The 115,343-nt window shown below is 72.5% G+C and carries 86 protein-coding genes and 1 riboswitch (1 of these 87 running past the window's edge); of the genes, 50 read left to right on the forward strand and 36 right to left on the reverse strand.

The window, feature by feature from the left end; genetic code table 11:
* The first annotated feature begins 20 nt into the window (after positions 1–20).
* From BMY61_RS02260 to def, 7 genes are all read left to right on the forward strand, one after another.
* Positions 21–785, forward strand: coding sequence for an SOS response-associated peptidase (locus BMY61_RS02260; protein WP_042442397.1), 765 nt, complete (start codon positions 21–23; stop codon positions 783–785).
* 99 nt (positions 786–884) lie between these two features.
* Complete coding sequence (locus BMY61_RS02265) at positions 885–1,667, forward strand: sigma-70 family RNA polymerase sigma factor (RefSeq protein WP_236655838.1); 783 nt, start codon at positions 885–887, stop codon at positions 1,665–1,667.
* A complete protein-coding gene (rsrA, locus tag BMY61_RS02270; protein ID WP_042442401.1) occupies positions 1,664–1,966 on the forward strand; it encodes a mycothiol system anti-sigma-R factor in 303 nt (100 codons plus the stop codon). Before BMY61_RS02265 ends, rsrA begins: the two co-directional genes overlap by 4 nt.
* Positions 1,967–2,206: 240 nt before the next feature.
* Positions 2,207–3,586 (forward strand): HD-GYP domain-containing protein, encoded by a 1,380-nt coding sequence (locus BMY61_RS02275; protein ID WP_425314659.1) that lies wholly within the window; start codon positions 2,207–2,209, stop codon positions 3,584–3,586.
* Positions 3,587–4,194: 608 nt separating this feature from the next.
* Positions 4,195–5,388 (forward strand): HD-GYP domain-containing protein, encoded by a 1,194-nt coding sequence (locus tag BMY61_RS02280; protein WP_236656579.1) that lies wholly within the window; start codon positions 4,195–4,197, stop codon positions 5,386–5,388.
* 166 nt (positions 5,389–5,554) lie between these two features.
* Positions 5,555–6,517 carry a tetratricopeptide repeat protein gene (locus BMY61_RS02285; protein ID WP_042456148.1) on the forward strand — a complete coding sequence of 321 codons (963 nt, stop codon included), beginning with the start codon at positions 5,555–5,557 and terminating at the stop codon, positions 6,515–6,517.
* 51 nt (positions 6,518–6,568) lie between these two features.
* On the forward strand, positions 6,569–7,168 hold the full coding sequence (def, locus tag BMY61_RS02290) for a peptide deformylase (protein WP_042456145.1): 600 nt from the start codon (positions 6,569–6,571) through the stop codon (positions 7,166–7,168).
* 82 nt (positions 7,169–7,250) lie between these two features.
* On the opposite strand, the gene BMY61_RS02295 is transcribed toward def, so the two are convergent.
* From BMY61_RS02295 to BMY61_RS02305, 3 genes are all read right to left on the reverse strand, one after another.
* Positions 7,251–8,279 (reverse strand): ribonucleotide-diphosphate reductase subunit beta, encoded by a 1,029-nt coding sequence (locus tag BMY61_RS02295; protein WP_042456143.1) that lies wholly within the window; start codon positions 8,277–8,279, stop codon positions 7,251–7,253.
* Positions 8,279–10,657, reverse strand: a complete 2,379-nt coding sequence (locus BMY61_RS02300) for a ribonucleoside-diphosphate reductase subunit alpha (RefSeq protein ID WP_042456142.1) — start codon at positions 10,655–10,657, stop codon at positions 8,279–8,281. Before BMY61_RS02300 ends, BMY61_RS02295 begins: the two co-directional genes overlap by 1 nt.
* A 154-nt stretch (positions 10,658–10,811) precedes the next feature.
* A riboswitch (cobalamin riboswitch) is annotated at positions 10,812–10,945 on the reverse strand.
* A 96-nt stretch (positions 10,946–11,041) separates the two neighbouring features.
* A complete protein-coding gene (locus BMY61_RS02305) occupies positions 11,042–11,557 on the reverse strand; it encodes a GNAT family N-acetyltransferase (RefSeq protein WP_042456141.1) in 516 nt (171 codons plus the stop codon).
* Positions 11,558–11,693: 136 nt separating this feature from the next.
* On the opposite strand from BMY61_RS02305, the gene BMY61_RS02310 reads away from it, so the two are divergent.
* Both BMY61_RS02310 and BMY61_RS02315 read left to right on the forward strand, forming a co-directional pair.
* Positions 11,694–12,230 carry a hypothetical protein gene (locus BMY61_RS02310; RefSeq protein ID WP_143094125.1) on the forward strand — a complete coding sequence of 179 codons (537 nt, stop codon included), beginning with the start codon at positions 11,694–11,696 and terminating at the stop codon, positions 12,228–12,230.
* 62 nt (positions 12,231–12,292) lie between these two features.
* Positions 12,293–13,708, forward strand: coding sequence for an alkaline phosphatase family protein (locus BMY61_RS02315; RefSeq protein WP_052439263.1), 1,416 nt, complete (start codon positions 12,293–12,295; stop codon positions 13,706–13,708).
* A gap of 18 nt (positions 13,709–13,726) precedes the next feature.
* On the opposite strand, the gene BMY61_RS02320 is transcribed toward BMY61_RS02315, so the two are convergent.
* The 6 genes from BMY61_RS02320 to BMY61_RS02345 form a co-directional block, all read right to left on the reverse strand.
* Positions 13,727–14,503, reverse strand: a complete 777-nt coding sequence (locus tag BMY61_RS02320; RefSeq protein WP_161791332.1) for a histidine phosphatase family protein — start codon at positions 14,501–14,503, stop codon at positions 13,727–13,729.
* Positions 14,504–14,597: 94 nt separating this feature from the next.
* On the reverse strand, positions 14,598–16,241 hold the full coding sequence (gene mctP / locus BMY61_RS02325; protein ID WP_042456136.1) for a monocarboxylate uptake permease MctP: 1,644 nt from the start codon (positions 16,239–16,241) through the stop codon (positions 14,598–14,600).
* Positions 16,238–16,510: a DUF3311 domain-containing protein gene (locus BMY61_RS02330; protein WP_042456134.1), complete on the reverse strand. Its 273-nt coding sequence runs from the start codon at positions 16,508–16,510 to the stop codon at positions 16,238–16,240. Before BMY61_RS02330 ends, mctP begins: the two co-directional genes overlap by 4 nt.
* A 76-nt stretch (positions 16,511–16,586) precedes the next feature.
* Positions 16,587–17,996, reverse strand: coding sequence for a condensation domain-containing protein (locus tag BMY61_RS02335; protein ID WP_052439262.1), 1,410 nt, complete (start codon positions 17,994–17,996; stop codon positions 16,587–16,589).
* Positions 17,993–18,250 carry an acyl carrier protein gene (locus tag BMY61_RS02340; protein WP_042456132.1) on the reverse strand — a complete coding sequence of 86 codons (258 nt, stop codon included), beginning with the start codon at positions 18,248–18,250 and terminating at the stop codon, positions 17,993–17,995. Before BMY61_RS02340 ends, BMY61_RS02335 begins: the two co-directional genes overlap by 4 nt.
* A complete protein-coding gene (locus tag BMY61_RS02345) occupies positions 18,247–24,465 on the reverse strand; it encodes a non-ribosomal peptide synthetase (protein ID WP_052439261.1) in 6,219 nt (2,072 codons plus the stop codon). The genes BMY61_RS02340 and BMY61_RS02345 overlap by 4 nt, the downstream gene beginning before the upstream one ends.
* 202 nt (positions 24,466–24,667) lie before the next feature.
* Here BMY61_RS02345 and BMY61_RS02350 point away from each other — a divergent pair, with 202 nt between their 5' ends.
* The 5 genes from BMY61_RS02350 to BMY61_RS02370 are packed head-to-tail and all read left to right on the forward strand — an operon-like array spanning position 24,668 to position 30,638.
* Complete coding sequence (locus tag BMY61_RS02350) at positions 24,668–26,080, forward strand: class I adenylate-forming enzyme family protein (protein WP_042456128.1); 1,413 nt, start codon at positions 24,668–24,670, stop codon at positions 26,078–26,080.
* Positions 26,077–27,606 carry a condensation domain-containing protein gene (locus tag BMY61_RS02355; RefSeq protein WP_042456125.1) on the forward strand — a complete coding sequence of 510 codons (1,530 nt, stop codon included), beginning with the start codon at positions 26,077–26,079 and terminating at the stop codon, positions 27,604–27,606. The genes BMY61_RS02350 and BMY61_RS02355 overlap by 4 nt, the downstream gene beginning before the upstream one ends.
* Positions 27,603–28,511: a thiamine pyrophosphate-dependent dehydrogenase E1 component subunit alpha gene (locus tag BMY61_RS02360; RefSeq protein WP_042456124.1), complete on the forward strand. Its 909-nt coding sequence runs from the start codon at positions 27,603–27,605 to the stop codon at positions 28,509–28,511. The genes BMY61_RS02355 and BMY61_RS02360 overlap by 4 nt, the downstream gene beginning before the upstream one ends.
* Positions 28,508–29,479, forward strand: a complete 972-nt coding sequence (locus BMY61_RS02365) for an alpha-ketoacid dehydrogenase subunit beta (protein ID WP_042456123.1) — start codon at positions 28,508–28,510, stop codon at positions 29,477–29,479. The genes BMY61_RS02360 and BMY61_RS02365 overlap by 4 nt, the downstream gene beginning before the upstream one ends.
* Positions 29,472–30,638 (forward strand): 2-oxo acid dehydrogenase subunit E2, encoded by a 1,167-nt coding sequence (locus BMY61_RS02370; protein WP_042456122.1) that lies wholly within the window; start codon positions 29,472–29,474, stop codon positions 30,636–30,638. The genes BMY61_RS02365 and BMY61_RS02370 overlap by 8 nt, the downstream gene beginning before the upstream one ends.
* A gap of 84 nt (positions 30,639–30,722) precedes the next feature.
* Here the strand turns inward: BMY61_RS02370 and BMY61_RS02375 are convergent, their stop codons facing one another.
* The 3 genes from BMY61_RS02375 to BMY61_RS02385 form a co-directional block, all read right to left on the reverse strand.
* On the reverse strand, positions 30,723–36,221 hold the full coding sequence (locus tag BMY61_RS02375; RefSeq protein ID WP_042456121.1) for a non-ribosomal peptide synthetase/MFS transporter: 5,499 nt from the start codon (positions 36,219–36,221) through the stop codon (positions 30,723–30,725).
* Between the two features lie 195 nt (positions 36,222–36,416).
* Positions 36,417–38,426 (reverse strand): N,N-dimethylformamidase beta subunit family domain-containing protein, encoded by a 2,010-nt coding sequence (locus tag BMY61_RS02380; protein ID WP_063773366.1) that lies wholly within the window; start codon positions 38,424–38,426, stop codon positions 36,417–36,419.
* 135 nt (positions 38,427–38,561) lie between these two features.
* On the reverse strand, positions 38,562–39,335 hold the full coding sequence (locus BMY61_RS02385; protein ID WP_042456120.1) for a GntR family transcriptional regulator: 774 nt from the start codon (positions 39,333–39,335) through the stop codon (positions 38,562–38,564).
* A gap of 487 nt (positions 39,336–39,822) precedes the next feature.
* On the opposite strand from BMY61_RS02385, the gene BMY61_RS02390 reads away from it, so the two are divergent.
* The 7 genes from BMY61_RS02390 to BMY61_RS02420 all read left to right on the forward strand — a co-directional run bounded on the left by BMY61_RS02390 (position 39,823) and on the right by BMY61_RS02420 (position 52,166).
* Positions 39,823–41,097 carry an extracellular solute-binding protein gene (locus tag BMY61_RS02390; RefSeq protein WP_042456119.1) on the forward strand — a complete coding sequence of 425 codons (1,275 nt, stop codon included), beginning with the start codon at positions 39,823–39,825 and terminating at the stop codon, positions 41,095–41,097.
* 87 nt (positions 41,098–41,184) lie between these two features.
* A complete protein-coding gene (locus BMY61_RS02395; RefSeq protein WP_042456118.1) occupies positions 41,185–42,180 on the forward strand; it encodes a carbohydrate ABC transporter permease in 996 nt (331 codons plus the stop codon).
* Complete coding sequence (locus BMY61_RS02400) at positions 42,177–43,004, forward strand: carbohydrate ABC transporter permease (protein ID WP_042456117.1); 828 nt, start codon at positions 42,177–42,179, stop codon at positions 43,002–43,004. The genes BMY61_RS02395 and BMY61_RS02400 overlap by 4 nt, the downstream gene beginning before the upstream one ends.
* A gap of 7 nt (positions 43,005–43,011) precedes the next feature.
* Entirely contained in the window at positions 43,012–44,568 is a 1,557-nt protein-coding gene (locus tag BMY61_RS02405; RefSeq protein WP_236656578.1) for a glycoside hydrolase family 3 protein, read from the forward strand.
* A gap of 163 nt (positions 44,569–44,731) precedes the next feature.
* The gene (locus tag BMY61_RS02410; RefSeq protein WP_042456116.1) at positions 44,732–46,027 is read left to right on the forward strand and encodes an extracellular solute-binding protein; all 1,296 of its coding nucleotides are present in this window, start codon (positions 44,732–44,734) and stop codon (positions 46,025–46,027) included.
* Between the two features lie 483 nt (positions 46,028–46,510).
* Positions 46,511–47,971, forward strand: a complete 1,461-nt coding sequence (locus BMY61_RS02415; RefSeq protein WP_042456114.1) for a sensor histidine kinase — start codon at positions 46,511–46,513, stop codon at positions 47,969–47,971.
* Between the two features lie 163 nt (positions 47,972–48,134).
* Complete coding sequence (locus BMY61_RS02420; RefSeq protein ID WP_425314660.1) at positions 48,135–52,166, forward strand: Pls/PosA family non-ribosomal peptide synthetase; 4,032 nt, start codon at positions 48,135–48,137, stop codon at positions 52,164–52,166.
* A 364-nt stretch (positions 52,167–52,530) separates the two neighbouring features.
* On the opposite strand, the gene BMY61_RS02425 is transcribed toward BMY61_RS02420, so the two are convergent.
* Both BMY61_RS02425 and BMY61_RS02430 read right to left on the reverse strand, forming a co-directional pair.
* Positions 52,531–52,782, reverse strand: coding sequence for a WhiB family transcriptional regulator (locus tag BMY61_RS02425; RefSeq protein ID WP_030257455.1), 252 nt, complete (start codon positions 52,780–52,782; stop codon positions 52,531–52,533).
* A 334-nt stretch (positions 52,783–53,116) separates the two neighbouring features.
* Positions 53,117–54,073 carry a diacylglycerol/lipid kinase family protein gene (locus tag BMY61_RS02430; RefSeq protein WP_042456112.1) on the reverse strand — a complete coding sequence of 319 codons (957 nt, stop codon included), beginning with the start codon at positions 54,071–54,073 and terminating at the stop codon, positions 53,117–53,119.
* 185 nt (positions 54,074–54,258) lie between these two features.
* Here BMY61_RS02430 and BMY61_RS02435 point away from each other — a divergent pair, with 185 nt between their 5' ends.
* Positions 54,259–54,678, forward strand: a complete 420-nt coding sequence (locus BMY61_RS02435) for a hypothetical protein (RefSeq protein WP_042456108.1) — start codon at positions 54,259–54,261, stop codon at positions 54,676–54,678.
* Positions 54,679–54,684: 6 nt separating this feature from the next.
* Here the strand turns inward: BMY61_RS02435 and BMY61_RS02440 are convergent, their stop codons facing one another.
* The 4 genes from BMY61_RS02440 to BMY61_RS02455 all read right to left on the reverse strand — a co-directional run bounded on the left by BMY61_RS02440 (position 54,685) and on the right by BMY61_RS02455 (position 57,259).
* Positions 54,685–55,818 (reverse strand): RNA polymerase sigma factor SigF, encoded by a 1,134-nt coding sequence (locus tag BMY61_RS02440; RefSeq protein ID WP_236656577.1) that lies wholly within the window; start codon positions 55,816–55,818, stop codon positions 54,685–54,687.
* Between the two features lie 28 nt (positions 55,819–55,846).
* Positions 55,847–56,260 (reverse strand): ATP-binding protein, encoded by a 414-nt coding sequence (locus BMY61_RS02445; protein ID WP_042456107.1) that lies wholly within the window; start codon positions 56,258–56,260, stop codon positions 55,847–55,849.
* A gap of 199 nt (positions 56,261–56,459) precedes the next feature.
* Positions 56,460–56,930: a GNAT family N-acetyltransferase gene (locus tag BMY61_RS02450; protein WP_042456105.1), complete on the reverse strand. Its 471-nt coding sequence runs from the start codon at positions 56,928–56,930 to the stop codon at positions 56,460–56,462.
* Between the two features lie 59 nt (positions 56,931–56,989).
* On the reverse strand, positions 56,990–57,259 hold the full coding sequence (locus tag BMY61_RS02455; RefSeq protein WP_042456103.1) for a UBP-type zinc finger domain-containing protein: 270 nt from the start codon (positions 57,257–57,259) through the stop codon (positions 56,990–56,992).
* Positions 57,260–57,314: 55 nt separating this feature from the next.
* On the opposite strand from BMY61_RS02455, the gene BMY61_RS02460 reads away from it, so the two are divergent.
* From BMY61_RS02460 to BMY61_RS48270, 3 genes are all read left to right on the forward strand, one after another.
* On the forward strand, positions 57,315–58,916 hold the full coding sequence (locus BMY61_RS02460) for a Na+/H+ antiporter (RefSeq protein WP_042456159.1): 1,602 nt from the start codon (positions 57,315–57,317) through the stop codon (positions 58,914–58,916).
* 127 nt (positions 58,917–59,043) lie between these two features.
* Positions 59,044–60,282 carry an FAD-dependent monooxygenase gene (locus tag BMY61_RS02465; RefSeq protein WP_042456101.1) on the forward strand — a complete coding sequence of 413 codons (1,239 nt, stop codon included), beginning with the start codon at positions 59,044–59,046 and terminating at the stop codon, positions 60,280–60,282.
* A 330-nt stretch (positions 60,283–60,612) separates the two neighbouring features.
* Positions 60,613–62,532: a putative Ig domain-containing protein gene (locus BMY61_RS48270; RefSeq protein ID WP_063773365.1), complete on the forward strand. Its 1,920-nt coding sequence runs from the start codon at positions 60,613–60,615 to the stop codon at positions 62,530–62,532.
* Positions 62,533–62,648: 116 nt separating this feature from the next.
* On the opposite strand, the gene BMY61_RS02475 is transcribed toward BMY61_RS48270, so the two are convergent.
* Entirely contained in the window at positions 62,649–63,203 is a 555-nt protein-coding gene (locus tag BMY61_RS02475) for a maltokinase N-terminal cap-like domain-containing protein (protein ID WP_042456099.1), read from the reverse strand.
* 91 nt (positions 63,204–63,294) lie between these two features.
* On the reverse strand, positions 63,295–63,690 hold the full coding sequence (gene sodN / locus BMY61_RS02480) for a superoxide dismutase, Ni (protein WP_042456097.1): 396 nt from the start codon (positions 63,688–63,690) through the stop codon (positions 63,295–63,297).
* A 184-nt stretch (positions 63,691–63,874) separates the two neighbouring features.
* On the opposite strand from sodN, the gene sodX reads away from it, so the two are divergent.
* Entirely contained in the window at positions 63,875–64,330 is a 456-nt protein-coding gene (gene sodX, locus BMY61_RS02485) for a nickel-type superoxide dismutase maturation protease (protein WP_269083984.1), read from the forward strand.
* Positions 64,331–64,478: 148 nt separating this feature from the next.
* Here the strand turns inward: sodX and BMY61_RS02490 are convergent, their stop codons facing one another.
* Positions 64,479–65,048 (reverse strand): CGNR zinc finger domain-containing protein, encoded by a 570-nt coding sequence (locus tag BMY61_RS02490; protein WP_042456096.1) that lies wholly within the window; start codon positions 65,046–65,048, stop codon positions 64,479–64,481.
* 507 nt (positions 65,049–65,555) lie between these two features.
* Between BMY61_RS02490 and BMY61_RS02495 the strand changes: the two genes are divergently transcribed.
* Together BMY61_RS02495 and BMY61_RS02505 are read left to right on the forward strand one after the other, a co-directional pair.
* On the forward strand, positions 65,556–66,749 hold the full coding sequence (locus BMY61_RS02495) for an NAD(P)-dependent malic enzyme (protein ID WP_042456094.1): 1,194 nt from the start codon (positions 65,556–65,558) through the stop codon (positions 66,747–66,749).
* A gap of 262 nt (positions 66,750–67,011) precedes the next feature.
* Positions 67,012–67,974 (forward strand): zinc-binding dehydrogenase, encoded by a 963-nt coding sequence (locus BMY61_RS02505; RefSeq protein ID WP_042456092.1) that lies wholly within the window; start codon positions 67,012–67,014, stop codon positions 67,972–67,974.
* A 46-nt stretch (positions 67,975–68,020) separates the two neighbouring features.
* Here the strand turns inward: BMY61_RS02505 and BMY61_RS02510 are convergent, their stop codons facing one another.
* The 3 genes from BMY61_RS02510 to BMY61_RS02520 form a co-directional block, all read right to left on the reverse strand.
* Positions 68,021–68,998: a helix-turn-helix transcriptional regulator gene (locus tag BMY61_RS02510; protein WP_042456090.1), complete on the reverse strand. Its 978-nt coding sequence runs from the start codon at positions 68,996–68,998 to the stop codon at positions 68,021–68,023.
* A complete protein-coding gene (locus BMY61_RS02515) occupies positions 68,995–69,918 on the reverse strand; it encodes a DUF4097 family beta strand repeat-containing protein (protein WP_042456088.1) in 924 nt (307 codons plus the stop codon). Before BMY61_RS02515 ends, BMY61_RS02510 begins: the two co-directional genes overlap by 4 nt.
* Before the next feature lie 118 nt (positions 69,919–70,036).
* The gene (locus BMY61_RS02520; protein ID WP_042456086.1) at positions 70,037–70,216 is read right to left on the reverse strand and encodes a DUF6104 family protein; all 180 of its coding nucleotides are present in this window, start codon (positions 70,214–70,216) and stop codon (positions 70,037–70,039) included.
* A 156-nt stretch (positions 70,217–70,372) separates the two neighbouring features.
* Here BMY61_RS02520 and BMY61_RS02525 point away from each other — a divergent pair, with 156 nt between their 5' ends.
* The 8 genes from BMY61_RS02525 to fxsT all read left to right on the forward strand — a co-directional run bounded on the left by BMY61_RS02525 (position 70,373) and on the right by fxsT (position 82,667).
* Positions 70,373–70,921 carry a CU044_2847 family protein gene (locus tag BMY61_RS02525; protein ID WP_052439259.1) on the forward strand — a complete coding sequence of 183 codons (549 nt, stop codon included), beginning with the start codon at positions 70,373–70,375 and terminating at the stop codon, positions 70,919–70,921.
* A complete protein-coding gene (locus tag BMY61_RS02530) occupies positions 70,918–72,819 on the forward strand; it encodes a VMAP-C domain-containing protein (RefSeq protein ID WP_042456084.1) in 1,902 nt (633 codons plus the stop codon). The genes BMY61_RS02525 and BMY61_RS02530 overlap by 4 nt, the downstream gene beginning before the upstream one ends.
* 54 nt (positions 72,820–72,873) lie before the next feature.
* Entirely contained in the window at positions 72,874–73,881 is a 1,008-nt protein-coding gene (locus BMY61_RS02535) for an AAA family ATPase (protein ID WP_042456082.1), read from the forward strand.
* 4 nt (positions 73,882–73,885) lie between these two features.
* The gene (locus tag BMY61_RS02540) at positions 73,886–77,047 is read left to right on the forward strand and encodes an SAV_2336 N-terminal domain-related protein (RefSeq protein ID WP_042456080.1); all 3,162 of its coding nucleotides are present in this window, start codon (positions 73,886–73,888) and stop codon (positions 77,045–77,047) included.
* Positions 77,048–77,111: 64 nt separating this feature from the next.
* Positions 77,112–77,354 (forward strand): FxSxx-COOH cyclophane-containing RiPP peptide, encoded by a 243-nt coding sequence (gene fxsA, locus BMY61_RS02545; protein WP_075003721.1) that lies wholly within the window; start codon positions 77,112–77,114, stop codon positions 77,352–77,354.
* Positions 77,355–77,356: 2 nt separating this feature from the next.
* Positions 77,357–78,550 (forward strand): FxsB family cyclophane-forming radical SAM/SPASM peptide maturase, encoded by a 1,194-nt coding sequence (locus tag BMY61_RS02550; RefSeq protein ID WP_042456078.1) that lies wholly within the window; start codon positions 77,357–77,359, stop codon positions 78,548–78,550.
* Positions 78,547–79,584: an aKG-HExxH-type peptide beta-hydroxylase gene (locus BMY61_RS02555; protein ID WP_052439258.1), complete on the forward strand. Its 1,038-nt coding sequence runs from the start codon at positions 78,547–78,549 to the stop codon at positions 79,582–79,584. The genes BMY61_RS02550 and BMY61_RS02555 overlap by 4 nt, the downstream gene beginning before the upstream one ends.
* A 119-nt stretch (positions 79,585–79,703) precedes the next feature.
* Positions 79,704–82,667 (forward strand): FxSxx-COOH system tetratricopeptide repeat protein, encoded by a 2,964-nt coding sequence (fxsT, locus tag BMY61_RS02560; protein ID WP_042456075.1) that lies wholly within the window; start codon positions 79,704–79,706, stop codon positions 82,665–82,667.
* A 126-nt stretch (positions 82,668–82,793) separates the two neighbouring features.
* Here the strand turns inward: fxsT and BMY61_RS02565 are convergent, their stop codons facing one another.
* The 4 genes from BMY61_RS02565 to BMY61_RS02580 all read right to left on the reverse strand — a co-directional run bounded on the left by BMY61_RS02565 (position 82,794) and on the right by BMY61_RS02580 (position 89,648).
* Complete coding sequence (locus tag BMY61_RS02565) at positions 82,794–86,636, reverse strand: multifunctional oxoglutarate decarboxylase/oxoglutarate dehydrogenase thiamine pyrophosphate-binding subunit/dihydrolipoyllysine-residue succinyltransferase subunit (protein WP_075003722.1); 3,843 nt, start codon at positions 86,634–86,636, stop codon at positions 82,794–82,796.
* Positions 86,637–86,860: 224 nt separating this feature from the next.
* The gene (locus BMY61_RS02570) at positions 86,861–87,928 is read right to left on the reverse strand and encodes a HAMP domain-containing sensor histidine kinase (protein ID WP_052439448.1); all 1,068 of its coding nucleotides are present in this window, start codon (positions 87,926–87,928) and stop codon (positions 86,861–86,863) included.
* A gap of 86 nt (positions 87,929–88,014) precedes the next feature.
* Positions 88,015–88,743: a response regulator transcription factor gene (locus BMY61_RS02575; RefSeq protein WP_174514572.1), complete on the reverse strand. Its 729-nt coding sequence runs from the start codon at positions 88,741–88,743 to the stop codon at positions 88,015–88,017.
* 218 nt (positions 88,744–88,961) lie between these two features.
* Complete coding sequence (locus BMY61_RS02580) at positions 88,962–89,648, reverse strand: spermidine synthase family protein (protein ID WP_042458598.1); 687 nt, start codon at positions 89,646–89,648, stop codon at positions 88,962–88,964.
* A gap of 76 nt (positions 89,649–89,724) precedes the next feature.
* Between BMY61_RS02580 and BMY61_RS02585 the strand changes: the two genes are divergently transcribed.
* Together BMY61_RS02585 and lon are read left to right on the forward strand one after the other, a co-directional pair.
* The gene (locus BMY61_RS02585) at positions 89,725–90,459 is read left to right on the forward strand and encodes a DUF1028 domain-containing protein (RefSeq protein WP_161791354.1); all 735 of its coding nucleotides are present in this window, start codon (positions 89,725–89,727) and stop codon (positions 90,457–90,459) included.
* Between the two features lie 89 nt (positions 90,460–90,548).
* Positions 90,549–92,996: an endopeptidase La gene (lon, locus tag BMY61_RS02590; protein WP_042458595.1), complete on the forward strand. Its 2,448-nt coding sequence runs from the start codon at positions 90,549–90,551 to the stop codon at positions 92,994–92,996.
* A gap of 140 nt (positions 92,997–93,136) precedes the next feature.
* On the opposite strand, the gene BMY61_RS02595 is transcribed toward lon, so the two are convergent.
* The gene (locus tag BMY61_RS02595; RefSeq protein WP_042458592.1) at positions 93,137–93,859 is read right to left on the reverse strand and encodes a VOC family protein; all 723 of its coding nucleotides are present in this window, start codon (positions 93,857–93,859) and stop codon (positions 93,137–93,139) included.
* Between the two features lie 169 nt (positions 93,860–94,028).
* Here BMY61_RS02595 and BMY61_RS02600 point away from each other — a divergent pair, with 169 nt between their 5' ends.
* Positions 94,029–95,453, forward strand: a complete 1,425-nt coding sequence (locus tag BMY61_RS02600) for an FtsW/RodA/SpoVE family cell cycle protein (RefSeq protein ID WP_063773397.1) — start codon at positions 94,029–94,031, stop codon at positions 95,451–95,453.
* Positions 95,454–95,514: 61 nt separating this feature from the next.
* Here BMY61_RS02600 and BMY61_RS02605 read toward each other — a convergent pair whose 3' ends face one another.
* Both BMY61_RS02605 and BMY61_RS02610 read right to left on the reverse strand, forming a co-directional pair.
* A complete protein-coding gene (locus tag BMY61_RS02605; RefSeq protein ID WP_042458586.1) occupies positions 95,515–96,714 on the reverse strand; it encodes a YncE family protein in 1,200 nt (399 codons plus the stop codon).
* Positions 96,714–97,508, reverse strand: coding sequence for a polysaccharide deacetylase family protein (locus tag BMY61_RS02610; protein WP_042458583.1), 795 nt, complete (start codon positions 97,506–97,508; stop codon positions 96,714–96,716). The genes BMY61_RS02605 and BMY61_RS02610 overlap by 1 nt, the downstream gene beginning before the upstream one ends.
* 147 nt (positions 97,509–97,655) lie before the next feature.
* Here BMY61_RS02610 and BMY61_RS02615 point away from each other — a divergent pair, with 147 nt between their 5' ends.
* Together BMY61_RS02615 and BMY61_RS02620 are read left to right on the forward strand one after the other, a co-directional pair.
* Positions 97,656–98,417: an enoyl-CoA hydratase/isomerase family protein gene (locus BMY61_RS02615; RefSeq protein ID WP_042458648.1), complete on the forward strand. Its 762-nt coding sequence runs from the start codon at positions 97,656–97,658 to the stop codon at positions 98,415–98,417.
* Between the two features lie 100 nt (positions 98,418–98,517).
* Positions 98,518–99,615 carry a membrane protein gene (locus BMY61_RS02620; RefSeq protein ID WP_042458579.1) on the forward strand — a complete coding sequence of 366 codons (1,098 nt, stop codon included), beginning with the start codon at positions 98,518–98,520 and terminating at the stop codon, positions 99,613–99,615.
* 10 nt (positions 99,616–99,625) lie between these two features.
* Here the strand turns inward: BMY61_RS02620 and BMY61_RS02625 are convergent, their stop codons facing one another.
* Entirely contained in the window at positions 99,626–102,055 is a 2,430-nt protein-coding gene (locus tag BMY61_RS02625) for an ABC transporter permease (protein ID WP_082015598.1), read from the reverse strand.
* Positions 102,052–102,762: an ABC transporter ATP-binding protein gene (locus tag BMY61_RS02630; RefSeq protein WP_042458575.1), complete on the reverse strand. Its 711-nt coding sequence runs from the start codon at positions 102,760–102,762 to the stop codon at positions 102,052–102,054. The genes BMY61_RS02625 and BMY61_RS02630 overlap by 4 nt, the downstream gene beginning before the upstream one ends.
* A gap of 152 nt (positions 102,763–102,914) precedes the next feature.
* Between BMY61_RS02630 and BMY61_RS02635 the strand changes: the two genes are divergently transcribed.
* The 5 genes from BMY61_RS02635 to BMY61_RS02655 all read left to right on the forward strand — a co-directional run bounded on the left by BMY61_RS02635 (position 102,915) and on the right by BMY61_RS02655 (position 108,122).
* Positions 102,915–104,192, forward strand: coding sequence for a sensor histidine kinase (locus BMY61_RS02635; RefSeq protein WP_236656629.1), 1,278 nt, complete (start codon positions 102,915–102,917; stop codon positions 104,190–104,192).
* On the forward strand, positions 104,189–104,911 hold the full coding sequence (locus BMY61_RS02640; protein ID WP_063773396.1) for a response regulator: 723 nt from the start codon (positions 104,189–104,191) through the stop codon (positions 104,909–104,911). The genes BMY61_RS02635 and BMY61_RS02640 overlap by 4 nt, the downstream gene beginning before the upstream one ends.
* Before the next feature lie 61 nt (positions 104,912–104,972).
* Positions 104,973–105,836, forward strand: a complete 864-nt coding sequence (locus tag BMY61_RS02645) for a hypothetical protein (RefSeq protein ID WP_042458572.1) — start codon at positions 104,973–104,975, stop codon at positions 105,834–105,836.
* Between the two features lie 111 nt (positions 105,837–105,947).
* Positions 105,948–107,447, forward strand: a complete 1,500-nt coding sequence (locus tag BMY61_RS02650; RefSeq protein WP_082015597.1) for an MDR family MFS transporter — start codon at positions 105,948–105,950, stop codon at positions 107,445–107,447.
* Positions 107,448–107,537: 90 nt separating this feature from the next.
* Positions 107,538–108,122, forward strand: coding sequence for a GNAT family N-acetyltransferase (locus tag BMY61_RS02655; protein ID WP_042458567.1), 585 nt, complete (start codon positions 107,538–107,540; stop codon positions 108,120–108,122).
* Positions 108,123–108,612: 490 nt separating this feature from the next.
* On the opposite strand, the gene BMY61_RS02660 is transcribed toward BMY61_RS02655, so the two are convergent.
* Positions 108,613–108,834, reverse strand: a complete 222-nt coding sequence (locus tag BMY61_RS02660; RefSeq protein WP_042458564.1) for a hypothetical protein — start codon at positions 108,832–108,834, stop codon at positions 108,613–108,615.
* 15 nt (positions 108,835–108,849) lie between these two features.
* Positions 108,850–110,013 carry an inorganic phosphate transporter gene (locus tag BMY61_RS02665; protein ID WP_042458561.1) on the reverse strand — a complete coding sequence of 388 codons (1,164 nt, stop codon included), beginning with the start codon at positions 110,011–110,013 and terminating at the stop codon, positions 108,850–108,852.
* A gap of 442 nt (positions 110,014–110,455) precedes the next feature.
* Between BMY61_RS02665 and BMY61_RS02670 the strand changes: the two genes are divergently transcribed.
* Genes BMY61_RS02670 through BMY61_RS02675 form a run of 3 tightly spaced genes read left to right on the forward strand, consistent with a single transcriptional unit; the run spans position 110,456 to position 112,488 of the window.
* Positions 110,456–111,940, forward strand: a complete 1,485-nt coding sequence (locus tag BMY61_RS02670; protein ID WP_161791353.1) for a C40 family peptidase — start codon at positions 110,456–110,458, stop codon at positions 111,938–111,940.
* 40 nt (positions 111,941–111,980) lie between these two features.
* The gene (locus tag BMY61_RS45830) at positions 111,981–112,157 is read left to right on the forward strand and encodes a hypothetical protein (RefSeq protein WP_161791352.1); all 177 of its coding nucleotides are present in this window, start codon (positions 111,981–111,983) and stop codon (positions 112,155–112,157) included.
* Positions 112,158–112,185: 28 nt separating this feature from the next.
* Entirely contained in the window at positions 112,186–112,488 is a 303-nt protein-coding gene (locus tag BMY61_RS02675; protein WP_052439444.1) for a DUF6193 family natural product biosynthesis protein, read from the forward strand.
* Here the strand turns inward: BMY61_RS02675 and BMY61_RS02680 are convergent.
* Positions 112,469–114,754: an FdhF/YdeP family oxidoreductase gene (locus tag BMY61_RS02680; protein WP_042458555.1), complete on the reverse strand. Its 2,286-nt coding sequence runs from the start codon at positions 114,752–114,754 to the stop codon at positions 112,469–112,471. The genes BMY61_RS02675 and BMY61_RS02680 overlap by 20 nt on opposite strands.
* 247 nt (positions 114,755–115,001) lie before the next feature.
* On the opposite strand from BMY61_RS02680, the gene BMY61_RS02685 reads away from it, so the two are divergent.
* Positions 115,002–115,343 carry the beginning of a fumarylacetoacetate hydrolase family protein gene (locus tag BMY61_RS02685; protein WP_042458551.1) on the forward strand. The gene runs 525 nt beyond the window's last position, so only the first 342 of its 867 coding nucleotides appear in the window; it begins with the start codon at positions 115,002–115,004; its stop codon lies beyond the right edge, outside the window.

Genomic DNA, 115,343 nt, shown 5'->3' on the forward strand with positions numbered 1-115,343 from the left:
GACCTGGCAAGGTGGAACGCATGTGCGGACGGTATGCGTCGAGTCGGAAGCCCGAGGACCTGGTCGAGCTCTTCGAAGTGAAGAGCTGGGGCACCCAGGAGACCCTCGACGTCGACTACAACGTGGCGCCGACCAAGGGTGTGTACGCGGTGCTGGAGCGCCCCGTGCGCGAGCTCGGGCCCGATCCCGTGCGACAGCTGAAGGTGCTGCGCTGGGGTCTCGTCCCGTCCTGGGCGAAGGATCCGTCCGTCGGCGTGAAGATGTTCAACGCGCGGGCCGAGACGGTGCACGAGAAGCCGGCCTACCGTCGGGCGTTCACGACCCGCCGCTGCCTGCTGCCGGCCGACGGCTACTTCGAGTGGCACACGCCCGAGAAGGAGCCGGGCATGAAGAAGGCGCCGAAGAAGCAGCCGTACTTCGTGACGCCGAAGGACGGGTCCGAGGTCGCCTTCGCCGGGCTGTACGAGTTCTGGCGGGACCGGCACCTCCCCGAGGACGACCCGGCGGCCTGGCTGACCACGTGCACGATCATCACGGTGGCCGCCGAGCCGGAGCTTGAGCAGGTGCACCCGAGGATGCCGTTGATCCTGCCGCGCGACCGCTGGGACGACTGGCTGGACCGCTCCTCGACGGATCCGGACGAGCTGCAGGCGCTGCTGGCGCCGCCGACGCCGGGGCTGATGGAGCTGCGGCCGGTGGGCGCGGCGGTCGGCAACTTCCGCAACAACGGGCCGGAGCTGCTGGAGCGGGTCGAACCGGAGGAACTGGTGGAGACGCTGTTCTAGGGTGGGAATGAACGAGCGGGTCCACTGGTTGAGCCGACTGACAGGATCGAGTCGGAGCGCACGCGTCGCACGCGTCGGCGCGTCAGTGGAAGGCAGCTCATGGTCGCAGCAGCATGCCCGGCCCGCCCGGAGGAGACCGCGCAGGCGTTGCTCGCCTGGGCCGAGTGGCCTGTCGCGGGCGGATCCGCGCCGAGCCCGATAGTCTCCTTGCCGAGCACGGACGGTACGCACGGCACTGCTGAGGAGGTGGGTCCGGTCGCCGAGAAGGAAACCGAGGAGACCGAGGCGGAGCGTTCACAGCGCTTCGAGCGGGACGCTCTGGGCTACCTGGACCAGCTGTACTCCGCGGCGCTGCGGATGACCCGCAACCCGGCCGACGCCGAGGACCTGCTCCAGGAGACGTTCGTCAAGGCGTTCGCCTCCTTCCACCAGTTCCGTGAGGGCACCAACCTCAAGGCCTGGCTCTACCGCATCCTGACCAACACGTTCATCAACTCCTACCGGAAGAAGCAGCGCGAGCCGCAGCGCACCGGTGCGGACGAGATCGAGGACTGGCAGCTGGCCCGGGCCGAGTCGCACATGTCGACGGGTCTGCGGTCGGCGGAGGCGCAGGCGCTCGACCACCTCCCGGACAGTGACGTCAAGGAGGCCCTGCAGGCTATTCCGGAGGAGTTCCGGATCGCGGTGTATCTCGCGGACGTCGAGGGCTTCGCGTACAAGGAGATTGCCGACATCATGGGGACACCCATCGGTACGGTGATGTCCCGTCTCCACCGCGGACGGCGCCAGCTGCGGTCCCTGCTGGAGGACTACGCCCGTGACCGCGGGTTGGTCCCGGCCGGAACTGGCACGGGGGATGACCGGAAAGGCGCGGACTCATGAGCTGTGGCAACCACCACGACACTCCGTGCGAGGACGTACTCGACCACTTGTACGAGTACCTCGACAACGAGATGGGCGCAGCGGAGTGCGCGAAGCTGCGTGAGCACCTCGACGAGTGCAGCCCGTGCCTGGAGAAGTACGGGCTGGAGCAGGCGATCAAGGCGCTGGTGAAGCGCAGCTGCGGCTGCGACGCCGCGCCGGCGGACCTGCGCGGCAAGGTGCTGGCGCGCATCGAGCGCATCCGTGCCGGGCTGCCCGTCGAGGGCGACGTGCTGGCGGAGCCTGCCGCACAGGAGTAGAGCCGTACAGGGGTAGAGCCGTACCACTCAGGGGCGCGGGGCTGCGCGACAAGCCGCCCACGTGCCCCTGAGGCGTTTCCGTGTGAAGAAATCGTGCTGCTCGTGCCGCTTCAAGGCGGTGGGCCTGGGTAATCAGTCACCCGATCGTGGAGTTTTTCGTGGAACGTCCGCTGCCGTGCGGTCGCTGTGCGATGAACTGAGGCTGGGCCTGGGGACCATGGCGAAAGCGGAGCGGAGTCGGTGGCGGAGGCGGGCGGACAGCTCCTGGGGTGCGGGGGGCGGGTCTACGCGGCGGTGGTGATCGCGCTTGCCGTGGTGTGCGTCGCGGTCTGCGGGGTCGGTGCGGGCCCCTGGAGTCCGATCGTGGTGCTGGCGGTGCTGCACGGGGCGTGCGAATGGCTGGTGCGGCGTCAGGCCAGGGTCGGTGCCACGGCTTCGGTCGGCGCCGCGGGTGGTGCCGCAGTCACGCGGTGGGCCGCGTTCTTCCCGGTGCTGCTCGCGGCGGCGCTGCTGCTGCGGCCGGGCGCGGCCGCGCTGGTACCGGTGGCGGGCGCGGTGCTCGCCACCGCCGCGCCGCCGCGGGCGCTGCGGCGGGCCTGGAACGCGGCGCAGCTCGCACTGGCGACGTGTGCGGCGTCCGCCGTCTTCCGCGCGGCCGACGGTCCGGCGCAGCTGGCGCGGCATCAGTTCCCGGACGTGCTGGGGCCGACGATGCTGGCGGCGCTCGCGTTCTGCGCGGTGTCCGGGGTGCTCGCGGCCGGGATCAGGATCACCGCCGAGGGGGCCGACCCGCGGACGGTGTGGGGTGGCGTGCTGCTGCGGTCGCTGGTGCCGTGCCTCGGCTACGGGCTGATCGGGTTGATGATGGCGGTGCTGTGGCAGGGCCGGTACGGCGTGCTGTCGGCCGTGCTGGTGCTGCTGCCGCTCACCGTGTCCTCGTGGGTCTTCGCGCAGTTCCAGCGGGAGGAGGCCGCGCACCAGGCGACGGTCAGTGCGTTGGTGCAGGCGGTGGAGATCAAGGACGAGTACACCCGTGGTCACAGCGAGCGGGTCAGCCGGGCCTCGGTGCTGATCGCCAGGGAGCTGCGGATGACCGAGGAACGCGTCGCGTCGCTGCGGATCGCGGGCGTGCTGCACGACATCGGCAAGCTCGGCGTGCCGACGCGCGTGCTGCGGAAGAGCGGTCCGCTGACGGACGACGAGCACGAGGCGGTGCAGCTGCACCCCACGTTCGGGCACGAGATGGTGCGGGGGATCGGCTTCCTCGGGGAGGCGCGGGAGGGCATCCTGCACCACCACGAGCGGATGGACGGGCGCGGCTACCCCTCCGGGCTGAGTGGTGCGCAGATCCCCGAGTTCGCCCGGGTGATCGCGGTCGCGGACGCCTTCGACTCGATGACCTCCACCCGCTCCTACCGGCGCGGTCGGCCGGTGGACGAGGCGGTGACCGAGCTGGAGCGCTGCGCGGGCACCCAGTTCGACCCGATGATGGTCGCCGCGCTGATCCGCGCGGTGCGGCGGCACGGCTGGCGGCCGGCCCAGCCGCGCCCCGGCGACGAGGCGGCCCCCGATCTCCCGCTCGGCATTCGCGAGCCGAGCCGCGCGGGCCTCGCCGGATGACCCCCGGCGAGTCACCCACCCACCGCGACCCCGCGGAGCAGCCCCCGCCCGGCCCGACTACCCCGGGCCCCGAGCGGCCCGCTGCGGCGCGCCGGCAGGCCGTACCGCAACAGCACCCCCGCTCGGCACCCGCCGCGCCGGCCCCACCCGCTGGGCCCGACATCCCCGGCGCCGCCGACCCGGCCCCGGCAACCGGATCCGCCACGCCCGCCGGCCCGGACGCGCCTGCGGCGCCCGCTGGGCGGACCAGGGCGGCTGCGCCGGGCCCGGCCGCCGGCCCCGCCGCGCCCGCTGGGCCCGACATCCCCGGCGCGGCTGGCCCGGCCGCGGCAGCCGGATCAGCGCCGCCCGCTGGCCCGGCCGCGCCCGCCGTGCCCGCTGGTCGCGCCAGGGCGGCTGCGCCGAGCCCCGCCGCGTCCGCCGCGCCTGCCAAGGCGGCTGAGCCGCGCCTGCCCGCCGGCCCGGCCGCGATCGGTGTCGTGCCGGCTGCTGGTGGGCCGGGAGACACCCCTTCGGCCGTGCTCTCCTCGCCCGTTGTGGAGCCCGTGGGGCGGCGGGGGTGTGGGTGGTGGCGGCGGGGGGTGGTGCACGGGGCTGCCGTGGTGTTGGTGGTGGTCTCACTCGGGTGGGTCAGTGTCTTCGGGTTCGTCGAGCCGTGGATCGCCGTGGCCTTCGGGGTGCTGATCGCGCTCGGGGAGGTGGCGCGTACCGCGCTGCCGGGGGAGCGGGACCAGGCGCCGCTGGGGGCGGCCGGGGCGCTGGCCTACGCGCTGCTGGGCAGTCTCGCCGGAGAGCGGACGCACCACGGCGTGGCGCAGGTCGTCCTGGTGTGGTCGATCGCGGCGCTCGTCGGAGCGGTGCCGTCGCTCGTTCGGGGGCGTCGGCCCAACGCGGATTCGGCGGCCCGGCGGGTGCTGGCCGTGGGGTTCGCCGCGTTGCTGTTCCAGCCGCTCTACAACCGGGGTGTGCTGCTGCGGCACGGGCTGGAGCACGGGCCCGGCTACGCGGCGTACATCGCCGCCTGCGCGGGCCTGTCGGCCGGGGTCGACGTCTGCCTCGCGGCGCTGCTCTCCGAGACGCCGCTGCGGCGGGCCCTGTGCGACGAGACGACGGCGCTGCTGCGGATCGGTTCGGCGGTCGCGGCCACCGGCGTGGTGATCTCGATCGCGGCGGGCGAGATCGGCCTGTGGGCACTGCCGCTGTTCTCCGTCCCGCTGCTGCTGACCCAGGCGGGCTTCCGCCGCTACGCGGCGATCCGGGCGACGCAGCGGCAGACCATCGCGAGCCTGGCCCGGGCCACCGAGGTGGCGGGGTACACCCTGCCGGGTCACGCGCAGCGCGTCGCCACGATCGCGCGCGGGGTGGGGCGTGAACTCGGGCTCAGCGACCAGGAGTTGCTGCTGCTCGAATACGCGGCGCTGATGCACGACATCGGTCAGCTCTCGCTGGTGGACCCGATCCCCGGCGGTGCGACGGCGCTGCTGTGCCCGGAGGAGCAGCGGCGGATCGGTCGGCTCGGCAGCGAGGTGATCCGCAGGACGGGCGTGCCGCCGGAGGTGGCCGAGATCGTGGCCCGCGCGGCGGAGCCGTACCGGGGTGCGGACGGCGCGTCGGACGGGGGGCCGCCGCTGGCCGCGCGGATCGTCCGGGTGGCGAACGCCTATGACGACCTCGCCTGCGACGACCCGGGACCGGCCCGCCGCGAGGAGGTGTTGGCCCAGTTGCGGGCGGGGACGGAGCGCGAGTACGAGCCGCGAGTGGTGGAGGCCCTGGCTCGTGTCTGTCCACGGATCTCCGGGTAGGCAGCGGGCGAGGGGGTGCACGTGGTTGGATGCAGAGGCAGGGCCTTGCGGGTCCATGTGTCGACCTGTGGATGTGGCAACGCAACTGGATGTGGCAACGCGACGTGTGCACGCCCTCGGCGTAGCGGGTACGCCGGGTGCTGGGACCGACAAGCGGCAGGCTGAGGTGAAGATCTTCAATCGAGCACGGCAGAGGCCGTCCGCCAGCTGGCGGCAGACCACCGACCGCGCCTTCACGCTCATCGGGGACGGTCGCCTCGACGACGCCGGCGCATTGCTGGTGCGGGCGACGGACCTGGAGCCGTGGCTCTCGGACTCGTGGTTCAACCTGGCGTTGCTGCACAAGTTCCGCCGGGACTGGGACCAGGCGCGCGCGGCCGGGCTGCGCGCGGTCGCGCTGCTGGACCGCGGGAGCGGTGCGGGCGCGCCCGACTGGTGGAACCTCGGGATCGCGGCGACGGCGCTGCAGGACTGGGCGCTGGCCCGCCGCGCGTGGCAGGCCTACGGCCTGCGCGTTCCGGCCGGGGACGGCCCGGTGGCCCTGGACCTCGGCACCACGCCGGTCCGTCTCTCGCCGGAGGGCGAGTCCGAGGTGGTGTGGGGTCGAAGACTGGACCCGGCGAGAGTCGAGGTGCTGAGCATCCCGCTGCCGTCCTCCGGGCGGCGCTGGGGCGAGGTCGTGCTGCACGACGGTTCCGCGCACGGCGAGCGGGTCGCGGACGGGGTGCCGTATCCCGTCTTCGACGAGATCGAGCTGTGGGCGCCGTCACCCGTCCCGACGCATGTCGTGCTGCTGCAGGCGGCGACGGAGGGTGACCGGGACGGGCTGGAGCGGCTGGTCTCCGAGGCCGGGTACGCGGCGGAGGACTGGACATCGTCGGTGCGGCTGCTGTGCCGGGCGTGCAGTGAGAGCCGCATGGCGGCGGACGACGGACACAGCGGGGCGCACGACCCGCACGACGACGGTCCGCTCGGCCATCTGAGCCACCACGCGCAGGGGGAACTGTGGGTTCCCGAACGCGAGTGCGGCCTGGCCGCACCGACCGGGCTGGTCGGGGAGCTGCTGGACCGGTGGGTGATGGCGGCGCCGGGGCGCCGGGCGTACCGGGATCTGGAGGAAGTCTGCTGACGTGCCACGTACCCTTTGACGGAAGAGCTGAGCATCGTTGAAGGCGAGAGCATGTCGGAAGAGCAGTTGGAAGCGCCGCAGCAGGTGATCGGTGAGGAGCCGGACACCTCCCGTGGCACTGCGCGGCCCATCACCGTGGTCGGGAACCCGGTCCTGCACCACCCGTGCGCCACGGTGACCGAGTTCGGGCCGGAGCTGCACGCGCTGATCGACGACATGTTCGTCAGCATGTACGCCGCCGAGGGCGTGGGTCTGGCTGCGAACCAGATCGGCGTCGCGCAGCGGGTCTTCGTCTACGACTGCCCGGACGACGACAACGTGCGTCACATCGGCGTCGTGGTGAACCCGGTCCTGGACGACCTGGAGCCCTCGCAGCGGGTGCTGGACGACGGCAACGAGGGCTGCCTGTCCGTGCCGGGCGCGTACGCCGAGCTGGCCCGGCCGGACTTCGCGATCGTGCGCGGTCAGGACAGGGACGGCAAGGACGTCGTCGTCGAGGGCACGGGCTTCTTCGCCCGCTGCCTGCAGCACGAGACGGACCACCTGAACGGCTACCTCTACATCGACCGTCTCTCCAAGCGCGACCGCAAGGACGCGCTGCGGCAGATGGAGGAGAAGACGCCGCGGTACGAGGTCGTTCCGAACGAGTGAGTCCGCGTGAGTCGGCCAAGGGGCGCGTCCACCCGCACGGGTGAGCGCGCCCCTTCGGCGTTCCCAGGAGTTCCTGGATGTCCTAGAAGTCGTCGTCGAAGGAGACGGATCCCTCGACGGCGATCTGGTACGCGGAGACCCGGCGCTCGAAGAAGTTGGTCAGCTCCTGCACGTTCTGGAGCTCCATGAACGCGAACGGGTTCTCCGATCCGTAGCGGATCGGCAGGCCCAGGCGCGCCAGGCGCTGGTCGGCGACGCACTCCAGGTACTGGCGCATGGACTCGGTGTTCATGCCGGGCAGGCCCTCGCCGCACAGGTCGCGGGCGAACTGCAGCTCGGCTTCGACGGCCTCCTCCAGCATGGCGGTCACCCGCTTGCCGAGCTCCTCGTCGAACAGGTCGGGCTCCTCGGCCCGGACGGTGTCGACGACGTTGAAGGCGAAGTCCATGTGCATGGACTCGTCGCGGAAGACCCAGTTGGTGCCGGTGGCCAGGCCGTGCAGCAGGCCGCGCGAGCGGAACCAGTACACGTAGGCGAAGGCGCCGTAGAAGAACAGGCCCTCGATGCACGCCGCGAAGCAGATCAGGTTGAGCAGGAAGCGCCGGCGGTCCTCCTTGGACTCCAGTGCGTCGATCTTCTCGACACTGTCCATCCAGCGGAAGCAGAACTGGGCCTTCTCGCGGATGGAGGGGATGCTCTCCACCGCGTCGAACGCCGCCGCGCGGTCCTCCGGGTCGGGGAGGTAGGTGTCCAGCAGGGTCAGGTAGAACTGGACGTGCACGGCCTCCTCGAAGAGCTGGCGCGACAGGTACAGGCGCGCCTCCGGGGAGTTGATGTGCTTGTAGAGGGTCAGCACCAGGTTGTTGGAGACGATCGAGTCGCCGGTCGCGAAGAACGCGACCAGACGGCCGATCATGTGGCGCTCGCCCTCGCTGAGCTTGGCCAGGTCCGCGACGTCGGAGTGGAGGTCGACCTCCTCCACGGTCCAGGTGTTCTTGATGGCGTTGCGGTAGTGCTCGTAGAAGTCCGGGTACCGCATCGGACGGAGCGTCAGCTCGAAGCCCGGGTCCAGGATGTTCTTCTTGTTCTTGTTCTCGGCAGGGGTGCTCATTACTGGCAGGCCTCGCAGGACTCGGGGTTCTCCAGGGAGCAGGCGACGGCGTCCGCCTCCGCCACGACCTGGGTGGTGGCGGTGGTGGCCGCGCGGGCGATCCGGGTCGCCGGGCGCGAGCGCAGGTAGTACGTGGTCTTCAGGCCGACCTTCCAGGCGTACGCGTACATCGAGCTGAGCTTGCCGATGGTGGGCGCGGCCATGAAGAGGTTCAGCGACTGGCTCTGGTCCAGGTACGGCATACGGGCCGCGGCCAGGTCGATCAGCGCGCGCTGAGGGAGCTCCCAGGCGGTGCGGTAGAGGCGCTTGTACTCCTCCGGCAGGTCGGTGATCTCCTGGGCGGAGCCGTTGCCCTCGCGCAGCTCCTCACGGGTGATCGCGTTCCACAGGCCGAGCTGCTTCAGGTCGGCCACCAGGTACGGGTTGACCTGGAGGAACTCACCCGACAGCGTCTCGCGCTTGAAGAGGTTGGAGACCTGCGGCTCGATGCACTCGTAGACGCCGGCGATGGACGCGATGGTCGCGGTCGGGGCGACGGCGAGCAGCAGCGCGTTGCGCAGGCCGGTGGTGGCGATGCGAGCGCGCAGCGCGTCCCAGCGCTCCGGCCACTGCGTCGTCACCGAGAAGTGGTCGATGTGCAGCTGGCCGCGCGCGGCGCGGGTCTCCGCGTAGGCCTCGTGGCGGCCGAGCCGCTCGGCCAGGTCGCAGCTGGTCTCGTAGGCGGCCAGCATGATCCGCTCGGAGATCTTCGTCGAGAGCGCCTTGGCCTCGGCGGAGTCGAAGTCCAGGCGCAGCTTGAAGAAGACGTCCTGCAGGCCCATCATGCCCAGGCCCACCGGGCGCCAGCGGGAGTTGGACGTCCCGGCCTCGGGGGTCGGGTAGAAGTTGATGTCGATGACCCGGTCCAGGAAGGTCACCGCGGTGCGGACGGTCGCGTCCAGACGCTCCCAGTCGATCGAACCGTCCTCGCCCACGAACGCGCCGAGGTTGACCGAGCCGAGGTTGCAGACGGCCGTCTCGGAGTCGTCGGTGACCTCGAGGATCTCGGTGCACAGGTTGGAGGAGTGGACCGTGCGGCCGGGCAGCGCGGTCTGGTTGGCGGCGCGGTTGGAGGCGTCCTTGAAGGTCATCCAGCCGTTGCCGGTCTGCGCGAGGGTGCGCATCATCCGGGCGTAGAGCGTGCGGGCCGGGATGGTGCGGACGGCCTTGCCCGCCGCCTCCGCCTTCACGTAGGCGGCGTCGAACTCGGCGCCCCACAGGTCGACCAGCTCGGGCACGTCGCCGGGGGAGAAGAGCGACCACTCGGTGTCGGCGTCGACGCGACGCATGAACTCGTCCGGGATCCAGTGCGCCAGGTTTAGGTTGTGGGTGCGGCGCGCCTCCTCACCGGTGTTGTCGCGCAGCTCCAGGAACTCCTCGATGTCCCCGTGCCAGGTCTCCAGGTAGACGCAGGCCGCGCCCTTGCGGCGGCCGCCCTGGTTGACGGCGGCGACGGAGGCGTCGAGGGTGCGCAGGAACGGGACGATGCCGTTGGACTGGCCGTTGGTGCCGCGGATCAGCGAGCCGCGGGAGCGGACCCGCGAGTAGGACAGGCCGATGCCGCCGGCGTGCTTGGACAGGCGGGCGATCTGCGCGTAGCGGTTGTAGATCGAGTCCAGCTCGTCGAGCGGCGAGTCCAGCAGGTAGCAGGAGGACATCTGCGGGTGCCGGGTGCCGGAGTTGAACAGCGTCGGGGAGCTGGGCAGGTAGTCCAGGCGGCTCATCAGCCGGTACAGCTCGGCGACCTCGGCCACCGACGCGGCGTCGCCGCCGACCTCCAGGCCGCACGCCACGCGCAGCATGAACTGCTGCGGGGTCTCGATGACCTGACGGGTGATCGGGTGGCGCAGCAGGTAGCGGGAGTAGACGGTGCGCAGGCCGAAGTACTCGAAGCGGTCGTCGCCGTGCGGGTCGACGACGGCGTCGAGGGCGTCGGCGTGGGCGGCGACGAAGGCGGCGGTGGCGTCGCCGATCAGGCCCTCGCGGTGGCCGACGGCCACGGCGGCGGCGAAGCAGGTGGCGCCCTGGCCGGCGGCCTCCTCGCGGACCTCCTCGGCCAGCAGGCGCGCGGCGAGGCGCGAGTACTGCGGGTCCTCGGCGATGAGCGCGGCGGCGGCCTCCATGGCGAGGCCCCGCAGCTCGGCGTAGTCGGCCTTGGCGCTGCGGCCGCGCAGGGCGGCGGCGGCGACGCGGCCGGGGTCGACGGCGGGCAGGTCGACGGAGCGCTCGGTCAGCGTGACCAGCAGAGCGGTGCCGGGGGCGTCCCCTCCTCCCGCGTCGGATCCGTGGGCGGACTCCCGTGCGGGCTGGGGCAGGGTGGGGACGGCGGTGTCCGTCATGTACGCGCTCGCTCCTCGTTGGCGGCCGGTGGCTGAGGGTGGTGCTCGGGTGCTCAGTCGGACCGCGTGAGAAGGCAGGCGGAAGCAGGGCAGCGTGAAGCCAACCCGTCGGCCCACCCACGAGGCCCGGCGTTGCAGCGCCCGCGGCCGGGCAGGCCGGGGCGCGCTGTCGGCAGGTCCTCGGACTCGCGGCAGGCCGTCTGTTGCAGGCCGTGCCAGCCGCTCACCGTTGCGGGGCAGCCCCGGATTCGAACCGGGTTCCCCTGCGTCGACAGCGAGCATGAGCATACATCTAGGGGCGCGCGCGGCGTGCAGCACCAGATGTTGTGTCGTGGGTTACCTCGATCGAGTGGCCGTTCGACTACGCGGGTCCACCTGGGAGCCTCACGCAGGCGAGTCGTCCAGCTCCAGCGCGTAGGTGAAAAGGTCCACGCCGGGGATCGGGGACCAGTCGCGTTCGGGGGTGCGGACGAAGCCGAGGCGCTCGTAGATCCGGTGGGCGTAGGTCATCCGCTGCTGCGAGGACATGACGACGCGCGGCAGTTCCAGCTCCCGGGCGCGGGCGATGACGGCCCGCACCATCAGCTCGCCGACGCCGCGTCCGCGGGCCGCCGGATCCGGGGAGACGGCCAGCATCCGGAACTCGCCCTCGCGACCCTGGGCGAGGTCGGCGTAGGGCGAGCCGGGCGGCGCGAAGGTGACCGAGCCGAGCACCAGCCCGTTCGTCTCGTCGACGGCCACGAGCAACTCCGCCTTCTCGGCCCGGTCCCGGGGGTCGCGCAGCAGCTTGGCGTAGTCGCCGTCGCGCTCGGTGTGGCCGTCGCTGATGAAGGCTTCGGCGACGAGGTGGCCTGCGGCGTCGAATTCGGTGGGCCGGGCAGTGCGGACGACGATGCTCATACCCGCAGTGTGCCTGACGCCTCAGAGAACCCCGACCGGGGGTCGCCGGAAGGCGCGACGGAGGGTGACGTGCCATGGTCGTTGAGTGATGAACTTGCGACGCAACGGAGTCCTCCTCACGGTCGCCGCGATATGCGTGACCGGGACGATCGCCCTCCCCGCCGCGGCGGCGGCCTCCGGCCCGGTGCCCAGGCCCGCCTGCGCCGGAGCTTCCAGAACCAACCCGGTGGCGGTGACCCTGAGCGGCGTCCGCACGGCGTACAGGGCCGGAGGGTCGTGGTCGCAGCTGCGGATGACGCTGCACAACCGCACCCGCGCGGTCTGCGCGCAGCTCAGCCCGGTGCTCGTCTACGGTGCGCGCAACCGGACGCTCCGTGCCGGCGCGGTCGGGCTGGAGACGCGACTCGGCGGGCGTTGGCGGCCGGTGGCGCTGAATGCGGCGCTGGGCGAGCTGGCCGGTGCCGTCGGGCCAGCCGGCGGCCTGCGGCTGCAGCCGGGCGGGACGGTGACGCTCACCGTCCGGATGCGGCTGGCCCGCAGCGCCCCACGGGGTGAATGGCTGTCGCTGGCGGTCGCCTACGCGCCGTTGCAGAGCAAGGGGACGACGGTGTCCTGGCCGGTCGGGGTCACCGACCCGGCCTACTTCCGCGTCGTCGCGCACCGGAGCACATAGATTCCACAAAGCCGGCCCCTACCGTGCGGAGCGTCCCGACCGACCGGCACGGAGGGAATGCGATGCGACGCATCGGCAAGTTCGGCGTGTTCACAGCGGCGGCGGCGCTCACCGCCGCATGCACAGGGGGATCGACCTCGACCGCCTCCGGGGGTGCGGGCGGTGCGGGCGGCATCCACACGATCAAGCACGTCGTCGTGATCATGCAGGAGAACCGCTCCTTCGACTCCTACTTCGGCACCTACCCCGGCGCGGACGGGATCCCGGCCGGGGTCTGTGTACCCGATCCGGCACACGGCGGCTGTGTGAAGCCGTTTCACGACACCAACGACCGGAACACCGGCGGTCCGCACGGCGCCGTGAACGCGACCGCCGATGTGAACAGCGGCGCCATGAACGGGTTCGTCGGCCAGGCCGAGGGCGCGAGGAAGGCGTGTACCGACCCGAACAACCCGGCCTGCAGCACCGGCACGGCGACCAGCGACGTCATGGGGTACCACGACGGGTCCGACATCCCGAACTACTGGGCCTACGCCAAGAACTACGTGCTGCAGGACCACATGTTCGAGCCGAACGCGTCCTGGTCGCTGCCCGCGCATCTGTTCATGGTCTCGGAGTGGTCGGCGTACTGCACGCAGCACGACAACCCGTCCAGCTGCACCAACGCCCTGCAGAACCCCGGCCTGCCGCCGGACTTCAAGGCGGCGGGGCGCAGGAAGACCGCACAGCCGGCCGGGCCGCCGATCTACGCGTGGACCGACCTGACCTACCTCCTGCACAAGGACGCCGTCTCCTGGGGCTACTACGTGATGACCGGCTCCGAGCCGGACTGCGAGGACGCCACGGCGCTGACCTGCTCCCCGGTGAAGCAGAACGCGAAGACCCCCGGGATCTGGAATCCGCTGCCGTACTTCGACACCGTGAAGGCCGACCACCAGGAGGCGAACATCCAGTCCCTGGACGCCTTCACCAAGGCGGCGAAGGCGGGCACGCTCCCGGCGGTCTCGTGGATCTCCCCGGCCGGTCAGGTCAGCGAGCACCCGCCGGGCCTGGTCAGCGCGGGGGAGTCGTACACGACGAACCTGATCGACACGATCATGAAGGGCCCCGACTGGGACTCCACGGCGATCTTCCTCACCTGGGACGACTGGGGCGGGTTCTACGACCACGTGACCCCGCCGTCGGTGGACGCCAACGGCTACGGACTGCGGGTGCCGGGCCTGGTGATCAGCCCCTACGCGCGGCAGGGGTACGTCGACCACCAGACCCTCTCCTTCGACGCCTTCGACAAGTTCATCGAGGACGACTTCCTGCACGGCCAGCGCCTCGACCCGGCCACGGACGGCCGCCCGGACCCGCGCCCGGACGTGCGTGAGAGCGCCTCGCAGCTCGGCGATCTGAGCTCGGACTTCGACTTCACGCAGAAGCCCAGGCCGCCGCTGATCCTGCCCGTGAACCCGCCCACCGACCTGCACTGACGCCGGCCCCGAGGCTCCTCAGGCCAGGTGCGGCCGGATGTTCCAGCAGTCCAGCGTCAGAGCGCCCTTCGCGTCGCGGACCCAGCGGGTCACCGAGGTGTTGGCGACCGCGCCGCCGCGGGCGAGGTCGGTGAGTTCACCCTCCTGGAGGTCGTCGATGACGTGTCGCAGCAGCATCACCACCGCGTCGTGGGCGACGACCAGGACCCGGCGGTCGGGCTCCGCCTCGTACAGGTCGCGCAGGGCGCTGCGCACGCGCAGGGCGACGTCGGAGTAGGACTCGCCGCCGGGGGGCCGCCAGCGCAGCTCGCCCAGCAGGCGGCGACGTGCGGCCTCCTCGGGGTGGCGCAGTTCGATCGCGGCGGAGGTGAGCATCTCCAGCAGGCCGAGCTCCCGGTCGCGCAGTCGCTCGTCGGTGCAGAGCTCGGGCAGGGGCAGGCCCGCCCGGTCGAGCTCCTCGACGACGAGGGCGGCGGTCTCCTGGGTGCGCAGGTAGGGGGAGACCCAGAGGCTGTGCGGCAGGCCGTCGCCGCTGCGGGTGGCGAGCCAGCGGCCCAGCGCGCGGGCCTCCTCGCGGCCGAGCGAGGTCAGCGAGAGGTCGGCGTCGCGGCAGCTGATGCCCACGTCCAGGGCGCCCACGGCCTCGGCCTCGTGGAAGGCGGCGTTGGCCGTGCTCTGGCCGTGGCGGACGGCGGTCAGCGACAACGGGCCGGGCAGGGCGGGGAAGAGCCGCCGGGGCGCGGTGCGCAGGGCGCCCGCGTCGCGCTCGGTCGGTGCCTGGTCGGTCAGTGCCACGTCGCCCCCTGGGGAGATCGACTGACCCGCCGCGGAAGTGCGAACGGGCCGCCGTCCCAGTGTGCGGGAGCGGGCGGCCCGTTCTAAGGGCGCATCAGGTGGTGACGGGGGCGATCACTTCCGGACCGTGCTCCGGGTCGCCGCTGATCGGTGTTTCGTCCTCGACGTCGGCCGTGTAGTCGGCCGTGACCGTCTCGTCGACGCCCTCGGGGGACTTCACGGCCTTCAGGACCAGCGTGAGCACGACCGCGACGGCCAGGTTGAGCGCCAGCGCGGTGACGCCGATGTAGCCGATCTGGCCGATCACCGGGATGTTGGCGGCGCTGCCGCCGAAGTGCGAGCCGGGCTTGCCGGCGGCGGCGACTCCGTAGGCCTTCCAGGTGCCGTAGCTCATGCCGGCCGCCCAGCCGGCGAGCAGCGCCCAGCGGTGGAACCACCGCGTGAACAGACCGCCGACGATCGCCGGGAAGGTCTGCAGGATCCAGATGCCGCCCAGCAGCTGGAGGTTGATCGAGAACTGCTTGTCGATGCCGAGCACGAAGCCCAGCGCGCCGAGCTTGACCACCAGGGAGACCAGCTTGGCCACCTTGGTCTCCTGCGCCGGAGTGGCGTCCGGCTTCAGCAGGTCCTTGTAGATGTTGCGGGTGAACAGGTTGGCTGCCGCGATCGACATGATCGCCGCGGGCACCAGGGCGCCGATGCCGATGGCGGCGAAGGCGACGCCCGCGAACCAGCTCGGGAACATCTGCTGGAAGAGCTGCGGGATGGCCAGCTGGGAGTTGTAGCCCTTGACGCCCTTGCCGACCCCGGCCGAGATCGCCATGAAACCCAGCAGGGAGAGCAGGCCCAGCATCAGCGAGTAGGCCGGCATGACCGCGAGGTTGCGCCGCACGGTGAGCCGGTTCTTGGCGGCCATCACGCCGGTGGCCGAGTGCGGGTACATGAAGAGCGCCATCGCCGAGCCGAGGGCGAGCGTGGCGTACGACCACTGGGCCTGCGGGCCCGGGATCATCGAGCCGCGCGGCTTGCCCGTGGCGGGGTTGGTCCTGGCCATGGCGGTGGCCGCGTCGTGGAAGATGTGGCCGTAGCCGCCCAGCCGGATCGGGATGTAGATGATCGCGACCAGGACGACGACGTAGACCAGGGTGTCCTTGACGAAGGCGATCAGGGCGGGGGCGCGCAGGCCGGAGCTGTAGGTGTAGGCCGCGAGCACCGCGAAGGCGATGAGCAGCGGCAGGTCCTTGCCGAAGCTGCTGCCGCCGCCGACGTGGAGGGTGTCCAGCACCGCCTGGATGCCCACGAGTTGCAGGGCGATGTAGGGCATGGTCGCGAGGATGCCGGTCAGCGCCACGGCCACCGCGACGCTCTTGCTGCCGTAGCGGCCGCGGGCGAAGTCGGCGAGGGTGACGTAGCCCTTGCTGCGGGCCACGGACCAGAGCCTGGGCAGGAAGAGGAAGACCAGCGGCCAGGCGATGATCGTGTAGGGCACGGCGTAGAAGCCCTGGGCGCCCACGCCGTAGATCAGCGCCGGGACGGCGATGAAGGTGTAGGCCGTGTAGAGGTCACCGCCGAGCAGGAACCAGCTGATCACGGTGCCGAAGGAGCGGCCGCCGAGGCCCCATTCGTCCAGGTGCTCGGCGTTGTCGGGCCTGCGCCACCGGGCGGCGACGAAGCCGATCACGGTGACCAGGAGGAAGAAGAGGATGAAGACGGAGAGCGCCGTCCAGTCGGTCTTCACGCCTGATCACCCCCACGGGCGACGCGCAGTGCCTTGCGCTGCTTCTCCTCGCGGGTGAACAGGACGTAGGCGCCGCCGGTCATCAGCGCCGACAGGACCACCCACAGGAGCTGGTACCAGTAGAAGAACGGGATCCCGACGAAGGCCGGGGTCGGCGTGGAATACGAGCCGACCCAGAGCAACGCGACGAAAGGTGCGGCCAGGAGCACCGCGCAGATCACGCGCACGGGCGTGACCAGCGGAAGCTTGGCCTCCGGAAGTTCGGACATGAACGACGGCTCCCCCATGAGTCGTTGACGGTTTGTTGATCAACAGATATCTGGGGAGGTTAGACCTTTGCCGCGCTCACGTCATCGTCTCGAACCGAACTTGTCGGGTCCCGGTCGCCTCCGTCACCAGTGACCGCTCCAGCTCGGTCAGTCCGCGCTCGATGTCGGCCCGCGAGAAGAACCCGGTGTCGGCCGTCACCGAGAACTCCAGCGTGCCGGTGGTGGAGGTGCTCACGTGGACGCAGAACCGGCAGTTGAGCTTGGACTGGCGAAGCGGCCAGCTCAGCTCGGTCGCGGCCAGCGCCGCCTCGATCTCGGCCGGCGCGTACGAGGAGGGGCCGGGGTCCGCGAAGCGCATGTCGTTGAAGCAGGCGAGCGGTTGGACCCAGCTGCCCTCGGCGCGGTCGCGCGGGTCGTGGAAGGCGCTGCGGTAGGCCCGCATCGCTGCCGCGTCCGCGCCGCGCAGCAACTGCGGCAGGGGGCGGTCGACCCCGTCGAGCGAGAAGACACCTTCCTGGGAAAGGGTGCTGACGAGCCGGGAGACGTCGGGACGGAAGCGGTTGTTGACGATGGGCAGCACGGTGCAGCGGTCCTGGTCGGTGGCGCGCGCCACCAGCACCGCCGTCGCCGCCAGCAGCACCGTCGAGGTGGACGTCCGGTGCGCGGCGGCCAGGGCGCGGGAGGCGAGGTCCAGGGCCGGTGAGGCGAGTCGGGCGCGCCAGATCGGAGGGTCCTCCGCGGCGCCGACGGCCCGCTCGAACATCACGCCGTGGGGGACCGCCTCCCACAGCTCGGCGGCGCGGCGGGCGACCCGGCGGCCCTCGGCGGACTCCTGCCAGGCCGCCAGGTCCAGCGGGCGGGGAGGGGCCGGCCGGGCGAGCCGGCCTCCACGCAGCAGCAGCATGCGCAGGTCCCGCACGGCGATCTCGGAGCCGAGTCCGTCCGCCGCCAGGTGGCAGAAGCCCAGGACCACATGGGTGACCCGGTCGCCCGACCGCACCAGTGCCACCCGCACCGGCCACTGCGACTCGTAGTCGAAGCGTTCGGCGTTCAACCGCTCCAGCACCGACTCCGGGTTCTCCTCGGTGACCAGGACCGGCAGGGTGCCCGCGGCCTCAAGCCGTTGGCGCGGCTCCGGGCCCGACAGGTCGAGGCGGGTGCGCAGCGCGCCGTGCAGCGCGGTCAGGCCGGCGACGGCCTCCAGCACCTCGGCCACCGTGCGCCGGCCCGGCACCGGCAGGACGCGGCCGAAGTTGAAGTAGTGGTCGTCGGGCACCGTTTTGCGGACCGCGTCCCAGATGGCCCGCTGGCCCCAGGTCAGCCCACCGGTGCCGGAGTCGGCCGCGGCGAAGGCGACGGACTCGACCACGCCGTCCGGCGCGGTGTGCGCGGCCTGCGTGACCGGGTTCCGGGCCGGGGCCGGCGCGGCGTGGGTGGCCGGGCTCCCGGCAGGGTCGGGCGCCGCGGCCTGCGCTGCCGTGCTCATCGGGCCGTCAGGTGCGCGGCGAGCGCGTCGAGGTCGTCGGTGAGGGCCCAGCCCGACTCGTCGAGGGTGATCTCGACGCCGAACTCGGCCTCGACGGCGTCGAGCAGGCGCATCCGCGCGAGCGAGGTGAGGCCCCGCTCGGACAGGGTGGCGTCGCCCTCCAGCAGGTCGCCGACCGCGAGTGCGCCGTCCGAGCAGCCCTCGACCAGCTCGGCGATCCGCTGCTTCACCGCCTGTGTCGTGCTCCGGGTCATGACCCGTCCCCTTCCGTCCGTTCCGTCTCCTGGGCCAGCAGCTGCGCCGCCTCGGCCTCGGTGAGCCGGCCGATCTCGGCCAGCAGCAGGTCCTCCAGTGCGGCCGCGACGCCGGCCACCGTGGTCGCGTCGAAGAGCGCGCGCACCGGCAGTTCGATGTCGGTGGCCTCGCGCAGCCGGGCGATCACCTTGACGGCGAGCAGCGAGTGGCCGCCGAGGGCGAAGAAGTCGTCCGACGCGCCCACCTCGGCGAGGCCCAGCACCTCCGCGAAGACCTCCGCCACCAGTGCCTCGGCGTCGGTGCGCGGCGCCACCACCTCCCGGGCCAGGGAGGGTTCGGGCAGCGCGGCACGGTCCAGCTTGCCGTTGGGTGTGAGCGGCAGCGCGTCCAGCGGCACCCAGAGCGTGGGCACCAGGTGGGCGGGCAGCAGCGTCCGCAGCTCGGCGGCGACCGGTTCCGGGTCGCCGACGACGTAGCCGACGAGCGTGTCGCCGAGGACGGCGACGGCGCCGCGGCCGCCGAGGGCGGCCTCGATCTCGCCGAGCTCGATCCGGAAGCCGCGCAGCTTGACCTGGTCGTCGCGGCGTCCGAGGAACTCCAGCTGCCCGTCGGCCCGCAGCCGGGCCAGGTCGCCGCTGCGGTACCAGCGTTCGCCGGCCACGACCGGGAACCGTTCGGCGGTGGTCCCGGGGCGGTCGAGGTAGCCCTCGGCGAGTCCGGTCCCGCCGATCCACAGCTCGCCGGGCGAGCCCGGCGGCACGTCCTCGCCGTGGCGACCGCGCAGCGCGATCCGGGTGCCGGCGAGAGGGGTGCCGATCGGCGGCCGTGCGCCGTCGTCGGGCGCGGACGCGGGGCCGACGAGCTCGGCGGCGGTGGCGATGACGGTGGCCTCCGTCGGGCCGTAGGTGTTGACCACCCGGACCCGCTCACCGAAGCGGGACCGCCAGCGGTCGACCGCGGCCCGGTGAACCTGCTCACCGCCCAGGATCACCAGTCGCAACGTGTCGGGCCAGACGACCCGGTCGATCTCGTCCACCAGGTGGTGCCAGTAGGCGGTGGGCAGGTCCAGGACGGTGACGCCGTCGAGGTGGTCGGTCAGGGTGACCGGCCCGTCCGGCAGCAGCTCCAGCCGGGCGCCGCTCGCCAGCGCCGGGAAGATCTCCTCGGCGTGGGTGTCGAAGCTCAGCGAGGCGAACTGCACCACCCGGTCCTGCGGGCCCAGTCCGTACGCCTCGCGCATCCAGGCCACCCGGGCGGCCAGGGCCTCCTGGCCGACCAGCACGCCCTTGGGCACGCCGGTGGATCCGGAGGTGTAGATGACATAGGCGCCGCCGTCGTGACGGCGGGAGCCCTCGGCCGCGACGGGGCCCTGCGCGGTCAGCACCACACATGCGCCGCTGTCCTGCGTCATGAAGTCCAACCGCTGCTCGGGGTAGGCCGGATCGAGCGGCAGGTAGGCGCTGCCGGCGCGCCAGCAGGCGAGCAGGGCGGCGATCGTCTCGCAGCTGCGGCCGAGCCGCACCCCGACCACGCCGCCCGCCGGCAGCTCGGCGGCCAGCTCCTCGGCGCGGGCGTCGAGCCGGGCGTAGGTCCACCGTTCGTCCCCGCACGCCACGGCGACGGCGTCGGGGCGCTCCCGCACCTGCGCCGCGAACAGGTCCAGCACGCGGGGCGCCGGGCCGGACGGCGGCCCGGACAGCACCGCGCTCTCGTCCGCGGCGAGCAGCGGCAGGGCCGACAGCGGACGCTCCACCTGTCCGGGCAGGGCGCGCAGCAGGCGGGCGAACCGGGCGGCCAGCCGCTCCATCGTCTCCCGCTCGAACAGCCCGGCGTCGTAGACGAGGGTGGGCAGCAGCTCCCGCTCGTCCTGCCAGACCTCCAGCATCAGTTCGAACTTGGCCTGCTGGAAGCCGTGTTCGAAGTCCTCGGCGGTCAGGCCGGCGAAGCCGTCCGTGGCGCGCGCGGAGCCCTGGTTGTGCAGGATGGCCATGGTCTGGAAGAGCGGCGTACGGGCCAGGTCCCGGCCGGTGCGCAGCTGGGCGACCAACTCCTCGAACGGGACGCCCTGGTGGGCGAAGGCGCCGAGTACGTCGGCGCGGGTGCGGTCCAGCAGTTCCGCCGCGGTCGGGTCGCCGGCCAGCTCCCCGCGCAGGACCAGGACGTCGGTGAGGTAGCCGATGACCGGCTCCAGCTCCAACCGGTCCCGGCCGGCGGTGGCCGTGCCGACCAGGATGTCCTCGGCCCCGGTGTGCCGGGCCAGCAGCACCTGGTAGGCGGCGAGCAGCACCATGAACACGGTGCAGCCGCGCTCCTGGCCGAGCCGGCGCAGCGCCTCGGCGTCGGCGCGGTCCAGCGGTACCTCGACGAGCGCGCCGCGTCGGCGCGGTACGGCGGCCCGCGGGTGGTCGACGGGCAGGTCCAGCTGGGTGGGCGCGGAGAGCCGGTCCTGCCAGTAGGCGAGGTCCGCGCTCTGGTCGCGCTCCCGCTGCCAGCGCGCGATGTCGCCGAACTGGAGCGGCAGGGAGGCGAGTTCCCGTCCGGAGTAGCGGGCGGCGAGCTCGTCGTGGAGCAGGTTCAACGACCAGCCGTCGCCGTTGATGTGGTGCAGGACCAGGCACAGCACGTGGTCCTGGTCGCCCAGGCGGATCAGGCTCGCTCGCAGGGGCGGAGCGGTGCCGAGGTCGAACGGCGCGTTGGTGCGGGCGGCGACCAGCAGCTCGGCCGCGGCCGTGTCGGCCGCGTCGAGACGTTCCAGCGGCACCGGCCGGGGCGGTTCGACGACGGCGACCGGGGCGCCGTCGCGCTCCGGGTAGCGGGTGCGCAGGGACTCGTGGCGGGCCGACACCTCGTCCAGCGCGGTCTGGAGCGCCTGTTCGTCGAGGGGGCCGCGCAGGCGGCGGACGAGCCACATGTTGTAGGCGGCGTCGTCCGGGTCCAGGCGGTGCAGGAACCAGAGCCGCTCCTGACTCGCGGAGAGCGGCGGTGCCGTTCCCTCCGGCCGCGGGCGCGGCTCGGTTCCAGGGTCGGCCCCGTTGCCGGCTCCGGTGGCGGAGCGGTCCAGCCGGGCGGCGAGCGCCGCGACGGTCGGGCTGCCGAAGAGCTCGCCGACGGGAACGGGCGCGCCGGTCAGCGCGGTCAGCCGGGCCGCGACCATGGCCGCGCGCAGCGAGTGGCCGCCGAGCGCGAAGAAGTCGTCGTCCGCCCGGACCTGGGCGGCCTGCTCGACGCTCAGTTCCAGCACCTCGGCGAAGACGTCGGCCACCAACCGCTCCCGCGCGCCGCGCGGGGTGCGCCCACCGGCCGGGCGCGGGGCGACGGCGTCGGGGTAGGGGAGGGCCTTGCGGTCGACCTTGCCGTTCGGCGTCAACGGCAGGGCGGGGAGCGCGACCCAGGCGGCGGGAACCAGGGCGGCGGGCAGCCGCGTGACGAGGTACGCGTGCAGCGCCTCGCCGTCCGGCGGGCCGACCGGGTCGGCCGACGGGTGGGAGTCGGCGGGCTGGTCGGACGCGGCGGGCTGGTCGGACCCGGCGGGTCGGCCGGATCCGGCGGACCCGCGGGACCCGGCGGGCTGGTCGGACTCGGTGGACAGGCAGGGCTCGGCGGGCACGTAGAAGGCGACCAGTCGCTCGTCCTTGACGCCCACCACGGCCTGGCGGACCGCGGGATGGGTCTCCAGCGCGGCGCCGATCTCGCCCAGTTCGATGCGGTGGCCGCGCAGCTTGACCTGGTTGTCGGTGCGGCCGAAGAACTCCAGCGTGCCGTCGCCGAGCCGGCGCACCACGTCGCCGGTGCGGTAGACGCGTTCGCCCGCGCGGTCGACGAAGCGCTCGGCGGTGAGCTCGGGGCGGCCCAGGTAGCCGTCGGCGACGCCCGCGCCGCCGATCAGCAGCTCTCCGGGGACGCCGATCGGCACCTGCGCGCCGCGCTCGTCGACGACGTGGACGGTGGTGTTGGCGATCGGCCGCCCGATGGAGACGCGCTCCGGATCCTCGGGGATCTCCCACGCGGTGGACCAGATCGTGGTCTCCGTCGGCCCGTACACGTTGACCAGCCGGTCCACCCGGGCGCGCAGTTCGCGGGCCAGGCGCAGCGGCAGCGGCTCACCGCCGGTCAGCGCGGTCACCCGGGGCAGGTCCCCGGTGAGCGCCACCCGCCAGCCGGAGGGCGTGGCCTGGACGTGGGTGACCGCCTCGAACCGGACCAGCCGGGCCAGTTCGGCTCCGTCGAGGGCGGCCGGGCGTCCGGCGACGACGACGCGGCCGCCGGTGACCAGCGGCAGGTAGAGCTCCAGGGCGGAGATGTCGAACGAGAGCGAGGTGAGCGCGAGCCAGCGGTCCTCGGCCGTGGAGCCGACCAGCGCGCGCAGCGCCAGCAGGAAGTTGGTGAGTGCCCGGTGGCCGACGACCACGCCCTTGGGGTTGCCGGTGGAACCGGAGGTGTAGAGGACGTAGGCGGGCTGCTCGGGAGTGGGCCGGGGCAGCTCGGTGGCCGGCCGGCGGCGGCCGGGGGTGAGCACGTGGTCCAGGTCGGCGTCGTCCAGGGTGAGGGCGGCGCCGCTGTCGGCGATCACGTAGTCGACGCGGGCCTGCGGGTAGTCGGGGTCGACGGGCAGGTACGCGGCCCCGGTGCAGAGCGTGCCGAGCAGGGCGACCAGCATCTCCGCGCGGCGCGAGGAGCGTACCGCGACGACCGAGCCGGGGCCGATGCCGCGCGCCGCCAGTTCGGCGGCGAGACCGGCGGCGGCCTCGGTCAGCTCGCGGTAGCCGATCTCCCGTCGGCCGTGGCGCGGGTCGTTGGCGCAGACGACGGCCACGGCGTCGGGTGTCTCCCGGGCCTGGGCGAGCAACAGGTCGACCAGGGTCAGCGGGGGCAGTTCGGCGTCGGTCGCGTTCCAGGCGTCCAGCTGCGCCCGCTCCTCGTCGGGCAGCAGGGCGAGCCGGCTGACGGGCCGGGACGGGTCGGTCAGGAGGTCGGCGAGCAGGCACAGGAAGCGGTCGGCGAGCCGGCGCGCGGTGTCCTTGTCGAAGAGGTCGGTGCTGTGGAGGAGGACACCGAGCAGCCGGTCGGCGCCGTCGTCCGCGCCGGGCTCCTCGTAGAGGTCGAGGGACAGGTCGCAGCGGGCCGGGTGCCAGCCGAGCGGGAACGGCTCCGCGTCGAGACCGGGCACTGGCCGGTCCACGTCGCCGTGCGTGTGCAGGGCGAACATCGCCTGGTAGAGGGGGGTGCGGCTGAGGTCCCGGTCGATGCCGAGCCGGGAGACCAACTGCTCGAACGGTGCGTCGGGGTGGGTGAGCGCGGAGAGCACCTGGGTGCGGGTCGCCTTCAGCAGGTCGGTGAAGGCGGGGTCGGCGGTGAGGTCGCAGCGCAGCACCATCGTCGTCGACAGGAAGCCGACGACGCCCTCCAGTTCGGGGCGGTCCCGTCCGGCGGCGGGAGTGCCGACGCAGAAGTCCTGGCCGCCGCCGTGGCGGGAGAGCAGCACCTGGTAGGCGGCCAGCAGCACCATGTACGGGGTGGTGCGGGTGTTCCGGGCCAGCTCGCGCACGCCGGCGAGCAGCGGGGCGGGGATCGGGAAGCGCACCTCGTCGCCCGCGGAGGTGCGCCGGGCGGGGCGGGGGCGGTCGGTCGGCAGCTCGAGCGGTGGAGCGCCGGCCAGCCGCCCGACCCACCAGTCCAGGTCCGCACCGGTTCCCGTGGCGGCAGCGGCGGCGGCCGCCACCGCGGAGTACTGGAGCGGCGGCTCGCCCGGCTCGTCGCCCGCGTACGCGGCGGCAACCTCGGCGCGCAGCACGTTGAAGGACCACCCGTCGCCGTTGATGTGGTGCAGCACCACGCACAGCACGTGGTCGTCCTCGGCCAGCCGGACCACGGTGACCTGGAACGGGGCTGCCGCGGCCAGGTCGAACCGGGTGTTGGTGCGGGTCGCCACGAGCTGCTCGGCCTGCTGCGCCGACGCGGCCGTCAGCAGGTCCACCACGACGGGGGCGGGCTCGTCGACGACGGCGCGCGGTTCGCCCGAGGGGGTGGTCACGAAGCGGGTGCGCAGGGCGTCGTGACGGGCCGCCACCTGGGTGAAGGCCGCCGCGAGCCGCTCCAGGTCGAGGGGGCCGCGCAGTCGGTAGGCGTAGGCGGTGTTGTGGGACGGGTCGGTGGGGTCGAACTGGTGCAGGAACCACAGACGTTGTTGGCCGGGCGAAAGCGGACCGGTCTTCACGAATCCCCCGTGATCGGCGAGCGCAGACGTGCAATTGACGAGCAAATGACGAGCATTGACGAGCCCTGGGGAGGATGGCAGACTGACGCGCGCCCAGTCAATGGTCTATACCAAGTCGCCGAGAGCCCAGCGTCGGGCTTTGCGTGCCTTCGTCAATTCCGTTTATTTACAGTGCAATTGGCGTTTCATCGGGGGATCCTTCATGAGTCCTACCCTGTGCGAACTTCTGCGCGTCCGCGCCCGCGAGGAGCCCGAAAGACAGGCGCTCGTCGTCGCCGGAGTGGGGGCGCTCGACTTCGGCGAGTGGGTCCGCAGGGCGGACGCCGTCGCCGCAGGACTGCTGCGCCAGGGCGTCGCCCCGGGTGACCGGGTGGCCCTCGTCTTCGGCAACGGCGAGTGGCTGGACTACGCCGTCGCCTTCCTCGGCGTGCTGACCGCCGGAGCGGTCGCCGTGCCGCTCTTCGACCAGCTCGCCGCCGCCGACCTCGACGTCCGGATCCGTGACAGCGGTGCGAGCGTGGTGCTGCGCGCGGGCACGCTGCCCGCAGCCGAGCCGGACAACGCCACCGACGCGGCCCGACCGACGCCCGCCGCAGGCGACCTCGCCCAGATCCTCTACACCTCCGGAACCACCGGACGTCCCAAGGGTGTCGGCGCCACGCACGCGAACCTGGCCTACGGCTGGGGCGGGCGCCGTCGTCCCTTCGCCCACTCGCGGCACCTGGCGCACGGCTTCCCGATCGGCACCAACGCGGGCCAGTGGATGCTGGCCAACGCCATCGGCGCGCACCCCACCGTGGTCACCCTGCCCCGGTTCACCCCCGGCCGCTTCGCCCGGCTGATCGAGGAGCACCGGGCCGGGACGGTCTTCCTGGTGCCCACCATGGCCATCGAGATGCTGACGGCCGGGGTGCACACCCGTGCCGACCTCTCCAGCGTGCTGCTGCTCGGCTCCGCCGCCGCGCCGCTGCCGGGCCGGGTCGCGGGAGAGCTGGCCGCCGCGTTCCCCCGGGCGACCATCGCCAACTACTACACCTCCACCGAGGCCGCGCCCGCGCAGACGGTCATGCTCTTCGACCCGGAGCGCCCCGCCAGCCTCGGCCGCCCGACCTCCGGCGGAGCGGTCCGGATCGCCACCGCGGACGGCGAGCCGGCGCCCGCCGGAACGGTGGGCGAGGTCTGGATGCGCTCGCCCGTCGCCGGTCGGAGCTACTACGGCGACGCCACCGCCACCGGGGAGGTGTTCCGCGGCGGCTGGGTCCGCATGGGCGACCTCGGCTACCTGGACGACGACGGCTACCTCTTCCTGGTCGACCGGGAGAGCGACGTCGTCAAGTCCGGTGCCCACAAGGTCTCCACGCTCCACGTCGAGGAGGTCGTCCACCAGCACCCGCAGGTGGTCGAGGCCGCCGCCTTCGGGGTGGCGCACGAGTCCCTCGGCAAGGCCGTGGCCGTGGCCGTCGTCGGCGCGGTGGACCACGCGGACCTGCGCGGCTTCCTCAAGGACCGGCTGGCCCCCCACGAGATGCCGCACCGGCTCGTCACGCTCGACGCCCTGCCCCGCAACCACGGCGGCAAGGTGGACAAACGCGCACTTCGAGAGGTAGTTCAGTGAGCCCACTCGCCATCGCCCAGCACGGGATGTGGATCTCCGCCCGGACCGGTGCGGGGACCGCCTACCACATGCCCGTCGTGATCACCCTGGACCACGACCCCGACCTCGCCGCCCTGACCGAGGCCTGCCGCCTGGTGGTCGAGCGGCACCCGCTGCTCGGCAGCGCGGTCGCCGAGCGGGACGGCGTGCCGGTCTTCGTCCCGGCTGCGGAGCAGGCGCCGCTGACCAAGGCCGAGGGCCTGGCCGAGGTCGTGGCCGAGCCCTTCGACCTGGAGCGCGGCCCCCTCGTGCGCTTCGCGCTGGTCGGTGGCCGGACCCTGGTCGTGGTCGCCCACCACCTCGTTTTCGACGGCCTCTCCAAGGACCTGCTGGTCGCCGAACTCGCCGCGGCCTACCGCGCCGTTGGCGCGCCCGGCCGTGCCGCGGGCGACGTTGGCGCGGCCGATGGGGCCCCGGCCGTTGCCGGCGCGCCTGACGCCGCCACAACCGACGCGGACGCCGCCGGTGTGGCGCGGGACGCCGCAGCCGTCCTGGCGGAGGCGGGCGTGTTCTGGGGCGGGCGCTGGCGTGAGCCCGCGGCGCTCGCCGTGCCCGGTGGGACGCTGCGGTCGCGGGCCGCGAGCCCCGGCGAGGCGTCGGAGTTCCGGTTGGACCTTCCCGAGCTGCCCGGACTGACCCGCTTCGAGGTCCTCACCGCCGCCCTGCACGCGCTGCTCGGTTCGTACGGCAACGCCGAGGTGGCCACCGCGATCGACCTCTCCACCCGGACCCCGGCCGAGGCCGACCTGATCGGCTGCTACGTCAACGAGCTGCCGCTCTTCTCCCGTCCGGCGCCGGAGACCAGCTTCGCGGCGTTCGCGGCCGGGCTGCGCGAGGAGCTGCGCGCGAGCTACGCGTTCCGCGCGGTGCCGCTCTCGCGCGCGGTGCCGGGCCTGCGTCCGCACGCCGCGCTGGCGCCGGTCTCGCTCAGCTACCGGCGCCGCGCGTCGCAGGACGTCGCCGCCGGGCTGGGTGAGGTCGAGTGGCTCGCCTTCAACGGCACCGTGCGCGGCGCGCTCCAACTGCAGTTCGCCGTGGCCGGGGAGTCGGGAGAGGCACTGGTCAGCCTGCGGCACGACCCGCGCGAGCTGGTGGACGCGGCCGGCTTCGCCGCCGACCTCTCCGCACTGCTCGCCGCGGTCGCCGCGGACCCGGCGCGGCCGCTCGGGGAGCTGCTCACCTTCACCGCGCCCACGGTCGGTGCGACGGTCGGGACTTCGGACGTGCAGAAGCACTCCGACGCGGCCCCCAGGGCGTCGGTCGACGCGGACGACCCGATGGTCGCCAGGATCCTGGCGATCTGGGAGCAGGTGCTCGACCTGTCCCCGATCGAGCCCGACGACGACCTGTTCGACCTGGGCGGGCACTCGCTGACCATCACCCAGATCATCGCGCGCATGCAGCAGCAGCTCGGCGTGGAGATCTCCCTGGACGACTTCTTCGACAACCCGACCGTCGCCGGTGTCGTCGCGGTGATCCGCTCATGACGGCCACCGTCACCGAGGCGGCCGTCGCGGAGGGGGCGCCCTCGGACGAGGACCTGTCACTGCTGCTCACCATCCGGGCCTTCGAGGAGAGGCTGCTCGACCTCTTCGGGCAGGGCATGCTCAACGGGACCACCCACACCTGCCTCGGGCAGGAGTACGTGCCCGTCGCGCTCGAGGCGCTCCTGCGTCCCGAGGACCACGTCTTCAGCAACCACCGCGGCCACGGGCACTACCTGGCCCGGCACCGCGACCCGGAGGGCCTGCTCGCGGAGATCATGGGCCGCCGCGGGGCGGTCTGCGGCGGGGTCGGCGGCAGCCAGCACATCCGCACCGAGCGCTACCTGTCGACCGGGGTCCAGGGCGAGAGCCTGCCCGTCGCCTGCGGCGTCGCGCTACGTCTGCGGCGGGTCAGCCCCGGCGCGCTGGCCTGTGTCTACGTCGGTGACGGCACCTGGGGCGAGGGCGGGGTCTACGAGGCGCTGAACCTGGCGGCCCTGTGGCGGTTGCCGCTGCTGGTGGTGGTGGAGAACAACGGCATCGCCCAGTCCACGCCGACGCAACGGGCCATGGCCGGGACGATCGCCGGTCGGGCCGCCGCCTTCGGCATCGCCCACGAACGTGTCGTTGGCAGTGACCTGGCCGCGATCCGGCGGCAGTTGGCGCCGGGTGTCGAGGCCGTGCGCGGTGGCGCGCCGCTGGTGGTCGAGTTCGTGACCCACCGGCTCGGCCCGCACAGCAAGGGGGACGACACGCGTCCGGCGGGCGAGCTCGCCCGGGTGCGCGCCGCCGACTGGCGGGCCCCCTACGCCGCGGCCGAACCGGAGCGCGTCGCACGCCTGGAGGCTGCCGCGCGGGCCCGGATCGAGGCCGTCGTCGCCGATGTCGTCGCACGGGAGCCGTCATGAGAGTCGCCGAGAACCTGAACGCGGCCCTGCACCGGGCGCTGGCCGAGGACCCGGACCTGCACCTGCTCGGCGAGGACGTGCTCGACCCCTACGGCGGGGCGTTCAAGATCACGCGGGGTCTCTCCGACCGCTTCCCGGAGCGGGTGCTCTCCACGCCGATCAGCGAGAACGCGATCACCGGGGTGGCCGCCGGGCTGGCCCTGGCGGGCGACAGCGCCATCGTGGAGATCATGTTCGGCGACTTCGCCGCCCTGGCCTTCGACCAGCTGGTCAATTTCGCGGCCAAGTCCGTGTCGATGTACGGGAGCCGGGTGCCGATGCGGCTGGTCGTCCGCTGCCCGGTCGGCGGCGGCCGCGGTTACGGTCCGACCCACAGCCAGAGCCTGCAGAAGCACTTCGTCGGCGTGCCCGGACTGGCGCTCTACGAGGTCTCGCCGTTCCACGACAACGCCGACGTGCTCGCGGAGATGTTCGCGCGCGAGGAGCCGTGCGTGCTCTTCGAGGACAAGGTCCTGTACACCCGCCCGATGTACGAGGTGGCCGAGCCGTTCCGGCTCGACGTCCACACGCCCGGCGTGGCCAGGGTGTTCCTGGACGAGCGACCGGACTGCGTGGTCGTCGCGGGCGGCGGGGTCAGCCACCGGGTGATGGCCGCGATGCGGTCGCTGCTGCTGGAGGAGGAGATCGTCTGCACGCTGCTGGTCCCCTCCCGGCTCTACCCGGTGGGGATCGAGCTGCCGCCCGGTACCAGGCGCGTCTTCGTGGTCGAGGAGGGCACGGCCGGTGGCACCTGGGGAGCCGAGGTCGCGCACGAGATCCACCGGCGTCACTTCGCGGACCTCGACGGCCCGGTGACGCTGATCCACTCCGCGGACTCGGTGATCCCCACCGCGCCGCACCTCGAGGCGGCGGTCCTGGTCGGCGCCGACGACGTCCACCGCGTGATCCGGGAGACCCTCCGTGGCTGAGTTGCAGGTTCCCAAGCTCAACAACCAGGACGAGGAGTACCAGCTGACGCAGTGGCTGGTCGCGGACGGGGAGCCGGTCGCGGCCGGGGACGCGGTCGTGGTGGTGGAGACCTCCAAGGCGGCGGAGGAGCTGGAGGCGACGGCCTCCGGCACGCTGCGCCACGGCGCCAAGGAGGGCGACTGGTGCCGTCCCGGCCAGGCCGTCGCCGAGATCACGGACGGGACGGCCGCGCCGGTGCCACCGCCCACCGCACCCGCACCCGCACCCGCCACCGCACCCGCCGACGGACCCGCCGACGCGGCCTCGGACGCTCCGCTGGTGACGCGCGCGGCGCAGCAACGGGCGGACGAACTGGGGGTCACCCCGGCCGAGATCGCCGCGCTCGGGCTGGCGGTGGTCCGGACGGCGGACGTCGAACGCCTCCGCGCAGCCGACCAGGCCGACCGGGCCGACCGGGCCGAGCAGGACGGCCAGGACTGCCAGGACGGCCGGGACGTCGATACCGGCCAGGAGGTCCGGGCAGCGACACCGGGCGTGCCGCTCGGCCGGGTGCAGCGCGGGGTCGCCCGTGCGGTGGAGCTGTCGCACCGGACCATCCCGGCCGCGTACACGGTGGTCCGGATGGACCTCGGCCCCGCCCTCGGGTACGCCCGCGCCGCCACCCGCGAGGTGCGCCGACCGGTCGGCCTGGCGGAGCTCTTCGTCCAGCAGGTCGCCGCGCTGCACGGGGAGTTCCCGCGCTGCTTCGCCGCCATCGAGGGCAGCACCGCGTTGCTCGCGGACGCCCCGCACATCGGCGTCACGGTGGATCTGGGCGAGGGCCTGTACGTCCCGTGCGTCCACGACGCGGCGCGGCGCAGCCTGCGGGAGATCGCGACGAGCCTGACGGCCTACCGTCTGGCGGCCACGACGGGCGGCTTCAAGGAGAGCGAGCTCACCGGCGCGAACTTCGTCGTCACCCTGCACACCGACGCGGACATCGTGCTGGCCGTCCCGTTCGTCTTCCCCGGTACGGTCTGCGCCCTGGCGGTGACGGCCCCGGCCGGGGACGGGTCGTTCGCCAACATCGGCCTGGCGTACGACCACCGGTTGATCAACGGCAGGGACGCCGTGCTGTTCCTGCAGGCGCTGAAGCGGCGCATGGAGGCGCTGGGGTAGCCGCACCACCGGCCGGACCACCGGCCGGACCACCGAAGGGGCGCGGGCCCTGCGTGCAAGCGCAGGGACCGCGCCCCTTCGGGCTCAGTGCGACTTCTCCTTGAGCGCCTCCAGGCCCACGAGGTCGTCGGCGAGGGCGTCCGGCACCTCGTCGTCGAACCGGGCCAGGGCGCGCACCCGCAGGCCGGCCACGGCCAGCAGGGCGATCGCCAGGCCGAACAGCAGGTAGAGCAGCCCGATGCCGCGCCCCGGGCCGGTGCCCAGCAGCACCCCGAACGTCGAGGCCAGCGCGCCGTGACGGGCCATCAGCGGCTGCAGCAGGGCCGGGCCGAACGGGGCGACGACGGCGAAGCCGAGCGGGAGGGTGGACCAGGCGATCATCGTGTTGACCGCGATGACCCGGCCGTGGAACCGCTGCGGCACCTTCGTCTGGATGATCGTCGCGTAGATCCCGTTCAGCACCGCCAGCCCCAGTGCCATCCCGAAGGCACCGGCCGCGACCAGCGGGATGCTCGGCCGCAGGCCGGTCAGCACCGCCGCCGCCCCCAGTGCGGCCGTGGCGGCGAGCAGGCCGCGCAGCCGGCGGCGGCGCGGGCCGCCCCAGACGAGCAGGGTCAGGCCGCCGAGCGTCGCGCCGAGGCCCGCGCACATGGCGACCCAGCCCGTCTCGGCGAGCCGGCCGACCGACAGCGCCAGGGGCGTGGTGAGCAGGAAGAGCGGCGACAGGAAGACGTTGAGCACCGCGAACCAGACCAGCATCGCCCGGAAGTGCCGACTGCCCAGCGAGCGCCGGAACCCGGCGCGGATCTCCACCCCGATCGACTCGCGACGCGTCCAGGGCATCGCGGCCGGGAACCGGACGCAGAGCACCACGCCCACCGCGAACAGGTAGCTGGCCACGTCGAAGCCGAGGATGCCGCGCAGTCCGACCGCCGCCAGCAGGCCGACCGCGAACAGCGGGACCAGGAACTGCGCGAAGCCGAAGGCCATCTGGACCACGCCGTTGGCCCGCCCGAGGTAGCGCTTGGGGACGAGCTGCGGCACGGCCGAACCCCAGGCGAACCGCTGGAAGGTGAGCGCCGCGGACAGCACGGCGACCAGCAGGTACACGTGCCAGACCTGGAGCGTGCCGGTGAGGGCCAGGGCGAGCATGGCCGCCTGGGTGGCGCCCGAGGCGAGATCGCCGGCCAGCATGATCCGGCGCCGGTCGCCGCGGTCGACCACGGCTCCCGCCAGCGGCGCGGCGAGGATGCCGGGGACCAGGCCGCAGGCGGCGAGCAGGCCGTACTGGGCGAGCGAGCCGGTGTGGAGGTAGAGCCAGACCGGCACCGCGAACTCGGTCAGCGCCGAGCCGATCATCGAGACCTGCTGTCCGGCCGCGACGGTCAGGAACCGCCGCATGCTCGGGCGGACCGCCCGGTCCGGGCCGGTCGGGAGCGCGTCACCGGGACGGGTCACGTCCACCAGCCACCAGGTGGCGTCCGGCCTGCGCCGCAGCCGCTCCTCGGTCCCTTCGGCGAGCGAGCGGTGCACCTGCGTCAGCACCGCCGCCAGCTCCTCGGCGCGGTACTTGAGGAAGAAGTGCCCGGCCTCGTCCAGCACGACGGCTGCGGCCGTGTCGGTGATCCGGAGCCACTCCCGGTACCGCTCCTGGTAGAACTCCGCGGCCGGGTCCCGGTCGCCGACCACCGCGATGACGGGGGCCTTGAGCCGGACCTCGGCGTCCTCGAAGAGCTCGGTGAAGTACTGTTCGGCCGCCCGGGTGCCGGCGCGGCGGTTGGCCACGATCAGGCGCAGCTGCTCCGGGGTGAAGTCCTCGACGTCCAGACCGGCGGCGGTCAGGTGGTTGACGATGTTCTGGTCGCTGCGCAGGCGTTCGGCCAGCCGCTCGGCCCGCTCGGCCAGGGCCGCGCCACGGGTCCGCGGGCGGGCGAACGGGAAGACCCCCGCCAGGTGCACCGCCTCGACCTCGCGTCCGGCCGCCTCCAGACGCCGGGCGATCTCGACGGTCAGCATCACGCCGAGCCCGCAGTGCCCGTACAGCACGATCCGGCCCTCGACGCTCTCCAGGATCTCCCGGACGCAGCCGGCCGCGATCTCGTCGACGGGCATCGCCTCCTCGCCGATCTCGTGACCGGGAACGGCGAGCGAGTGCAGCGCCCAGTCCTCGGGCAGGGCGTCCGCGAGCGGCTTGTAGATCAGCGCGCTGCCGCCGCCGTACGGGGCGCAGACGAGGCTGGCCTGCACCGGACGGGCCGGGGTGAGCCGGTGCAGCAGGCGGCGTGGACCCCGGTCCGCGTCCGGCTCCGCGAGCAGGCTGCCGACGAGCCCGGCCAGGGCGCGGACGGTCGAGTGCTGGAACAGATCCATCACCGTGACCGGTACCGGGAGTTCGGGGAAGGCGCGGCGTATCCGGGCCACCACCTGGGTGGCCAGCAGGGAGTGGCCGCCGAGCTCGAAGAAGTCGTCCAGGGCCCCGACCCGGGGCACGTCGAGCAGGTCCGCCCACATCTCGGCGATCCGCTCCTCCTCCGCGCCGACGGGCGGCTCGTGGCCGGTGCGGACCTCCGTCTCGGGCTCCGGCAGGGCCCGCCGGTCCACCTTGCCGTGGGCCTGCAGCGGGAACCGCTCCATGGTGACGTAGCGGGCCGGGACCATGTAGTCGGGCAGGGTTCCCAGCAGGCGCGTGCGGATCTCGGCCGGGGCGAGCGGCTCGCCGGCGCCGGGCCGCTCCAGCCAGGCGACCAGCTGCTGCTTCACGCCGGCGCCGCGTGCGAGCACCACCGCCTGCACCACACCGGGGAGTTCGCACAGCGCGGCCTCGATCTCGCCCGGTTCGACCCGGTAGCCGCGCACCTTGATCTGGTGGTCCCCGCGGCCCAGGAAGTCCAGCGTGCCGTCGCGTCGCCAGCGGGCCAGGTCACCGGTGCGGTAGAGCCGGGCGCCGGGTGGGCCGAAGGGGTCGGGCAGGAACCGCTCCTCCGTCAGCTCGGGCCGGTCCAGGTAGCCGCGGGCCAGCCGGTCGCCGCCGAGGTACAGCTCGCCGGGCACGCCCGGCGGGACGGGACGCATCGTCCGGTCGAGGACGTAGCAGCGCGCGCCGGCCAGCGGGCGGCCGATCGGCGTGCTGCCCTCGGCGCCGACCGGGTCGGGCTCGGGCAGCACCTCGTGCACGGTGATGCCGACCGTGGCCTCGGTCGGCCCGTAGTGGTTGAACACCGCGCAGCGGCCGACGGCGGCCAGCTCCCGGGCCCACCCGTAGGCGGACGCCTCACCGCCCAGCACCAGGGCGCGACGCGGCAGCAGCCGCTCGACCGGCGCGTCGGCGGTGAGGGCGGCCAGGTGGGAGGGGGTCATCTTGAGGTAGTCGATGTCCAGGCGCTCCAGCTCGTCGGCGAGCTCGGCGCCGGCGATGCGCCGGGGGAGCAGGTGGACCCGGCCGCCGGTGGTGAGCGCGAGGTAGAGCATGGTGATGCTGAAGTCGAAGGAGAGCGACTGCAGCAGCGCGTACGACCCGCCGGGCTCGATCCGCAGGCGCGGGGCCACGCCGGCCAGGTAGTTGACGATCTGCCGGTGCTGGACGGCGACACCCTTGGGCTGCCCGGTCGAGCCGGAGGTGTAGATGACGTAGGCGAGGTCGTCGGGGCCCGACGCCTCGTCGAGCGGCGCGTCGGACTCGTCCGCCGCGAGATCGCCGTCGAGCAGCAGCTCCGGGCCCTGGTACTCGGGGAAGAGCGGACGGGTCTCCTCGTCCGTCACCAGGACCCGGACGTCGGCGTCGCGCAGCAGGAAGGCGAGCCGGGCGGGCGGCTGTTCCGGGTCGAGCGGCAGGTAGCAGGCGCCCGCCTTGAGTGCGGCGAGCATCCCCACCGCGAGGGCGGGCGACTGTTCCAGGCAGACCGCGACCCGGTCGTCGGGCCGCACGCCGAACGCGCGGAGCCTGCGGGCCAGCCGGTTGGCCCGGCCGTCCAGCTCCCGGTAGCTCAGCGTCTCGTCGGCGAAGACCAGCGCCGGGGCGTCCGGGTGCGCGGCCGCGGTGGCCGCCAGCAGCGCCGTCAGCGTGCGCGGACCGGCGTCGGGGGCCGGTTCGGGCAGCTCGGGTCCGGTGGCCCAGGCGCCGAGGACCGCCGCCGCCTCGGCCTCGGTGAGCAACGGGAGCTGCGAGACGGGGCGGTCCGGCGCGGCCACGGCCGCGGTCACCAGCAGGCGGAACCGCTCGGCCAGCGCCTCCACGGTGCCCTGGTCGAACAGGTCGGTCCGGTAGGTGAACAGGCCGCTCAGGCCGTCCGGCTGCTCGCTCAGGTAGAGCGCCAGGTCGAAGTGGGTGCTGCTGCCCTCGAACCCGAACTCCTCCGCGCCGAGGCCGGTGTCGGCGGGGCGGGCGGCGCGGTCGCCGTAGTTCTGGAAGGCGAAGGTGGTCTGGAAGACGGCGGAGCGGCTCACGTCCCGCTCCACCGGCAGGTCCGCCACGATCTGCTCGAACGGGACCTCCTGGTGCGCGTACGCCTCCAGTGTCCGGTCGCGGACCGCGTCCACGGCCTCGGCGAAACTCGGGTCACCCGTGAGCCTGGCGCGGATCGGCAGCATGTTGACGAAGGCGCCGATCACGCCCTCCAGCTCCCGGTGGCTGCGTCCGGCGACGGGGGAGCCGACGGCGAAGTCCTGCTGCCCGCTGAGCCGGGACAGCAGCACCTGGTAGGCGGTCATCAGCACCATGTACAGGGAGGCGCCCCGGGCGCGGGCCAGGGCGCCCAGCCGCTCGGTGAGCTCGCCGTCCCAGGCGAAGCCGTGCCCGGCGCCGGCGAAGGTCAGCACGGACGGCCGCGGGCGGTCCGCCGGGAGGTCCAGGGCCGGGACGTCGGCCAGCTCGGTCTGCCAGTAGGCGCGGTCGGCGGCGAGGGTGCCGTCCTGGAGGCGGGCCCGCTGCCAGGCCGCGTAGTCGCCGAACTGGACGGGCAGCGCCGGGAGTTCCGCGGGTCTGCCGAGGGCGTGCTCGGCGTACAGGGCGTCGAGCTCGCGCTGGAGCAGGTCCACGGACCAGCCGTCGCAGACGATGTGGTGGAGTTGGAGGGTCAGGACGTGGTCGTCCGGGCCGAGCCGGAGCAGCAGGGCGCGCAGCAGCGGGCCGTCGGCCAGGTCGAAGGGTTCGGCCAGGGCCGTTCTGATCCGCGCGGCCGCGTCGGCGGCCGAGTCGGCCGGCGCGTACTCCAGCTCCACGGGCCGGGGTTCGCCCACCACGACGCGGGCGGTGCCCTCCTCGGTGGTGGGGAAGCTCATCCGCAGGCTCTCGTGGCGGGCGACGAGATCGCCCAGTGCGGCCTCCAGTGCGGCCCGGTCCAGCGGTCCGCGCAGCCGTCTGCTCGGCGCCAGCGCGTAGGCGGCGCCGCCGCCGGGAGCGAACTGCTCCATGAACCAGAGGCGTTCCTGTCCGCTGGAGAGCGGCGGCGCGGCGCCGTGCGCGCGCCGGGGCACGGTCGGCGTCGGGGCCGCCGTCCGCTGCCGTGCGCCGCGCAGGCGCGAGGCGAGCAGCGCGCGCTTGGCGTCCGACCACTCCGCGGGAGGTGCGGCGGGGGTCTCGGTCATTGACGTCCTCCGGATTGGGGCGGGTCAAGGGACGAGGGCGGGGAGACACCCCGTGCGGCGCTGCGCGGGATGGGGAAGGGCTGGTCCGCGGGCCGCCGTTCGGTACGGCGGTGGCTGCCCGCCGGGGGCGTCGCCGAGCCCGGCCCGTGTTCGGCCGGTGTCCGGCCTGCGGTGGGGCGTCGGTGCGGCCCGCGGTTACCGACGAGCGTCGGCGACGGAGCCGACGGTGCCGACGGAGCCGGCGGAGCCGACGGTGCCGGTGGCGCGGACGCGCGGGGCGTCGAGCGGCTGGTCGGCGGGGGAGCGGTGGTGGGCGTCGCCGCGGGTGCGGGTCGGCGCGGGGGAGGGGACGACGGACCGGGAGCACAGCACGCCGTCGGCGGTGAGCGAGACGAGACGGCCGGCTTGTCCGGCCAGCAGGGTGGCGCCGGCCGCGGGGGCGAGGACCTGCCAGGGCTGTTCCGTGGCGGGCGGCCGGTGCAGGACGCGGTCCTGGTCGTCGAGTGCGTACAGCCGCCCGTTGACCGCCGTCACGGTCCGCAGCCTGGTCCCGGCCGGTGGCGGGGCGAGGACCCGCCAGCGGCGCGGCGCGCTCTGCGGCGCGGTCCACAGCGTGCCGCGCCGGTCCAGGGCGAAGAAGCGGGCGTCGCAGACCGCGAGGCCGACGGTCCCCTCCGGGCAGCGGCCGGCCGTGCGCCAGCCACGGGCCTCGGGGTAGGCCGACCGCGCCAGCAGGCGGCCGGCGCCGTCCACCCCGTAGAGCGCCAGCGGTCCGTCGACGGTGGCCTCGCGCGGGGCGGCGAGCGCGAGCAGGTCGGGTGCGGGGCCGGCCGGTCGCAGCCGGCGGTTGTGCTGGTCCGCGGGACGCACCCCGAGGGTGCCGTCCGCCATCGCCGCGAAGAGCCAGGGCCCCGCGCCGGCCAGGGCGCGGGCGCCGCGCGCCGAACCGAAGGCCGTCCAGCCGCCCGCGTGGGCGGGCGCGGAGAGGCGTTCCAGCACGTTGCGGGTGATCCGGTCGACCACCGGATCGTGGAGCGCCGCTCCCCAGTTGACCGTCCCGGCGTTGAAGACGGTGCCGGCCCCGGACCGGAAGACGCCCAGCACCGCCCAGCCGCCCTGGCCGTAGGCCTCCCAGTGGCGCAGGTCGGCCGTGGCGAGCACGGCGAACGAGGCGGGTGTGCCGTCGCGCCCGGTGGCGGTGGGGACTCCGTCCGCGAACTCCAGGTCGGCCGCGTCGGTCTCGTAGCCGAGGGCGCCGCGGGCGAAGCTGTCGCCGTCCCGCAGACCGGTTCCCTCGAAGACCCAGTGGTCGGCGAAGGCGACGGTGTAGGACTCGCGGCGCATCAGCGGCATCGAGGGGCCCCAGCAGCCCGCGCCGCTGCGGAAGCTCAGGCCGGTCAGGGAGTTCTCGGGGCGGTGGACCGGGTCGGACGACCACTCCACGGTGGTGCGTTCGGGCCGGGTCGAGGCCAGCGGGTCGGTGGCGGCGTCGCGGTGGCAGACCATGGTGCGGCCGCCGTCCTCCAGACGCATCTGCCACCAGGCGGTGTTGGCGCCGAACACGGCGAGGTTGCCGCCGGCGCGGACGAACCCCTCGACCTGGTCGCGCATCTCCCAGGTCCAGTACTCGTCGTGGCCGTTCACGACCAGCAGCCGGTAGCCGACCAGGGCCTGCGGATCGAGGTGGAGGTCGAGGTTGGAGCAGTAGTCGGCGTCGCCGTGGTCCGCGGCCGGGCCGTGGCGGCGCAACCAGCGCATCAGCCCCTCCTCCCAGCGCTCGGGGGGAGGCCCGCCGCCGGGGCGGTCGAAGCTGACGCGTGCCGCGCGGTCGGGGTCCTCGGTCCAGTAGAGGCCCTCACCCGGGACGCCGCTGCGGTTGTAGGCCTGCCAGGTGGCGAACGGGACGGAGAGCAGCAGCCGGCGTCGCGGTGCGCCCGCGGCCGGGCGGACCACGAACCAGACCTCGCCGTCCTCACCCCGGCCCGGCTCGAAGACGGCGCGGTACAGCGAGCTGCGCCAGTCGCGCGGGACGGTCAGCCGCCAGTGCGCGCCGGTCACGGAGGCACTGAGCACCGTCCGGCCGTCGACGGCGTCCTCGACCGTCACCCGGCCGCGGACCGGGCCGGGCCGGGTGGAGCTCACGACGAAGTCCAGCTGCTCCCCGGCCCGACACGAGGTCGCCGCCGCGTATGCCACCAAGGTCACCTCGTGCCGCCTCCCCCGGGCAGACCACTGGACCCATTGGTCCAGACCTAGGTGGAGATTGGCATAGACCAATGGGGGGTGGCAACACCCTTGGGGGCCCGGCCGACCGGCGCGGGGCGGGGCCCCGGACGGCTCCTACGCCTCCGGCCTGCGCAGTCGGGCCGTGAACTTGTAGCGGTCGCCGCGGTAGACCGAGCGCACCCACTCGACCGGCTCGCCGCCGGCGTCGAAGGAGTGGCGCGAGAGCAGCAGCATCGGCAGGCCGACGTCGGTGCCGAGCACGCCCGCCTCACGCGGGGTGGCCAGGGAGGTCTCGATGGTCTCCTCGGCCTCGGCGACGCTGACGCTGTAGACCTCGCTGAGCGCGGTGTACAGCGAGTTGTACTTGGCCAGGTTCCGGCGCAGCGCGGGGAAGCGCTTGGCGCTCAGGTGCGCGGTCTCGATGGCCATCGGGTCGCCGTTGGCCAGGCGCAGGCGCTCGACGCGCAGCACGCGACCGCCGGGACGGATGTCCAGCAACTCGGCGAGCCGGTCGTCGGCCGTGATGTAGCCGACCTCCAGCAGTCGGGAGGTGGGCTCCAGGCCCTGGGCGCGCATGTCCTCCGTGTAGGAGGTGAGCTGCAGCGCCTGGGAGACCTTGGGCTTGGCGACGAAGGTGCCCTTGCCCTGGATCCGCTCCAGCCGTCCCTCGACCACCAGCTCCTGCAGCGCCTGGCGCACCGTGGTGCGGGAGGTCTCGAACTCCAGCGCCAGGGTCCGCTCCGGCGGCACGGGTGTGCCGGGGGCCTGGGTCTGGGTGATCTGCAGCAGGTGGCGCTTGAGCCGGTAGTACTTCGGGACGCGCGCGGTGGACGCCCCCGTCTGAGCCTCCTCGGCCAGGGCCGGCCCGGGGCCCCCTTCGGTCGTCATCACCGCTCCTGGTTCCTCGTCCCCTGTCCTCGCCGCCGGCACGCTGCCGCTCGGCCTTATGGTGGCACGTCCGCCTGCGCGAAAGCATGCTGAGCGCGAAGCCGGGAGCCGTTCGGCCGTCCCGCGACGGGCGCGTGACGGCGATTGGTCCAGGCCAAGCGCTTCTGCATGGTCTAGACCTTGGACCCGATGCTTGGCAAGACCCCAGTTCCGGACGAGTGCGACCGGTCCAGGTCAAACGGTGTACCAATCGGTCACGCTGGGGAGCACCTCGGATGTCGGCTTGATAACGGCTCCGGTTCTTCTGTTCGCAACCCGTTGACACTCGTATTTGGTCTAGGCCAAGCTCCAGGCACTGGTCTAAACCACCGCGACCAAAAAACAATCCCCGACCCATCGCTGGGAATGCGGCACCCTCGACCCCGTGTCGGGCAGGGCGCCGTACCGGAACGGATGGGGGGAAATCCGGGCATCCCAGGAGGATGGCGTGAACCGTCGACTTATCGCCGCTGTCGGCACCGCGGCCGTGCTGGTCAGCGTTGCCGCATGCAGCTCCAGCTCCACGAGCAGCACTGGTTCCAGCTCGCCGAGCAGCTACGCCGGCAAGACCCTCACCGTCTGGTTCATGAGCGGCTCGAACACGCCGAAGTGGACCGCCCAGGTCCAGGCCGACTTCGAGAAGGCCTACCCGGGCGCCAAGCTGAACATCCAGGTCCAGCAGTGGAACGGTATCGGCCAGAAGGTCACCACCGCCCTGTCGGAGAACACCCCGCCGGACGTCCTGGAGATGGGCAACACCCAGACCGCGGGCTACGCGGCCACCGGTGGCCTGATGGACCTGACCTCGGTCAAGTCCGAGCTCGGCGGCGACAAGTGGGCGCCCAACCTGAACAACTCCGCCGTCTTCAACGGCAAGCAGTACGCCGCCCCGTGGTACTTCACCAACCGCGTCGTGATCTACAACAAGAAGCTGTGGACCGCGGCCGGTCTGACCAGCGCCCCGCAGACGCTGACGGACTTCTACGCCGACCTCACCAAGCTGAACGCCACCAAGGGCGTCTCCCAGGCGCTCTACATGCCGGGTGAGGAGTGGTACACCTACTTCGGCATGCTGCTCGGCCAGGGCGGCAAGATCGCCGTCCAGCAGAACGGCAAGTGGGTCGGCAACCTGGAGTCCCCCGAGGCCAAGGCGGCCATGGCGGTCTACGCGAAGCTGCAGGGCTTCTCCAAGGCCCCCAAGGACAAGGACGAGGCGACCCCGCAGCAGTCCACCGTCTTCTCCAAGGGCGACGTGGGCGCCGAGATCGGCCTGAGCTGGGAGGCCCCGGCCCCGACCGCGATCCCGGCCGACCAGATCGGTTACTTCCCGCTCCCCAGCGACACCGCGGGCAAGCCGATGCCGGTCTTCCTCGGTGGCTCGAACCTGGCGATCGCCCAGAACAGCCAGAACAAGGACCTCGCGGTCGGCTTCCTGAAGATCGCGCTGGACGACAAGAACGAGGGCGAGTTCGCCTCCGAGGCGGGCATCGTCCCGAACAACCCGGCGCTGAACTCCCTGGCGAACACCCCGTTCGCCCAGGCCGCCCTCCCGGCCGCCGGCCAGGGTGACACCACCCCGAACCTGCCGCAGTGGGCCGCGGTCGAGAACACCCCGAACCCGATCAAGCAGTTCATGACGGACGTGCTCGAGGGCAAGGACTACGCGACCGCCGCGAAGACCGCGGACGACGAGATCACCAAGCGTCTCAACGCTCAGCAGTAATCCCCGACGGTGCCGCCGGCCGTCCGCACCAGGGCGGCCGGCGGCACCGCTCGGCGCGTTCCCGGCCGGTTCGAGGAAGTGGTAGTCATGACAGTGCAGTCCGAGGGAGTGCAGACTCACTCGCCCAGCAGCGGATCCGCCGGCGGGCCCAAGGCCCCGGTGCTCAAGCGACAGAGATCCGGCAGCGGCGCCGGCCGGCTGTCCAAAGCGACCCCGTACCTGCTGCTGCTGCCGGCGACGCTGGCGACGCTGGTGCTGCTGGGGTACCCGGCCGTCAAGATCGTGCTGATCTCGTTCCAGAAGCTCAACATGTTCGAGCTGATCCAGCACACGACGGTCTGGAACGGCTTCCAGAACTACACCGACCAGCTGACCAGCGGCGAGTTCTGGCACACCGCCGAGCGGTCGGTCTTCTTCACCCTGGCCAACGTCGTGCTGATCATGGTGGTCGGTTCGCTGGTCGGCCTGCTGCTCAACCGGCTCGGCAAGCGCATGCGGCTCTTCCTCTCGGTGGCGCTGATCCTCGCCTGGGCGATGCCGGTGGTCGCCGCGACCACCGTCTACCAGTGGCTGTTCGACTCGCAGTTCGGCGTCGCCGACTGGTTCCTCAGCGCCTTCGGCTGGCACTCGATGGCGCACTACAACTGGTTCAGCACCCAGCTGTCGACCTTCGCGGTGATCACTCTGCTGATCGTCTGGATGTCGATCCCGTTCGTGGCGCTCACCATGTACGCCGCCCTGACCACCATCCCGGGCGAGCTCTACGAGGCGGCCCGGATGGACGGGGCCGGCATGTGGAAGTCCTTCCGCTTCGTGACCTTCCCCGCGCTCAAGCCGTTCTTCCTCGGCACGACCTTCCTCGAGGTCATCTGGATCTTCAAGGCGTTCACCCAGGTCCTGGCCGTCAACCAGGGCGGGCCGGACCGCCTGACCGAGACCCTGCCGGTGTACTCATTCGTCGAGGGTGTGGGCAACCAGCACTACGGGGTGGGTGCCGCGATCGCGGTGCTGACCATCCTGATCCTGCTGGCGCTGACGGCCTACTACCTCCGCATCATCCTGAAGCAGGAGGACGAGCTGTGAGGCGCTCCCTGTTCGGACGGACCTGGCCCAACGCCGTCGCGGTCGTTCTGTTCGTGTTCTTCGTGTTCCCCGTCTACTGGATGGTGGCGACGTCCTTCAAGAAGGACACCGACATCATCAGCACCACCCCGGTGTTCCTGCCGCTGAACGGCACACTCCAGCACTTCACCCGGGCGTTCCACTCGCAGGGGTTCTGGACGCTGGTGCTCGACAGCATCACCGTCACCTCGTGCTCCGTGGTCTTCTCGCTGATCATCGCCCTGCTGGCGGCCTTCGCGGTGACCCGGATGCGGTTCAAGGGCCGCAAGGCCTTCCTGCTGGTCATCATGATCGCGCAGATGGCCCCGTGGGAGGTCATGGTCATCGCGGTCTACATGATCGTGCGTGACAGCAACATGCTGAACAGCCTGGTCCCGCTGACCGCGTTCTACATGATGATGGTCCTTCCGTTCACCATCCTCACGCTGCGCGGCTTCATCGCGGCGGTGCCCAAGGAGCTCGAGGAGTCGGCCATGGTCGACGGCTGCTCCCGGCGCCAGGCCTTCGTCAAGGTCGTGCTGCCGCTGCTGGCGCCCGGCCTGATGGCCACCTCGCTCTTCGGCTTCATCACCGCGTGGAACGAGTACCCGCTGGTCCTGGTGCTGAACAAGGAGAGCGCGCAGACCCTGCCGCTCTGGCTGACCCAGTTCCAGACCAACTTCGGCGACGACTGGGGCGCCACCATGGCCGCCTCCACGGTCTTCGCCCTCCCGATCCTCGTGGTCTTCTTCATCCTGCAGCGCAAGGCCGTCGGCGGCCTCACGGCCGGCGCGGTGAAGGGCTGACGTGCACGTGGCTCTCATCGGACCGTCCTCGTCCCGGACGAAGGACCGGCTGCACCGTGACGCCCTCACCGTGCTCCAGCCGGGCTTCGTGGGCACCGAGCCGCCGGACTGGCTGCGTCGCCACCTCGCCGACGGCCTCGGCTCGGTGGCGCTGTTCGCCCGCAACGTGACCGACCCCGCGCAGCTCGCCCTGCTCACCGCCGAGCTGCGCCGGGAGAATCCGCACGTCCTGGTCGCCATCGACGAGGAGGGCGGCGACGTCACCCGCCTGGAGGCGGGCAGCGGTTCCTCCTGGCCCGGCAACCTCGCGCTCGGCGCGGTCGACGACCCGGGCCTGACCCGGGACGTGGCACGGGAGCTGGGCCGGGCACTGGCCGAGTGCGGCGTCAACTACAACTGGGCACCCTCGGCCGACGTCAACTCCAACCCGGACAACCCGGTGATCGGCGTGCGCTCCTTCGGCGCCGACCCGGAGGGCTGTGCGCGGCACACCGCCGCCTGGGTGGAGGGCCTGCAGTCGGCCGGCGTGGCCGCCTGCGCCAAGCACTTCCCCGGCCACGGCGACACCGCGGTCGACTCGCACCTCGGCCTGCCCGTGGTCGACATCGACGTGGACCTGCTGCGCTCGCGCGACCTGGTCCCGTTCAAGGCGGCGATCGCCGCCGGCGCCAAGGCCGTGATGACCGCTCACATCATGGTCCCGGCGCTGGACGGCGATCGTCCCGCGACGCTCAGCCGGGCCGTGCTGGACCTGCTGCGGTCGGCCCCGGCCGACGGCGGGCTCGGCTACGACGGGCTGATCGTCACCGACGGCATCGAGATGGGCGCCATCGCGGACACCTACGGGGTGGCCCGCGGCAGCGTGCTGGCCGTCGCGGCCGGCGTCGACGCGATCTGCGTCGGCGGTGGCCTGGCCGACGAGGAGACCGTGCTCGGCCTGCGCGACGCGCTCGTGCAGGCGGTCCGCGCCGGTGAGCTGGACGAGGAACGGCTGGCGCAGGCCGCCGACCGGGTCCGCGCGCTGGGCTCGTGGGCCGCGGAGCAGGTGGAGGCCGGCGGTCGGCTCGCGCCGGACCTGGCCATCGGGCTGCGCGCCGCACGGCGCGCGCTGCGGGTGACCCGTGCCCCCGGGATCGGCTTCGCGCCGGTCACCGAGCGGCCGTACGTCCTCTCCTTCAGCCCTGTCCCCAACATCGCGGTCGGCGACGACACCCCGTGGGGGGTGGCCGGCATGCTCGGCGCCCGCTTCCCCGGCACGCGCGCCGAGAGCGTCGGCCCGGACGACGTGACGCCGGAGCTGCTGCCGGCCTTCGTCGAGCGGGTGCGCCGTGAGTCCGCCGGACGGCGCGTGGTGCTGGTCGTGCGCGACCTGCACCGGCACGCCTGGATGGCGGCGGCCGTGGACGGCCTGCTGGCGGGTCGTCCGGACGCCGCCGTGGTCGAGATGGGCGTCCCCCAGGCGCCGCCCCGCGGCGCCCTGCACGTCGCCACGCACGGCGCCGCCCGGGTCTGCGGCCTGGCCGCGGTCGAGGTGCTGACCGGGCAGCCGGGCGTCCAACTCTGAGCACGCGGTGCGGACATGAACATTCCTGTTCATGTCGCGTACAGGTCGAGGTCCCGGTCGGGTAACGGTCGCCACTCCTGCCACTCAACGCATTGACGGCCCCAATGGTCTAGTCCAAGCTTCCCTGCAATTGGTCGAGACCATTGGGGAGAGTGGTGCGGACATGAGACACCGTGATGTTGCTCTGGGGATCTGTTCGACCGTCGCCGTGCTCGGATTGAGCGCCTGCGGCCTGGTGGGATCGGGCAGCGGGAGCGCCGGCAGCCCCTCGCCGACGAGTTGGGACGGCAAGTCCCTGGTCGTCTGGCTGATGAAGGGTGACGACCAGTCGGCCTGGATGAGCGCGGTCAAGGCCGAGTTCCAGCGCACCTACCCCGGGGCGAAGATCGACTTCGAGGTCCAGGACTGGACCGGCATCCAGGAGAAGGTCACCGACGCGCTCGCCTCGACCAGCCCGCCCGACATCATCGACATCGGCAACACCCAGACCCCGTACTACGCCTCCGAGGGCGGCCTGCTCGACCTCACGCCCTACCTGGCCGAGCTCGGCGCCCGTGGCTGGACCAGGTCGATGAACGCCTCCACGCTCTACCAGGGCAAGCAGTTCGCGGCACCCTGGTACGCGGGCAACCGCGTGGTGATGTACAACAAGCTGCTCTGGAAGAAGGCGGGCCTCGGCGCGACGACCCCGCAGACCATCCAGGACTGGGAGGCCGACCTGACCAAGCTGCAGAACACCAGCGGCGTCTCGTCCGCGCTGTGGCTGCCGGGCCAGAACTGGTACGCCTTCGACGGCTTCCTCCAGGACGCGGGCGCGCAGATCGTCCGGCACAGTGCCGCCGGCGTCTGGAGCGGCGACCTCGACAGTCCGGCGGCGCTGCGGGCCGCGGCGCTGTTCAAGAAGCTGCAGGCCTTCGGGCGCGCGCCGACGGACGGCAACGAGGAGAACCAGGCCGCGGACTTCGCCAAGGGCAACGTCGGCTGCATGATCGCCATGGGTTACGAGGGCCAGGCGGTCACCCAGTCCAACTCCGCGCTGAACGGCCAGATCGGCTGGTTCCCGATCCCCGGCGCGAAGGCCGGCGTGCCGGCCAAGACCTTCCTCGGCGGCTCGGACCTGACCATCTCGCAGAACACCGCGAACAAGGATCTGGCGATCGGCTTCCTGAAGATCGCGATGAACGACGCGAACGAGTCGCTGATGGCCAAGTCCTCCGGCTTCCTGCCGAACCGGCAGAGCCTGTACGGCGCGCTGGACGGCAACGCCTACGGGGAGGCAGCGGCCAAGTCCGTCCCCTTCGCCGGCTACACCCCGCTGCTGCCCACCTGGGGCAACGTCGAGACCACCCCGAATCCCGTGATCACGCTCTTCCTCACCCCCTACCTCCAGGGCAAGGACCCCGCGGCAGCGGCGGACGCGGCGGACGCGGAGCTGACCCGCAGGTTGGGCTGGAACTGACATCCCAGGGTCAGGTGCACCTGCCAGGGGCGCGGGGCTCTGACATATGCGGCTCCGCCGCGTGGGCGCGACAAGCCACTGAACGCGGATGGTCCCTGTGAGCAGGGCCATCCGCCTCGGGCGGGTTTCTCGCGCAGTTCCCCGCGCCGCGCCCCTGTTGTGCAACCGCAACGGCGAAAGGCCGCGAGTGCCGGGAGCGGGACCCTCAACCCGCGCCGGCACCGCGGCCTTCGGCCTCGTCGGAGGAGGACTCCACTCGCGGCGTGGCGGGTGTGCGGGCCCGGGACGCGGCGGCGGATCGACCGACGGTGGTGGAGCGTCGGCCGCGCGGTCAGGGCAGATGCGCGGGGTGGTCGCTCCTTGGTGCTGCTTCGATTGTGGACTAGACCATTCGAGGTTGTCCAGACCAATGGACGAGGTATTCGGGCGGGGCCCGGAGCCACGGGAACAGTCCCCTCGCCCACGGGCGACTACGCTCGGGCCATGCCTTCCCTGAACGAGCTGGTGCGCCACCACACCTCGCTGGAACCCGCCGACGTGGAGTGGATCCACCTGCTGGTCTCCGAATGGCAGCTGCTCTCGGACCTGTCCTTCGCCGACCTCGTGCTCTGGGTTCCGACCCGGGACGGCACCCGCTACGTCTCGCTGGCGCAGATGCGGCCCAACACCGGACCCACCTCCTACCAGGACGACATGGTCGGACACCTGGTGCCGCGCGGCCGCAGGCCCTTGCTCGACATGGCGCTCGACGAGGGGAGGATCGTCCGGGAGGGTGACCCGGAGTGGCGCGAGGACGTACCCGTTCGGGTGGAGTCGATCCCGGTGCGCCGCGAGGGGCGCATCCTCGGGGTGATCGCTCGCAACACCAACCTGCTCACGGTCCGCACGCCCAGCCGGCTGGAGCTCACCTATCTGCAGAGCGCCTCCGACCTGGCCCAGATGATCGCCAACGGCACCTTCCCCTTCCCCGGGGAGCAGGTCGACATGGACGCCTCGCCGCGTGCCGGCGACGGGCTGATCCGGCTCGACGGCGACGGCGTGGTCACCTACGCCAGCCCCAACGCGCTCTCCGCCTACCACCGGCTCGGCCTCTCCTCAGACCTGGTGGGCCTGAACCTCGGCAAGACCACCGCCGACCTGATCCCGCCGACGCGCGGCGCGGTCGACGAGGCACTGGTCAAGATGGCCAGCGGTTGGGCGCCGCGGCAGACCGAGATCGAGCACCCGGACGCCGTGGTCCAGCTGCGTACCATCCCGCTCAAGCCCAAGGGCGAGATCATCGGCTCGCTGGTGCTGCTGCGCGACGTCACCGAGCTGCGCCGGCGCGAGCGCGAGCTGATGACCAAGGACGCGACCATCCGCGAGATCCACCACCGGGTGAAGAACAACCTGCAGACCGTGGCCGCGCTGCTGAGGCTGCAGTCGCGCCGGATGGACTCCGCTCCGGCGCGGGCGGCGCTCGACGAGGCGGTGCGGCGGGTGGGGTCGATCGCGATCGTGCACGAGACGCTGTCGATGGCACTGGACGAGCGGGTCGCCTTCGACGAGATCGCCGACCGGGTGCTGGGCATGGTGATGGAGCTCTCACCGGACGGACGCGTGACGGCCCGTCGCAAGGGCAGTTTCGGCATCCTCTCGGCCGAGGTCGCCACCCCGTTGTCCATGATCCTGACCGAGATCCTGCAGAATGCCCTGGAGCACGCCTACGGTCCCAAGTCCGGTGGTGTGGTGGAGGTGGCCGCCCGTCGCGAGGAGGGTGTGCTGCACATCACGGTCACCGACGACGGGTCGGGCCTGCCCGAGGGCTTCGACCCGCAGACCGCCGGCAATCTCGGCCTGCAGATCGTCCGGACCCTGGCCGCAGGGGAGTTGGGCGGAGAATTCGACATGCGCCCTGCGCCCGAGGGCGGGACGACTGTGATTCTGGCCATTCCGTTCGACTGAACCGGCAACCCGTTTGACTGACTGTTGGCCGGTTTTTACCAGTTCCTCACCAAGACGACGCCAACCTCAGGAGATGCTGGTTCGTCTACTGTCGCAGGTGCCACAGAACTCGCTGTGAGGCGCCGCACAGGACCACTCCATCCGACGCTCGGCGAGAATCTACGTGGATCAACAGAACTTCATCGCGCCCGCCCGACCCACCGCCTCCGGCGTGGGCACCGTCGCCGCACCTGCCTGGCAGACGGGCGCGGTCTGGCCGACGGCCGACCCGGCCCCGGCGCGGACGCTGCTGGACATCCTCGACGAGACCGCCTGGCGTCACCCCGACGCCCCGGCTCTCGACACCGGCAGCGCCGTCCTCACCTACCGACAACTGCTGCACGCCGTCGGCGAGCTCGCAGCCGAGCTGGCCGGCTACGGCGTCGGCCCCGGCGACCGCGTCGGCGTCCGCGTGCCCAGCGGCACCGCGGAGCTGTATCTGGCCATCCTCGGCACGCTCCGTGCCGGCGCCGCCTACGTCCCCGTCGACGTGGACGACCCGGACGAGCGCGCCGAGATGATCTGGACCGACGCCGGGGTCTGCGCGATCATCGGCGCCGGCCTCGCGGTCATGGCCGGCCCCAGCCCGACCGGCGGGGAACCCGGCACCGCCCGGATCGGCGACGACGCCTGGATCATCTTCACCTCCGGCACCACCGGCCGCCCCAAGGGCGTCGCGGTCACCCACCGCAGCGCCGCCGCCTTCGTCGACGCCGAGGCCCGGCTGTTCCTGCGGCAGGCGCCCATGGGCCCCGGCGACCGGGTGCTGGCCGGCCTCTCCGTCGCCTTCGACGCCTCCTGCGAGGAGATGTGGCTGGCCTGGCGCCACGGCGCCTGCCTGGTGCCCGCCCCGCGCTCGTTGGTCAAGGCCGGCACCGACCTGGGCCCCTGGCTGGTCGAGCGCGGCATCACCGTCGTCTCCACCGTGCCGACGCTGGTCGCGCTCTGGCCCGAGCAGGCGCTCGACCGGGTCCGGCTGCTCATCGTCGGTGGCGAGGCCTGCCCGCCCGAGCTGGTCGAGCGGCTGGCCGTGCCGGGACGTGAGTTCTGGAACACCTACGGCCCCACCGAGGCCACCGTGGTCGCCTGCGCCTCGCTGATGCGCGCGGGCGAACCGGTGCGCATCGGCGCGCCGCTGGACGGCTGGGAGCTGGCCGTCGTCGGCCCCGACAACCGGCCCGTCGCCTGGGGCGAGGTCGGCGAGCTGGTCATCGGCGGCGTCGGCACCGCCCGCTACCTGGACCCGGCCAAGGACGCCGAGAAGTTCGGGGCCCAGCCGTGGCACGGCCGCCCCGAGCGCGTCTACCGCAGCGGCGACCTGGTCCGCGCCGACCCGCAGGGCCTGGTCTTCATGGGCCGCGCGGACGAGCAGGTCAAGCTCGGCGGCCGCCGCATCGAGCTCGGCGAGGTCGACTCGGCCCTGCAGGCCCTCCCGGGTGTCCGCGCCGCCGCAGCCGCGGTCAAGGAGACCCCGGCCGGGGGCCAGGTCCTGGTCGGCTACCTGGTGGTCGAGGGCCGGGCCGCAGGCGGCTCCGCCGTGCCGGGGCAGGCCTCGGCGCCCGGAACCGCCGGGGCGGCCGGCCGCACGCTGGAGTTGCGCGCCCAGCGCGGCACGCCCGGCGCGGCCCCCGTGCCCGACCTCGCCGCCCTGCGCACCCTCCTGCTGGACAAGCTGCCGCAGGCGCTCGTCCCGGTCCTCGCCGTCGTGCCCGAGCTGCCGACGCGCACCTCCGGCAAGGTCGACCGCAAGGCGTTGCCCTGGCCGCTGCCCGGCGTCGGCACCGACGCCGGGGCGGAGGCGGGCGGGCCGCTGCACGGGACCGCCGCGTGGCTCGGTGAGCAGTGGCAGGCCGTGCTGGGCGTGCCGGTCGGGCCGGAGAGCGACTTCTTCGCGCTCGGCGGCACCAGCCTGGCCGCCGCCAAGCTCGTCTCGCTACTGCGGCAGCGCTTCCCCGGTGCATCCGTCGCCGACCTCTACCAGCAGCCCCGGCTGCAGTCGCTGGCCGACCACCTCGACGGCGGTGCCGACGAAGCCGTGGAGGTCCGCGAGGTGCGGCCGGTGCCGCGCCTTGTCGGCGTCTACCAGGCCCTCGTGCTCGCGGTCCTCTACACCGTCACCGGACTGCGCTGGGTGCTGGCGCTCGCCGCGGTCGACAACTTCATAGGGCCGCTGCCCTGGGCCCCGCACACCTCCTGGGTGCTGGTCGTCGGCGGCTGGGTGCTGCTCTCCAGCGCCTTCGGCCGCTCCCTGATCGGCGCGCTCGGCGCCCGCCTGCTGACGGCGGGTCTGAAGCCGGGCAGCTACCCGCGCGGCGGCGCGGCCCATCTGCGGCTGTGGACGGCGGAGCGCCTGGTCGCCATGTTCAACGTGGCCGCCGTCATCGGCACCCCGCTGGCCCGGCGCTACGCGCGGATGCTCGGCTGCCAGGTCGGCCGCGACGTCGAGCTGCACAGCATGCCGCCGGTCACCGGCATGGCCGTCTACGGCGACGGCTGCGCGGTGGAGACCGAGGTGGACGCCGCCGGCTGGTGGCTCGACGGCGACGTGCTGCACCTGGGCACGGTCCGGATCGGCAACGGCGCCCGCGTCGGCACCCGCACCATGCTGATGCCCGGCGCGGAGATCGGCTACGACGCCGAGGTGCTGCCCGGCAGCTGTGTCATCGGGCGTGTCCCGGCGCGCGCCCGGGTCCACGGCAGCCCGGCGGTCGCGGACGAGAACCCGGTGCCGCCGACCGAGCTGTGGCCCGCGCCCGCCCACCGGCGCTCCCGCGCCTGGGACCTCGCCTTCGCCCTGGCGCTGCCCGGCTTCCAGTTGCTGCCGCTGCTCTCGGCGCTGCCGGCCGTCGCGGTCGTCTGGACGCTGATAGGGACCGACCCCTCCTACGAGGGTGTCTTCGACCGGATCCTCGTCGCCTCCGTTCCGCTCGCGCTCCTCACCATGGCCCTGTACGCGCTGGCCGTGGTCGTGACGGTCCGGCTGCTGTCCCTCCCGATCAAGCCGGGGCTGCACCCGGCCCACGGCAAGGTCGGCTTCTGCGTCTGGGCCGTGCACAACCTGATGGCATCCTCGCGGGTCACCCTGTTCCCCTTCTATGCGAGCCTGATGACTCCGCTGTGGCTCCGGGCGCTGGGCGCGCAGGTCGGCCGGCGCGTCGAGGCCTCCACCGCGATCGGCCTGCCCGGCCTGATGCGGGTGGGCGACCACGCGTTCCTCGCCGACGACACGATGGTGGGCTCCTTCGCCGTCCGCGGCGGCTGGTTGCGGCTGGGCGTCTCCTCGGTCGGCAAGCGGTCGTTCGTCGGCAACTCCGGCATCGTCGCCCCGGGGCGGACGCTGCCGGACGACTCGCTCGTCGGGGTCCTGTCGGACGCGCCGCCGGTCGCCGAGCCGGGCAGCTCGTGGCTGGGCCGTCCGGGGATGCGGGTGCAGCGCGTCGCCGAGGGCGGGGAGGACACCGCCCGCACGTACGACCCGCCGCGCAGGCTGGTCTGGGCCCGCGCCGCGGTGGAGCTGTGCCGGATCGTCCCGGTGCTGATCGCGGTGCTGCTCGGCGACCTGGCCGCGACGGGCCTGCAGGCCCTGTTCGACTGGGACGGGCTGACGGCGACGGCGGTCCTGGCCGGCGTGCTGCTGCTGGCGCTGGGTGTGATGGCGTGTCTGATCACCACGGCCGCGAAGTGGTTGCTGATCGGTCGCTTCCGTGAGGGCCAGCAGCCGCTGTGGAGTTCCTTCGTGTGGCGCAACGAGCTCTTCGACACCTTTGTCGAGGAGCTGGCCATGCCGTGGCTGGGCGGGACACTGGTCGGCACGCCGTTCTTCACCGCGTGGCTGCGCAGCCTCGGTACCCGGATCGGCCGTGGCGTGTGGTGCGAGTCGCACTGGTTCCCGGAGACGGACCTCATCAGCCTCGGCGACGGAGCCACCGTCAACCGCGGCGTGGTGGTGCAGACGCACCTCTTCCACGACCGGCTGATGCGGATGGACACGATCGAGGTGGAGGCCGGCGCGACGATCGGCCCGCACTCCATCGTGCTGCTCGGCTCGACGCTGGGGGAGGGCTCCGTGGTGGGTCCCTCCTCGCTGGTGATGCGCGGCGAGTCGGTGCCGGCGGGCAGCCGCTGGCTGGGCAACCCGGTGCGCCGCTGGGCGTGACACCGCCGTACGCGAAAGGGCCCGTCCGCTGCTGCGGACGGGCCCTTCTCACGTGTGCCCCCGGCTGTTCTGGAGACGAAGCGAGGCCCTGCCGAACGGGGGGGAGGTTCGGCAGGGCCTCTGGACCTGCTCCGGCCGTCGGGGGGAGTCGGCCGGAGCAGGGGCTCTGTGATGACAGTAGCGCTCCGTGCACGGCACGGGCGACTGCCCTCGGCTCCGACGGTATCAAATCCTCGGGGCCGTTGAGCAATGCACAGGTGTGCATTGCTCCGGAAAATGCTCACCCTCCGTTGAGGATGTGCACTTGATCAAGGGCTGATCGAAAGGAAAGGGTGGAACGGTTACTCTGCGTGTCAGGCGAGTGTCAGGCGGTGCGGGCACGGTTGCGGGCGGCGCGGCGCTTCATCGCACGACGCTCGTCCTCGCTCATGCCACCCCAGACACCGGCGTCCTGACCGGTCTCCAGTGCCCACTGAAGGCAGCTCTCCATGACCGGGCAGCGACGGCACACGGCCTTCGCCTCCTCGATCTGGAGCAGCGCGGGGCCGGTGTTGCCGATCGGGAAGAACAGCTCGGGGTCCTCTTCCCGGCAGACAGCGCGGTGGCGCCAGTCCATCTTGTCCAACTCCTCTAAAGGCGGGGATGTCCCACCAGCATCAATGGCAGCTTGTGAATGTGAACGCTTTCACGAACCCGATGGCAGGCACTGGGCCGACAGGTGGGTCGGCGCACGGATGCTCGCGGCGTTGCGGGGTGGATTCGGGCGACTCAGGCGGTCTCCGTTACGGACCGTCCCGATCGCCATGTAAAGGTTCGCAAACCTCGACCTCGGATACAACCCCCTTCGGGTAGGAAATTTTGAATCGTCGGTGTCGCTTGGGTCACACCCTGTACTTCGATGGAGTGAAGCGGTGCGTGCGTTCGAGACCAAGGCCAAACGGCCTTAGCGTTCACACAATCACACGCAGTGCCCGAGATACGCCTGTGAAGCTGATGGTGTTCCGCTCTCCAAGGTGGTCCCCATCGACCTGGAACGGCAGCGGTTCCTGCGAATGCAAGGTGAATTCGGCGAGATCGTGGTAAGCGACCACGTGTTTGCCATGCGGTCCGGCACCCGTGGAATCCAGCAGTTGCGGGATCGTGCGCAGGGTCTGAACGAGTGACATCCGGGTCATGCCGAAGAGGTCGAGGCTCGTGTCGAAACCCGCGTCCGGCGAGGCGTAGACCGGCCGGTTGCCCAGATAGGTCCACGGCGAGGTGTTGGAGACTATCGACACCGCGAGACCCGGGATCGGTTCCGCCCCGTCGCAACTGAACGTGATCGGCCCGTTCCGGCGGTGCCGGCCCTCGTCGAAGAACTGCCGCCACGCCTGCCCCACGTAGAGCGCGTGCGTCGACCGCCGGCCGCTGCGCCGCGCCTGCTCCACCCGTCCCACGACGCCGGCGTCGAAGCCGAAGCCCGCGGTGAAGGTGAACCAGCGGTCCGGCAGGCCCTCGCCTCCCGAGCGCCCCAGGCTGATGAACCGTCGGCGCGGCGCTCCCGGTGTGCTGAGCGCGTCGAGCAGGACGCCGGTCGCCTCGACGGGATCGTTCGGCAGGCCGAGCGCGCGGGCGAAGACGTTCGTGCTGCCGCCCGGGACCACCGCGAGGGCGGGCAGGTGTTCGCCGGGTCCGTCGTGGAGCAGGCCGTTGACGACCTCGTTCACGGTCCCGTCGCCGCCCAGTGCGACCACCAGGTCGTGCGAGCCCTCGCGGGCGGCCTCCCGCGCGAGGTCGCGGGCGTGGCCCCGGTAACCGGTGGCGACGACGTCCAGCTTCAGGTCGTTGGCGAGGGCGTGCGCGAGGACATCTCTGGTTCGTCCACTGGTGGTGGTCGCTTTGGGATTGACGACCAGGAGCGCACGCATGCCGACAGACTACCTAGCGCGTTCAGCTGCAACCCCTCAAGGGGCGCGAGGAACTGCGCGAGAAACCACCGGCGTGCGGCCGGCCCTGCGCGTTGAGGACCGTCTGCTCATCAGTGGTTTCTCGCGCAGTTCCTCGCGCCCCAGGTGGTGCTAGTGATCCACAGTGCACGGGCTAGCCTGGAGCGGTGACTGTCGATGCCGCTCTGCCTGCTGCCCCCGCGCGTCCCCGGACGCTGACTGCCGGGGCGTGGTTCTCCGTCGCCCAGGGCGTCGTGATCGCCGCCTACGGCGTCTACGTGATGGTGGCCCCGCTCACCTCCAGCACCAGGACCGGCGTCGGGATGGCCGAGTTCGCCGGTGTGATCCTGCTGCTCATGGGTCTGCTGCCACTCGCCGCGGGGCGTGCGCTGCTGCAGGTGAAGAAGTGGGGACGCAGCCCGGCCGTGATGGTCGACACGCTGTGCCTCGCGGTCGCCTACTTCGCCTTCCAGAACGGCGGAGCCTTCATCGCGCTGGGCGTGGCGGTGGGCCTCGCCGGCATCGCCGGCGTCGTGCTGCTGCTGCACCCGAGGACCACCGCCGCGCTGTGGCCCTCGGGGCAGTAGGACTGCCTACTCCTCGATGAGGAGCTTCTCCCGCAGCTGGGCCAGGGTTCGGGCCAGCAGGCGGGAGACGTGCATCTGCGAGATGCCGACCTCCGCCGCGATCTGCGACTGCGTCATGTTCCGGAAGAACCGCAGCACCAGGATCCGCTGCTCGCGCTGCGGCAGCTGGGCCAGCAGCGGCTTGAGGGACTCGCGGTACTCGACCCCCTCCAGCGCGTCGTCCTCCGCGCCGAGCGTGTCCGCGACCGCGGGGGACTCGTCGTCGGTGTCCGGCACGTCCAGCGAGAGCGTGCTGTAGGCGTTCGCGGACTCCAGGCCCTCCAGCACCTCCTCCTCGGAGATGCCCAGGTGCTCCGCCAGCTCGTGCACCGTGGGGGAGCGGCCGTGCCGCTGCGACAGCTCGCTCGTCGCCGTGGTCAGCGACAGCCGCAGCTCCTGCAGGCGGCGCGGGACGCGGACCGCCCAGCCCTTGTCGCGGAAGTGGCGCTTGATCTCGCCGACGATGGTCGGGGTCGCGTAGGTGGAGAACTCCACGCCGCGCTCCGGGTCGAACCGGTCCACCGACTTGATCAGCCCGATGGTGGCGACCTGGGTCAGGTCGTCCAGCGGCTCGCCGCGGTTGCGGAAGCGGCGGGCGAGGTGCTCGACCAGCGGGATGTGCATGCGCACCAGCTGGTTCCGCAGTTCCACCCGCTCCGGGGACCCCTCGGGCAGCTGTGCGAGACGCACGAAGAGCGCGCGGGCGGCCTCACGGTCGGGCGCGCTGTGGCGCTGCGGCGCGGCCGTGCGCGCACTGCCCGGACCCCACGGCTCGGCCGGCTTGCGCGGCTCTCCGTCGGTGTCGTCCGCGTCCGCGTCTCCGGCCTCGGCGTCGACGACCTCGATGCCGTCCACCTCCTCGTCCGCGCCGACCTCGGTGTCGGTGCCGTCCGCGTCGTGGATCTCGTCGGTGTCGAGCCCGAAGTCGGCCGGCCCGTCGTCGGCGGGCCCCGCCGACGCGGCCTCGGGGGCCGTGCGGGCGTCGGCGCGCTCGGGGTCGTCCGCGAACACCCTTGCCTCCGTCTGCTTCTGGTCGCTCGCGTCCGCCTGGGCGGGCACGTGGGCCCGGTCCGTTCCGGGCCGGTGGTTGAGGTCTCTCACGGCGATCCCCCGCTCCCGTCTCCTCGCGTCACGGCTGGCCGGGGCCGGCCCCGCGCTTCTTGTGCAGGCTGATGGTCACCGTGTTGTCCGGCTCCACGGTCGACTCGACCTCGCCGGCCAGTGCGGAGAGCACCGTCCAGGCAAAGGTGTCGCGCTCGGGGGCGCGGCCGTCCGTGGTCGGGGCGGAGACGGTCACCTTGAGCGAGTCGCCGACCAGTTTGAACAGGCAGCTGAGGACGGAGCCGGGCACGGCCTGCTGGAGCAGGATCGCGCAGGCCTCGTCGACCGCGATGCGCAGGTCCTCGATCTCGTCGAGCGTGAAGTCGAGTCGCGCCGCGAGACCGGCTGTCGCGGTTCGCAGAACCGAGAGGTAGGCGCCCGCCGCGGGAAGTCGGACCTCGACGAAGTCCTGCGCGTCGGGCTCGCCGTCGATCTGGGACACCCTCACCTCCGAGCTGTTCCGTGCCGTGCTTGGCAGCGGCTGCGCCGCTGCGTGCTGTGGCTGTTTGGTGCCGTGACCGGTGACGCTACCGCGATCGCGAGCGCCGTGTCGCCCATCTGGCCACCCCGGGCCTTCCGGTGACTCATAGTAGGTCCCCATATACGGACCGTGGCAATGGTGGTGGCGAAATCAGGAGAAATCAGCTGCCGAGCGCAGCCAAGGCGTCCCCGCTGAGCCGGTAGACCGTCCACTCGTCCATGGGCGCCGCGCCGAGCGCGCGGTAGAACGCGATGGAGGGCTCGTTCCAGTCCAGCACCGACCACTCCAGGCGGCCGTAGCCGCGCTCCACGCAGATCCGCGCCAGCTGTGTCAGCAGCGCCTTGCCGTGTCCGCCGCCGCGGGCCTCCGGGCGGACGTAGAGGTCCTCCAGGTAGACGCCGTGCGTCCCGGTCCAGGTGGAGAAGTTGCGGAACCAGAGCGCGAAGCCGACGGTCCGGCCGGCCTCGTCCTCGGCGATGTGCGCGAAGGCGGCGGGGTGCTCGCCGAACAGCGCGTCGTGCAGCTGCTGCTCGGTGGCCTTCGCGTCGGCGAGCGACTTCTCGTAGTCGGCGAGCTCGCGCACCATCGCGTGGATCTCGGGAACGTCGGCGGGGACGGCGGGTCGGATCATGTTCGAAGCCTAAGCGAGCAGGGCGCGGCAGCGCGGCGGTCGGGATGGTCGGGCGGTGGTCAGACCAGCCGCTGGTCCTCGTAGCACCAGCGCCAGCTCTCGCCCGGCTCGTAGCTGCGCATCACCGCGTGGCCCGTCTGCCGGTGGTGCTCGGTGGCCCAGCGGCCGGGTGTCGAGTCGCAGCAGCCGACGTGCCCGCAGTGCAGGCACAGGCGTAGCGCGACGGACCGTTGGCCGAGCCGCTCGCAGTGGGGGCAGCGGGCCGTGGCCGCACCGGGCTCGGGCTCGGGCAGCTCCGCGAGGTGCGGGCAGGGACGGGAGGGGGACATGGCCCCCAGGGTACGGGTCACCGCTCGATGTCTGTGGTTCTGTGTGGCTATGGCGATGAGCAGTCCCAGTGCCCTGTTCGTCCTGGTCGCGGGGAGCACCGCGGTCGCGGGCGTGGCCCGCCGCTACCGGCTCTCGGCGCCGCTGCTGCTGGTGGTGGCCGGCCTGCTGGCCTCGGAGCTGCCGGGCGTGCCGGACTACTCGCTCGATCCGGAGATCGTGCTGCCGTTGGTGCTGCCCCCGCTGCTCTACACCTCGGCCCAGGACGCCTCCTACACCGGCATCCGGGCCAATCTGCGGCCGGTGGCCCTGCTCTCGGTGGGCTACGTGCTGTTCTGCACGGTGTCGATGGGCCTGGTCGCCCACGCGCTGATCCCGTCGATGCCGCTGGCCGTGGCCTTCGTCCTCGGTGCCGTGATCGCCCCGCCGGACGCGGTGGCGGCCACGGCGATCGCGCGCAGCGTCGGTCTGCCCTCCCAGCTGGTCTCGATCCTTCAGGGCGAGAGCCTGGTCAACGACGCCACGGCGATCACCGCCTACCGCGTCGCGGTCGCCGCGGCGGTGGGGGAGGGCTTCTCCTTCGGCAGCGCGGTCGGCGAGTTCCTGTTGGCCGCGCTCGGTGGGACCGCCGTGGGGCTGGTGCTGATGTGGCCGCTGCAGTGGCTGCGGGTGCGGCTGGGCGACCCGCTGCTCAGCAACAGCTTCTCGCTGCTCGTCCCGTTCGCCGCGTACGCCGCGGCGGAGGCGTTCCATGCCTCGGGCGTGATCGCGGTCGTGGTCGTCGGGCTCTATCTCGGCCACTACGCCAACTGCGTCGACTTCGCGCTGCGGCTGCAGGAGGAGGCGGTCTGGCGGATGGTCTCGTTCCTGCTGGAGTCAGCCGTCTTCGCCCTGATCGGGCTCCAGCTGCCGGTGGTCGTACGCGAGTTGAAGGGCTACTCGGTGGGCGAGCTGACGCTGTGGACGGTGGTGCTGCTGGTGGCGCTGATCGGGCTGCGCTTCGTCTGGTCCTGGCCGGCGACGTACCTTCCCGGCCTGTTGAGCCGTCGCGTCCGCGAGCGGGAGGGCCGTCCGGCGTGGACGCGCCCGTTCGTGGTCTCCTGGGCCGGCATGCGCGGCGTCGTCTCGCTGGCGGTGGCCTTCTCCATCCCGGAGACCACGCAGGACGGGTCGCCCTTTCCCGAACGGGACCTGGTGCTGTTCCTGGTCTTCGCCCTGGTGATCGGCACGTTGCTGGTGCAGGGCCTGACGCTGCCTGCGCTGGTCCGCCGGCTGCCGTTCCCGGCCCCCGACCCGGCGGCGGAGACGCTGCGTGAGGCCCAGGCGCAGTACGAGGCGTCGACGGCGGCGGAGGCCCGCCTGGACGAGCTGTTGCTGGACCCGCGCAACCGCGTCCCCGAGGTCCTGGAGGCCCGCCTGCGCAAGCTGCTGGACCGGCGCCGGAACGCCGTGTGGGAACGCATGGGCGCGCCGGTCCACGAGGACACCGGCGAGTCCGTCGACACCGCGTACCGCAGGCTCGCCCGCGAGACCCTCGACACGGAGCGACGGGCGCTGGTCGCCCAGCGGAGCGCGGGGCGCGTGGACGACGAGCTGCTGCGCAGGCTGGTCCGACGGCTGGACTTCGAGGAGGCGCTGATGGAGCACACCGAGGAGTAGGTGCACCTCCTCGCCCCCGGGTAGTGCAGCGGTGCGTGCGCGGTCAGCGGGCGGTCAGCGGGGCGGGCGAATCTCGTACTCGTGAGCGCGCCGCAGACCGCGGGGCCGGGGAAACGAGGAGCCTGCCATGAACCGCACCGACCGGACGCCGACCAAGAAGATCCTGATCTCCGGTGCCTCCATCGCCGGCCCCGCGCTCGCGCTGTGGCTGGGGCGGTGCGGGCACGAGGTCACCGTCGTCGAGCGGGCGACGAGCTTCCGGGAGGGGGGCGGCGCGGTCGACTACCGGGGGAGCGTGCACCGCGAGGTGCTGGAGCGGATGGGCGTCCTGGAGACGCTGCGCGGCCTGGACACGGGGATGGGCGAGCAGGCCGTGCTGGACGAGAGCGGCCGCGAACTCCTGCGGCTGCCCGCCTCGTTCATGAGCGGCGAGCTCGAGGTCACCCGTGGCGACCTGGCCCGGACGCTGTACGAGGCGAGCCTGCCGTTCGCCGACTACGTCTTCGGTGACTCCGTGCGCAGCCTGACCGAGCACGCCACCGGCGTCACCGTGGAGTTCGAGCACGGGGAGACGCGGGAGTTCGACCTCGTGGTCGGCGCGGACGGGATCCACTCGACCACGCGGCGGCTGGCCTTCGGGCCGGAGGAGCAGTTCCGGCGGGATTCGGGGTGGTTCTTCGCGACCTTCTCCACCGAGGCGCCCAAGGCACTCGGCCTGCGGGACAGCGGGGTGCTGTGGAACGACCCGGGCCGGATGGTCGGGATCGGCAACACCCTCGGCGAGGACGGCGCGATGCTGGTCTTCCACGCGCCGGAGCTGACCTACGACCACCGGAACGTGGCCGCGCAGAAGGAACTGGTGCTGCGGCACTTCGCCGATGCCGGCTGGGAGGTGCCCGCGGTGCTGCGCTCGGTGCCGGACGCGTCGGACTTCTACTTCGACTCGCTGAGCCAGATCGTGATGGACCGCTGGTCGCACGGGCGGATCGTGCTGCTCGGCGACGCGGCGTGGGCACCGGCGCCGGGTGGGATGGGCAACGGGCTGGCGGTCGTCGGAGCCTACGTGCTCGCGGGCGAGCTGGCGACGGCGCCGGACCACCGGACGGCGTTCGCCCGGTACGAGGAGCGAATGCGCCCATATGTGGCGAAGTGCCAGAAGCAGGGCGCGGGTGCGGGACGGTTCCTGGCGCCGGTCACCGGCAAGCAGTTGAAGCAGCGGAATCGGGCCTACCGCATGCTCTGCCGCCGAACGATGCGTGGGTTCTTTGAGTGGTTGACCACGCGAACGGCCGAGGCGATCGATCTGCCCGCATACGGACTGCCGACCGTGGACCGGCCGATCCGACCGGTGATCTCACAGTCGTGAACGAACCCTCAATCCCCCACCCTGGGGAAGCAGAAACCACCAGACGGCGGGCTACGCGCGTTGCGACGCGCTGAGCTCGCCGTTCGTTCATCTGGCCGCCTTGTCAAGGTCGGGTTCCTGTGAATTGCCTATTGACCCAGATTCGTCAACCCTGGTTTGCTTTCGCCCCAGGTTGATCAGCACCACCACAAGTGGTGACACCGTGCCAATTCGCTTGTGTGCGCTTTGAGTTGGTTGCGGCCGCTGATCCTACCTGCGAGTACTCCCAGGGCAAGCGGACACGTCCCCCCGATTCGTCGGAGTCCGCGACGAGAGAGGAACACTCCCCACATGCGCATCTCCCGCACCAGAGGTGCGGCGCTGGCAGGCGTCGCGTCTCTGTCCCTCGCCGCGGCGGGCCTCGCCCTCGTGGCTCCCGCGGCTCAGGCCTCCACCGGCGCCCACCGCCACGTCTCCGGCATGGCGCACCACCAGGCGGCCGCGGTTGCCGGCACGGCGGTCAACAACGAGTTCAACCCCTACGCCTCGTCGATCAACGCCAGCAAGATCCCCGGCGTCAAGCAGTGGGAGGCCAAGCAGCGCCAGCTGCGCGCCACCCGCGCGACCGCTGCGGCCACCGGCCAGGAGACCCTGTCCTACGGCGGCGGCGTCGACGGCATCGGTGTCCAGAGCGGCCACTCCAAGGTCTACCTGGTCTTCTACGGCACCCAGTGGGGTACCCAGACCACCGACGCCAACGGCAACCTGAAGTTCTCCGGCGACTCCGCCGGTGCGGCCGGTGCCGCCCAGCAGATGTTCAAGGGCATCGGCACCAACGGCGAGACCTGGTCCGCCGACCTGACCCAGTGGTGTGACGGCCCGAACGTCGCCTCCGGCGCGGTCAGCTGCCCGAGCAACGCCAACTTCATTCCGTACCAGAGCGGCGGCGTCCTCTCCGGCGTCTGGTACGACAACGCCGGCGCCTCTCCCGCCGGTGCGACCGGCAACCAGCTGGCGCAGGAGGCCATCAGCGCGGCCGGCCACTTCGGCAACACCACCTCCGCGGCCAACCGTGACGCGTACTACGTCATCCTGTCGCCCCACGGCACGGACCCGGACAACTACGAGGACCCGAACACGGGTTACTGCGCCTGGCACGACTGGAACGGCGACACCACCCTCACCGGCGGTGCGGCGAGCTCGCCCTACGGCGACATCGCCTTCTCGAACCAGCCGTACAACATCGACCAGGGCGCCAACTGCGGCGTCGGCTTCGTGAACTCGCCCGGCACCACGGACGGCTTCACGATGACCCTCGGCCACGAGTGGCACGAGATGATGTCGGACCAGAACCCGGCGGGCGGCTGGACCAACCACGTCTCCGGTTCGTCCTACAACGGCCAGGAGAACTCCGACGAGTGCGCGTGGCTGAAGCCCGGCACCGCCGGTGGCGCCGCCAACATCTCCTTCGGCTCCTTCGGCTCCTACGCCGAGCAGGCCAGCTGGTCGAACGACACCAACGCCTGTGCGATCTCGCACACCATCCTGACCCACGGCAACACGGTCACGGTCACCAACCCGGGCAACCAGTCCGGCACCGTCGGCACCGCCGCCTCGCTGCAGGTCAGTGGCTCCGACTCGGCCTCGGGCCAGACCCTGACCTACTCGGCCACCGGTCTCCCGGCCGGCCTGTCGATCTCCTCGACCGGCCTGATCTCCGGCACCCCGTCCGCCGCCGGCACCTCCTCGGTGACCGTCACGGCCAAGGACACCACCGGTGCCACCGGCTCCACCTCCTTCACCTGGACCGAGGCCACCTCGGGCGGTGGCGGCGGTAGCTCCGTCACCAACGGCGGCTTCGAGGCCGGTTCCTTCTCCGGCTGGACCACCACCGGCAACGCCACGGTCATCGCGGGTGCGGCCCACTCGGGCAGCTACGGCGCGATGCTCGGTTCCACCAACCCGAGCACGACCTCCACGGCGGCGCAGACCTTCACCGCCGCGAGCGGCACCAGCCACCTGTCCTTCTACTACAGCAACACCTGCCCGGACACGGTCACCTACGACTGGGCCACGGCGACGCTGAAGGACAACACCACCGGCACCACCACCACGATCCTCGCCAAGACCTGCGCCAGCAGCTCGGCCTGGACCCCGGTCACCGCGAACGTCACGGCCGGTCACAGCTACACGCTGACGCTGACCAACGTGGACGACAACTACCCGGGTGACCCGACCTACACCTACTACGACGACGTGACCGTCTCCTGATCACCCTGACCTGATCCGGAGCGACGACAAGTCGCCGAAGCGCGCGAGCGGAGACCGCCTGGGGGCGGCCTCCGCTCGCTGCGTTCTCCGGGTTGTGCCGGGTGTGCCGGTACGTCTCAGACGCGGACCAGCACACCGCGGACGGCGGTGCCGTCCGGGAGGGTCCAGCCGCCCGTGACGGTGCCGAGGGCGTCCGCGGGCACCTCCCCGGGCGTGGGAACGCGCACCACGGCGAGGGTCAGCTCCGCCGGGGCCTCCTCGGCCAGGGCGCTCGCCACGGTCGGGTCCACGGTGTCGCTCTCGCTCTGCGCCTGCGGCACCGCGCCGCCGCGCAGCAGGGCGGTCAACTGCGCCTGCAGCACCGGGTCGTGGATGCCGTCGTAGATCCAGCGGGTGCCGAGCACGCCATGCTCGGTCGTGCCGATCAGGGCGTGCTCCGCGCCCTCCAGCGGCGCACCCCGGTAGGTCATCGGCACGTGGTACGCCACCGGCCCGTCGGTGACCACCATGAACTCGATGCCGACCTCGCCCTCCGGGTCGTCCAGCCGGAACCCGCCGGCCTTCTGCGGGTCGGCCGCCGCCCCACCCAGGTACCAGGGCTGCCGGGGGAGCCAGGCGGCGAGCAGTTCCAGCTTGGTCGGCGTCAGTGTCGTGTGGTGGACCACGGCCATGGGTGCTCCTCGGGGTAGATGCGCGAGAGGGAAAAGGGCCCGGCCGTCTGGACGGCCGGGCCCTTCACTGTGCGTGTGACGCGACGGCCGGTCAGGCCTTCTTCGTCTCCCAGAAGATCTTGTCGATCTCGGCGATCAGGTCGAGCGCCTTCTGGCCGGTCGCCGGGTCCGTGGAGGCCTTGGCGGCGGACAGCGCCTTCAGGGTGTCGTTCACGAGCTGGTGCAGCTGCGGGTACTTCTCGAAGTGGGGCGCCTTGAAGTAGTCGCTCCACAGAACGGAGACGTGGTGCTTCGCCATCTCCGCGCGCTCTTCCTTGATGACGGTCGCGCGGGCGCGGAAGTGCGCGTCCTCGTTGGCCTGGTACTTCTCCTGGACGGCCTTGACGGACTCGGCCTCGATACGGGCCTGGGCCGGGTCGTAGACGCCGCAGGGGAGGTCGCAGTGAGCGTGGACGGTGACCCGCGGAGCAAAGAACCGAGAGAACATGGGAGTCCTTCCTGGTGATCGTCTTCCCAGGGAGGAGATTACCGCCGAAAGCCCGGCGGTTCGCGTCCACCCCGGAGGCTTAGGACAAAGGTCGTAGCAGTACACGCATCGGTGGTGGACTTGCCCACGGTGCTTGCGAAGATGGAACGGGACGGAGCCGCGAGCAGGGGCGAGGTTGAACGGGATGGCCGAGCGGATGGGTGACCGCGACGCGCAGGCGCAGTTGCAGGAACCCCCGGAAGGGGGACCGGTGACCGGAAAGTTCGGGGTGCTGTTGGTCGACGGACCGTCGATGGCCCCCACCCTGGCGCACGGGGACCGGCTGCTGTGCCACTACGGCGCGCGGGTGCGCGCGGGCTCGGTCGTGGTGGCCCAGCACCCGCTTCGGCAGGATCTGCTCGTGGTCAAACGCGCGGTGGAACGCCGCGAGGCCGGCTGGTGGCTCCTCTCCGACAACAGTGCGGTCGAGAGCGACAGCCGCGACTACGGCCCGGTCCCGGACGACCTGATCCTCGGCCGGGTCCTCCTCCGCTATACCCCGAAACCCGCCTGGCTCGCCCCACCCGCCTGGTGCCGCGGCGCGCTGCGGGTCATGCCGTACGGCGTGGCGCGCCGGTTCGGGGATTTCCGCAGGGCTTGAGTCTGGCCAAAAGGCTCCGTTGCACCACCCGGGGGTGCGAGGAACTGCGCGACCAGCCGTCGGCATGCGGATGGTCCTCAACGCGCAGGGCCATCTGCTCGTCGGTGGTTCCTCGCGCAGTTCCCCGGGCCCCTGTCGGCCACGCCGACTACGCGCTCGCGGCCTCGCGCTTGCGGGCGCGGTAGGCGGCGACGTTGGCGCGGGTGGCGCAGCGGTCGCTGCAGTAGCGGCGGCTGCGGTTGGTGGAGGTGTCCAGGTAGGCGTTCCGGCACGGAGCCGCCTGGCAGATGCCGAGGCGGTCGACCCCGTGCGCGGTGAGGTGCATCGCGAGACCCATGCCGGCCAGCGCAGCGTAGAGCGCGGTGGCCGTGGGCGCGTTCTCCGCGAGGTGCATGTGCCACAGCGGCTGGCCGGTCTCGTCCAGGTGCTCGTGGCCGGAGATGATCGGGCTGACCGGGAACTCGATCAGCAGCCCGTTGAGCAGGTCGACGGCCCGCGACTGGTCGCCCTCCGCCGCGGACTCGAACACGGCCCGCAGTCGGGCCCGTACCGCGCGGAGCCGGGCGACGTCCGCCTCCTCGGCCAGCTTCACGCCGCGGCCGCCGGGGCTGAACAGCCGCCGGACCTCCTCGACGCTGGTCAGGGCGTCCTTGCCACGCTCCGGCTCCTCGGTGTTGACCAGCCGGACGGCGAAGTCCGCGTAGGTGGTGAGTTCCATGGTCGTCATCCTTGGGCCAGGGAGCTGGGTGGTGGAGCGGGATGGTGGAGCCGGGTAATGAGTCCTGCTTGTACCAGGGTATTACGGTTTCGCGGCCCGTGTGATGCACCAGACCTAGTGCTGTGACCGGCCCGGCTGCCCAGCACACCCCGAGCTGTGTCAAAATCGGCACACGGGTGACCCCCGTCAGTCGAGCAGGCCCACCGGATCGGGACCGATCCGATGGTGCGCCGGACCGGAAGCCAGGACAGCGCTCCGGATCCATGCGCACCGTTCGCACTCCGGCCGCGCTCCGTTCGGCTTCGCATGCTCTTCTGCACCATGTGTGCCGTCGTGACCCCGTCTGTGCGGGCGGATCTCACGACACAACGGAGGAGAAAGCCCCTTCCACCGGGACAAAAAGACGAAGCAACGGCGGCTTTGCCCCGACTAGTGTCGAGACCGGCACAGAACCGGACGCAGATCCGCTCACCCCTACCCTCACAGAACGACGACGAAGAGGTCCTCGTGGCAGCCGAGATCATCAGCCCCCGCTCCATCGACCAGGAGCCGCTCGACCCCGCCTTCGCCCTGCACCGCGGGGGCAAGATGGAGATTCGGGCGACGGTCCCGGTCCGCGACGCGGACGACCTTTCGCTCGCTTACACCCCCGGTGTCGCCCGGGTCTGCACCGCCATCGCCGAGCAGCCGGAGCTGGTCAACGACTACACCTGGAAGTCCAAGGTCGTGGCCGTCGTGACCGACGGCACCGCCGTGCTCGGCCTCGGGGACATCGGTCCCGAGGCGTCCCTGCCCGTCATGGAGGGCAAGGCGATCCTGTTCAAGCAGTTCGGCGGCGTCGACGCGGTGCCGATCGCGCTGGCGACCAAGGACACCGACGAGATCATCGAGACCGTGATCCGTCTCGCGCCGTCCTTCGGCGGCGTGAACCTGGAGGACATCTCCGCCCCGCGCTGCTTCGAGATCGAGCGCCGCCTGCAGGAGGCGCTGGACATCCCGATCTTCCACGACGACCAGCACGGCACCGCCGTGGTCACCCTGGCCGCGCTCCGCAACGCCGCCAAGCTGACCGGTCGCACCCTGGCCGACCTGCGCGCCGTCATCTCCGGCGCGGGCGCGGCCGGCATCGCGATCGCCAAGATCCTGGTCGGCGCCGGCATCGGCGACGTCTCGCTCTGCGACCGCAAGGGCGTGGTCCACGTCGGCCGCACCGACCTGACCGACGTCAAGCGCGAGATCGCGGAGCTCACCAACCGTGGTGGCCTGACCGGCTCGCTCACCGACGTGCTCGAGGGCGCGGACGTGTTCATCGGCGTCTCCGGCGGCACCGTGCCGGAGGAGGCCGTCGCGAAGATGGCGAAGGACTGCTTCGTCTTCGCCATGGCCAACCCGAACCCGGAGGTTCACCCGGACGTGGCGCACAAGTACGCCGCGGTCGTCGCCACCGGTCGCTCGGACTACCCGAACCAGATCAACAACGTGCTGGCCTTCCCGGGCATCTTCGCCGGTGCGCTCCAGGTGCGGGCCTCCCGCATCACCGAGGGCATGAAGATCGCCGCGGCCGACGCGCTGGCCCAGCTGGTCGGAGACGAGCTCTCCGCCGCCAAGGTCATCCCGAGCCCCTTCGACGAGCGCGTCGCCCCGGCCGTCACCAAGGCCGTTGCCGAGGCCGCCCGCGCCGAGGGCGTCGCCCGGATCTGACGCCCGGTCGCACAGCGCCTGAGCACTCGCCCGTCGCGGAGCCCCAGGCCCCGCCGACCATTCCAGCCGGGCGCGCGACGCCTGGCACGCCCGCTCGCTGCGTTGCCGAAACGCCCAAGTAGCTCCGCTACGAGGGCGCTCCGGCGCCTTGCGATCGCGCGCGCCAGCCGCCGCGCGCTGATCCGGCTGGAATGGTCGGCGGGGCCTAGATCACACTGTGGCGCGGTTCCGTGGCGGGCGAGCGCGGTTCTAGGGTCGATGCATGTTCGCCGCCTATGCCGCACGTATCGCACCGGACGACCCGCTCAGTGGCCTGGAGCTCGGGGAGCGCCCCGAGCCCGAGGCCCGGCCCGGGTGGAGTGTCGTCACCGTCAAGGCCGCCTCGCTCAACCACCACGATCTGTGGTCCCTGCGAGGTGTGGGCCTGCCCGCCGAGAAGCTGCCGATGATCCTCGGGTGCGACGCTGCCGGTGTCGACGAGGACGGCAACGAGGTCGTCCTGCACTCGGTCATCGGCCAGAGCGGCCACGGAGTGGGGCCCAAGGAGCCGCGGTCGATCCTGACCGAGCACTACCAGGGCAGCTTCGCCCAGAAGGTCGCCGTGCCGACCTGGAACCTGCTGCCGAAGCCCGCCGAGCTCTCCTTCGAGGAGGCGGCGTGCCTGCCGACGGCGTGGCTGACGGCGTACCGGATGCTGTTCACCAACGCGGGGGTGAAGCCCGGCGACACGGTGCTCGTGCAGGGCGCGGGCGGCGGCGTCGCGACGGCCCTGATCGTCCTGGGCAAGGCGGCCGGCCTGCGGGTCTGGACGACCAGCCGCGACGAGGCCAAGGGCGCGCGAGCCGTCGAACTGGGCGCGGACGCCTGGTTCCCGAGCGGCGCGCGGCTGCCGGAGCGGGTCGACGCCGTCATGGAGACGGTCGGCGCGGCCACCTGGTCCCACTCCATCAAGTCGCTGCGCCCGGGCGGGACTCTGGTCATCTCCGGCGCGACGAGCGGCCCGAACCCGCCGGCCGCGGAGCTGACCCGGATCTTCTTCCTGGAGCTGAAGGTGGTCGGCTCGACCATGGGCACGAAGGAGGAGCTGGGGCAGCTCCTGTCCTTCTGCCGGACCACGGGCGTGCGGCCGGTCATCGACTCCGTCCTGCCGCTGTCCGAGGCGCGCGAGGGCTTCGCCCGCGTCGAGAAGGGCGACGTCTTCGGCAAGATCGTGCTGAAGCCGTAGCCGTGTGAGGGGCGCGGGGCTGAGCCCCGCGCCCCTGCGGATGCGCCTACTGCCTGCGCAGGCGGCGGGCGGCGTCCGCCAGGACCGAGCGGGCGTGCTCGAGGGAGTCCGGCGTGACACCCGCGTCCCGGGCTCCGTCGCGGACCTCGTCGCGGAAACGGTCGAGGAGGCCGGTCAGCTCGCGCAGCGGCTCGCCGGACGGGTCGACGCGGGTCCACGGCGGGAGATCCTGCGGGGTGGCCGCCGGGGCGTCCGTGGGGGCGTCAGTCGGGGCATCCGTCGAGGCGTCCGTCGGTCCGTGGGACGCGGTGGACCAACGTGAGGAGTCGGCCAGGCCGCTGAGGGTCCTGGTGAGCTCCGAGAGACCCTCGGACAGGCCGGAGGGCCAGTCGCCGTTGCGGACGTGGGTCTTGATCTGCTCACCGATCCGCTGGGCCTCGCGGCGGGCCTGCTCGCGCACCGCGTGGGCCTGCTCCTTGGCCGCGCGGGCCTCCTCCTTCGCGGAGCGGGCCTGCTCCTTGGCCTCGCGGGTCTGCTCGCGGGCCTGCTCCTTGGCCTCGCGCCACTCCTCCTTGGCCTGCTGCCAGGCCTCGCGGTCGGTGCGCCAGGTGTCGTCGCCGAAGCGGACCTGGCGGCGCGACTCCTTGGCCGCGCGGCGCATCTCCTCGCGCAGGTCCTGCGCGGAGTCTCGGACGTCCTCGCGGATCTGGTCGGCGAGCTGGGAGACGGAGTCGTGGATCTCGGCCTCCAGCTCGGCGAGCTCCGCCGCGCGGGCCTCCAGCTCGGCGTGGCCGGCGGGAGTGATCCGGTAGACCTTCCGGCCGCCCTCCATCGTGTGCTCGACGAGGCCCTCCTGCTCCAACTTGGCCAGGCGGGGGTAGACGGTGCCGGCGGAGGGGGCGTAGAGCCCGTGGAAGCGCTCCTCCAGCAGGCGTATCACCTCGTAGCCGTGGCGCGGTGCCTCGTCCAGGAGCTTGAGCAGGTACAGGCGCAGGCGCCCATGGGCGAACACGGGGCGGCTCATGCCTCGTCAGCCCCCTTCTGGTGGTCGATCGCGAGCGGGGTGCTGTCGTGGGGTGTGGCAGTCTCGGCGGACGAGGGGACGGTGTCCTGCGGGCCCTCGTCCTCGTCGGGGCGGCGCAGCACCGCGACGGAGCCGGAGACCGTGGTGATCTTCAGGCGGTTGCTGCCGGAGCCCAGGGTGCCGGTGATGCGCTTCGCCCCCCAGGTGCTGCTCACCTGGAGCTGGTCGAAGGAGGAGGAGATGGAGCCGCTCGTCGTGTCGGCCCGGACCTGCGTGTCCGCGGGGGCGGGGATGCGGACGGCCACCTCGCCGGAGACATTGGTCAGCTCCACGTCGGCGGCCGCCGGACGGTCGAGGTCGACCGTCATCGCGCCGCTGACGCTGTTGGCCTTCAGCGCGCCGCTGGTTCCGGCGAAGACGGTGAGCGCGCCGGAGACAGTGTTGATCTTAAGCCCTCCGGACGTCCCGTGGGCCTCCACGGCGCCGGAAACCGTGTTCGCGTCGACGGGGCCGCTCACGCGCACCAGCGTCACGTCGCCGCTGGCGGTGTTGGTGCGCACCTTGCCGGCGATGCCGGACACGACGGTGTCCGAGGACGCGGCGCCGATCTCCACCTCGACCCCGGCGGGGACGACGAGGGAGACCACGGCCCGGCGCTTCTGCCGCCAGCCCTCGATCCAGTGGGAGAGGGCCTTCCACTGGAAGTCCTTCCATTGCAGATCCTCGTAGGTGATCAGCAACTCGCCGTCGTCGACGGTGACCTGGAGCGGTGCGCCGTCGAGCTCCGAGACCTCCAGGCGGGCGGGTGCCTCGCCGGCCACGACGTTCACGGCACCCGCGATCGTGCGGATCTTGACCCGCCGCACGGGCTCGCCGAAGGTGATCTTCTGCGGCTCGCTGACGGTCCACTGCTCGGACATTCCGGACTCCCCGATACGACGACTGAACGACCTGTCGCTATTCACGATATATCGCGCGGATCGAGAGTCAAGCTATATCGCGAAACTCAGGGTGCCTTCAGGGTCGCCCCCTACGTGATCACTCCTCGTCCTCGTCGTCGAGCCGTGCCAGCCAGGTGGCCAGGCGCTCGATCGGCACCTCGAACTCGGGGTTGATGTCGACGAACTCCTGGAGCCGGTCGGCCAGCCAGTCGAAGCTGATCTCCTCCTCGCCGCGGCGGCTCTGCAGTTCCTCGATGCCTCGGTCGGTGAAGTACACGGTTGGTGCTCCGCAGTCGGTGTGTTCCGGTGGGGTAGGGATGATCCCCGCTGCTGCGAGGGTACGGGAGTGCCGGGGGTTTCTCCGCGCGTCCACCGGGCGATAATGCTGCCGCGGCGTCAACTCGCTTGACTGCGCCGAACCCTGGGGGGATCCGTGAGCGAGGCCAGGAAGATCGAACTGCCCGACGGCACCGTCGTCTGGGCGCGGGTGAGCGCCTTCGACGGTCCCGGCGGCCCCGGATCCGGCGCTCCGGGCCCCGGCGGCCCCGGTCACGGCGGTCCCGGGCCGGACCGCCCCAGCGAGGTCGGCGCCCGGGAGCGGGCCGCCCGCGCCGCCGAGGCGGCGGCGGACGCGGCCGCGGAGAGCCTCCAGGGGATGGCCGAGACGATCAAGGGCGTGGCCGCCTCGGTGCACGCGGCCACCGAGCACCTCGCCCCGGACGAGATCGGCGTCGAGTTCGGGCTGGAGCTCAGCGGTTCGCCGGGCCACCTGGTCGCGATGCTGGCCAGCGGCGAGGCCAGGATGACCTTCAAGGTCTCGCTCAAATGGTGCCCTGGGGCGTCCGCTCGGCACGCCGCCACAGCCGCCACAGCCGCCGCGCCGACCGCCGCCGTCCCGCCCGCGCGGCCCGCGCCGACGCCCGCCCTCGACGGACCCGCCGCACCCGCCGCACCGGACGGACCCCGCGGACAGGCGGAGTGAGCCAGGGCCAGGCCGGGGAGCAGGAGCCGCTCGGGCGGGAGGAGCTGCTGGCGGTCCGCGAGGCGATCGTCCGGCTCGCCAAGGCCGCCACCGTCCGGATCCAGCACCCGGACCTCGCCTGGCCGGACACCCCCGAGAACCGGCGCTTCGTCTGGGGGAGCGGTTTCTTCGTCGCGCCCGGCTGGGTGCTCACCGACGCTCACGTGCTGTGGCCGAGGGGCGAGGGGACGGAACCCTGGCGCGGTGACGGCGAGGTCGGCCTGGCCCTGGCGGACAACCGGCTGCTGCGCGGCCGCTGGGCCGCCGCCCTTCCGGGGCGGCGGGTGGCGCCGGACCACCCGGACGGGCTGTATCCGTGGCCGGACCTGGCGCTGGTCCGGGTGACCGGCGAGGCGCCGGACCACCCGTGCGTCTGGCTCGACGAGTTCCCGCCGCCGCCCGGCACCGAGGTGACCCTGTGCGGCCGGTCGAGCTACTACGACGGCTACTACGCGGAGTGGGACCACCTCGCCGGGATCGGCGGCCACGACGGTGCATTTCCGCGGCCGCGACTGCAGCTCACCGGCGCCGACCTTCCGCACGGCAGCTCCGGCGGCCCGGTCGTGGACCGGTACCGGGGAAGCGTGTGCGCCGCGGTGACCGCCAGGGCCGGCGAGTACCGCCCGGGCGGCGTGGCGAGCCCGATGCACGGGCTGCGCGAGCTGGCCTCGGCGCTCGGTCCGCTCCGTCCCGGGCTCGCCGACGTGGCCCGCTACCAGCTCGACGAAGGGCTCGGCCTCGAACCGGACGAGCTGTTCCGGCGGATCTGGTCCGAGCACGACCGCTACCACGCCCGGCACACCGCCTGGGTGGACCTGGTCGCCCGGTTGCGCCGAGGGATCCCCGGACCGGATCCGCGCTGGCTCACCCGGCTCCGCGCCGGCCTGGCCCGGTTGCCCGCACCGCCGCCGGGCGTCCCGCTCGGTCTGGTCGAGCGCCTGCGTCCGGGACAGCTGCCCACGCCCCTGTTCGCGCCCCGGCTGTGGCGTGACGGGCTGGACCTGCTGGTCGGGCTGTGGGGTGCGGACACGGTGGAGCTCGCGGAGCGCTACTGCCGGCTGGCCGCCGACTGGGAGGAGGAGCGCGCCCCCCGCGGCCGGGTCGTGGTCCAGGTCGACACCTCGGTGCTCGACGACGACGCCTACCTCTGCACGGTCGACCGGTTCCAGGGCGGCGAACACGCCATGCGCTACGCGGCGTCCAACTCGGCGGTGCCCGAGTCCGGGTTGCTGGAGTTGCTGGGCGACCCGCTCGGCCGGGCCCTGCTCGACGCCGAGCAGGGCGGCGCGCCGGCCGAGGTGGAACTGCGGCTGCCCCGCAGACTGTTCGAGCTCCCGGTCCACGAGCTGCGCACGGGTGGTGGCGCGGGCGCGCCGATCGGTGAGCGCCACCCGGTGACGGTGCGCGACGTCGACGGCGGCGCGGAGGTGACCGTGAGGGCCCTGCACCGCTGGCAGGCGCTGGAGGCAGGCCCGCTGCAGCCGCTGCTGGTGCCGCTGGGGCGCGACGTCGGCCGCGCGGCGGTGCGGGCGGCGGTGCGGGCGGGGGACCGGACGGTCCCGCTGTGGCGCGGTTCGGTGCGCTCGGGGGCCGGCGCGACGGTGCTGGACGAGGCGTGGACGGCCGGGCATCGGGTGCTGCTGTGGACCCGGGGGACCGGCCCGGAGGAGGAGTTCGGCAGCGCGCTGTCCGCCCGGCTGAAGGCCGTGACGCTGGACCAGATCCCGCAACTCGCACGCGATTTGCGTGCGGACGCAAGTGGCGGGGAAAGCGTCTGGGCGAGGGCCTTGGTGGTGTTGTATGACAGACCGGAGGAGACCGCCGACGAGCAGGCGCCCCTGCTGCCGGCCCTGGCCTGAGGCCGCGACGGAGCGGGGCGGGCGCCCGGAGGAGAGGGTGGGGGAGTGGCAGGGGTGAACGAGAGAACATCCGACTGGCTGATCTACCGAGGGGTCGGCGAACCGCACAACGGGGTGGGCGAGCGGCTTCCCGACCCCCCGCCGTGGCGTGCCTTCGTCGGCCGGGTGCCCGATCCGGAGCCGGAGCCGCCGCAGGAGGCGGACCAGTTCCGCAGGCTCGGCGTCCACGCGGGCAGCGCCGGGATCTACCAGCCGACCTCGGCGGAGGTGGAGGCCGTCAACGCCGCCCTCTACCTGCGTCGGCCCCTGCTCATCACCGGTGCGCCGGGCGTGGGGAAGTCCACCCTCGCCTACGCCGTGGCGCACGAGCTGAAGCTGGGCAGGGTGCTCCGGTGGCCGATCGTGAGCAGTTCGGTGCTGCAGGAGGGCCTGTACTCCTACGACGCGGTCGGACGGCTCCAGGACGCCAACCTGCGCGGCGGGCAACCGCGTTCCATCGGGTCCTTCCTGCGCCTCGGCCCGCTCGGGACGGCGCTGCTGCCCGCGTCCAGGCCGCGCGTGATCCTCGTCGACGAGCTGGACAAGAGCGACATCGACCTGCCCAACAACCTCCTCAACGTGCTGGAGGAGGGCACCTTCGGCATCCCCGAGCTGGCGCGCATCGGCGAGGAGAGCCCCGCGGTGGAGGTGCTGACGGACGATCCCGGCCGCAGCGTCACCGTCGAGCAGGGGCAGGTCGCCTGCCACGCCTTTCCGCTGGTGATGCTGACCAGCAACGGTGAGCGCGAGTTCCCCTATCCGCTGCTGCGCCGCTGCATCCAGCTGCAGGTCACCCCGCCGGACGCGCGGCGCCTGGCGGCGATGGTCCGCGCCCACCTGGGCGAGGACGCGGTGGCGTCGGCGGCCGGCCTGATCGGCGAGTTCCTGGAGCGCAGCCACGACGGGCTGCTCGCCACGGACCAGCTGCTCAACGCGATCTACCTCACCCAGCAGGTCAACGGCGCCAGCGAGCGGACCGCCCTGGCCGACCGGCTGATGCAGCGACTCGACCGGCCGAGGTGACCCGGTGACGGCGGGCGAGCCGCGTGACCGGGACCGCCTCTTCGCCGAACTGGCGGACCTGGCCCGGGCGGCAGGGCTGACCACCGATCCCGAGCCGCTGCTGGACGCGCTCTGGCTGGCCCGCTTCGCCACCCCGCGGCCCGGTGCCGCGACGGACCGGCCGGGCCGGGCGGTCGGGCCGCGCCCCGGCGAGGGTGAGCAGGACAGGCCGCGCCCCCCGGCGGCGGAGGTCGGCCGGGCCCGCCCGACGTCGACGGCGGACGCGCCGGGCGACGAGCGGGTGGTGCTCGGCGCGCCCACGCCGGGGATCCCGCGGCGCGCCGTGGTGGCACCGCCGGGCGAGCTGGTGCGACTGCCGAGGGCGCCCACGGTGCCGGACCGGCTGCCGCTGACCCGCGCGCTGCGGCCGCTGCGGTCCTTCGCACCGGCCGTGCCCCGCTACCGACGTCGTCTGGACGTCGACGCCACCGTCACGCGGATGGCCGAGACCGGGGTGCCGGAGCTGGTCATGCGCCGCGAGCCGCGCCGGGACCTGCGCCTGCACCTGGTGATCGACGCGACGCCGTCCATGGTGGTCTGGCACGACCTGCTGCAGGAGCTCCGGCAGATCTGCACCCACCTGGGCGCCTTCCACGAGGTGCGGGTGGAGTACCTGCACGCGTTCGGCCACCGGGTCGCCACCACCGCGACCCCCCACTTTCCGGTGGACGACATCCCGCCCGCCGAGGACGACGACGGCGCCGACCGGATCAGACTGCTGCTCAGTGACTGCACCGGGGCGCACTGGGGCGACGGCAGGATGGCCGCGGCCCTGGCGGCCTGGTCCCGTCGGGGGCCGTTGGCGGTGCTGCAGCCCCTGCCGCAGCGGCTGTGGGCGCGGACGCGGTTTCCGGCCACGGCCGCGCTGGTGCGCCGGTCCGCCGCGGCGCTGGGCGGGTTGACCGGACACGCCGTGCGCGGGCGCGGGGGCGAGCCGGGGGAGCAGCCGATCCCGGTGCTGGAGCCGACGGCGGGCGCGATGGGCGCCTGGGCCCGGCTGCTGGCCGGACCGGGCGCGCCCGGGGTGCGGATGGCGGTCGGCTGGCTGGCGCGGGACGGGCGGCTCCGGGGGGCCGCGCCGGAGCCGCCCGGCCGGGAACCGGACGGCCCGGAACGGGTGGCCCTGTTCCGGCGGAACGCCTCCCCGGCCGCCTACCGGCTGGCCGTCTCGCTGACGGCGGCGCCGCTCTGGATGCCTGTCATGAAGCTGGTGCAGCGCGCCATCCTCCCGCAGAGCGGCCCCGCCGAACTGGCGGAGGTGCTGCTCGGCGGCCTGGTGCAGCGGCGGCCGAGCGGCGAACCGTGGCGGGACGGACCGGCCCGCGACGAGCTCCTGCGCGACGCGCCGCCCCGCACGCAGGAGTTCCCCGGCGAGGAGCCGTGGAACGAGGAGCAGTGGTACGCGTTCCGCCCCGGTGTCCGCGAGGTGCTGCTGGACGCGCTGTCCCGGGACGAGGCCCTGCTGGTGCAGAAGTACGTCTCGGCGTGGCTGGTCGAGCACGTCGGCGGCGGCGCGCGCAACTATCCGGCCATCGCCGCCGCCCAACTGCAGGGTGTGCCGGAGACGGAGCAGGAGCCGGCTCCCGTCGCGGCGGGCGTCGACACGCGGCTGATGGCGCCGTTCGCCGAGGTGTCCCGGCAGGTGGTGCGCCGCTACCTGGCCCCAGGGGGCTTCCCGGCCCCGGCCCCGGCCCCGGCGGAACCGACCGACGGCCTCGCGGAGGTGCGGGCGCTGCTGTCCGCACCCGCCGCGACCCGGCGGATCGGCCAACTGATCGGCGCGGTCGAGCTGTTGCGTCCGTTGGCCGTCGAGGGCGAGGCGCGCCGCGGCGAGGCCGCGGTGCTGCTCGCCGAGGCCCTGCTCGCGCTCTGGGGCGAGCAGGGGGACCCGGGTCTGCTCGACGAGGCCGACGAGTTCGCGGTGCTCGCGGAACGGGAGGCCCGGGCGGTCCCCGAGCGGCTCGCCGCCGCGCGCCTGCTCGGCGCCCGGGTGCTGCACACGCGGGGCGGTTACCAGGCCGCCACCGGGGACCGGCGCCGCGCGCTGTGGGACCTGCGCTACGCCGACCAGTTGCTGGCCGGGGTCCTGGCCACGGACGAACCGCCGAGCTGGGCGCCGCTGGTCGAGCGCGGCCAGGTGCTGTTCGAGCTGTGGCAGGCGGAGCGGGATGCGCAGCGGCTGGACCGCGCCGAGGCGATGCTGCGCGCCGCACTCGGGGCCCGGGACGCGGCCGACGCCGGGGCGGAGGCCCTCGCGCGGGCGCGGGCCCTGCTGGGACGGGTGCTGCTGGAGCGGTCCCGGTTGCGGGTCCCGCCGGACGACGCGATGGCGGACGCCCTGCTGGAGCAGGCCTACGACGAGCTCGGGCAGGCCTTGGCCGCCCTCGCGCCCGAACCGGCGACGCAGCAGCCCTCGGGGCGGGAGCAGGTGGCGACGGGGACGCCGCACGCGGCCCTCGACCGGCCGGCCCTGAACGGAGCGGCCCTGGACCGGGTGGAGACCGTGCTGCTGCGCTCGGAGCGCTTCGGCGACGTGCCGCGGGACCGGTGGTACGAGGCGCGCACCACCGTCGACGGGGTCCGTCGGGCGCCCGCGGACGGCCGGACGGCGATCCGCGCGGAGCTGCTGACGGGCCGGTGGGAGCGGGCCGAGTTCACGGTCGGTCGTGATCCCGCTCATCTGCGCGAGGCGGCCCGCCGCTTCGACGCGGCGGCGGCGCTGGCTTCGCCGGGCAGCCCGGAGCGGGCCGAGAGCCTGGCCGAGCGGGTGCGCGCGCTGCTGGACCTGGCGACCGAGACGGCGGAGGGTGCCGCGCTCGCCGAGGCGGTCGTGGCCGCCCGGGCCGCCGCCGCGGAGGCGGGAACGGGGACGGGCGAGAAGGCCACCGAGGCCGCACTGCTGCTCGCCGAGGCGCTGCTCCGGCGCCACCAGGCCGTCGACGATCCGACCGACCTGCGGGAGGCCGAGTACGTCGTCGAGCGGGCCGCGGAACAGGTGCCGGCGGGCGGGCTCGCCGACCGGGTCTGGAGCCGCCTGGCCCAGCTGCGCCGACTGCTGTACCGGCGTCACGGAGTTGAGCGCTGGCGCAGGTTGGCCGAGGAGGCGGAGGCACGGGTCTCACGCTGACTCGTACGTTTACCGAGCGTTCGACCAGGGGATCGCACAGAAGATCGGATAGAGGGAGTATTCGGTGGATGCTCGCACAGGGGGCGCAGGGCTGCCGCCCGCGGAGACGGCGGAGCTCTTCGACTGCACCGGCCTTGACTTGGAGGAGCTGCGCGCGTCACGCAACCCGGTCCTGCTGGCGGTGATCGAGCGGCTGCGCACGCGCCTGGTCGAACCGGGCCCGGGCACGGCGGCGTTCAGCGACTACACCAGCGCGCCGGCGGGCGCCGCGACCCCGGTCGTGGTGCCGGGCGCGGAGGAACCGTAGCGGTGTCGGCGGCGCCCTGGCCGCTCACGGAGCTCGACCCGGGTGCCGTGCGCGCGAGCGGTGTCGCGCCGGTGCCGCTGCGGCAGTTCGTGCTCAAGCTGCGCAGCCGCTGCAACCTCGCGTGCGACTACTGCTACGTCTACACCATGGCGGACCAGGGCTGGCGTCGGCAGCCACGGGCGATGTCGCGGCGTACGCTGCGTCAGATCGCGCACCGCATCGGCGAGCACGCGCGTGCACACGGCCTCGACCGGGTGCACGTGATCTTCCACGGCGGGGAGCCGCTCCTCGCGGGCGCGGCGCCGCTGCTGGACGCGGTCGCCGAGATCCGACGCGCCCTGCCCCGCCCCTGCGCGCTGGCCGCCGGGGTGCAGACCAACGGGGTGCTGTTGTCGCGGCCGCTGCTGGACGACCTGGCCCGCACGGGCGTCACCGTGGGCGTCAGCCTGGACGGCGGCGACGAGCAGGGGAACCGGCACCGGCTGCGCCCCGACGGGCGCCCCTCGTGGCCCGCCGTGGAGCGCGGCCTGCGGCTGCTCCAGGGCTATCCCGAGATCTACGCCGGACTGCTGGCCACCGTCGACCTGACGCAGCCGCCGATCCGGGTCTACGAGTCCTTACTGCCGTTCCGGCCACCCAGCCTCGACCTGCTGCTGCCGCACGGGAACTGGACGACACCACCGCCGGGGCTGCGTCCCGCGCCGGTCCGCGCGGCCCCGGTCACCCCGTACGCGGACTGGCTCGGTGCCGTCTTCGAGCACTGGTGGCACGCGGGGCGCGGGGAGGTGAGCATCCGGCTCTTCGAGGAGGCGGTGGCCCTGCTGCTCGGGCTGCCCGGACAGACCGAGCTGCTCGGCACCAGCCCTGCCGCGCTCGTCGTGCTCGCCACCGACGGCGCGATCGAACAGGTCGACTCGCTCCGCTCCGCCTACGCGGACGCCGCCGCGACCGGGCTGGACGTGTTCCGGCACAGCTTCGACCGCGCTCTGGACCACCCGGGTCTGCTGGCACGCCAGTTGGGTGCGGCGGCGCTCGCGGACGCGTGCCGGGCCTGTCCGGCCGGCCGGGTCTGCGGCGGCGGCCAGTACCCCCACCGCTACCGCGCCGGCGCCGGGTTCCACGAGCCGTCCGTCTACTGCTCGGACCTGTACGCGCTGCTGGCCAGGATCGCGACGGCGCTGCGGGGCGCTGCGTGACCGAGTCCTGGGGGCGGCGCGCACGCGCGCTGCTGCCGCGGATCGCCGCCGGCGGGTTCGACGTCGACGTCGCCGCGCTGATGACGGGCAGCCAGCTGAGCAAGCGGCTGCTGCTGCTCCGCGCCGCCGTCGACCAGGCCCCGTCCGCCGTCGGGGCCCAGTGGGACCGGCTGGCCGCCGTCGAGCGGCAGGACGCCGCGGCGGTGCGGGATGTGCTGAGCTATCCGACCGTCGGCATCTGGCTGCGCCGCTGCCTGGTCGCGCCACGGGACCCGAAGGCGCCCTGGGGCTACTTCGGCACCCTGGTGCGCCGGGCGGAGGAAGCGGCCGGCTCCGGCGAGCCCGCGCCCTGGGCGGCGGGGCGACTGCTCGCTCCCGACGGTCCCGTGCTGGAGGACCGTGACCAGTTGCGTGACCCCGGCCTGCCGCAGCGGCAGGGCGGCCTGCGGCCCACCGCGCCACTCGACGCGGAGGCGGTGGCGGCCTGGGGCGCCGTCTGGCGCCAGGGCGCCACGCTGCTGCGGGCCGTGGCCCCGGCGCGCGCGGACGAGGCCGGGACACTGCTGCGCTGCGTGGTCCCGCTGGTCGGCGTGGCCGACCCGGAACGCAGCGCGACCTTCGCGGACGCCTTCGGGCTGATCCTCACCACCAGGCCGCGCGGCGCGTTCGACGCCGCCGCGGTGGTGGTGCACGAACTCCAGCACACCAAGCTGTACGCGGTCGCCGACCTGTTGCCGCTGCACGAACCGGATCCGACCCCGCGCTTCCTGGCGCCCTGGCGGCACGACCCGAGGCCGATCGGCGGGCTGCTCCAGGGTCTGTACGCGCATGTGGCCCTGGGTGAGTACTGGCGGGACGCGGCCCGGTCGCTGCCGCCGGAGGGTGGCCGGGAGCGCGCCGCCCGTGAGGCGGTCCGCTGCCGCGAACAGGTCGGCGCCGCGCTTCCGCAGCTCTTCGGCGAGGCACCCCTGACCGGGGCCGGTCGGACGCTGGCGGCCGGCCTGGCAGCACGGTTCGACCTGATGGACCGATAGATCGTCCGGGTGGCAACAGAATCGAGGAGGCCTTGGCCCGTGCAGGGCATTCGGTGTCGCTCGGTGGGACGGGTACCGTGCAAGGACAGGGCTCAGCGCGAGCGGGTTGGAGACCGGCGATGACCGATCGGGGTGCGGCGCAGCGAGTAGTGATCAGCTATTCGGGCGTGGATCGCAGTTGGGCCGTCTGGGCCCAGGCCTGGCTGGAGCGGGCGGGGGTGGAGGCCTCGGTCCTGCGGTTCGACCCGACCGGGCGCGACGGACTCGCCGCGGCCGTCGACGACCTGCTCGGCAGCGACGCCCTGGTCCTGCTGCTGGTCAGCCCCTCCCTCTTCCGGCGCAGTGACACTAGCCCGGACGAGTGGAACGAGGTGCTGCGCGCCCTGTCGGCGGAGCGCCGGTCCCGCCTGCGCGGACTCGTCCTCAGTGAGATCGGGCTGCCGGCCGCAGTCGCCCTGCTGCGCACCCAGAGCGTCGTCGACATCCCCGAGGGCGCGGCACTGCGCCGCCTGTTCCGCCTGCTCGACCTGAGCGCGGTCCCGGCCGCGCCGGCGGTCCCCGCCGCCGACGCCCGGACGCCGCGCTACCCCGGCAGTCCGGCCTCGGTCTGGGGTGCCGTCCCGCGGCGGAACCTGGACTTCACCGGCCGCCGGGAACTGCTGGAGGCGATGCGGCTGGCGCTGGAGCCAGGTGAACTCGGCAGCCGGCCGGTGGTGCTGACCGGCATGCCCGGCGTGGGCAAGAGCGCCGTCGCCGCGGAGTACGCCTATCGCCACCGCAGCAGCTACGACGTCATCTGGTGGGTGCAGGCCGACAACCGGCGTGACGCCCGTGCGCAACTCGCGTCACTGGCGGAGCCGTTGGGCCTGCGCGTCGGCTCCGAGATCGGCGACCAGCTGCGCGCGGTGCAGGAGGCGCTGCGGGTCGGGGAGCCGTACCGCGACTGGCTGCTGATCTTCGACAACGCGGACTCCACCGAGCACATCGCTCCGCTGATCCCCGACGGCACCGGGCAGACCGTCATCACCAGCTCGAACCGTGACTGGACCCGGGAGGCGACCGCCCTGCGGGAGGTGCCCCTGTTCACCGAGGCCGAGGGGGTGGCGTTCCTGCGGCGTCGGCTCAGCCGACTGGCCACCGACGACGCACTCGCGGTCGGTGCGGCCGTCGGCTGGCTGCCGATCTGCCTGGAGCAGTCCGCCGCCACCCTGGCCGACCCCGGGCAGACCGTGGCCGACTACGTGCGCCGGATCACCGAGCCGGACGGCGGCAGCGACAGCTTCCAGCGCGTCATGGACCTGCGGCTGCGCCGACTGGACGACGAGGACCCGCTCGCCCTTCAGGTGCTGCGGCTCTGTGCCTGTTTCGGCCCGGGGCCGGTGCCCGCGCGGCTGGTCCGGCCGACGGTGGCCAAGGACCTGCCGGCCGGGCTCCGCGAGACGGTCACCGACCCGCAGCGCTGGACGGAGGCGCTCAGCGAGCTCGAACGCCGCTCCCTGCTGCGTACCGAGTACACCGAGCCGCTCGGAGCGGGAGCCGGTCAGGGCACCGGACCCGGGCGCGGGTTCACCATCGAACTGCACCGGATGCTGCGGCACACCGTGATCCAGGGCATGCGCCCGCACGAGCGCGAGAGCATGGTGCGGGCCGTCCGGCAGATACTGGCCGCGGCCGACCCGGGCACCCCCGACGACCAGCACCTGTGGGCCCGCTACGCGGAGATCCTGCCGCACGTGATCTCCTCCGGCGCGACCCGCAGCACCAACCCGGTCATCCAGGACCTGGTCTACAACGTGCTGCGCTACCTCTACCTGCGCGGCGAGTACCGGGCGGCGGGCGAGCTGGCGGAGGACGCCTACGAGGCCTGGGGCGGTCGGCCCTACCCGCTCTGGTGGCGGCTGCGGCTGCTGCGCGCCGACATCATCCGGGCGCTGGCCGACTACACCGCCTCGGAGGCGGAGAACCGGGCGGCCTTCGAGGAGCTGGGCGCGGAACGCGCGCAGCACGAGCTCGACTACCTCCAGGCCGGGTCCAGCCTTGCCGCGGACCTGCGGGCGCTGGGCCGCTACGACGAGGCGCTGGATCTCCAGTCCATGGTCAGGGAGACCCGCGAGCGCCTGCTCGGCGCGCCCCACCCGGACTCCCTGCGCGCCCGTCACAACCAGGCCGTCACGCTGCGGGTGCTGGGACGCTTCGACGAGGCGCTGGCGATGCACCAGGAGGTGTTCAGCACCGCCCGTCAGGTCATGGGCGTGACCCACCCGCACGTCCTCCTCTTCGCCATGGCCGTCGCCCAGGACCTGCGCCTGATCGGCCGCTACGACGAGGCACTGGACCGCCAGGAGCACTGCCTGGAGTGGTGCCTGGAGGCGCTCGGGCCGGAGCAGCCGCTCAGTCTGCGCGCCCGGCACCTGCTCGGGCTCTGCCAGCGCCGGGCCGGGCTGATCGGTCAGGCCGGCGAGAACCTGGAGCACGCCTCGGCCCGTCTGGTCCGCCTGCTCGGCCCCGACCACCCGGACGCCCTCTCGGCCCGCAACGACCTGGCCACCTACCTGCGGGACCGGGGCGAGACGGAGACGGCCCTCGGCATCCTCGACGAGGTCGTCGCCGGGTTCCGCAAGGTGCTCGGGCGGGGCCACCCCAACAGCATCGGGGCGGAGTCCAACCGGGCCATGGTGCTCCAGTCGCTGGGCCGCCGCGAGGAGGCCGTCACCGTCAGCGACAGCGCGGCGAACCGGATGCAGCCAGCCGTGGGTGCGACGCATCCGTGGACCGTCGCGGTCATGCTGAACGCCTCGGCCTGCCGCAACGTCCAGGGCGACGTCGACGAGGCGCTGCGCCTCAGCGAGCAGGCCCTCTCCCGGGCCCGGGAGCGCCTCGGCGACGACCACCCGCTCACCCTGTCCTGCGAGATCGCGGTCGCCGCCGACCTGCGGGCCCGCGCCGACCGGCTCCGGGCGGAGAAGATCGAGTCGCACGCGGTCCGGCGCCTGGAGGAGACCCTCGGCGAGTCCCATGTGCACACCCGCTCCGCCCGCCTGCGGCACCGGCCGCACTGGGACCTGGAGTTCATGGGCGTCTGAGCGCCGGGAACGCGAGCCGGAAACGCGAGCCGGAAACGCGAGCCGGGCACGCGAGCCGGGCAACGCGAAGGGCCCGGGGCGTCGCCCCGGGCCCTTCGTTCACGCCGTGCTCACCGGCTCACCGTGTCAGAGCGAGAACACCTCGTCGACCAGCGAGGCCTGCTCGGCCGCGTGGCGCTTGGCCGAGCCGACCGCCGGGGCCGAGGAGGCCGGGCGGGCGACGCGACGCAGACGGCCGCGGTCGGCGGAGGGGCCGACGACGACGTCGAGGTGGTCCACCAGGTTGAGCGCGATGAACGGCCACGCACCCTGGTTGGTCGGCTCCTCCTGCGCCCAGACGTACTGGACGTTGGTGCCGTAGCGCTTGAGCTCCTCCTGGAGCTCCGCCACCGGCAGCGGGTAGAGGCGCTCGACGCGGACGATCGCCGTGTCGGTGATGCCGCGCTCGGCGCGGGCCGCCTCCAGGTCGTAGTAGAACTTGCCCGCCGTGATGACGACCTTGCGGACGTTGGCCGGGTCGACCGTGGAGTCGCCGATGACCGGGCGGAAGCCGCCGGACAGGAACTCCTCGGTCTTCGACGCCGCCGCCTTCAGACGCAGCATCGACTTCGGGGTGAAGACGATGAGCGGCTTGTGGTGCGGGTTGTGCGTCTGCCAGCGCAGCAGGTGGAAGTAGTTCGACGGCAGCGTCGGCATGGCGACCGTCATGTTGTTGTCCGCGCACAGCTGCAGGAAGCGCTCCGGGCGGGCGGACGAGTGGTCCGGTCCCTGGCCCTCGTAGCCGTGCGGGAGCAGCAGGGTGACGCCGGACGTCTGGCCCCACTTGGTCTCGGCGGAGGAGATGAACTCGTCCACGACCGTCGAGGCGCCGTTGACGAAGTCGCCGAACTGGGCCTCCCACATCACCAGCGCGTCCGGACGGGCCAGCGAGTAGCCGTACTCGAAGCCCATCGCCGCGTACTCGCTGAGCAGCGAGTCGTAGACGGTGTAGCGGGCCTGGTCCTCCGTCAGGTACAGCAGCGGCGTGTAGTCCTCGGCCGTCCTGTTGTCGACCAGGACCGCGTGGCGCTGACCGAAGGTGCCGCGACGGCTGTCCTGGCCGGCCAGACGGACCGGGTGGCCCTCCATCAGCAGCGAGCCGATGGCCAGGGTCTCGCCCATGGCCCAGTCGATGGTGCCGTCCTCGACCATGGTGGCGCGGCGCTGCAGCTGCGGCAGCAGACGCGGGTGCACGGTCAGCCAGTCCGGCAGGGCGACCTGGGACTCGGCGATGCGCTTGACCATCTCCTGGGAGATGCCCGTCTGCACCGCGACCGGGAAGGTGGCCTGGGGACGCTCGGAGACGGCCGGGCTGGGCACCGTCGCGGCCGCGCGGACCTCGGTGAAGACCTTCTCCAGCTGGTCCTGGTAGTCCTTGAGCGCCTGCTCGGCCTCTTCCAGGGTGATGTCGCCGCGACCGATCAGGCCCTCGGTGTAGAGCTTGCGCACCGAACGCTTCTTGTCGATCAGCTCGTACATCAGCGGCTGGGTGAACGACGGGTTGTCGGCCTCGTTGTGACCGCGGCGGCGGTAGCAGATGAGGTCGATCACGACGTCCTTGTGGAACGCCTGGCGGAACTCGAAGGCGAGCCGCGCGACGCGGACCACGGCCTCCGGGTCGTCGCCGTTGACGTGGAAGATCGGCGCCTCGACCATGCGGGCCACGTCGGTGCAGTAGGTGCTGGACCGCGAGGCCGTCGGCGCGGCGGTGAAGCCGACCTGGTTGTTGATGACGACGTGCACGGTGCCGCCGGTGCGGTAGCCGCGCAGCTGCGACATGTTCAGCGTCTCCGCGACGACGCCCTGGCCGGCGAAGGCCGCGTCACCGTGGATCTGCAGCGGCAGCACGTCGAACGAGTCGCCGGCCTTGTCGAGGACGTCCTGCTTGGCGCGGGCGATGCCCTCGACGATCGGGTCGACCGCCTCCAGGTGGGAGGGGTTGGCCGCGAGGGAGACCTTGATGGTCTCGCCGTCCAGGCCGGTGAAGACGCCCTCGGAGCCGAGGTGGTACTTCACGTCGCCGGAGCCGTGCATGGACTTCGGGTCGAGGTTGCCCTCGAACTCGCGGAAGATCTGCGCGTAGGACTTGCCGACGATGTTGGCGAGCACGTTCAGGCGGCCGCGGTGGGCCATGCCCATGACGGCCTCGTCCAGGTGCGCCTTGGCGGCCGAGTCGAGGATCGCGTCCAGCAGCGGGATGACGGACTCGCCGCCCTCCAGCGAGAAGCGCTTCTGGCCGACGTACTTGGTCTGCAGGAACGTCTCGAACGCCTCGGCGGCGTTGAGGCGGCGCAGGATGCGCAGCTGCTCCTCGCGCTCGGGGCGCTCGGTGCCGCGCTCGACGCGGGCCTGGATCCAGCGGCGCTGCTTCGGGTCCTGGATGTGCATGTACTCGATGCCGACGGTGCGGCAGTACGAGTCGCGCAGCACACCGAGGATGTCGCGCAGCTTCATCATGGTGTGGCCGGCGAAGCCGCCCACCGCGAACTCGCGCTCGAGGTCCCACAGCGTCAGGTCGTGCGCCTGGACGTCGAGGTCCGGGTGCTTACGCTGCTTGTACTCGAGCGGGTCGGTGTCGGCCATCAGGTGGCCGCGCACACGGAAGGAGTGGATCAGCTCCATCACGCGGGCGGTCTTGTTGACCTCGTTGTCGTGGGTACGGGCGACGTCCGTGGCCCAGCGCACCGGCTCGTAGGGGATGCGCAGCGACTCGAAGATCTTGTCGTAGAACTCGCCCTTGCCCAGCAGCAGCTGGTGGATCGTGCGCAGGAACTCACCCGACTGGGCGCCCTGGATGACCCGGTGGTCGTAGGTCGAGGTCAGCGTCATGACCTTGGAGACGCCCATGGCGGCCAGGGTCTCCTCGGCGGAGCCCTGGAACTCGGCCGGGTACTCCATCGAACCGACGCCGAGGATGGTGCCCTGGCCGGGCATCAGGCGCGGGACGGAGTGGACGGTGCCGATGCCGCCGGGGTTGGTCAGCGAGCAGGTGACGCCGGAGAAGTCGTCGACCGTGAGCTTGTTCTGGCGGGCGCGGCGGACGATGTCCTCGTAGGCCTGCCAGAAGCCGAAGAAGTCGAGGGTCTCGGCCTTCTTGATGGCCGCGACGACCAGCTGACGGTCGCCGTTCGGCTTGGTCAGGTCGATCGCCAGGCCGAGGTTGATGTGCTCGGGCTTGACCAGGAAGGGCTTGCCGTCCTTCTCCTGGAAGCCGTGGTTCATCGCCGGCATCGACTTGATCGCCTGGACCATGGCGTAGCCGATGAGGTGCGTGAAGGAGACCTTGCCGCCGCGTGCGCGCTTGAGGTGGTTGTTGATGACGATGCGGTTGTCGATCAGCAGCTTCGCGGGGACGGCGCGGACGCTGGTCGCGGTGGGCATCGAGAGCGAGGCGTCCATGTTCGCCACGATCCGGGCGCTCGGGCCCTTGAGGGCGACGAGCTCGGGTCCTGACGGGGCCTCGGCGGGGGCGGTCACAGTGGTGCTGTCCTTCACGGTGTCGGCGGGTTGTGCCGGAGCAGCGGTGCGCTGGGTCGGCGCGGGGGCTGCGGGCTTGGGGGTCAGCGGTGCGGCGGGAGCCGGGGTGGCCGGCGCCGCGGGAATCGTCGCAGCCGGGGCTGCGGGCGCGGCGGGAGCCGGGGCGGCCGCGGGAGCGGCGGCCGGCGCGGGGACCGCTGCAGCCGCCGGGGTCGCAGGCGCGGCGGGCGCCCCGGTCACGGCGACGGCGGGGGCACCCGTCGGGGTGGCGCCCTTGGCGTGCTTGTAGTCGGCGAAGAAATCCCACCAGGCCCGGTCGACCGAGTTCGGGTCCTGGAGGTACTGCTGGTAGATCTCGTCCACGAGCCACTCGTTGGGGCCGAATGCGGCTCCCGGGCCGGATTCGGCCGTGGTGGCAGGTGAGCTGCTCGAGTTAGGGGACTGTGGAGACACGGCGGCAACCGCCCTCTTCCGCTTCCGTGTGGATGTGTGGACAGCGGGTAGTAAGGCTACGCCTCCGCCGCACGTCCGCGCAGGTCCCGCAGACCAAGCGTCGCCCAGATCACAGTCCGGCCGCAAACATTGGCCGGAAATCGGGGTTAGATCTCGGGCGTGATGGGGGAGAACGAAGGGTTGTTCGTCCGGCCGGGGCCGGACGAATCGGGCGTTCTTGCGGTTCAGAGTGGTCCGTGCGACATGATCGCCTGCGGGCGCCGCGGTCCGGGCAGCTCGACCCGGATCAGACAGCCCAGTGGTGAGTCGGCGACGGCGATGGTGCCCTGGTGCAGCTCGACCGCCCAGCGCGCGATGGCGAGGCCGAGGCCGGTGCCGCCGTCGGAGCCGGGGCCCTGGGCGGTGGCCGCGCTGCCGCGGCCGAAGCGTTCGAAGACCCGGCCGCGGTCCTCCGGAGAGATACCGGGCCCCTCGTCGGCGACGTCCACCTGCAGCCCGCCGCCCACGGCGGCGCGGGCCCGCACGGTGACAGTACCGTCCTTGGGGCTGTGCCGGCACGCGTTGTCGACCAGGTTGGCGACGACCTGGTGCAGCCGTTCCGCGTCCGCGGTGGCGGTGAGCCCCGGGGAGACGTCCAGGCGCAGCGAGACGTCGGTGCGGCGTTTGCTGGCGCCGCCGGAGACGGAGCCGTCCACGGTCAGCCCGCGCAGCACCCCGGCCAGGAACGGTTCCACGTCGAACGGACGCAGCTCCAGGCTGTCCGCCCCGTCCGCGAGCTTGGACAGGTCCAGCAGGTGGGCGACCAGGCGGCCGAGGCGCTCGGTCTGCTCCAGGGCCGCGGCCATGGTCGCCGGCTCGGGAGTGACCACGCCGTCGACGACGTTCTCCAGCACCGCCCGGAGGGCGGCTATGGGGGTGCGCAGTTCGTGCGAGACGTTGGCGATCAGCTCGCGGCGTTGCCGGTCGGCGGCGTCGAGGTCGTCGGCCATGGTGTTGAAGGCGTGCGCGAGCTCGCCGACCTCGTCCAGCGAGCGGGTGTGCACCCGGCGCGTGTAGTCCCCGGCCGCCATGGCCCGGGCCGCCGCCGTCATGTCGCGCAGGCCGGAGGTCATGCTGTGGGCCAGGAACTGGGTGATCAGCAGCGAGGCGATCACCGAGAACACCATGACCACCCGGATCTGGGTGGAGGAGTTCAGGGCCAGCACCACCATCAGCGTGGAGATGCAGACCGAGATCAGCACCACCACGTTGAGCTTGGCCTTGACCGAGCGCAGCGGGTCGAGCGGGCGCATTCCCGCCCAGAACCGCTCCGCCCGGCTCGCCTCCCCTCCGGGCGGCGGCGTGGTCGGGCGGTGGTCCGGGGCGGGAATGCGGCGGCTCACGGGGTCGGGGCCTCCAGGGCGTAGCCGACTCCGTGCACGGTGCGGATCCAGTTGGCGCCGATCTTCCGGCGCAGCGCCTTGACGTGGCTGTCGACGGTCCGGGTGCCGGAGGCGTCGGTCCAGTCCCACACCTCGGCGAGCAGCTGCTCGCGGGTGAGCACCGCGCGCGGCTGCTGGGCCAGGCAGACCAGCAGGTCGAACTCGGTCGGGGTCAGGTGCACGTCGTCGCCGGAGACCCGGACGCGGCGCTGCACGTGGTCGATCTCCAGCTCGCCCAGGCGCAGCGTGCCGCCGACGGGCGCGCGGGCCGCGAGCTGGGCCCGCTCCACGCGCCGCAGCAGCACGTTGACCCGCGCCGCGAGCTCACGCATGGAGAACGGCTTGGTCATGTAGTCGTCCGCGCCGACGCCGAGACCGACCAGCATGTCCGTCTCGTCGTCACGCGCGGTGAGCATCAGCACGGGCACCGGGCGCTGCGCCTGGATGCGGCGGCAGACCTCCAGCCCGTCGAAGCCGGGGAGCATCACGTCCAGGACGACGAGGTCGGGCTGCCAGGTCTGGAAGCAGTCCACCGCCGTCGGGCCGTCGTGGGACACCGCCACCCGGAACCCCTCGGCGCCGAGCCGGGCCGCAATGGACTCCGCGATCGTCGGTTCGTCCTCGACAACCAGGACTCTGCGTTGGTTTCCCAGGCCAGGATTGGTCTGCTGCTGTACATCCGTCACGGTCACGCCACCGCCCCCAGGGCCTCGCGTTACAGGGCCCGAGCTGTTCAGGCCTTCCGGTTCGTACGGTTCGTACGCTGCCCCCGCCGCTTGAAGTTCAGTCAGTCCGTGGTGCTGTCGTTCGGCAGCGTACGGGCGGGACGGCCGCTGTGGCAGGCCGACGCCGGATAAACCGACCCTTCGGGCGGTGGCATGGGCAGGACCATACCGTGCGTCACCTATGTGCGCGAGGACAGGTACACGACATCGGGAACGCCGCGCTCCACATGCACCGGGACCTCGATCACCTCGACGCGGCCGAACCGGGCCCGCAGCCTGGCCTCGAACGCCGGGGAGTGGGCCGCGCTCCACACCGCGAGCACGCCCTTGTCGGCGAGCGTCCGGTCCAGCAGATCGAGACCCTTGTCACCGTAGAGCGAGTCGTTCGATGCGGTGACGGTCCAGTCCGGGCCGTTGTCGATGTCGAGGCAGAGCGCGTCGTAGCGGTCCCCGGTGGAGCGCAGGTGCTCCAGCAGGTCCGCGTGCACGATCCCGGCCCGCGGATCTGCGTGCCCCTCGCCCGCGAACGGCGCCAGCGGCGCGTCGCCGGCGGTGTGCCAGTCGATGATCGCCTGCTCCCGCTCCACCACGGTGATCCGCCCCGGCCGCCGGTCCCGCGCCGCCTCGGCCAGGGAGAACCCGACCCCGAGCCCGCCGATCAGCACGTGCGCCCCGCGCGGCTCGTCCAGCGCGTCCAGTGCGGCGGTGATCAGCACCCGCTCGGACCGGCCGTCGGCGGTGTCCATCAGGAACGTCCCGTTGGCGATGATCTCGAAGTGGGGGCCTCTGCGCCGCAGGGCCACCTCGCCGTAGGGGCCGTCGCGGCGGTCGAGCAACTCGGGGACATCGGCGTGATACGTGGACATGGGCACAGGTTCGCCCGCCCGCCCGGCGCGGGCAAATCCGATGACCCCGGGCACGGTCGGGGGCAGGCTGCGGTTCATGACTTTCTCGGTGATCGCACACGACCCGGCGAGCGGACTGACCGGGGTGGCGGTGGCCAGCTGCGTGCTGGCCGTGGGTGCACGGGTCGCCACGGCGCGGCGGGGTGTCGGCGTGGTGGCCGCGCAAGCCTCGTCGCCGCTGTGGCACGGGAACGCCGCACTCGACCTGCTGGCCCGAGGGGCCTCCCCGGAGGAGGCGGCTGCCGCGATGGCCGCGCTGCCGGAACCGGAGGAGCGGCAGCTCGCGGTCGTCGACGTGCGCGGAGGCGTTGCGGCGTGGACGGGCCCGGACTGCCAGGGCGAGGCCGGGCACCGCCTCGGCGAGCACGTCTCGGTGCAGGGCAACACGCTTGCGGACGGCGTGCTCCACACCCTGTGGACGGCCTGGGAGGCGGCGCGGGGGCGGCCGCTCGCCGAGCGCCTGCTCGCCGCGCTCCTCGCAGGGGACCGCGCCGGCGGGGACCGGCGCGGCCGCCAGTCGGCGGCGCTGCTGCTCGTCGGGGAGGACGACCCGGTGGACCTGCGGGTGGACGACGCCGCGGATCCGGTGGCCGAGCTGGGTCGGTTGCTGACCGTGGATCGGGCGCACCGGCTGTTCCGCGAGGCATACGCCCGTCATCGGGAGGGTTGCAGGGACGAGGCCGTTGCGTTGCTGCTGAGGTCGCAGGAGCTGGCGCCGGGGGACCGGCTGATCGGGACCTGGGCGCCCCGGATTCTGGGCGCCGAGGGCTGATCGCTCAGAGCGAACAGGGCTCGGGGAACAATGCCGGGGTCATGAACCTTTAGTCCCTGTAACTCAACTTGCATGACCGGGGAGAAATCATGGCTTCGACTTCTGGAACGCTCACCCTGCCGGTGCTGCCGCTCGACGACGATGCGGTGCTCCCCGGCATGGTCGTCCCACTCGACCTGTCCGACCAGGACGTCCGTGCCGCTGTGGAGGCCGCGCAGGCGGCGGTTCGGGAGACGGGGGCGCACGCCCCCGGGATCCGCGCGGTGGCGGGCGCCCGCAAGGCGCGCGTCCTGCTCGTCCCGCGCGTCGACGGCGCCTACGGTGCGATCGGCACCGTCGCCACCGTCGAGCAGGTCGGCCGCCTCGCCGACGGCGACCCGGCCGCGCTCGTGCGCGGCGTGCGCCGCGTCCGCATCGGGGCCGGCACCACGGGGCCGGGGGCCGCGCTGTGGGTGGAGGCGGTGCCGGTCGAGGAGACCGCCGTCCCCTCGCCGCTGCCCGGCGCCATCGCCGAGATCGTCACCGAGTACAAGGCTCTGACCACCGCCTGGCTGCAGAAGCGCGGCGCCTGGCAGGTCGTCGACCGCTTCACCCAGATCGACGGCGTCTCCGAGCTGGCCGACAACATCGGCTACGCGCCGTTCGTCACCGCCGAGGAGAAGGTCCAGGTCCTGGAGGAGCTGGACCCGGTGGCCCGGCTCAAGCTCGCCCTGCAGCTGCTCAAGGACCACCTGGCCGAGGCGGAGGTCCAGGAGACCATCCGCAAGGACGTCCAGGAGGGCATGGAGAAGCAGCAGAAGGAGTTCCTGCTGCGCAGGCAGCTGGAGGCGGTGCGGAAGGAGCTGGCCGACCTCAACGGCGAGCCCGACTCCGAGGAGGAGGACTACCGGGCCCGCGTCGAGGCTGCGGACCTGCCCGCGAAGGTCAAGGAGGCGGCCCTCAAGGAGGTCGAGAAGCTGGAGCGTTCCAGCGATGCGTCCCCCGAGGGCAGCTGGATCCGTACCTGGCTGGACACGGTCCTGGAGCTCCCCTGGAACAACCGCACCGAGGACGCCTACGACATCGCCGGCGCCCGTGCGGTGCTGGACGCCGACCACTTCGGACTCGACGACGTCAAGGAGCGCATCGTCGAGTACCTGGCGGTCCGCAAGCGTCGTTCCGACCGGGGTCTCGGTCTGGTCGGCGGCCGTCGTGGCGGCGCCGTGCTGGCGCTGGTCGGCCCGCCCGGCGTGGGCAAGACCTCACTGGGCGAGTCCGTGGCCCGCGCCATGGGCCGCGAGTTCGTCCGCGTCGCCCTCGGTGGCGTCCGCGACGAGGCGGAGATCCGCGGTCACCGTCGCACCTACGTCGGCGCACTGCCCGGCCGCATCGTGCGGGCCATCAAGGAGGCCGGTTCGATGAACCCGGTCGTGCTGCTCGACGAGATCGACAAGGTCGGCTCGGACTACCGGGGCGACCCGGCGGCGGCCCTGCTGGAGGTCCTGGACCCGGCGCAGAACCACACCTTCCGTGACCACTACCTGGAGGTCGAGCTCGACCTCTCCGACGTGGTCTTCCTGGCCACCGCCAACGTGCTGGAGGCCATCCCCGAGCCGCTGCTCGACCGGATGGAGCTGGTGCGTCTGGACGGCTACACCGAGGACGAGAAGGTCGTCATCGCCCGCGACCACCTGCTCCCGCGCCAGCTGGAGCGGGCGGGCCTCGGCAACGACGAGGTCGTCGTCGCGGAGGACGCGCTGCGCAAGCTCGCGGCCGAGTACACGCGTGAGGCCGGTGTCCGCACGCTGGAGCGCGCGGTCGCGCGCATCCTGCGCAAGGTCGCGGCCCAGAACGAGCTCGGCGAGGCGGGCGCGGAGCTGCCGCGCACCGTCCACGAGGCCGACCTGCGCGGTCTGATCGGCCGGCCCCGGTTCACCCCGGAGCACGCGCAGGAGCCGGAGGAGCGGCGGACGGCCGTGCCCGGCGTCGCGACCGGCCTGGCCGTGACGGGCGCGGGCGGCGACGTCCTGTTCGTCGAGGCCTCGATCGCCGATCCGGAGACGGGCGGCAGCGGCCTGACCCTGACGGGTCAGCTCGGCGACGTGATGAAGGAGTCCGCGCAGATCGCGCTCAGCTTCCTGCGGTCGCACGGGGCGGAGCTGGAGCTGCCGGTCACCTCCCTGCGGGAGCGCGGTGTCCACATCCACGTCCCGGCGGGCGCGGTCCCGAAGGACGGCCCGAGCGCGGGCGTCACGATGACGACCGCTCTCGCGTCGCTGCTGTCCGGCCGCAAGGTGCGACCGGAGGTCGCGATGACGGGCGAGGTGTCCCTGACCGGACGGGTCCTGCCGATCGGCGGTGTCAAGCAGAAGCTGCTGGCGGCGGACCGGGCAGGCATCACCACGGTCCTCATCCCGTCCCGCAACGAGGCGGACCTGGACGACGTCCCGGCGGAGGTCCTGGAGCGGCTGACGGTTCACGCGGTCGCGGACGTCCGGCAGGTGCTGGAACTGGCGCTGGAGCCGGCGCAGGCCCTGCAGGAGAGCATCGCGGCGTAGCCGCGAGGGCGCGGGGAACTGCGCGACAAGCCACCCACGTGCGGATGGTCCTCATCGAACAGGGCCATCCGCACAGGGTGGTTGCTCGCGCCGTTCCCCGCGCCCCTGGGTGGTAGGGCAACGACCTGCGGGAGCGAAAGTCAAAGGCGGCCCGTCTCCGGATTGCGAGCCGTGAGGCAGTAGATACCACCCGCCGGGTCCCGCATCACGATCCAGTGCCCGTGCTCGGCCACGAACGTCGCACCCAGCGACTCGTGCGCCTCCCGCGTCGCCCAGCGGTCCGCACAGGCGAGGTCGAGGTGGGTGCTGGTGGGGCCCGCCTCTCCGAGGCGGTGGAGGAGGATGCGGAACGGGAGCTCCGACGGGGGCTGGACGACGACGAACTCCGGCCGGGAGCCCTTGGAGACCGTCCAGCCGGTGAGCTCCGTCCAGAACTCGGTCTCGGCGTCGAACGCGTCGGCGGGGAGGTCGATCGCGATCTGGTCCACCCGCGTGCCCGCGACCACCGGCGGACGCCGGTGCTCGCGGTGCCAGGGGACCACGCAGAACAGCTGGCCGCCGGGCGAGCGCAGCACGCTCCACGCGCCGTGGTCGGCGATCCGCTCCGCACCGAGGGCCACCGCGTCGTCCGCCAGGGCGCGCGGGTTCTCGACCGCCAGGTCGAGGTGGCCGCCGTGGCTCTCGGCCACGGCCTGCAGTTTCAGGCAGGCGTTCGAGTTGTCCTTCGGCAGGAACGTCGCGAACTCGCCGTCGGCGCCGCGCGGGGCGGACAGCGTGGTGTCCGTCACCGCCGTCCAGAACTCGGCGGCAGCCGCCCAATGGTCACGGGGTCGGTCGACGAACGCGTACACCCAGCGGATCATGCTCGCAGCGTAGCCTCCGTCACACCCGCCCCGCCGGAAGAACCGGAACGGTCACAGACGCGTTCCCCACCTTGAGACGGGACCTGCGACAATGCCACGGTTCTCGGAACGTCGGTGGAGTGTTGGGTAGGAGCAGAGCATGGGCGCACGAGGCTCGGGGAGCGCTACCGTGGCGCCAGGTGCGAAGCGCAGGCGGAATCTGGAGCTGACGCTGCTCCTGTTCGCGCTCGCCCTGTGTGGATTCGGGTACGCGAACGTCGACCTGGTGCTCAACGGCAGCCTGTCCGGAAGCTTCGCGGTGCAGATCGTCGGAGTCAGCCTGCTGGCCCTGGTGGCGCACCTGGCCGTGCGCAAGTGGGCGCCGTACGCCGACCCGCTGATGCTGCCCATCGCCGTGGCGCTGACCGGGCTCGGACTCGTGATGATCCACCGGTTGGACTTCTCGAACCACAAGGCCTACGGCTGGGCGCCCATGCTCCCGAACCAGCTGATGTGGACCGTGATCGCGCTGGTGGCCTTCGTGGGCCTGATAGCGGTGGTGAAACACCACCGCATGCTCGCCCGGTACACCTATCTGCTGATGGCCTCCTCGCTGGTGATGCTCGTCGCTCCCGCGTTCTTCGGCGCCGACACCTACGGCGCGCGCCGCTGGATCAAGATCGGCCCGCTTCAGTTCCAGCCTGGTGAGTTCACCAAGATCGCGATCGTCATCTTCTTCGCCAGCTACCTCATGGCCAACCGGGACGCGCTCGCCCTGGTCGGTCGCCGGGTGATCGGCATCAGCCTGCCGCGCGGGCGGAACCTCGGGCCGATCCTGGTGGTCTGGGCGGTCAGCCTGGTCGTGCTGGTGGCCGAGTCCGACCTCGGCACCTCGCTGATCTTCTTCGGCGCCTTCATCGCGATGCTCTACATCGCCACCCAGCGGACCGGGTGGCTCGTGGTCGGCGGACTGATGGCGCTGGGAGGCGCGACCGCGGCCGCCACGCTGGTGAGTCACGTGAAGTACCGCGTGAACAACTGGCTCGACCCGATGCTCTACTACAAGCTGACTCCCGAAGGGAAGAACCCGGTCGGCAGCTCGCCCCAGCTGGCCGAGTCGCTGTTCAGCTTCGGGCACGGCGGACTGCTGGGCACGGGGCTGGGGCAGGGCCAGTCGTGGCTGATCAAGTTCGCCGACGCCTCCGACTGGATCCTCTCCACGGTCGGCGAGGAGCTGGGTACGGCCGGCGTGATGGCGGTCCTGATCATGTACGTCCTGCTCACGCAGCGCGGGATGCGGGTCGCGGTCCGGCTGTCCGACCCCTTCGGCAAGCTGCTGGCCGCCGGTCTCTCGGCGACCCTCATCCTGCAGGTCTTCATCGTCGCGGGCGGCGTCACCGGGCTCATCCCGCAGACCGGTAAGGCGCTGCCGTTCCTCGCGCAGGGTGGCTCCGCGATGGTCGCGGCCTGGCTCAACGTCGCCCTGCTGATCAAGCTCAGTGACGCCGCCGGCCGCGCCGAGATGGAGCCCAAGCCGGACCCGAACGCGACGCTGACGATCTCCGCCGAGGAGATCGCCCGCGCCCACGCCGAGATGGAGCAGACCGGCAACTAGGCCCCTGCCGGACCGGCCCTGGCCCCTGCCGGACCGGCCCTGGCTCCCGCCGGGGTGGGCCTCAGCGGAAGATGCCGGTGTGGCCCAGCGAGTAGCGGCCCGGCTGTGGGTAGACGCACAGTCCGTGCGGGCCGTCGCCCACGGGGATCTTCGCGAGCAGCTTCCCGTCCGCCGTGGACATCGCGTAGACGACGGAGTTGTAGCGGCCGGAGAGCCACAGCACCTTGCCGTCGGCGGAGACCCCGCCCATGTCGGGACTGCCGCCGCCGGGGATCCACCACTTGTGGACGAGCTTGCCGGTCGCGAAGTCCAGGACCGAGACGGAGCCCTCGCCGCGGTTGGAGATGTAGAGCTGCTTGGAGTCGCGGCTGACGTAGAGGCCGTGGGCGCCGGCACCCGTCGGGAGCAGGACGGGCTTGGAGAAGGTGTCGCCGTTCAGCTCCCACACGCCGTTGGCGATCATGTCGGCGACGTACCAGGTCTTCCCGTCCGGGGAGATCTTCACGTCCTGCGGCATCGAGCCGGTCATCGGGATCTTCTGCTCGGCGACGATCTGCATCTTCGCCGTGTCGACCTTGAGCAGGTCGCCGGAGAACTCGCAGGAGACGATGAAGTACCGGCCGTCGGGGGAGAAGTCCGCGTGGTTGACCCCGTCGCACTGCGAGGGGATGGCCTTGACGGTCTTCATGGTGTGGGCGTCGCGGAAGACCAGCTGGTGGTCGGCCGAGGCCATCACGATCGCGTACTTGCCGTCGGGCGTGAAGTAGAGGTTGTACGGGTCGTGCACGTCCACCGTCCGGCCGGCCTTGCCGGTGGCGGGGTCGATCGGGGTGAGCGTGTTGCCGAGGTCGTTGTTGACCCACAGGGTCTTCAGGTCCCAGGAGGGCACGACGTGCTGCGGCTGGTCGCCGACCGGGATGGTGTCGATGACCTTGTAGGTGGCCGGGTCGATCACGGTGACCGTGTTGGAGAGCGTGTTGGGCACGTAGACGCGCGAGGGGAAGTCCTTCACCACCGGTGACAGCTGGTTCGGCCGGTCGGCCGCGTACACGTCCTTCGGGTCGAGCAGCGGCGGCATGCCGGGCAGGCTCGCGTCGCCGCTCTTGGCCTGGACGGAGGCCGCCGCCGGCCCCGTCGAGGCGGCCTGCTTCGGGGCGTTCACCGCGTTGCCGGTGGCCGGGCCGACGGAGGTGCAGGCGGTGGTCACCAGCAGGGTGGCGGCGCTCAGGGCGGCAGCGGTGGCGAGGTGGTGAGTGCGCATCAGCTCAGCAGCTCCGAGGTGGTGACAGCGCGCAGGCCGCGCTGCCGAAGGCCGTCAAGGATCGCGGGCAGTGCGGCGACGGTGCCGGTGTGCCCGAAGTGCAGCGAGACCACCGACCCGGCTCGGGTCCGGCTCAGCACCGTGCGGGTGACGGCGCTCGCACCGGGGTCGGTGTAGTCGAGGGAGTCCACGTCGTAGGAGAGGCAGTGGGCGTAGCCGGCCCGGCGGGCCTGCGCCGCCACGACGGCGGTGCAGTCCTGCGCCTGCGAGGGCCGGAACCAGGTGCCGATGGAGCCGGTCAGCTGCCGCAGGCGCTGCGCGCAGCGGGCGATCTCGGCGTAGGCGGCGTCGGCGGAGAGCGTGGAGATCGCGACGTGGTTCTGCGTGTGGTTGCCCAGCTCGTGGCCCCCGTCGAGGATGCGCTTCGCCAGGTCCGGGTAGCTGTCCAGCCAGCTGCCGACGGCCATCACGGTGACCTTGGCGTCCGCCCGCTCCGCCTCGGCGAGGAGGGAGCGTGCGACGGCCGGATCGCCCTGGCCGTGGAAGGTGAGCGCGACTCGGTCCGTGGTGGTCGGCCCGGAGCGGATCTCGAACGGTAGCCCGGCGGCGACGGCCGCGACCGTCGCCTTCGGGGTGGGAGTCGGCGTCGCGGTCGGCGTGCGCGAGGGCAGCGCGTCGGTGCCGCCCGCGGACGAGTCCGAGGACTTCGCGGGGCTTCCGCAGGCGCTCAACAGGGACGCGGCGGCACCGAGGGTGGCGGCGCGGAGGACATGGCGTCGGTCCAGGGGGCTCACCGTCCCGACGATATGCAGAACGTCACATATCCGCGCGTCGAGATTCTGACGGACGATCGGAGTCGGCAGTCGGCCCGAACGTGGATGGAACAAGGAGTACAGGTGCTCACCAGTGACCGGAAAGAGCTTCCATTCGGCGTCCCGGGACTGCGGGTCTTCCTGGGTGACGACGGTGTCGCGGTGCTCCTGCTGGACCGGCCGGAGAAGAAGAACGCCCTGACCCGCGCCCAGTGGGAGGCGCTGCCGGAGCTGCTCACCCGCTTGGAGCAGGAGCCCGGCCTGCGGGTGCTGCTTCTGACAGGCACCGGCGGTGCGTTCTCGGCCGGGGCGGACATCGGCGAGCTGGCCGGTGTCTACGCCAGCCCCGAGGCCGCCGACGAGTACCACGCCGTCAACGTGGCGGCGGAGAGCGCGCTCGCGGCCTTCCCGCACCCGACTCTCGCGGTCGTGGACGGCCCCTGCGTGGGCGGCGGTTGCCAGCTCGCCGTCGCCTGCGATCTGCGCTTCGCCGCCTCCGGCGCCCGGTTCGGGATCACCCCGGCCAAGCTCGGGATCGTCTATCCGGCCGTGCCGACGGCACGCCTGGCCAGGCTGGTCGGCCCGGCCCGGGCGAAGTACCTGCTCTACTCCGCCGAACTGGTGACGGCGGACCAGGCGCTGGTCTTCGGCCTGGTCGACGAGGTGGCGCCGGAGGGGCAGTCGGTGCAGGAACGGGCGCTCGCCTTCGCCCGGGTGCTGGCCTCCCGCTCGGCGCAGACGCAGGGGGCGGTCAAGGACGTCGTCGACGCGGTCGTCACCGGCGGGGACGCGCAGGCCGCGGTCGCTCCGTGGGAGCGCGCGTCCCGGACCACGCCCGACGTGCGGGAGGGCCTGGCCGCCTTCCTCGAGCGCCGCGCGCCCCGGTTCTGAGTCGCTGCTCGTCGGCGCGCCTGCGCTTTCGCCGCCTGTCCGGAAAATAGCTTGATGTCCGTTTCCTGCTCGTGCGGATCGGAACGGACGGACGGACCTGATGGCCAGTGGAGTGACCGGAAGCAGGGGCCCCGGCGGTCGCCGCGGCTTCCTCGCCGAACTCAAGGACGCCGTCAACGGCCGCACCGCGATGCTGGTCATCGCGGTGCTGGCGCTCCAGCTCGGCTTCATCGTGTCGTACATCGGCGCGCTGCATCACCCGTACCCGTACAAGGCCTCGATCGGGGTCGTCGCGCCGCCGCAGATCAGCCCCAAGCTGGTGGCCGGCCTCAACGGGCTGCCCAAGCAGGTCCTCGACGCCAAGCCGGTCGCCGACCAGGCGACCGCGGTCGGTCAGATCAAGGACCAGAAGCTCTACACCGCGCTGGTGTTCAATCCGACCGGCACGCAGGACACCCTGCTCGTGGCCAATGCCTCCGGTCCGGCGCTGGCCACGGCCGTGACCCAGATCGTCACCCAGGTCGAGACGCAGCAGGGCCGCACCGTCGTGGTCAAGGACGTCGTGCCGCTGGCGGCGGGCGACGCCGAGGGTCTCTCCTCCTTCTACCTCGCCGTCGGCTGGTGCGTCGGCGGCTACCTGGTCGCCTCCCTGCTCGGTATCAGCGCGGGTACCCGTCCGGCGAACGCGCAGCGCGCGGTCATCCGCCTCGGCGCGCTCCTGCTGTACTCGCTGGCCGCGGGGTTGGGTGGGGCGATCATCGCGGGCCCGATCCTCAACGCGCTCCCGGGCAGCATCGTCGCGCTGTGGGGCGTCGGCACGATGGTCGTGTTCGGGGTGGGTGCGGTGACGATGGCGCTGGAGTGCTTCTTCGACGTCATCGGCATCGGGATCGCGGTGCTGCTCTTCGTCATCCTCGGCAACCCGAGTGCGGGCGGCGTCTTCCCGCCCCCGCTGATGCCGCCGTTCTGGCGTGCGATCGGCCCCTGGCTCCCCAACGGGGCCGGGACCGACCTCAACCGCTCCATCGCGTACTTCCACGGCACGGATGTGCTCCGCCCACTGCTGGTCCTGTCGGCGTGGATCGTGGTCGGCGTCGCGCTGACGATGGTCGCCTCCATCGTCCGCCCGGGCACGGGCCGCGCGGACCTCCCGAAGCCGGAGGCGGCGCCCGAGCCGGAGGCGGCGCTGGAGGCGTAGCCCCTGGTGGTTACTCGGTGCGCAACGCCACCGCGGTGCGGGTGCGGGCAGCCCAGCCGGCGGGGAGGAGCGCGCTGAGGACCGCGATCAGCAGCCCGCCGATGCCCAGCAGGATCAGCGCGGGCGCCTGGTAGACGTCCAGGACGGACGCCGGCAGCCGCAGCCCCGCGCTGTTGCCCATCGCGGGGACGACGATCCGCTGGAGGGCCACCCCGAGCGGGACACCGACCGCGCCGCCGACGAGGCCGACGACCGTGATGGAGGCGATCACCATCGCCACCGTCTGGCGCGGCGTCATGCCGAGGGCCTTGACGACGCCGAGGTCGTGCACCCGCTCGCGGGTGTCCAGCACCACCGTGTTGAGGACGCCCAGGCCGGCGACCAGCACCAGCACCAGGGTCAGCAGCCCGGTCAGCGCGTCCAGCATGATCAGCAGCTGGCTCGCGCCGCCGCCGTCGCCGACCTGGGCGATCGCGCCGGTCGGCTTCAGCGCGGTGTTGAGCGCGTTGGTGTAGGCGTTCCTGTCGGTGCCGGGGGCGAGCTTGATGGAGAAGTACTCGGCGTGCAGGTTCGGCTCGGCGGAGGCGAGCGTACGGGCGTCGGTGAGCAGGGCCATGCCCTGGTTCTTGGTGACGAAGACCTCCCCGGTGATCTTCACCGTGATGGCCTTCCCGTGGTCGGTGAGCTGGACGGTGTCGCCGACCTTGGTGCCCGTCGCGGTCAGGAAGGGCGTCGGGGCGACGGCCTCGCCGGGGCGGGTGAACCAGGAGCCGCTGACCATCTGGTAGCCGGCCCAGGACGCGTCGCCGACGAACGCGGTGACCTGCACGCTGCCGGTGGTCCCGGCCGCGGTGACCTGGGTCTGCGCGGTGCCGAACCAGGCGCGGGTGCCGGACTGGGCCTGGATCGCGCGGGTCATCGCGCCGGTGTCGACGCTGCCGGGAGTGGTGCTCGCGGAGACGCTGCCGCCGGCTGTGCCGCCGACCTGGGCCCCTCCAGGAGCGGCCCCGGGCCCGGAGCCTGCGCCGGGAGGCGCGGAGGTGAGGACGGTGACGTCGGCGGTGGAGGCCTTGGAGTCCTGGATCCGCTGGAGCGACGTACCGAGCCCGAAGGCGAAGGTGACGGCGGCGGCGCCGAACAGGATCGCGGTGACCATCGCGATCGCCCGGGCCGGGCGGGCGAACGGCTGGGCCAGACCCAGCGTCACCGCGCGGGGGAGCGGCAGTGCCCGGGCGACGCGGGCGGCGCGCCGGCCGCGTCCGCTGCGCGGGGTACGGCCGACGGCGAGCGCGTCCACGGTGCGCAGCCGCCCGGCGCGCAGCGCGGTGACCAGCGCCGTCGCCGAGACCATGAGCAGGACGCCGGCGACGACCGCGAGGTCGACCGAGGGGGCGACGGTCAGTGAGGTGGTGCCGTAGACCTGCTCGGTGGCGGCGAGGATCTGGGCCGCCACCAGGTTGCCGAGGACGGCACCGATCAGGGTGCCGATCGCGGCGGGGATCAGGGCCTGGCCCATGTAGGCACGGACGACCTGACCGGGGGTGAAGCCGATCGCCTTGAGGATGCCGATCCGGCGGGTGCCCGAGCCGACGGCCCCGGCGACCACGTTGCCGACGATGAGCACCGACATCAGCACGCCCAGCAGGCCGAAGGCGGTGAGGAACGGGATGAAGATGCCGGTGCTGCTGTCGTCGCTGTTCTTCACGTCCAGCCAGCTGCGGGTGCCGCTGATCGCGCCGGACGGGAGGGAGGCAGCAACGGCGGAGCGGTCGGCGGCGAGCTGGGCGGCGGTGCTCGCGGACGAGAAGCGGTAGAGCATCTGCCAGCCGGTGTCGGCCCCCTTGGCGGACGCCAGGCCGGACACGTCGCCGGGTTCGACCCAGCCGTCCGCGGTGCGGCTGACGGACCGGGCGACGCCGACCACCTGGAGCTCGGTCGTGCCACCGGACGCGTTCGGGAAGTCGACCTTCTGTCCGACGGAGATCTCGGGCCCGGAGTAGTCGGCGGAGACGACGATCTGCCCGGGGCCGGAGAGCCAGTGGCCTGCGGTCAGGCTCACGTCGTCGACCGGCCCGCCCGCGTTCGCGCGGCCGACGAGCTTCATCGGGTCGATGCTCATGCCGGCGGGCAGGGTGAGCCCGACGACGCTGCCGGGGCTCGCCGTGACGGTGGCGAACGGGCCCGCGGACGCGGTGACCCCGGAGGCGTGGGCGCTCGCGTCCAGCTCGGCGGCGGTCGCCTTCGCGGAGTCGAACTGGGCGGCCAGGTGGGCGCCGTTCTGCTGGGCGAAGGCGTGGTCGAACGGGGCGTTGGAGGCCACCAGCAGCGAGCCGCCCAGGACCGAGGCGGTCACCGCCATCATCGAGGCCAGGCCGGTGACGACCGTCTGCACCCTGCGGCGGCGGACACCCGCCCCCATCACCGTGCGAAGCGCGCTCATCGGGTCACCGCCACAGGGGAGTTGTTGTCGACGTGGGTGTCGGAGGAGATCTCGCCGTCGAGGAAGCGGACGACGCGGGTGGCGCAGCTCGCCGCGAGGCGCTCGTCGTGGGTGACCACGACGATGGTCTGGCCGTCGGCGTGCAGCTCCCGCAGCAGCGCCTTGACCTCCTCGCCGGAGGCGGAGTCGAGCGCGCCCGTCGGCTCGTCGGCCAGCAGCAGCGCCGGGCGGTTCATCAGGGCCCGGGCCACGGCGACACGCTGCCGCTCACCGCCGGAGAGCCGCCCCGGGTAGGCGCGGGCATGCTTGGCGATGCCCAGCACGTCCAGCAGGCTGTTGGCCCGCTTGCGGGCCTCGCCGCGCCGTACGCCCGTCATCTCGGCGGGCAGGACCACGTTGTCGAGCACGGTCAGGTCGTCGAGCAGGTTGAAGAACTGGAAGACCATGCCGATGTGGTCGCGGCGGAACCGGGCCGCTCCCGCCTCGCCCAGGGTGTCCACCCGGACCCCGGCGACGGTGACCGTTCCCGCGTCCGGACGGTCCAGGCCCGCGATCAGGTTGAGCGTCGTCGACTTGCCGCTGCCCGAGGGGCCGAGGATCGCCACGGACTCGCCCGGGTGGATGGTCAGCGAGACGTCGCGCAGAGCCGCCGGGCCGTCCACGAACCGGCGATGCACACCACTGAGTTCGATCACGGGCTGGGCCATCGGGATTCCCCTTCTCACGCCTTCTTTCCGACGTCCGTAACGCTATGGTCGGCAGCGCAGGGGCCACGTCGGCCGCGGGAGGCATTTCCGGTCCCTCGTACGGACGATGGCCTCGGGAGTCATCCTTCGGATGTAGTCGGGAGATGTAGTTGGTGAGCGAAAGGGTGGACCGGTTCGCCGACGCCGTCGAGGCGAAGGTCGGGGGACGTCTCGGTGCGGCGACCCTGCGTGCGGATCCGCTGCCCGCGTCGGGCCGCCGTCGGCAGCTCGTGGACGCGGTCGTGGCGCTCCTCTTCCTGATGGTGGTCGTCCGTCCGGCCCTGAACACCCCGAACGTGTCCTCCCCTCCGCTGGACGTCGTGCTGCTGGCCGGGGTGGCCGCCGTCCCCCTCGCGTGGCGACGCCGGACACCGCTGGCTGCGCTCTGGGCCCAGCTGGCCGTCGATGTCGCGCTGATGGCCCTGCACGCCTACCCCGACGTGCTGTTCGCCGCCTCGCTCGTCGCGGCCGTGGCCCTGTACAGCGCGGTCGCCCACAGCCCCTACCGACAGCTCGCCCTCGCCTCGCTCCCGGTGGCCGCCGTCGTGCTGGTGCTGCTGGTCTCCCGGGCGCAGCTGCCGCACTTCCCCAACTGGATCGTGGGGGCGCTGCTGCTCTTCCCGATCGTGGCGGCGGCCTTCGGCCAGCGGCTCTGGGCGCTGCGGGCCGAGGAGAGCCGGGCACGGATGCGGATGCTGGAGCTGGACCGGATCGAGGCGCTGCGGCAGGCCGTCGAGCACGAACGCGCGCGCATCGCCCGCGAGTTGCACGACGTGGTGACCCACAACGTGAGCGTGATGGTGATCTCGGCCGGGGCCGCGCGGATGGTCGTGGAGCAGAACCCGGCGATGGCCAAGGAGGCCCTGCAGGCCATCGAGACCGGCGGCCGGGCCGCCATGTCGGACCTGCGCAACGTCATGGGCCTGCTGACGATGGACGCGACCGGTTCCGGTTCGGGCGAGGAGGCCGCCGCGGCGGCCGAACTCGCCCCGCAGCCCGGCCTGGACGGTCTGGAGGCCCTGGTCTCCCGGATGCGACTGGCCGGCATCGGCATCGAACTGCAGGTCACCGGTGAGCGGCGGGCCCTGTCCCCGGGGCTGGAACTGACGGCGTACCGGGTCGTGCAGGAGGCGCTCACCAATATGATCAAGCACGCGGTCGGCGCCCGCGCGGCGATCCAGGTCGAGTACGGCACAAGCGAGTTGACCGTCGAGGTCGCCAACACCGAGGGCCACGCGGGCGCGGCGGCCGCCACCGGCAGCAGCAAGGGGCTGATCGGACTTCGGGAGCGGCTGGCCCTCTACGGTGGAACACTGCAGGCCGGACCTCGGCTGACCGGCGGCTACCGGGTGAAGGCTTCGATCCCCCTCGACCTCATGGAGGACGCGTGACCACGACCACCCCGCTGCGAGTCGTGATCGCGGACGACCAGGCGCTGGTGCGCACCGGGTTCAGGATGATCCTGGCCAGCCAGGGCATCGAGGTCGTCGGCGAGGCGGACACCGGGACGGAGGCCGTCCACGCGGTCCGCCGGACGCGGCCGGACGTGGTGCTGATGGACATCCGCATGCCCGAGATGGACGGCCTGGAGGCGACCCGCCGGATCCTCGCAGCGGAGGGCGAGCAGGTGCCGCGGGTCATCATCCTCACCACGTTCGACCTGGACCAGTACGTCTACGCCGCGCTGGGCGCCGGAGCCAGCGGGTTCCTGCTCAAGGACGTGAGCCCCGAGCACCTGGTCTCGGCGGTGCGCATGGTCCAGGCCGGCGACGCGCTGCTGGCCCCCGCCATCACCCGGCGCCTGGTGGCCCGCTTCGCCCGCCGCGAGGACGCCCCGCTGCCGGGCGGCCGGGACCAGGCGGCCCGGCGCAGCACGCTCGGGACGCTCACGGCCCGCGAGTCGGAGGTGCTGCGGCTCGTCGCCCGAGGTCTCAGCAACGCGGAGCTGGCGGCCCACCTGCACCTCTCCGAGGCGACCGTGAAGACGCACGTCGCCCGCATCCTGGCCAAGCTCGGTCTGCGCGACCGGGTGCAGGCCGTGGTCCTGGCCTACGAGACGGGCCTGGTCGCGCCCGGGGGCGGCGACGCGGAGAGCTCGACCGTCGCGTAGGTGTCCCACAGGTGTCGCGTAGCGTGTGACGACTGGTGAAGTCGGGCTGGGGGAGGGGTCGATGGACGAGACGGACGGCACGGGACGTACGGAGGTCGAGGGGGCGGTCGTGCCGCGGACCGAGATCCCGACGCAGCCGGCCGTGGCGGCGCTGCTCGGTCGGGCCGTGCACGTCGCCGATCTCGGCCGTCAGGCCGTGGCACGCGGGAGCCGCAGGGTGGCGGAGAGCGCCGCGCGCGGGGAGTGGGTGTACAAGGCGCTCACTTCGATCGCGCCGCCGTCCGTCCCGGCGAACGACCCCTGGGTGCTCTCCATCGGCGCGCTGCTGGGTCGGCACCCGCGCACGCCGCAGCTCGCGCACAAGGCGCTCGGCCTGCTGGACGGCTTCGGCGCCGTCCACCTCGGGCCGGACGCGGTGGGCTTCGACGGGGACGAGATCGCCTGGGAGAAGGTCGTCGAGGTCCGCACCCGTAACGCCTTCGAGGTGATGACCACCCAGGCGCTCGAGCAGGAGGTGGACCGGATCCGCCAGTTCCTGCCGCCCGTGCCGGGCCGAAAGTGGCTGGTGATGCGCGCGGCGGAGGCCCTGGCGACGGTGATGCTGGCGGCGCTGGAGGCGGGCTCGGTCGACCGCCCGCTGGACCTGGTCGAGGTGCCGGTGGAGATCGTCCACAAGGGCATGCTGGGCCGCCAACGGGTGCTGCTCGGTGGCCTCTTCGCGGTGTCGGGCCTGGTCGTGGTGGCCCCGGCCGCGGACAGCCTCGTCGCGACGGCGCGGCAGCACGGCGTCCCCGTGACGACAGGCCGCCCGCTCGCGGCGGTCAAGCCGGACCGCGCCGACCGCGTCGGCATGCTCCGCGACCGCACGGACGCCGTGGCCGTCCTGCTCGCCCGGCTCCAGCGGGACGACGACGGCGCCGTCTGAACCTTCTGGCGCCTTCCTGGTGCCTTCCTGATGTGCAGAAAGTTGTCAGTAGCAAGCAACCTTCCTATGGTTGCTGGAAACAACTTTTTGTCGCACGGGGGAGACCTCACCATGAGCCATCGCGAGATCATGCGGGCGCTCTCGGGACTGCTGCTGGGGCTCTTCGTGGCGATGCTCTCGTCGACGATCGTCACCAACGCACTGCCCAAGATCCTTGCCGACCTGCACGGCGGCGAGTCCGCCTACACCTGGATCGTCGCGGCCACCCTGCTCGCGGTCACCGCCAGCACCCCCCTGTGGGGGAAGCTGGCCGACCTGTTCAGCAAGAAGCTGCTGGTCCAGATATCCCTGCTGGCCTACGTCGCCGGCTCCATGCTGGCGGGGCTGGCGCAGACCCCCGCCCAGCTGATCGCCTGCCGGGTCTTCCAGGGCCTCGCCGTCGGCGGGATCTCCGCGCTGGCCCAGGTCTGCATGGCGGCGATGATCTCGCCGCGCGAGCGCGGCCGCTACAGCGGCTACTTCGGCATGGCCTTCGCCCTCGCGACGGTCGGCGGCCCGCTCATCGGCGGCGTCATCGTGGACACCTCCTGGCTCGGCTGGCGCTGGTGCTTCTACGTCTGCGTGCCGCTCGCCGTCGTCGCGGTGATCATCCTCCAGCGCACCCTGCACCTGCCGACCGAACGCCGCGAGGGCGTCCGCATCGACTACCTCGGCGCGACCCTGATCGCCGCGAGCGTGACCCTGCTGCTGGTCTGGGTCACCCTCGCCGGGAGTTCCTACGCCTGGCTCTCCTGGCAGACCGCGGCGATGGTCGGCGGCTCCGTCGTGCTCGGCGCGCTGGCGATCCGTACGGAGCAGCGGGCGGCGGAGCCGATCGTCCCGCTGCGGATGTTCCGCCACCGCACGGTGGTGCTGGCGACGGTCGCCTCGGTCATGGTCGGCGTCGGCATGTACGGCGCGACGATGTTCCTCAGCCAGTACTTCCAGCTCGCGCGGGGCAAGTCGCCCATCGCGTCCGGCTTCGCGACGACCCCGATGGTGCTGGGCCTCGCCGTCGCCTCCTACGCCAGCGGCAAGCTGATCACGCGCACCGGCCGCTGGAAGATCGTCCTGATGGCCGGCGCGGCGTTCCTCGCGGTCGGCTTCGCGCTGCTGGGTGTGCTGCGTGCGGACACCCCGTACGGGGTCGTCGCGCTCGCGATGGCCGTCACCGGTGTCGGGGTCGGCACGGTGATGCAGAACCTGGTCCTGGCCGTCCAGAACACCGTCCCGGCCGGGGAACTGGGCATCGCCAGCTCCATGGCCACGTTCTTCCGCACCCTCGGCGGCGCGGTGGGCGTCTCCGCGCTGGGCGCGGTCCTGGCGGCCAAGGTCTCCCAGAGCCTCGGCGGCCACGGCGTCGGCGGCGGCGCCATCCCGGACCTCTCGAAGATCCCGGCGGCGGTGCGGCCGGTCATCGAGGCGGCCTTCGGCCACGGGATCGGCACGGTCTTCCTGTGGTGCGTGCCGTTCGCGCTGGTGGCGTTCGTCAGCATCTGGCTGATCCGCGAGGTCCCGCTGAAGACCGAGTCCGGGATCGAGCGCACGGCCGCCGGGCGCGTCAGCGCGTAGCGCCCGAGAGCTGGGCGGGGACGGGTGGCCGCATCGCAGACATCCGGGCGGGGCTTGACGGGCACTGTGCCCGGGAGGTGATCATGGGCCGTGACTCGCGACCTGTCGACGCCGCCCGTCCTTCCGTCCGGTTCCCTCTCGGACTCTCCGCAGCCCGTGCTGCCGGCCGCCCAGGGCCTGGTGCTACGTCCCTGGCAGTCGACTGACGCGGCGACGTTCCTGTTCGCCTACCAGGACGAGGAGATTCGGCGGTGGCACACCCGCCGCCCGTCTTCCGAGAACCGGGTCCTGGAGTGGTTCGCCCGCTATCGCCAGGACTGGGAACAGGACCGGGGTGGCCACTGGGCGGTCACTCGCGACGGCAGCGAGGTCCTGGGCCGCATCGCGATGGGCAGCGTGAACCTCGACGAGGCCATCGCCGGCGTCGGCTACTGGGTCCTCCCCGCCGCCCGCGGCGCCGGTGTCGCCACCCACGCCCTCTCGGCGCTCAGTGCGTGGGCCATGGACGAGATCGGCTTCCACCGCCTGCACCTGGACCACTCCACCCGCAACCACGCCTCCTGCCGAGTGGCCGCGAAGTCGGGATATCAGCCGGAGGGCACCATGCGCAGCGCAGGACTCCACGACGACGGTCGGCACGACATGCATCTGCACGCCAGGGTCCGCGACGCCTGAGAGGGCCCCCAACGGCCCGGCGCCATGCGCGGAACTCCCTCACGGGATACGACCTCGATGCGCCGTCACTCGCCACCGACGACCGTCGCCTCGAGCCGATCGCGGAAGCCTGTCGCGCGGCTGGAGCAACCGCGTTGGTCGTGGCGCCGGTCCGTGACGCGGACGGCCGAGAGTACATCGCCACACCGGCAGTGACCGGTGAGAGCGTGACCGTGGGACGAGTTCCACCGCTTCACCCCCGGCGAGAAGTCGACGGTGCTCACCGTCGACGGCTGGAGGCCGGGGCCGGCCATCTGCTACGACGCGGCGGTGCCCCAGCACGCGACGGACACGGCGGCGCTGGGCACACGCTCGCCTGAGCACGGGCCAGGTCCAATAAGGGGCGCGGGGATCCGCGCGACAACCACCCCGTGCGGATGGCCCTGCGTCGAGGACCATCTGCTCAGGGCGGGTGCTCGCGCAGATCCCCGCGCCCCTGAAGGTGTTGCGGCTACTTGTGGGCGATCAGGTAGAACCCGTAGCCCACGGCGCCCGCGCACAGCGCGAAGCTGACGTACGCCGCCGCGCTCAGGGAGGCGACCGCGGCGCCTCCCGTGGCGCGGGTGCGGCGCGAGAGCGCCGTCATGCCGAGGCAGAACGCGGCGACCACCGCGACGGTGATGACCAGGCTCATGCCGAACGTGCTGCCCAGGGCAGACCAGTTGATCTTCATCTCGGTTCAGACTCCTCAGGCCGCGACGGGCGCGTTCGGCGCCGCCACGGTCGGCGCGGACTCGGCCAGGTTCGGGGTCGCGTCGACGACGTTCGCCGCGTCGACCTTCTGGCGTCGCGACAGGACGTAGATCCACGCGGCCACGCCGACGCCGATCGCGCCGAGCGAGATCTCGCCCCACGCGCCCTGGTCGGCCAGGAGCACGCCCAGGCCGCCCACCAGGCCCGCGGCCGGCAGCGTCAGCAGCCACGCGTACGCCATGCGGCGCGCGGTGGACCAGTGCACGACGCCGTCGGCGCGGCCCTTGCCGGCGCCCATGATGCCGCCGGAGCAGACGTGCGTGGTGGAGAGGCCGAAGCCCATGTGGGACGAGGTCAGGATGACGGTCGCCGCCGCGCTCTGCGCGGTGAAGCCCTGGGCCGGCTCGATGTCGGAGATGCCCTTGCCCATGGTGCGGATGATGCGCCAGCCGCCGATGTAGGTGCCCAGCGCCATGGTGACGCCCGCGGCCAGGATGACCCACAGGGGCGGGTTGGAGCCCGGGGCCAGGGTGCCGGCGGTGATCAGGGTCAGGGTGATGACGCCCATGGTCTTCTGGCCGTCGCTGGTGCCGTGCGCGACGGAGACCAGCATCGACGAGGCGACCTGGCCGTACTTGAAGCCCTTGCGGTTGACCTGCTCGTCGCCGTTGCGGGTCATCCGGTAGGCGAGCCTGGTCGCGGCCCAGGCGGCGATGCCGGCGACGATCGGGGAGGCGACGGCCGGGATGATGATCTTCGTCAGCACCACGTCGAGGTGGACGCCCTTGCTGCCGACGGCGAACAGCGTCGCGCCGATCAGACCGCCGTAGAGGGCGTGCGAGGAGCTGGACGGGATGCCGCGCAGCCAGGTGACGAGGTTCCAGACGATGGCGCCGATCAGGGCCGCGAAGACGATCTGCGGCTTGAGTCCGGCCTTCTCGTCGAGGATGCCGCCGGAGATGGTCTTGGCGACCGCGACGGAGAGGAAGGCGCCTGCGAGGTTCAGCACCGCGGAGATCGCGACGGCGATCTTGGGCCGCAGTGCTCCGGTGGCGATCGAGGTGGCCATGGAGTTGGCCGTGTCGTGGAAGCCGTTGGTGAAGTCGAAGGCGAGAGCCGTGATCACTACGGCGGTCACCAGGAACGATACGTGTTCCATGCCCAAACAATCGTCTCAGCGGAGGCGTGCACGGCGGTCGCCGCGAGCGTGACCGTAGGGATACAGAGTGAACGGAAGGTTAACTAGGCGCCGACATGTGGTTGATGGCGTAGTCGAAGCATGACAAAACGGTCGGACCGGGATCAGTCCTCACCCGAGACGGCCTTGCGGCGATTGGGCTCCGTCGTTCAGCCCCCGTTCGTCCGTCGGTGCGATGAGTGGTGCGTCACATTCACGGCCCGGTGTTCGTCTGGGTGTTGGTGCGGTGAGCGATGGTGTGAGTGCGCTCAGAATCGCGCGGATTCGGCGGTGTGCTCTGCCGTGCGTCCGACCGGCGTGGGAGGATCGCGATGCCCGAGTAGGGGACGTGGGCATGGTCGGGGAGGACCGTCCGAGGCGGCGGAGGACGAAGGGGCTGGGGCGAGTGCTGGGCATCGGGGGCATGGAACGGCGTCCGTGGCTGCGCGGGGTGCTGCGCTGCGGTCTGTTGCTCGCGGCCGCGTCGCTCGCGGTGCTGCCGGCGGCGGGCCAGGCGAGCGCGGCTCCGGTCGGCGGGTCGGGCGGCAACGGTTCGGCGGCCTCCGGCCCGATCACCGGGCAGGCTGGGCTCACCAACCTCACGGCTGCCGAGAAGGCCCTGCTGCCGATCCTGACCCGGCTGCACACCCTCTACCAGCAGCTGGAAGCCGCCACCCAGCAGTACGACTCGCTCACCGAGCAGCTGAACCAGGCGCAGACCGACGTGCTCGAGCTCAATGTCACGGTCACCGACGCCCAGGCCCAGGTCGATGCCGGCAAGGCGCTCGCCGGCGAGTTCGCCTCGCAGCAGTACCGCGACGGTGGGCTTTCCCAGCTCGCCAAGGTGATCTTCGCCAGCGATCCCGCGGCTGCGATCCACGACAAGGAACTGCTCGACGCCGCGGCCCGCTCGCAGGCGGACCTGCTGAGCACCCTCGCCCAGGACCAGATCGTCTACAGCGCCGCGCAGAGCGCGGCGAAGGCCGCGCAGACGCGGGCGGAGCAGCTCGTGGCCGCGCAGGCCAAGCAGAAGGACTCGGTCAACAAGGAGCTGACCGGCGTCGAGCAGCTCGTCAGCGGGCTCACCGGCGCGGAGAAGTCCACCCTGCAGCAGCTGGAGCAGCAGGAGGCGAACGCGGCGCAGCTGGCGCTGCTGGCCTCCGGCGTGCTCGGCAAGGGCGGCACCAAGCCGTCCGCGGCCGGCGCCGCGGCGGTGGCCTACGCGTTCGCGCAGCTGGGCAAGCCGTACGTGTGGGGCGCGGCGGGCCCCATGTCCTTCGACTGCTCCGGCCTCACCTCGCAGGCGTGGCTGGCCGCCGGCGTTTCGATCCCGCGCACCAGCCAGGAGCAGTGGGCGCAGCTGCCGCACGTCGCGCTGGACCAGCTGCGTCCCGGCGACCTCATCCTCTACTTCCAGGGCGCCACGCACGTCGCGATCTACATCGGCGGCGGCCTGGTGATCCAGGCTCCGCACCCGGGCGCGTTCGTGGACATAGCGCCGATCGCGCAGAACCCGATCCTCGGCGCGGTGCGACCGGATCCGCAGGACCCGTCGCTCGGCAGCTACACGCCTCCGTCGATCCCGTCCGGCTCCCAGAACCCGCAGCCGGTGGGCCCGACCCTGCCCCCGGCGCCGAAGCCGAAGCCGACTCCCACGCCGACCCCGACGACGCACCCGACCCAGCCGCCGTCCCCGAAGCCGTCGCCCTCCGACTCCTCCTCGGGCAGCCCGTCGCCGACGCCGTCCCCGTCGGTGACCCCGTCGGTCTCGGTCAGCCCGTCGGCGATCCTCTCCCCGACGGCCTCCGTCACGGTGACGCCCCCGAGCAAGGGCACGCCGACGAGCACGGGCACGCCGACGGGCACGGGCACGCCGACGGGCACGGGCACGGGCACGCCGAAGGGGTAGGTCCGTGGATCGGAGCGGCGACGGTTCTCTCCGGGCTGCAATGCGACGGAGGGCCGACGAGCTCGGCCTTGCCCTGCCTGAGTCCGCCGAGCGCTGGGGGCGCCTCGCGGAGTACCTGGACCTTGGGAGTGGCAGGCGCGTGATGGTCTTCCCGCCCGGCGGCGAGAGGGAGACCTTCCAGGTGAGACTTCAGGCCAAGGGCACCGTCCTGGCGTAGGTGGCTGGCCAAGCTCGACCGCATCCACATGTGGCCCGACGACCGGCACCCGCGCGCCCATGCGCTCCTGGCGGCCGCGTACGCCCAGCCCGTGCTCCGTCGGCTGCTGCCGGTCAACAGCCACTTCAACCTCTGGTTCGCCACCAGCGTCGAGGAGCCCTGGAAGTTCCGGGTCGGGCACGTCCGCTGTCCCGACGAGGACGGGCTCTACGGGGTGCGTCGCAGGGGCGAGCCGGTTGCGCGCACCGAGACGCCGGAGGAAGCCGCCGCCCTGGTGGTGGCGGCCCTCCCGGCGGGGCTCGGTCCGGTGGTTACTTCTCCAGGCGGATGACGACCGACTTCGAGGTCGGGGTGTTGCTCGTCTCCGCCGTGCTGTCCAGCGGCACCAGCACGTTCGTCTCCGGGTAGTACGCCGCCGCGCAGCCGCGTGTCGTGGGGTAGAGGACGACCCGGAACCGCGGGGCCCGCCGCTCCACGCCGTCCTGCCACTCGCTGACCAGGTCCACGAACTCGCCCTCGGCGACGCCGAACTCCGCCGCGTCCTCGGCGTTCAGCAGGACCACGCGGCGACCGCCGGTGATGCCGCGGTAGCGGTCGTCGAGGCCGTAGATGGTGGTGTTGTACTGGTCGTGCGAGCGCAGCGTCTGCAGCAGCAGGCGACCCTCCGGCACCTCCGGGGCCGTCATCGCGTTGACGGTGAAGTTGGCCTTGCCCGTCGTGGTCGGGAACGAGCGGTTGTCGCGCGGGGCGTGCGGGAGGGCGAAGCCGCCGGGGGTACGGATCTTGGCGTTGTAGTCGTCGAAGCCGGGGATCACCCGGGCGATGCGGTCGCGGATGTTGCTGTAGGAGGCGTTGAAGTCCTCCCACGGCACGGTGTTCTTCGGGCCGAGCGTGCGGCGCGCGAGCCTGCAGACGATGGCGACCTCGGAGAGCAGGTCCGGCGCCGGGGGCTTGAGCGCGCCGCGGGAGGCGTGGACGATGCCCATCGAGTCCTCGACGGTGACCTGCTGCGGGCCGGAGGCCTGTCGGTCCAGGTCGGTGCGGCCGAGTGTCGGCAGGATCAGCGCGCGGGCGCCGGTCACCACGTGCGAGCGGTTGAGCTTGGTGGAGACGTGCACGGTCAGACGGCAGGTGCGCATCGCCGCCTCCGTCACCTCCGTGTCGGGGGAGGCCGCGACGAAGTTCCCGCCCATGGCGAAGAAGACCCGCACCTTGCCGTCGCGCATGCCGCGGATCGACTGGACCACGTCCATGCCGTGCTCGCGCGGCGGCTCGAAGTGGAACTCCTTGCCGAGCGCGTCGAGGAACGCGGCCGAGGGGCGCTCGAAGATGCCCATGGTGCGGTCGCCCTGGACGTTGCTGTGCCCGCGCACGGGGCAGACGCCCGCGCCGGGCCGTCCGACGTTGCCACGCAGCAGCAGGAAGTTGACCACCTCGCGGATGGTCGGCACGGAGTGCTTGTGCTGGGTCAGGCCCATCGCCCAGCAGACGATGATCTTCTCGGACTTCCGGACCAGCTCCGCCAGCTCCTGGATCTGGCTGTCCGGCAGACCCGTCGCCGCGCGGACCTCGGCCCAGTCGGTGCTCTTGGCCTCGGCCGCGAACTCCTCGAAGCCGGCGCAGTGCTGCTCGATGAAGGCGCGGTCCAGCACGGTGCCGGGGGCCTTCTCCTCGGCCTCCAGCAGCAGCAGGTTGAGCGCGCGGAAGAGGGCCAGGTCGCCGCCGAGGCGGATCTGCAGGAAGAGGTCGGTCAGCTTGGTGCCGCCGCCGACGAGCCCGCGCGCGTTCTGCGGGTTCTTGAACCGCTCCAGCCCGGCCTCGGGCAGCGGGTTCACGCTGACGATCGTGGCACCGGCCCGCTTGGCGCGCTCCAGGGCGGAGAGCATGCGCGGGTGGTTGGTGCCCGGGTTCTGTCCGGCGACGATGATCAGGTCGGCCTGGTAGAGGTCCTTGAGGCTGACGCTGCCCTTGCCCACGCCGAGCGTCTCCACCAGCGCGGAGCCGGAGGACTCGTGGCACATGTTGGAGCAGTCCGGCAGGTTGTTGGTGCCGAGCTGGCGGGCGAGGAGCTGGTAGGCGAATGCGGCCTCGTTGGAGGTGCGGCCGGAGGTGTAGAAGACGGCCTGGTCCGGCGTCTCCATGGCCTGCAGCTCCTCGGCGACGAGCTGGAGCGCGTCATCCCAGGAGAGCGGGGTGTAGTGGGTGGCGCCCTCGTCCAGCAGCATCGGCGTGGTCAGCCGGCCCTGCTGGCCGAGCCAGTAGCCGCTGCGCTCGGCCAGGTCCGCGACGGAGTGCTCGGCGAAGAACTCCGGGCCGATCCGGCGCAGGGTCGCCTCCTCGGCGACGGCCTTGGCGCCGTTCTCGCAGAACTCGGCGGTGTGGGTGTGGTCCGGCTCGGGCCAGGCGCAGCCCGGGCAGTCGAACCCGTCGGGCTGGTTCAGCTTCAGCAGCGTCTTCACGGCGCGCGGCAGGCCCATCTGCGCCGCGGCGATCTGGGTGGTGTGCTTGAGCGCGGGCAGGCCCGCGGCCGCGTGCTGCGGCTCGCCGGTCTTCGGCGCGTCCTGCGCCGGGTCCGTGACGGGAGCCTTGCGGGCCATGCGCCTCACCTTTTCACTGCGTCTTCACTGCGTCCGATCGGGTGCCCTCATCTTTCCACCTGCATACCGGGCTGGTGAATAGCCCCATTCAGACTTCTCGCGGCCGTTCTTGCGGACGTTCTTGTTACTGGTCCGTATGGCGGTCGGGCCATGGTCCACCCCTGCCTTGACCTGCTAGAAACGGATCTCTTCTCTCCAGCGACGGTGGGCGACCGGACCGTCCCGATCGCAAGGTGGGTGACTGCAGGTGCGATTCCTGCGCATAGGACCGGCGGGCGCCGAGCGACCCGCACTGCTGCTGAGCGCGGACGCGGAGGCCGCGTACGACCTCTCCGAGGTGACGCCCGACATCGACGGGTCGTTCCTCGCCACGCTCGGCCCCGAGCGCCGGGCGGACCTCGCCGCGCGCGCGGAGGCCGGTGAGTTCCCGCGCCTGCCCCTGGCCGGCGCGCGGATCGGCGCGCCCGTGGCGCGCCCGGGCAAGGTCGTCTGCATCGGCCTCAACTACCGCGACCACGCGGCCGAGACCGGCCAGGCGATCCCGGCGGAGCCGGTCGTCTTCATGAAGGCGAGCGACACCGTCGTCGGC

It is taken from the genome of Streptacidiphilus jiangxiensis (assembly GCF_900109465.1).
Classification (GTDB): Bacteria; Actinomycetota; Actinomycetes; order Streptomycetales; family Streptomycetaceae; genus Streptacidiphilus; species Streptacidiphilus jiangxiensis.

Bases quoted from the DNA above. Each gene is read 5' to 3' on its own strand.
- BMY61_RS02335 (WP_052439262.1), bottom strand. From the start codon at position 17,996: ATGAGCACGGCAGCGCAGGCCGCGGCGCCCGACCCTGCCGGGAGCCCG.
- BMY61_RS02645 (WP_042458572.1), top strand. From the start codon at position 104,973: ATGGACGAGACGGACGGCACGGGACGTACGGAGGTCGAGGGGGCGGTC.
- BMY61_RS02570 (WP_052439448.1), bottom strand. From the start codon at position 87,928: ATGCGCCCGCTCGACCCGCTGCGCTCGGTCAAGGCCAAGCTCAACGTG.
- BMY61_RS02675 (WP_052439444.1), top strand. From the start codon at position 112,186: ATGTGGCCCGACGACCGGCACCCGCGCGCCCATGCGCTCCTGGCGGCC.
- BMY61_RS02475 (WP_042456099.1), bottom strand. From the start codon at position 63,203: ATGGCCGTGGTCCACCACACGACACTGACGCCGACCAAGCTGGAACTG.
- BMY61_RS02450 (WP_042456105.1), bottom strand. From the start codon at position 56,930: ATGATCCGACCCGCCGTCCCCGCCGACGTTCCCGAGATCCACGCGATG.
- BMY61_RS02460 (WP_042456159.1), top strand. From the start codon at position 57,315: ATGAGCAGTCCCAGTGCCCTGTTCGTCCTGGTCGCGGGGAGCACCGCG.
- BMY61_RS02365 (WP_042456123.1), top strand. From the start codon at position 28,508: ATGAGAGTCGCCGAGAACCTGAACGCGGCCCTGCACCGGGCGCTGGCC.
- BMY61_RS02350 (WP_042456128.1), top strand. From the start codon at position 24,668: ATGAGTCCTACCCTGTGCGAACTTCTGCGCGTCCGCGCCCGCGAGGAG.
- sodX (WP_269083984.1), top strand. From the start codon at position 63,875: ATGGCCGAGCGGATGGGTGACCGCGACGCGCAGGCGCAGTTGCAGGAA.
- BMY61_RS02265 (WP_236655838.1), top strand. From the start codon at position 885: ATGGTCGCAGCAGCATGCCCGGCCCGCCCGGAGGAGACCGCGCAGGCG.
- BMY61_RS45830 (WP_161791352.1), top strand. From the start codon at position 111,981: ATGCGACGGAGGGCCGACGAGCTCGGCCTTGCCCTGCCTGAGTCCGCC.
- BMY61_RS02455 (WP_042456103.1), bottom strand. From the start codon at position 57,259: ATGTCCCCCTCCCGTCCCTGCCCGCACCTCGCGGAGCTGCCCGAGCCC.
- BMY61_RS02580 (WP_042458598.1), bottom strand. From the start codon at position 89,648: ATGTCCACGTATCACGCCGATGTCCCCGAGTTGCTCGACCGCCGCGAC.
- sodN (WP_042456097.1), bottom strand. From the start codon at position 63,690: ATGTTCTCTCGGTTCTTTGCTCCGCGGGTCACCGTCCACGCTCACTGC.
- BMY61_RS02505 (WP_042456092.1), top strand. From the start codon at position 67,012: ATGTTCGCCGCCTATGCCGCACGTATCGCACCGGACGACCCGCTCAGT.
- BMY61_RS02490 (WP_042456096.1), bottom strand. From the start codon at position 65,048: ATGGAACTCACCACCTACGCGGACTTCGCCGTCCGGCTGGTCAACACC.
- BMY61_RS02415 (WP_042456114.1), top strand. From the start codon at position 46,511: ATGCCTTCCCTGAACGAGCTGGTGCGCCACCACACCTCGCTGGAACCC.
- BMY61_RS02300 (WP_042456142.1), bottom strand. From the start codon at position 10,657: ATGACGGACACCGCCGTCCCCACCCTGCCCCAGCCCGCACGGGAGTCC.
- BMY61_RS02605 (WP_042458586.1), bottom strand. From the start codon at position 96,714: ATGCGCACTCACCACCTCGCCACCGCTGCCGCCCTGAGCGCCGCCACC.
- BMY61_RS02620 (WP_042458579.1), top strand. From the start codon at position 98,518: ATGGCCAGTGGAGTGACCGGAAGCAGGGGCCCCGGCGGTCGCCGCGGC.
- BMY61_RS02360 (WP_042456124.1), top strand. From the start codon at position 27,603: ATGACGGCCACCGTCACCGAGGCGGCCGTCGCGGAGGGGGCGCCCTCG.
- BMY61_RS02585 (WP_161791354.1), top strand. From the start codon at position 89,725: ATGACTTTCTCGGTGATCGCACACGACCCGGCGAGCGGACTGACCGGG.
- BMY61_RS02295 (WP_042456143.1), bottom strand. From the start codon at position 8,279: ATGAGCACCCCTGCCGAGAACAAGAACAAGAAGAACATCCTGGACCCG.
- BMY61_RS02665 (WP_042458561.1), bottom strand. From the start codon at position 110,013: ATGGAACACGTATCGTTCCTGGTGACCGCCGTAGTGATCACGGCTCTC.
- rsrA (WP_042442401.1), top strand. From the start codon at position 1,664: ATGAGCTGTGGCAACCACCACGACACTCCGTGCGAGGACGTACTCGAC.
- def (WP_042456145.1), top strand. From the start codon at position 6,569: ATGTCGGAAGAGCAGTTGGAAGCGCCGCAGCAGGTGATCGGTGAGGAG.
- BMY61_RS02340 (WP_042456132.1), bottom strand. From the start codon at position 18,250: ATGACCCGGAGCACGACACAGGCGGTGAAGCAGCGGATCGCCGAGCTG.
- fxsT (WP_042456075.1), top strand. From the start codon at position 79,704: ATGACCGATCGGGGTGCGGCGCAGCGAGTAGTGATCAGCTATTCGGGC.
- BMY61_RS02630 (WP_042458575.1), bottom strand. From the start codon at position 102,762: ATGGCCCAGCCCGTGATCGAACTCAGTGGTGTGCATCGCCGGTTCGTG.
- BMY61_RS02510 (WP_042456090.1), bottom strand. From the start codon at position 68,998: ATGAGCCGCCCCGTGTTCGCCCATGGGCGCCTGCGCCTGTACCTGCTC.
- BMY61_RS02410 (WP_042456116.1), top strand. From the start codon at position 44,732: ATGAGACACCGTGATGTTGCTCTGGGGATCTGTTCGACCGTCGCCGTG.
- BMY61_RS02680 (WP_042458555.1), bottom strand. From the start codon at position 114,754: ATGGCCCGCAAGGCTCCCGTCACGGACCCGGCGCAGGACGCGCCGAAG.
- lon (WP_042458595.1), top strand. From the start codon at position 90,549: ATGGCTTCGACTTCTGGAACGCTCACCCTGCCGGTGCTGCCGCTCGAC.
- BMY61_RS02330 (WP_042456134.1), bottom strand. From the start codon at position 16,510: ATGTCCGAACTTCCGGAGGCCAAGCTTCCGCTGGTCACGCCCGTGCGC.
- BMY61_RS02650 (WP_082015597.1), top strand. From the start codon at position 105,948: ATGAGCCATCGCGAGATCATGCGGGCGCTCTCGGGACTGCTGCTGGGG.
- BMY61_RS48270 (WP_063773365.1), top strand. From the start codon at position 60,613: ATGCGCATCTCCCGCACCAGAGGTGCGGCGCTGGCAGGCGTCGCGTCT.
- BMY61_RS02305 (WP_042456141.1), bottom strand. From the start codon at position 11,557: ATGAGCATCGTCGTCCGCACTGCCCGGCCCACCGAATTCGACGCCGCA.
- BMY61_RS02315 (WP_052439263.1), top strand. From the start codon at position 12,293: ATGCGACGCATCGGCAAGTTCGGCGTGTTCACAGCGGCGGCGGCGCTC.
- BMY61_RS02375 (WP_042456121.1), bottom strand. From the start codon at position 36,221: ATGACCGAGACCCCCGCCGCACCTCCCGCGGAGTGGTCGGACGCCAAG.
- BMY61_RS02425 (WP_030257455.1), bottom strand. From the start codon at position 52,782: ATGGACTGGCGCCACCGCGCTGTCTGCCGGGAAGAGGACCCCGAGCTG.
- BMY61_RS02430 (WP_042456112.1), bottom strand. From the start codon at position 54,073: ATGCGTGCGCTCCTGGTCGTCAATCCCAAAGCGACCACCACCAGTGGA.
- BMY61_RS02670 (WP_161791353.1), top strand. From the start codon at position 110,456: ATGGAACGGCGTCCGTGGCTGCGCGGGGTGCTGCGCTGCGGTCTGTTG.
- BMY61_RS02595 (WP_042458592.1), bottom strand. From the start codon at position 93,859: ATGATCCGCTGGGTGTACGCGTTCGTCGACCGACCCCGTGACCATTGG.
- BMY61_RS02625 (WP_082015598.1), bottom strand. From the start codon at position 102,055: ATGAGCGCGCTTCGCACGGTGATGGGGGCGGGTGTCCGCCGCCGCAGG.
- BMY61_RS02515 (WP_042456088.1), bottom strand. From the start codon at position 69,918: ATGTCCGAGCAGTGGACCGTCAGCGAGCCGCAGAAGATCACCTTCGGC.
- BMY61_RS02385 (WP_042456120.1), bottom strand. From the start codon at position 39,335: ATGACGACCGAAGGGGGCCCCGGGCCGGCCCTGGCCGAGGAGGCTCAG.
- BMY61_RS02260 (WP_042442397.1), top strand. From the start codon at position 21: ATGTGCGGACGGTATGCGTCGAGTCGGAAGCCCGAGGACCTGGTCGAG.
- BMY61_RS02395 (WP_042456118.1), top strand. From the start codon at position 41,185: ATGACAGTGCAGTCCGAGGGAGTGCAGACTCACTCGCCCAGCAGCGGA.
- BMY61_RS02465 (WP_042456101.1), top strand. From the start codon at position 59,044: ATGAACCGCACCGACCGGACGCCGACCAAGAAGATCCTGATCTCCGGT.
- BMY61_RS02660 (WP_042458564.1), bottom strand. From the start codon at position 108,834: ATGAAGATCAACTGGTCTGCCCTGGGCAGCACGTTCGGCATGAGCCTG.